The sequence below is a fragment of the Myxosarcina sp. GI1(2024) genome (genome assembly GCF_053543375.1).
Genome location: NZ_JBKGTY010000002.1, coordinates 209,799 through 323,233, shown reverse-complemented (window position 1 = coordinate 323,233; position 113,435 = coordinate 209,799). Strand labels below are relative to the sequence as shown.

Here is a 113,435-nt window from a genome sequence, read left to right as displayed (position 1 = left end):
AATTGCCACACTATCTAGAATGACCACATCTAGCTGCCAAATTCGCGCCAACATCTGAGCTTGTTCCAAACCATCAGCTTCAATAATACGGTAACCAACGTTATCTCTCGATTGGTCTCGATCTTCCCTACCAGCGCTCCAATCTCTTTCCGCCCAATCTTTAAGGCTAAAATCTAAATTTTCCGCTTCCCGTGTTTGGTCAATAACTTTTAGTTCGGGATAGATACACAAAATAGTGATATTTTGAGGAATGACTGGTGGGGCAAAGTCTTTAACTGGTAGAATCTGCGCCAGAGTAGCTCGGTCGAATGGTTCGCAGATAACTCCCTGTGCCTGTCGAAATGTTTGACTATCTTCTAATTTATGCTGCGGTGTAGTCAGCACGAATACGGGAATATTTTGCGTACTGGAGTCCGACTCGAGCAGAGTAAGTAAATCTTTACCACCTAGCAGGGAACAAGCAGGATTCATCAAGATGTAGCTGGGTTTTAGGCGTCGAGCTTGTTGTAGGGCTTCAATTCCGCTACGAGCCACTACTAAATAGTAGCCTAGATCCTCAATCGTCGAGGCAATCCGAGCAATCCGATGGGGAAGGGTTTCAATGATTAGCACCAGTAAACGTTTGCCATTAGATTTCGAGTTACTAGATTCTAAGCGATCGCCAACGGCAACATGAGGTAATAGTAAAGTAAATTCATTTCTGCCGCTGGCTGTTGAGACCGAACTCAGCTCTCCCCCGTGAGCTTTAGCTAACTGTCGAGCGATCGCTAAATTTAAATTCTTATTGTATTCTGCTTTTGAGTCGTTAGTTTCCGCTTCTTGGCAGCCATCGGTTGGCGTTGCTGAGACTGCAACCTCCTCAGTTTGGTGCCAGACTACAATAGTAATCCAATCAGTCCAAGAGTTAACCTTAATTCCGATTCGTTTGGCCTGAGATTGAACGGCTCGTTCGAGCAAGCAAGACAGTATTTGAGTCAAACAGGATTTATCGAAAAAGGCTGTTTCCGAGCCTGGGGCGATCGCCAATTCTAACTGAGGATAGGCTGAAATTTCAGATGAATCTGTTTCTGCTGTAGTTTCTAATTCAGTTAGAGTATGTCTGTATGTTTGTCGGCACAGAGGTTCGAGTTCGAGTGGCTCGACAAAAAAACTTTGTTTGTCAGGGGTCAACCCGGTCAACTTTAATAAGTCATTGACCATCTTGGTCAGTCGTTTGCCGCTACGATAGATTAATTCGACATAGCGGATCTGACGCTGATTGAGATTGCCTAATTTTTGGGCTTTGAGTAAATTTGACAGACCGACAATTCCCGTTAGGGGAGATTTCAATTCATGGGTGATATAGGCTAAAAACTCGTCTTTTAAGCGGCTCCAGTCGGCATCTGCTGAGATTGTTTGTCGGCTTTGTTCATTTTCAGCTGCGATCGCCACTACTAACCAATGCTGTCTTGTCTGACTAGTAGCAAAATCTAGGGGCATTTTGACGTAGTACCAGCCATTTATATAACTAATCTGCAGCCCAGAAGCGGTAAAGATCGACCGCTCGGCATAGGTGGCCGCAGAATTTGAATTTGAGGAGCTGTCTGTGGGGATTTCGCCAGCAGTTGCAGAGTCTGCCAATACAAGGGGTAAATCATTTCGCTCCCTCGAATTTGACTCCGATGAAAGTTGGTTTGGTTGACTCGTCAGTTGTCCTAACCACCACTGAGCGAGCTGCGAACTATAATCTATCGCATCGCGGTCTCGTAATTCGCTGAGATGTTGTTGCCAATAATGATTTTGATATAAGATTTTGCCTCCGCCCTCTTGGATCGTTAAGGGGAGAGGAATCTTTTCCATGAGGCTAAATAAGTAGAAACTCAATTCTGAGCCTAATGCTTGAGGCTGTGGTTGGTTATTTTCAAGCAAAAACTCAAACAGCTTTTGAGTATCTAACATGCCCAAAAATTTTTCCCGCTCGTCTACGAGCGCGTAGCTCGAACCCCGGCGATCGTTACCGTTGCTGGAATAGTCTAAAAACTCTGAAATGCTTGCTTGATAATTTACAATTTTTACTGGTTCGATGAGACTCTGTAAGTTGGTGGTTGCCATCAAAGCGGCTCGATCTTCAAAATACTTTTGAGAACCAACTAAAGTAGTAATCCGGCAATTGTGCTGGTATTGGACTAATAAAGACAGCAAACTATGTGCCGTGACTACTCCGAGGGGAAACTGTTGGCGATCGACTATGGCAATAGTTCCATTTTGGCTACTTTGAGATGCATTGAGGATTGTTTCCAAAGCACATCCATGTTGGCAGATGGGAATTGGACTAATAAATTCTTCTAAGCTAATTTGATAAGAACTATACATGGAGTTTTGGATAATTACTTCAAAAGCATTTTTGTTGCCAGCGCTATTACGTTAGAGCAGTTTAAGGTAGAATAATATATTTAGCTCTTGGCGATATTTTCCATGTTTCCAACCAAATTTAGGCTTAAAATTGGCTAGCGAAGCTGACAAATACCTTTTTTGATGTTTAGTCTATCAATCAATTTATATGAAAAAAGCTTGAAAGTTTTTCTACCAGATGGCATTCAAGATTTTCAAAGTCATTCAACTAATTGAACGAGCTACACCTCTATTATTATCTCAAACTTAAATTGTTTTAAAGCTCTGTTTCTTACAAATAATTACAATTTTCACGCTGAGGCAATAAATGTTAATTTTTTATAATATAAGATTTTGGATGTTAATTCCTGAAAAGGAGGAAGTTTCAATAGATCAATTTTGTTAAACTTGTCATACAATGTCAATGTCCGAGATTAAAAATAAAACTGTCAATCAATATTCTAAACTTCGTATTTGTCTTTTTCCTGGGCGACAAACCTCAGTCGAATCTTTAGCGGCATTACTAAATAACGATCGCTACGAGGCGACTATATTAAATTGTCCCGAAGAGTTAATTGAGTTCGTTAAAGACGAAGGAGAAAACGTAGATTGTTTGATTTTATTACGTAACTTAGCTTTTAATTCAATAATTAAGCAGTTATCTCAACTAAATATTCTCCTACCAATTGTAATTGTCGAAAAAACAGGAGAGAATAGCGAAAATAGTAACGATTTATTAAATTTTGTTCTGTATCATAGTGCTGAGGTGAGACTATATCCAATTCAATTAGAACAAATTAATTCTTTTATTAATTTGGCAATTAGTAGGTTTTTACACTTGAGTCCTAGCTGTTCTTTGAGCGATCGCTCCGTTACCTCTAAAAATAGTAGTGAGATAGCTCGAAGCGAGTGGCTGCTAGACCAACAGCGTAGATTAACGGAAAAACTCAAAGAAAGACTGGGATATCTAGGGGTATACTATAAACGTAATTCAAAAAATTTTTATCGTCATCTTTCCGAAGCGCAAAAAGAAGATTTACTAAAAAAATTAGTAGCCGATTATAGCGAAATTATTCTCGGTTATTTTGCCGACAATTCTCAAGCAAATCAGTATATCGATAAATTTGTCAATCGCGCTTTTTTTGCTGATATTTCTGTGTCGCAAATTTTAGAAATACACATGGAACTAATCGATGAATTTTCCCAGCAACTAAAAGCAGAAGGAAGAAATGAAGAAATTTTACTCGATTATCGTTTGGCTTTAATCGATACCATTGCTAATTTATGTGAAATGTACCGGCGCTCTATCCCTAGAGAAGATTTGTCTTTAGAGTTGCTGTTTGGAGTAGAATAAAACCTAAAAGGTAAGGTTATTAAAAATAATTTACTATTCTTAAGAATATTTTTATATTTCTAGCTCTAAATCGATTGACAAAATTTTATTTAATGCTGTGAATAAACTAGGAAAAACTTACGTATTAAAACTATATGTTGCCGGTAACACGCCCAATTCAATCAGAGCCTTGAAAACCCTCAAGCATATTTTAGAAAAAGATTTTCAAGGAGTTTACGCTTTAAAAGTTATTGACGTTCTTAAAAGTCCTCAGTTAGCTGAAGAAGATAAAATTTTAGCGACACCTACTCTATCTAAAGTGTTACCTCCACCAGTAAGGAAAATTATTGGCGATCTTTCAGACCGAGAAAAAGTATTAATTGGCTTAGATTTGTTATATCAAGAAATTCGGGAACGAGAAGTTTAAATTCAATTCGATTGAAAAATTCTTTTCGAAGATTAAACGTTTGAATAACTAGCGATCGCCTTGAAGTAAATTAATTACAGTTTACTGTTAAAAGTTTTGTTATAAAAGTATAGATGAATCAGTCAACTCCCAATCAATTACAGCCAGAAGAACTTTCCAGTAAAGGAGTTCGGAAAAACCGAACTATGATCGAAGGATTTGATGAAATTACTCATGGTGGTCTACCAATGGGTAGAACTACCCTAGTTAGCGGCACATCTGGTACGGGAAAAACCTTGCTCGCAGTCCAGTTTTTGTACCACGGCATCAAATACTTCGATGCTTCGGGTATCTTCGTAACTTTTGAAGAATCTCCCAAAGATATTATTGAAAATGCCTATAGTTTTGGTTGGGATCTGCAAGCGGCGATCAACAGCGGAAGATTATTTATCCTCGATGCTTCTCCCGATCCTGAAGGTCAAGAAGTAGTGGGAAATTTCGATCTTTCAGCCTTAATCGAGCGAATTCAATACGCGGTAAATAAATATAAAGCCAAATTAGTCTCAATCGATTCAGTTACTGCAGTTTTTCAACAGTACGATGCGGCATCGGTAGTCAGAAAAGAAATTTTCCGCCTAGTAGCACGACTAAAACAATTGCAAGTGACTTCAATTTTAACCACCGAGCGCGTAGATGAGTATGGAGCGATCGCTCGTTTTGGAGTTGAAGAATTCGTCTCCGACAACGTAATTATCATTCGCAACGTTTTAGAAGGAGAGCGTCGTCGTCGTACCATTGAAATTCTTAAGCTTCGAGGTACTACCCACATGAAGGGAGAATATCCCTTTACCATTACCAACGACGGGATTAATATTTTTCCTCTCGGTGCCATGCAGCTCACCCAACGCTCTTCAAACATTCGCATCTCTTCTGGCATTAAAAGCTTGGATGAACTTTGCGGCGGTGGCTTTTTCAAGGATTCGATTATTTTGGCTACTGGTGCGACGGGTACGGGTAAGACTTTGCTGGTTAGTAAATTTTTACAAGAAGCCTGCAACCAGGGAGAAAAAGCCTTATTGTTTGCCTATGAAGAATCGCGAGCGCAACTATCTCGAAATGCTTTTTCTTGGGGAATCGATTTTGAAGCTATGGAACAGAAAGGGTTGCTCAGGCTGCTTTGTTCTTACCCCGAATCAGCAGGTTTAGAAGATCATCTACAAAAAATTAAGTCAGAAATTGCCGAATTCAAACCGTCTCGAATTGCGATCGACTCTCTATCGGCTCTAGCTAGAGGCGTTACTAACAATGCCTTTCGTCAGTTTGTCATCGGCGTAACGGGATACGCCAAACAAGAAGAAATTACTGGCTTTTTTACCAATACCACCGATCGCTTCATGGGTTCTAATTCGATTACCGAATCCCATATATCTACTATTACCGATACGATTTTGCTACTACAATATGTAGAAATTCGCGGCGAAATGTCACGAGCGATGAACGTCTTTAAAATGCGGGGTTCGTGGCACGATAAAGGTATTCGGGAATATATTATTAGTGCCGATGCACCTGAAATTCCCTACATTAAAGAATCCTTCCGCAACTACGAAAATATCATTAGTGGTTCTCCCTCGCGCACTTCAGTAGACGAAAAAAGCGAAATATCGCGGATCGCTCGCAGTGTTAAAGATAAAAACATCGAGTAAACAAGAACAAGAAATACAAGAAATACAAGAAATAGATTTTCAGAGAGCGTCGCAACCAAGAGGCGGCAATCGCTCGAATAATTCTAAGTCAGCAGTAACAAGCGATGTTGCTGCGAATTAACTAGGTTCTATTCTTCTGAAAATAGCTAGAAATCAAACCTTTTTTGCTTTAGTTGGATCTACCTTCTCAATCGCCTCTGGCAAAAGCAGCTCGATCTTATCTTATTTGCTAGAAGTCTACTGCGAACTAACCTCGGCAGCAAAACTTTGGGTGGGTTGAAAGTGAAAAGCGCCAGCTACCGAACCCCAAACTAGTTCGTTTGTTTCGGGATCGAGTCCCCGGTCTATACTAATTAGCTTTTCGGGGTCGATTTCAAAGCTGTTATCTAAGTAAGTCGTTTTGCCATTGCGTTCGACGATGCAGGATTTTCCCGGCTCGATCGCTCCTTTAAAACTACGACCCGTCCATTCTACATTCATATCGCAGCCAGACATCTTTTCAATCAGATCGGCGGTGAGCTTTTCTAGCTTTTGGCGATCGCGCGATGCACCATAAAATTTTTCTGCATCTTTGACCTTATAATTTTCTAGCTTGATACGTCCGTCAATTAAATTAAACTTTAATACCCGCAAACGGTAGGGTTGATTCAGCGCGAAATCATAAGCTTGTTCTAAAAAGAGACTTTTACCATCCAATAAATCCTCGGGAAGAGGACGCATACACACGCGAATATGGGCAAAAAATGGAGGATTAGCGTAGGCTTGCTCGTGATTGCTAAAGTCTGCTGCCATCCAGCGTACTAGAGTAGTTATATCTTGAGAGTGTGACATAAATGTAATCTAAGATCGAATAGTATCAGTTATCCGCCGACCAAGCGAAATAACAAAAATTGAGTTATTTGTTCTCGATTAAAATTGTCATCGCTTACTAATAATAAACTTTGACTGCCATCTGGTAAGCGGGGACCCAAGGTCATTCCTTCTAAATTGTCTAGGTAAATACCTAATTCACTGAGGTCTAACAGTAGTTTCTTTTTAAGTGGTTTGATTTGTCCCAGTTCGCCTTTAAGACTAGCAACATTAGTAATATCAGTAGCGTCGCCAACGACAACCTGAAATATCTTTGCTCCCGCACCAGTAAAACCAAAACTTCGTTCCAAACTGAGAAAATGTCCTTCGAGATTTAAAGCTACTAGTTCGGTCAGTCCGTTAGTAAATATCTCTGGAGGTGCTGGTTCTAATAAGTAAAGGTGTTCGGCTAAGAGTAGGGGATTGCTAAAAGAATCAATTACATAATGCAATAAGCGAATTCTCGTCTCGGCATCAGCAGAATCAATTTTGTCTTGTGTCAATGCCGACTCAGTGGCGACGAACAGACGAAAGGGGTCTTCTGAAAGTAGACCCCTTCTACTTAAAGTCAAAGATTCGAAAGCCAAATTTTCTTGGATGCCTTGGGGTTCGGTCGTGCTGTCGTCTGGTAAGTAACCTTTGGGAAGAGTTACCTCTAATTTTTTTTCCCCTGTTTCGAGATCGAATTCGCCAATAAAAGGGGCAACTTGTTGTTTGGGATCGCCTTCACTGGCAATAAATAGGGTTTTTCGGGGAGAGATACCGATTCCTTCAGCATCTATAGTGCCTTGAGGGTAAAACTCGCCGTTTTCATTATGCAGAAAAGTTACATCCTTAATGTCTAAGTTACTAATTTTTATTGCCGTGCGATCGTTCTCGGGCTGAAAATTTAGATTTAAAGTATAGAATCGAGCGGGAGCGCGTTGACTGCGGTCGTCTGAGAGCGCATAGAAGCAACCTAAATTGCGGTCATAAGCGATCGCCGATAGACCTCCTACGGGAGTATTTTCAAAGGCTGTTTTTGGTAGTTCGTAGCGATCGAGATATTCTAGGGAGAGATCGCTAAAGATTCTCTCCGATGCTGCTAATCTTTTAGGAGGACTGCAGGCTGTCAGGGATAAGAATAAGACCAAGCTAATCAGTAAATTGATTGAGATTTTTTTAAGTAAAGGGGATTGGCGATCTCTCACTGCTATTTTCTTCTGCCAGAAACTTACAATTTAATGTAGCAGTCTTCGATTTTAGAAACATCATTTATTTAGCACTCGTAGTGTTTAGTAACGAGAACAAATATTTCAAGTCTGGCAAATTTATCAAAATCTTATCGGTTTTATTAACGATAGCTGTCGGCTTGGACACTGGGAGATTTAGGGCGATCGCCCTGGCGACTACTCCCCATCCCCTAGAAGTTCCTCAGTCCGATCCTCTATTACCGGCAAGTTCAAACGACCGTCCTCTGTCTGCTTTTGAAATCGGTCGCATCGAACGAGAAATCGAGCGAATTAACCAAAAAGCCGAAGCTCAACTAGCGGCTGGCAAGATTGATGAGGCATTTAACCTTTGGTATCGAGAATTAAGATTGCAGCGGGCAATTGGTACTTTAGAGGAGGTAGCCGCTTTGGGCAGAATTGGCAATCTTGCTTGGCAACAAAATCGCGGTTTGGATACCAGAGCGATCGCCAAGCGTTTGGCAGAAATTCGCACCAATGCCGCAGCAGAAGATAAGCTCAATCTTCCACTTTTAAAGCAGTTAGGAATGGCTTACCAACAAGTTCGCTATCTCGATCGCGCCATCGAGATTTACCAGCAAATTGTAGTCAACGCCAGACAAACAGATGCCCTGACCAGGGTGAACGAAAATCTCCAAATTTTAGCAGAACTATATCTAGATTTGTTTGACTACCCTCAAGCTGCCGAAGTCTACCAAGAACTATTAGTGCGTCGGGATTCTGGGGTTTCCTCAGAATTAAGAGACGCAGTGATTTCACCCATAACTCAACTCAATCCCGACGATGAAGTAATTTATTTAACCAAACTAGCGACAATTTACGATCGCATCCCACAAATTGAAAAGGCGATCGAGATTAAGCACCGTTTGGCAAAAAGATATTTACAGGTAGAAAACATTGAAAATCTAAGCGCAGTATACTTAGCCATCGCCAGAGACTATAAAGAACTAAATAATTACAGCGAAGCAAGCAACTATTACCAGCAAGCTTACAATTTAGCGACTAATGCTCGACAATTAGCTTCAGCTATAGAAATCTTAGCCGAGTTGGCTCATCTCTATCGACAGGAGGGAAGACTAGAAGAAGCGATCGCCACATACAAACGGCAAATCGAACTCCAACAACAAGCTTACGATTATTATGGCTGGATGGAAACTTGCGATCTTTTGGGAAAGATCTATTGGGATTTAAAAAACTATTCTCAAGCTCAAACTTTTTATCGACAGGGTTTAGAATTGGCTCGTACTTTAAACTATCGCGTCGGCTATTTTACCGAACAGCTCGAACAAATAGAACAGTTGTAGTATTAGTTGAAGACTGTATTTTAGCAGTTGTTATCTTAGCTCGAATTATACTCATTCTCGAGAAAAATTACCTATTACTTATTTATCAGTCTCTTGCTATGTTAGCCCTTATGGTATTAGTAGCGACTGGTAAAAATTTTGCTCTAACCTCATTTAGAGCTGCGGTATTATTGGGTCACAAAGGGGTTTTTAGTGGAAAGTAAGTAAATTCTCGTAAACTGCTACTATTAAAAAATACCAACTAGTCTATTCGAGCGATTTTTTCAGTTTTAAGTTTTTAAATTTTTATCTAAAGTTTGAAATTACCCAAGACAAATGCTAGTATACTAAACCTGTAATTAGCAGGCAATCGAGCGGCACAAAACGCTATGAAGCGACGACAAATAATTGTATTTATTTTATTAACAATATTAACTTCCTGTAAGGCAACTAGCAGTTCCTTAAACGAAGCGAAAATCGCCGCAAATCGGTCGAATAATCGTAAAAAAACTATTATTACCAAACCACTACAGCCCGAACCAATTAGAATAACCATCGATGAATTACCCAAACCATACGCTACTAAAAGTGCCTCTGCAAGTCCAAAAGTAATTCCCATTCCCGTTAATCCGATCCTAAATGTTCCTACTGGTTTTAAAGTTAATGTTTTTGCCGAAAATTTAGATCGTCCTCGTTGGTTGAGTCTGACACCTAATGGAGATGTTTTGGTAGCTCAAAGCAAAGCTAATAAAATTACTATATTACAAGATGGCAATCGCGATGGAGTAGCCGAACGTTCACGAGTCTTTACCGATACTAGTAACGGTTTAGATTTATTTACTCTTTGGAATGGCATTTACTAACAATTATTTCTTTTTAGGAAATCAAAACGAAGTTCGTCGCTATGCTTATGATTCGGTAAAAGGAGAGATTACTGGAAAAGGCGAACAAATCACCACCCTTTCCGGTGGAGGCTATAATCAGCACTGGACGAGAAATGTCGTTGTTTCACCAAATAGACAAAAACTTTATGTTTCCATAGGTTCTCGTTCTAGTGCTAGTACAGAACCATTGCCGAGAGCATCGGTACAAATTATGAATCTAGATGGTTCGCAGCAAGAAACCTTTGCTTACGGCTTGCTTAATCCCGTCGGATTCGATTTTCATCCTCAAACGAGAGAACTATGAACTATACAGAAGAAGCTAACGGTCGTATTTATCGCGTTCGATATACTGGTTGAGTTTTTTTAAGTGTGTCTTTAAAACTTAATTTGTGGTCCAATATAACTTGAGAGAGAAGATCGAAAAAATTTTGATTGATAAATATTGCTAAATTTTATTGAGAACACGAACTTTTCGAGTTGGGACGATAAATGGAAATACAATAAAAATGTTTCAAGATTAATTTAAAAAATTAAAATCTACAAAAAAAGTTGTGACATTTTAGAGAAATAACGGTATATTTTTTATAATGTAAATTAGAATTAAATAGTTCTGTTCTCAATTAAGTGAAAAATCAAGGAAAAATTTAGAAATTATGAGTGAAACGGCTACTGCTGCCCTAACAGGAAAAGCACTACTTCAAAAAGTTAAAGAGTTATCTCATTTGCCAAGAAGAGAAACAGCAAAACGCTGTGGATATTACACTACTACAAAAGATAATCAAGTTCGTGTAAATTTAACTGATTTTTATGATGCAGTGCTGGCTGCAAAAGGTGTTCCTCTCGATCCCGAAGGTACTAAAGATGGTCGAGGACGCGAACCTACATATCGGGTAAGCGTCCATAAAAATGGGCAAATAGTCATCGGTTCTACCTATACTCAAGCTATGGGATTGAAGGAAGGGGATAAATTTGAAATTAAATTAGGCTACAAGCACATTCACCTCAAACAAATTGATGGTGACGAAAATGGAGTATCGGAAAATTAGTCTTCCATCAATAGATTATCGGTTATAAATCGCCCTAGTTAGCAAGGGCGGATACATCCTATTTAAATAGTTTCGATGTTCCCTGCCTCATTATTAAAGGTAGCTGTTTTCTTCGGTACCTGGGCGATTATTTGGTTACCAATTGCCGCGTCGATTTCGCGACAAATCCAATGGCAGCCCAATCAGTCTCTAACCACAGAAAAAAAGTTAGTTTTAATAGTATCTCTCTATCTTCTCGCTCCCGCCATTCTTTGGTGGCAAACCAAATTAGAAGGACTATCTTTTCAAGATTTGGGTTTAGATTGGTGCTTAAGCTTGGCAATTTCTTTTGGCTGGGGTTTGATTATTAGTTTGGTAGAGTTGGCAATAGTTTTTAGTTTAGAATTTAAATTCGATTTAATTGTCTGGCATTGGCAAAATTGGCAACTTTTACCATCCTTGTTTTTATCCATTTTCTGCTTGAGTTTAGGTATAAGCTTTATCGAAGAATTAGTCTTTCGCGGTTATGTAATTCAAGAACTAATTGTAGATTTTCCCTACTGGTTAGCTGCTACAATTACGAGCATTATTTTCGCGCTGTTGCATTTAGTGTGGGAAAGAAAACAGACTGTTCCTCAGTTACCTGGTTTATGGCTGATGGGAATGGTGTTAATCTTTGCCAAGATAGCCGATCGCGGCAGTTTGGGTTTGGCTTGGGGACTACATACAGGCTGGAACTTGGGATTAACCTGTATTGACTCGGCTCAGTTAATAACTTACAAAGGAAAAGACTGGATAACGGGTATCAATGGACAACCACTAGCGGGAATTGCAGGTATTTTTTGTCTGTTAGCTACTGCGATCGCCCTATGGGTACTAAATGTACTTTCAGATACAGTCGTTTGATTGACGGTTGCTTTCGGATAGATAGACTCGAAGTTGCAGACGATTGACAACTCGCCTCGAGCGCCCTCAACCAGCCACAGTGGCGATCGCCCCAGGTAAATAAATGCACAGACACATCGTAACTGAGATTTCCGCAACTGCTCTAAATGACAATTTATCAATTATTACTCCCACTAAAGCGATTGCCAATTATCTTCAAGCACCATACTACAGTTTGGAAAGTTTGGCTCAAAATACAGTATGTCGTCAGAGATGGAGCATTGCTTCAGCTTTACTCAGTCGTCGCCTATTCCAAGATGCCGTCAGAGAAATAGTGGCAACCAAAGATATTATCGGTGCGGCGAGGGTTTTTTTTACTACAATTCGCGAATTATTTCACGACAATATCGATTTAAGTGCATTACGACAAAATTCATCACCGAGAGTAACCCAGTTGGCGAATTTGGCATCAGCCTATCGACAGCGTTTGCGTAATCAAAATTCCCTCGATCCTGCAGAAGTATTTTGGCAGTGCCAAAGCGATCGCCGCTTTGCCTACTTATTTTACGGCTATTTCATTCCTGCCAGAGGTGAGTTGGCATTTATCGATGCCGTTGCCGGAAACGGTAGTATTTTGGTATTACCTGAGGGAAACGAAGCGATCGCCTGGTTACGGGAAAAGGGTTGGGATATAGAAAGTACCAACTCTCCATTGCCCTATTTTGCCACTGAAAGGCTATCTGATGCTTCACTAGAGAAAATGGTTTTACATTGTTATCCAGATCTCGATAGAGAAGTCAGGGGAGTTTTGACTCAAATTAAAACTTTGTTGAGTGAGGGGGTAAAAGCTAAAGATATCGTTTTGGTAGCCAGAGATGAACGGCTATACGGAGAAACGCTGATTGATGTTGCTTGGGAATATCAGCTAACGGTAAGAGTCTGGTATGAAGTCGCTCTAGAATCGACTCGCATCGGTGCCTGGTTACAGCTGCTGATGGAGGTAATCGAAACTGATTTTGCTTTTGAAGCTACCGCCAAATTACTGTCTCATCCACTAGTAAAACTAATGACGACAGATATTTGGGTAAAAGCTAGAACTACTCATCCTCAAGGCTTGGCGGCTTGGCAGGAATTGGGATTAGATTTGAGTTTATTAAACTTTCCTCAAACTATCAGTCGTCGCGATTGGATCTGGCGTTTGCAAGAGATCTTTTCTAGCTGGCAAATCTTAGAAAATAGCAACAGATGGGCGCGGGAAATTATTGCTTTTTATCGGGTTCGGGAAGCTTTAATCGAGTTAGGCAAACCAGAACGAGCGCGGATAAGCAAAACTACTTTCATCCGAGAGATTAAAGAGACTTTGACTTTGTTATGCGTACCCGCACAACCTGGTAGAGGTGGGGTAGAGCTACACGCACCGACATCCTTACTTGGTACCAAGTATCGCTATGTTTTCGTTCTAGGTATGGCAGAAGGTATCTTTCCCCCCTGTCTGAGTGACGATCCAGTTTTAGATTTTAGCGATCGCCGAGAGCTAGCCCAACGGGGATTTAACCTTGATACTGCCGTTGCCATAGCCCGCAGAGAAGCATTTATTTGTTCTAGTTTGCTAGAAATCCCGCAAGAGCGAATTATCTTTTCTTATCCCCAGTCGATTGCTAACAATAACATTTTACCCAGTCCCAAACTTACTCGTTGGGGCTTACAGCCCGAAGCCCTTCCTAGCTTACCCCTTGCCAGCATTGAAGCCGCCCGTCGCCTAGATCTGCGTCGTCAGTCGGGGCAATTAAGCGACCGCCTCCTACCTCAAATTACTAAAGCCTGGCAGGTAGAACTCAGTCGCGAAACCCAACCAAGACCAGATGAGTATGATGGAGTTATCGGTATGGCGATCGCACCAGAGAGTAAAATATTGAGTGCTTCACAACTAACTCAATTGGGACAATGTCCGTTTAAATGGTTTAGCGCGCGGTTGTTGAGAGTTCAAGAATTACCCGAAGCAGAACTGGATTTAAGTTCGGCTCATCGAGGAAATTTGTATCATCGGTGTCTGGAATTATCTTTAGAAAATATTACTACTGCTGCTGACTTAGAAAAGTTCAATTTAGAACAGTTAGAACGGGCATTTACTCAAGCCGAAACGGAATTAGAATTAACTCAATTACCCGGTTGGGAAGTTCGACGGCAACAACATCTAGAATTACTGGCTTTAAATCTAGTTGCCTCGGAATTTTTACCACCAGATAGACAAGTCATTGCCAGAGAAACCGAATTTGAAACAAAATGGTATGGTTTGCAGGTACGGGGAAAAGTAGACCGAATCGAGCGCACTGCTGAAGGATTGGCGATTATTGACTATAAAACTAGCAGTAGTAAACCTACGGGAGTCAAAGATGAAACGGGTAAAGCTAATTTAGATATTCAATTGGCATTGTATAGTGATGCCATCGAACGGTCTTATCCCCAAGAAACTATAGCCACCGCAACTTATTATTCTCTGACCAAACGCCAACCTTTTAAACGTACTAAAACCAATCCAGAGAAACTAGCCGTCTTTGCTGACAAAGTTAAAACTTACTTGGAACGCGGATATTATCCCGTCGCGCCCGATGTAGATAATAAAGCCTGTAATTATTGTCCTTTCGATCTAGTCTGTCGTAAAGGAGCTCGTCTCAGCCGCAAACAGTTCTTTCCAAACGGATAGATTATTTTATCTAGAAATTTTTGGCTCGCCCAGTATTTTATCCCACCAACGAGCTAGAGGATAATAAAAAATCGGACTCCAAAGACTGCTGAGAATAGCCGAAGCGATCGCAATCTGCTGATAATTTTGCCAAATTTCGGCAATAGGAAGTAGTTTCATCCAGCTATACTGAATCCCATAGACGGTTTCTGCTATGACGGTCATAAAAAAGACAATTAAAGCTATGGAAATAAAGTCTTCGCCAATATATTTCTGTTTTTGCAGACTAGACGTCACTACTCCGACAATAACTAAGCTCAAGACATGAGACGGTGGAGACACTGTAATGCTGTCATAAATCCAACCCATTCCCACTCCGGCGATCGCTCCTTGCCAAACACCACGTTTGGTACTCCAGGCAACCACCCAAATTAACATCCAATTGGGACTGATTCCTAGCAGTTCCATGCCCGGAAGACGAAGAAACATTAAAGTGCTGCAAATAGCAACAGAAATAGTAATTATCAGAATATCTAAAATTTTGAGCCAACTCATGGTTCGTTGTCGAGGGGTTTAACCTCAAAGGGCTTAACTGTTACCCATTCCAATAGCTCGATCGGTGCGGATAATTCGATTTCTGCTTCTGGGGCGGGAGTTTGTTCGAGGTTTACCGATTTAACTTTACCTATAGGCAAACCAGCAGGATATAAGTTGCTTAACGGAGAAGTGGCAATGGTATCTCCGCGTTTGACATCGACGACTTTAGTAAAAAAACGCAGCACTACGGTTTGAGTGTTTTTACCGCGAATAAATCCTAGATTGCGATTGCGACTGACGATCGCGCCAACCCGACTGCTAGGATCGCTAATTAACAATACTCGACTGGTATGAGGAGTAACATTGACAACTCTACCAATTACTCCACCGATACCCATGACGATATAATCTTCCTCAATACCATCGAGGCTTCCTTTACCGAGAGTTACCTGATTCCACCAGCGATCGGCACTGCGTCCTACGATCGGAGCGACAACCCCCGTTGGTTGTTGAGCTTGGGAATAATCTAAAACTTGCTTGAGGTTTTGGTTTTGCTGTTCTAACTCGGTTACTCGTTGTTCTAACTGTAAAATACGAGCATTAGTCAGTTTGTCAACTAACTTTAGCTGCTGTTGGGATTGAAAGGGACTGACTAGAAAATAATAGACTTCGGCAATTGCACTACCTTGAGTTTGTCTAATTATTAAAGCTGCACTCAGAGCTAAAAGTGTTAGAGTTGCTTGAAAACTATTTTTTGACCACCAACGATACATAATTTCTAATTTTATTTAGCTGCAACTCAGTTCAGTTATCAGTTACTTTCTCGATCTAGTTCTCTGCTAATTAGGTTAGTAAAGAGCGATCGCAAAAAACCCGATCCAGTGCTTTATCTTCTAAAACTCTACCAGTACCGAGCACGACACATCTTAAAGGCTCGGCAGCGATGTGGGTTACTATACCCGTTTCATGACCGATCAAAGTATCTAATCCTCTAAGCATCGCGCCGCCTCCTGCCAGCATAATGCCACGGTCGATAATATCGGCAGCTAAATCGGGAGGGGTTTGCTCCAGAGTCCTTTTTATGGCATCAACAATGTTGTTAATCGGTTCTGAGATAAATCTCCGAACTTCTGATTCAGCGAGTGTTATCGTTCTCGGTAGACCAGTCAAGATGTGCAAGCCTCTGACTTCCATAGTTTGTTCTTCATGCTCTAATGGATAGAGAGAGGCAAGTCTAAATTTAATATTTTCGGCGGTATTTTCGCCCACCGATAACTTGTGTTCTTTCTTAATCTGATTGGCGATCGCTTGGGTTAATTCGTCCCCTGCAATTCTTACCGACTCGCTGAGTACTTTTCCTTGAGAACTAATTACCGCTACTTCTGTAGTTCCCCCACCAATATCGACGATCATATTACCCGTTGGTTCTGCTACGGGCAATCCCGCTCCAATAGCTGCAGCGATTGGTTCTTCAATTAAGTCTACCTCTCTAGCACCAGCTTGTGCTGCCGCCTCCATTACGGCGCGTCGCTCGACCTTGGTTACGCCACTAGGAATACCAATTACCATACGGGGATGAACTAGGGGATTTCCTTCATAAACTCGTCGCACGAATTCTTTGAGCATTGCTTCTGTCGCTTCAAAATCGGCAATTACGCCGTCTTTTAGGGGTCGAAGAGCTTCAATATTTTCAGGAGCGCGTCCTAGTAACAATTTTGCTTCTTTGCCTACTGCTCTTACTTCTTCTGTTTGGCGCTCGATCGCTACTACAGAAGGTTCTTCCAAGACAATTCCTTTACCAGAGACATATACTAATGTATTTGCCGTTCCCAAATCTATGCCCATATCCCTTGACAGGGAAAAACGATTGAAAAAACGCACTTTAGTTTACCGTTCCTAAAAGAGTACTGCTAGTTTGCCCCAGCCTAGTCCAATTTATACTCAATATAGCAATTATGTCGAAGCGGATTATACTTACTTATTTATACTTATTTATTAAATTAAGTATAATTACTGTTTAATCAATCAGATTTATCTACGGCTATAAGCTAGGGCAATTTTAAATAAAATAAAAGCAAGTGCGATACTTCATTTATAACTCTCTTAAATTAAAGTGCAATTCGAGCGAAAATTATAGTTTTATTAATGCTACTCACCTTAAGAAATAAAGGCTCTTGACAGAATAAAACAGTTATATAAAATTAAGGAGTGATCGGTCTATGAATCACCGACGAAATGAGCGCTCGGCAATTTTGCCGGAAGCCCCCGACATAGTTACAGATGTTAAAGGCGATCGAGTCATAGAAAATCCTAATTTGAATATATTGAGATTAAAAAGTTTAAAAACTATTCGTTCCAATAGCTCGCTTCTAAAACAAAATTAGCAGCAAAGAATGCTCGCCTTTAAAGATTAATTTGGACAGTTTTTTAGTTTTCCGAGTAATAAAACTATCTCATCGATCGCCCGTCGTAATTCTTGACTAGAGCGGTCGGAATTGTTAATAATAATACTAAATATTAGAGGCTTGTATTGAGTGGGATAGAGATAACCAGAGAGGGCAGCAACACCAGTTAGCGTTCCTGTTTTACCCCAAAGATTATTGTGAATTAGTGTATTTTGGAAACGATTTTTAAGAGTTCCGTTCGTCCCTGCTACGGCTAGAGAGTTGTGATAGATATTAAATAGTGGCGATCGCGACATAGCAATTAAAACGTCGTTTAAAGCTTGAGGCGTAATCAAATTATGACGAGACAAACCAGAACCATCTACTAATTGATAGTCGTGGGAATTAATTCCTAGTTTAGTCAAACTAGTTGCTATGGCTTCTCTAGTTTTATCTTGACGATTATTTTCTAAAACTTTTCTGAGGCTTTCAGCATAAAGATTATTACTTTCTCTATTAATTGCGGTAATTATTTCTGCCAGGGGTGGTGAAATAATTGTAGTTATTTTTGAGGCTGAGATATTTTGAATTTTACTGGAAGCGACCGTAGTTTTAGTAACTTCAATACCTTCAGTAGTTAGTAAATGTCGTAAAGTGTCTAAAAAATACTGCTGCGGATCGGCTACGGCTAAATCCCAAATATCTGGCGGTTCATTCGTTGCCAATTCTCCTCGAATATTTAGTACTGGTTTTCCTACGACTCCTACGATTGCCAGATTGTAAGGAGTATTTTTAGGTGCGGTTATGGCATTATTTTCAACTCGCCATTGTCTAGCGGCGATCGCATCACTCCATTTTAGTTTTACCTTTTGCCCTAGTTGTTGGGGTAATACAGTTAAAGTCACGCTATTTTGATTGAGCATCAAACTGGTGACGGAGGTGCCGTAATAACTATAAATATCCGACCATTCCCAAGTAGGATTAATAACTGGGGGTGTAAAATAACTGTCTTCAATTATTAAGTTTTCTATATGTTCGATCTGCTTGGATTGCAACACCCGTACTATCTTTTTAAGAGATTTAGTTGATATTGTGGGATCTCCATGACCATTTATCCGTAAGTAAGTTAGCTTGGGTGGTTCTCCCAACCCATAAACGGGAGTATAAATTCTATAGTCCGCACCGAGTTCGCTAAGCGCGGCGGCAGTAGTTAGCAATTTGGCAGTAGAAGCAGGAATAAAAAATTTGTCGGCTTGACGACTGTAGAGAGTACGCCGAGAGTTTAAAGTTTGAATGGCAATTCCCCAACGCGATCGCCGTAGCTGCCAGCCATGAAGCGCTCGATTGATGGCTGTAGGTAGGTTCTGGGGACAAACAAATTGAGAACTGTCTGAGAGAGATTGAGCGATCTCCGAACTGTTTTCGATGTTCGCTGCTACCGATTCTATCGATAAGCCTAGCAGCAAACTAATTAATCCTAAATTAAACCAGCGCAATAGACTTTTTGCACGAATCATTATTAACTACATAAGCTAATGGTAAAAGGATAAAGGTCAAAGGAAAAAGGGTTCGATCGTTTATTCATGGAAGAGATCTAATGTTTATTAAGCCAATTCGTTCAACTGCGTAAGTCCTGACTGAAAAAGAAACACAAAGCTGTCGTTATTAATCAACTCGTCTGACAGTATCGTTTTCGCTTCTCCTCAAAAAAATCTGTTCCACTAATTGGCAAGAGTCAAGATGGCACCTTTGCCATTGCCAGTGAAAACATTAACAGTTAATTATAATGAAAAAAATTTAGTATCTTGGCGCAAACTTAATGAAAATAGCCATAGCCCAACTCAACCCCACTATCGGCGATATTTCCCACAACGCCAAACAAATACTAGCAACAGCAGAAACAGCAGCCCAACAACAAGCGCGGTTGCTACTTACACCAGAATTATCCCTGTGCGGCTATCCTCCCAGAGACTTGCTACTGTATCCAGGTTTTGTTAAGTTGATTTCGCGGGAATTAAAGGCGATCGCAGCATCATTACCGAGAGGATTAGCGGTTTTAATCGGTACGGTAGAAAACAACCGCCAGGCAACTTATAAAGGGCAAAAACCATTATTTAACAGTATTGCTTTACTAGATGCCGGAGAAATCAAGCAAATTTTTCACAAACGCCTGCTGCCTACTTACGATGTGTTCGATGAAGATCGTTATTTTCAACCAGGATATGAAGCCAATTATTTTACCCTCGATGGGCTAAAAGTAGGGGTGACTATCTGCGAAGACTTGTGGAATGACGAACAATTTTGGGGCAAACGCAGCTATGAAATCAATCCACTTGAAGAGTTAGCGCAGTTGAATGTGGATTTTATGGTTAACCTGTCGGCATCACCCTATACCGTAGGCAAACAAAAGCTGCGGGAGTCAATGCTAAAACATGGAACGACTTCTTATCGAAAGCCGATCGTTTATGTCAATCAGGTAGGGGGAAATGACGATCTAATTTTTGATGGCAGTAGCTTGGTATTAAATAACGCAGGAGAAGTAGTTTATCGCGCTAAAAGCTTTGAGTCGGATTTAGCAGTAATCGAACTGGATGAGTTGCGATCGCCATTGCCTTCATCCCCAAACGTCTATGACATCGATGTAAATGAAGAGATCTATCGAGGGTTAATCTTAGGAGTGCGAGATTATGTCAGAAAATGTGGGTTTAAGTCGGCTTTATTGGGTTTGAGTGGCGGAGTTGATTCGGCTTTGGTAGCAGCGATCGCCACAGCCGCCTTGGGTGCCGAAAATGTTTTGGCGGTTTTGATGCCTTCTCCCTACAGTTCCGATAGTTCCATTAGCGATGCCCTAAAATTAATCGCAAATTTGGGAATTAACAGCCAGCAAATTGAGATTAGCAAAGCGATGACGGCTTACGATGAACTACTGACACCAATGTTTGAGGGTACGGAATTTGGAGTCGCCGAAGAAAACATTCAATCGCGGATCCGGGGTAACTTATTAATGGCGATCGCCAATAAGTTCGGACACCTACTCTTGTCTACGGGAAATAAATCGGAGTTGGCTGTAGGTTACTGTACCCTATATGGCGATATGAATGGAGGATTGGCAGTTATTGCTGACGTGCCCAAAACTCGCGTTTTTAGTATTTGTCAGTGGTTAAATCGTCACGAGGAGGTTATTCCCAACAACATTATTACCAAACCCCCCAGTGCAGAATTGAAGCCAGGACAACAAGATAGTGATTCTCTGCCTCCCTACGAAATTCTAGACGAGATTCTCGAACGGATTATTACTCACCATCAATCGGAATCAGAGATCGTATCGGCGGGATACGATTCAGACACAGTAGCTAAAGTTATTAAGTTGTTAACCCGCGCAGAATTTAAACGCCGCCAGGCACCTCCGGGGATTAAAATAACCGATCGCGCTTTTGGTACTGGTTGGCGTATGCCAATTGCCAGTAGTTGGACGGCAATGTATCAATAGTTTAGGCACTAGGCTCTAGGATGTATGGTAGTTTCTAGTGAGATAATTTATGGTTCGAGATCTTGGTTTTGGTTGATTGTCGATCGTTAATGGTTAATTGTCTCTCGAAGCTACTACATGAGAAAAGGTAAATGCTGAAAAAAATAAATTTGGATCGTCAAGGATTAATTCCCTATCTTTTTTTACTACCAGCGATCGCGCTGCTTTGTCTGACGGTATTTTTACCAGCAATTCAGGCTTTTTCTCTCAGCTTTACCGAATACGAATACGATCTAACTCAAGCACCAGAATGGGTTGGTTGGGCTAATTTTCAGCGGTTACTTGAAGATCGGGTTTTTTGGCAAACGATCGTCAACACGATTATCTATCTAATAGGTGTAGTACCTATTTTAGTCATCGTACCGTTATTTTTAGCGATTTTAGTCAATCAAAAATTAACAGGAATCAACTGGTTTCGCACGGCATTCTATACACCAGTAGTTATCTCTATGGTAGTAGCGGGAATTGCTTGGAAAGCCCTATATACTCAAAACGGTTTACTCAATCAATTTCTCCAGCAAATTGGCTTTACTGACGGTATTCCCTGGCTAACCAGTCCGCAACTAGCGATTTGGAGTGTGATGTTAGTTACGATCTGGAAAGGATTGGGTTACTATATGGTAATTTATCTGGCTGGTTTACAGGCGATCGCTCCAGAATTATACGAAGCAGCAGCGATCGACGGTTCCGATGGTTGGCAAAAACACTTTGATATTACCATTCCCCTAATGCGTCCCTATTTATTTTTGGTTGGGGTAATTTCGGCAATTTCGGCAACTAAAGTCTTTGAAGAGATTTACGTAATGACTCAAGGAGGACCACGCAATAGCACTAAAACTGTAGTTTACTATCTCTACGAGCGGGCTTTTCAAGATTTAGATATTAGCTATGCTTGTACCATTGGATTAGTCTTATTTTTAGGTATCTTGGGACTTTCAATTGCCAATTTATATCTCTCTAGTGCTCAAATCGATTGAACTAAAAATCGTATCCCAAACTTATTTGACCTGGAGTTAAATAAATTTCTGTAGTTGTTAAGGGCGATCGCTTTAGCCTAACAATTAATTTTCCCTCTGGGGTTACTCCCGTTACCTTTCCCTTGTCTCCCTCTACCGTAATTTGCTGTCCCAAATTAATTAGTAAATCTGAATAGTTAGCCACAAGCGTTTCTATTCCATCTTCAAGATAATCTCGATATCCTGAGAGAATACCGTAAGTTGCGATGGCAACTAACTGTTCTAATAAAGATATTCGCTCTCGATCGGCTAACAGGTTAATTCCTACTTCGGGAACGGGATTTTTCCAGTTGATACCCACCCCAACAACAGCCAGTGTGATACGTTGCCGTGAAACGCGAGTTTCGATTTTTATGCCTCCTAGTTTGCGTCCCCTCAGAATCAAATCGTTAGACCATTTGAGTAACACTAGTACGTCGTAGCGACGTAAAGCTGAGGCAACCCCATAAACAGTAGCCATAACCAAGTGGAAACTATCGTTCGAGGGAATACCAGGTGATATTGCCACCGAAAGATACATTCCCCCCGAAGGAGATAACCATTGCTTGCCCCATTGTCCTTTTCCTGCAGTCTGACGTAGTGCGATTACGGCTAAAGGAATGGTCGCTCCTTTATCGATTAATTCCCAGAGTTTTTGGTTAGTAGACGGTAGAGTTTCAAAAATATGTAAGGGAACGGGTAGAATTGAATTATTTCGATCTAACTTTAAAAAAGTTTGTCGATAAATTTTGACATCAAATGCCATCTTAAATTAAATAGAGTTTATCTACTTCGAGCTAGATAATTCTACTAAAAAACCGAGGCACAATATTAAATATTGTACCTCGATTAACAAACTATATTATGTAGTTAATTAAAAGATAGATATACTAGTCAATTGCTTTCTTGACTTCATCTTTAGCATTCTCTACTGAATGTTGAGCTGAAGCTTCAGCTTGTTTTTCTTTTCCTTCTACTTTATCTTCAGGATCGCCAGTTACTTTACCCATAGCTTCCTGAGCTTTACCTTCGATATTTTTAGCTGTAGCATTTGCTCTATCTTCGGTACTCATTTTTTTTCTCCCGATCTATATTTTTTATCTATATTTGAATAATAGATCGAACAACCAATTGCGATCGTCCACCAAAAGTGTTATTATGAAACACTTAACAAAACTATTGATACCAAAGCAATCTGACTAAAGATATAGCATTTCTGACTAGAATGAGTCGCTTGCGATCGCCAGAGCCAAGATCTTACCTATTCTTCATTTTTTATTATCTAACCCTATCCCAAATAAATTTTTAAAACTATATAGTATCCACTTAGTTAGTCAAACATAAAAAAACAGAGATTAATTGCATTAAACCTCTGCCTTGAATATTTTTATAAGTTTAACTGTTGATTGTCGATCGTTCTCAACTACTTACTTTTACCTGAGAATAGACTCCGTTTTCATCTTCATCGTACTTATCTTTGATTTTGTTCCAAGCTGCTTGTTCGGCTTTGATTTCGTCTTCAGTCTCGTTCAAAGCATCATTGTAAAACTTGACAAAATCTTGCTGCGCTTCAGTAGATAAGTGAGTTCGAATTTCAGGGGATAAATCCTCAGGGCTATTACATCCTTCGGCACAAGGGCGGGGTAAAGTAGTTTCGCTGACGTGAATATCTTCACCACCCGCGCTTTCAATTAGCATTTGGTACTCGCCCGTTTTGTCAGCAGGGACTTCAGCCATAACCAAAAAATCTCCAGCTTTAAGACGAGTTTCGTAAACTGCCGCTTTATCTTCAGGCATACCCAGGGTAGATAAGGCAGAAGCCAAGCCTCCACCAGCACCACCAGCGATCGCACCGGTTGCTGCACCGAGAAGTACGGAACCAATAGGACCAGCGGCAACTACCGAACCAACGAAAGGAATAAACAATACCCCTACGCCCGTTAGCAGGCTGAGTAACGAACCAAACAAAGAACCAAAGATTGCACCGGTACGTAGACCGCCTAAAATCACGTCTTTTTTAGAGATAAATCCGGCAATACGGGTTTGAGACTGAAAGTCTCTCCCCATTACCGAAATATGTTCGCTGTCCACGCCACGATCTATCAAGCGTCGAACCACATTGTCTATTTGTTCTTCTTCTTTAAGAACTGCGGTGATAGTTCGTTCTGCTTTATATTCTGTTTCTGCCATTCTTAAATTATTCGAGTATTTTTTCTGGTTTTAGGCTTTAACTGCGGGCTTAGTATCGGCACCTGGACGATCTCCACTAGGCTCGATTTCTTGTCCTTCTAGGAAAGAACGCAGCATCCAAGCCATTTCTTCGTGCTGTTCCATCAAACCAGTCAGAAAATCAGCAGTTCCTTCATCGTGAAACTCATCGGTGCACTTGTCAATGTGTTCTCTAAGATTGCGAATGATTTGTTCGTGATCGACGACTAGACGTTCTACCATCTTATTAGCATCGGGTAGATCGTTGGGATGTTCGCGAATCGTTCCTAGCTTGACAAAGCCTTCTGCAGTTCCTACGGGATAGCCGCCTAAAGCACGAATTCTTTCAGCGGTTTCATCAATATTAATTGTAATGGCTTCGTATTGTTCTTCCCAAAGCTCGTGAAGAGTGCGGAACTGAGGTCCGATTACATCCCAGTGATACTTTTTGGTTTTAATAATCAGTAAGTATTGATCGGCTAAATCTCGATTTAATAGCTCGATAACGCCATGAAGTTGCTCTTCTGTTAATCCAATGTTTATCTTAGGCATAATGAAGTGAGTTATAATTGATTATTGCTTGGGTTACGTTTTTATTAAAACAATATAAGTTTTAGAGATACATCTATTAAATGTAGTAATTACCAGGATTTTTTTCTAATCAGCTCTATCTAAAGTTAGATGTAAAAAAATAGAGCCAAATTGAGATTTTGACTCTACTTAAAATAAAAATTTAAAAAATTAGCAATAGATGCAACTGAGGTTTTACCGACTGATTAACCCGAGCTTACTACAGTTTAATATCTAGACCCTACCGTACTAATAGCAGTAGAGCGTCTCCTTTTTCGCGATGATAATTTGGGTTGAGGTTGTTCTGGAGTTTGCAGTAAGAAGACTACCGAAGGACGACTGCGTAATTCTCTTCTCATTAGTCTTTGTAAACTAGCTTCAATTTCCAGCCTAATTCCAGTCCAGTCTACTTCTAGTTGGTCATTGCTGTCGCCACTGAACTCATCCCAGCGATCGCGCAAAAGCGTTTCTAGGGTTTTGACGGTTAACTGATGCAGCAAAGATTTTTCCGCCGCTGTCACCACACCCTGTAGATGTAATGTAGGAGTAGCAAGTAGTTTGCCCGACCAGTCGACCGCCGCAGCGATAGTCACCACTCCGTCTTCGGCCAGCTGTTGTCTTTCTTTCATCACGTTATCTTGGACGATGCCAGCACGATCGACCAGTTCGATTCCCGAAGGTACTTCGCCATTAATGCCGATGCTGTCTTGGGTTAATTCGATGATATGTCCGTTTTTAATAATTACAATATTTTCTGCGAGCATTCCCATTGCCCGAGCCATTTCGGCGTGTTTGACGAGCATGCGATGTTCGCCGTGAACGGGAATAAAAAATTTGGGTTTGGTTAGAGCCAGCATCAATTTGTGGTCTTCCCGGGAGCCGTGACCTGAAACATGAATGCCTTCACTTTTACCGTAAACTACTTTGGCTCCCTGCATCATCAAGCGATCTATAGTATTAACCACGGCAATAGTGTTACCGGGAATGGGGTTGGCAGAAAAGACAATGGTATCTCCTTGTTTGACCTGAATGTGTCGGTGTTCGCCGTTGGAAATACGAGTCATGGCAGCTAGTGTTTCCCCTTGAGAACCCGTAGTCAAAATGAGCACTTTTTCATCCGGCAGACGATCGATCGCTTTTAAAGGCTCAAACAGCTCGTCGCGACATTTAATGTAACCCAGTTTGCGGGCATGAGCGATTACGTTGAGCATCGATCGCCCGATTACGGCTACTTTACGTCCGTGTTTTTCTGCCAACTCGAGAATCATATTCACGCGATGGACGGAAGAAGAAAAGGTAGTAACCATTAAGCGTCCTTCTGCTCGAGCGAATATCCGGTCTAGGTTGGGATATACCGAACGCTCTGAGGGAGTATGTCCCGGTACTTCGGCATTAGTCGAGTCACTCATCAGACATAAAACACCTTTTTCTCCATATTCAGCTAGTTTTTGCAGGTCGTAGTGTTCGCCGTCTACTGGAGTATGGTCGATTTTGAAGTCTCCTGTATGAATTAAAACTCCCAAAGGCGTGTGAATGGCAACGCTAAAGCTATCTGCGATCGAGTGGGTATTGCGAATATACTGTACCGAGAAGAATTTACCAATACGTACCGTGTCTCTTGGTAATACGCTCTTGAGAGTAGTGCGATCGCTTACTCCTGCTTCTTCTAATTTGTCTCTTAGTAAAGACATTGCCAAACGAGGACCGTAGATTACGGGAATATCGAATTGCTTGAGATGGTAGGCAATTCCGCCAATGTGATCTTCATGTCCGTGAGTGACAATCATACCCTTGATGCGCTCGGAGTTTTCCCTAAGATAGGTTATGTCGGGCAAAACGATATTGATACCGTGCATTCCATCTGAGGGGAAACCCAAACCCGCGTCTAAAAGAATAATTTCGTCTTCATACTCAAACACGCAGGTATTTTTGCCAATTTCGTGCAGTCCCCCTAAAGGAATAATTTTTAGAGTTGGTTTGTTTTCAATTTTGCTCATATGTTTTCTAGTATTTGTTGTTTAATTAATTAATCAAACTGTAAATTTGCTTGGTTAATATATAAATGTTTACGGTCGATTTTTTTGGTTGGAAGTACTCGAAATAAATTTCAAATTTATTTTTAATAGTTACTGCAGTGAGATAAAAATTAGATAGTTTTTGCTAAATATTATTAGCAAATTCATTATATTATTAGCAAATTCATTATTCATAAGTTTCTTAAATTATATAAATTTTTACATTACCTAAAAATTAAACATAATATATTTTGTATTGTAAATATATACTATAAATTCTAATAAGCTATTTTAATAGCTCGACATTCGAGTATTTAAGCGAACACTTAATAATAACAATAAAAATACTAAATTAGGTTTGAATTAGCCAAAATTGATTGCAACTTTTCAGTTAAATTCAATTCTAACTCGCTAAGAGGAGGGCGCAATCCACCTACATTCCACCCTTGTAGATTTAATGCAGCTTTGACGGGAATGGGATTAGTGGTCATGAATAAAGCTTCAAATAAAGGCAAAAGTTCAATTTGAATTGCAGTCGCTACTTGATTTTTGCCTTGTTTGAAGGCTCGAATCATTTCCTGGATTTGTTTTCCCACCAGATGGGAAGCTACGCTGACCACTCCTACTCCTCCTACAGCTAGTAGAGGTAGAGTCAACACATCTTCACCAGAATAAATCGCCAAATCGGAGCTCAGACGACGAATATTACAGGCTTGTTCGATACTACCGCTCGCTTCTTTAATCGCTACTATATTATCTATTTTTGCCAGCTTAGCTACCGTTGCCGCTTGGAGATTGCAGCTCGTGCGTCCTGGAACATTATAGAGCATCATTGGTAGCTCGGGACAGGCTTCGGCGATCGCCCGAAAATGGTGGTATAGTCCCGTCTGAGTAGGCTTATTGTAATAAGGTACTACCTGTAAAGAACCATCTAAATCTAGTTTAGCAGCTTTTTGGGTTGCAGCGATCGCTTCTGAGGTAGAGTTCGACCCGGTACCGGCAACGATCTTCGCTTTATTTCCTACCGCTCGTTTGACTACCCGAAACAACTCGTATTCTTCTGACCAACTCAAAGTAGGAGACTCGCCAGTAGTACCGCAAACTACTAAACCGTCGCTGCCAGATTCGACTAAATGAATGGCTAATTTTTCGGCAACTGCATAATTAACGCTGCCATCTTCAGCAAAGGGAGTCACCATTGCCGTTATTACTCTACCAAAAGGTTCATTAGTCATGGCGCGATCTGCTCCGTGAGGATTAAATAATAATATGATTAAATCTCGAATAGATTAAATTGCAACCGCTGAGGTAGAAGCAGTTAAAAGATCCTCAGCTAAAAGTAATTCTGCGATTTGTACGGCATTTAAAGCCGCGCCCTTACGAATTTGATCGCCACACAACCATAGTTCTATACTATTGGGATGAGAAATATCTTGGCGAATTCGTCCTACCAACACTGGATCTTTTCCCGTAGCATCGATGGGCATAGGAAAATAATTATTTTGCCAATCTTCGACTAATTTTACTCCCGGGGCAGCAGCCAGAATTTCTCTGGCACGTTCGACGCTAAAAGGACGTTCGAACTCGAGATTGACGGTCTCCGAATGGGCTCTTAACACCGGTACCCGCACGCAGGTCGCACTAATTTTTAGTTCCGGGGCAGCAAAAATTTTTCGCGTCTCATTGACCATTTTCATTTCTTCTTCACAATAGCCCTCTTGGTTGAGAGGAGAATTGTGGGGAAATAGATTAAAGGCAATGGGATGGGGTAAAACTTCGGTTTGAGGAGTTTCTCCCGCTAAAATCGCTCGGGCTTGGGCTTTTAACTCTGACATTGCCTTAGCACCGGCACCCGAAGCAGATTGATAGGTTGCTACGACAACTCGCTGGAGAGACTGTTCTCGATGCAGAGGATAAATTGCTAACCCCATTAAAATTGTCGTACAGTTGGGATTGGCAATAATACCCCGATGACGAGCTGCCGCTTGAGGATTAATTTCAGGCACCACCAAAGGTATGTCTGGATTCATCCGAAAGGCGCTGGAATTATCGATTACTACTGCTCCTGCAGCAACTGCAGTTTTTGCCCAGCTTTTAGCAGTGGAACTTCCTGCCGATGCCAAAACTAAGTCTATATTGTCGAATGAGTCTGGTGTAACCTCTGCTACATTTAACTTGGTGCCTTGAAACTCAATCTTGCTGCCTGCAGAACGAGCAGAAGCTAGTAATTTTAAATTTTTAATCGGAAATTGACGCTCTGCCAGCAATTCGAGTAATTCTCGTCCTACAGCCCCAGTCGCGCCCAAAATAGCGATATTTATTGCTTTTGACAATTGTTTATTTACCTCCAAACTTTTGCCTCACTGGTTTCGGCGATCGCGCGTAGATCGCTTTAAAAAAGTTAATTGTTAATTTGTTAATTCAACTAATCTTAATGTAGTCCCGATCGTACCATAAGGGATGGTTGTCAGTAGGTAATAAAATGTTGCAGACTGCAAGGTGGTGCCCGCGTACTTAAAGAAACATCAAGAAACATCAATCGAGCGAATTTACTTACCGACATAAAAAAGTTTTAATTTTATCTTTAAGTCACATTTGCGCTACTGAGATTCATAATAATAAAGAAAGAACGAGTAATTTAAATTATAAGCATCGATGAAAATATCCCAGGAAAAACTTCCCGACAGCCAAATCAGCTTGGAAATAGAAATTCCCGCCGAAGCATCGGGTAATGCCTACGAAGAAATGGTACGAAACCTTGCTAGTTCCAGTAATATTCCTGGGTTTCGCAAAGGAAAAGTACCCCGGCAGATTTTGCTTCAGAGAATTGGCAAGCAAAGAATTAAAGCTGCAGCCTTAGAAGAACTAATTCAAAAAACCATCCCTCAGGCGATCGAGCAGGAAGCGATTAATGCCCTCGGCAACTACAATTTACGCTCCAATTTTGAGGTACTACTAGAGCAGTACAATCCAGGGGATAGTTTGACCTTTGAAATCGCTGTAGACGTTCCTCCCACAGTAGAACTGGGAGAGTACCACAACCTCAAGGTTACTGCCGAAGAAATCGTCTACGATCCTCAGCAGGTAGAAGATAGTATCGAACAGCGTCGCCAACAACAGGCAGACTTAGTGCCAGTAGAAGAACGTGCTGCTGAAATGGGGGATGTCGCGCTAGTGGATTTTAAAGGTATGCTAGTCGGCGAAGATGAAGAAACCCAAGAAATCGAAGGAGGAAGTGCCACTGATTTTCAGGTGGAGTTAGTAGAAGGTAAACTGATTTCTGGCATGGTAGAAGGAATTGTCGGCATGAAGCCCGAAGATACTAAAGAAGTTGCGGTAACCTTTCCCGAAGATTATCCTCAAGAAGACTTGGCAGGAAAACCAGCTGTATTTAGCATTACTCTTAAGGAACTGAAAACTAAAGAGTTACCAGAATTAGACGATGACTTTGCCGAAGAAGCCAGTAATGGTGAATTCGAGACGATGGAGGCACTGCGAGAAGCTTTAGTCAAACAATTTCAAGAACAGGCAGAAAATCGCACCAAAGCCAATATCGATGAGGCGATCGCCCTAGCTTTACTAGAGCAAAGTAACGTCGAGGTACCAGAAACTCTAGTGCAGGAGGAAGTTACTGACGTTTTAACCAAAACCGTCGTGCAAATGCAGCAAATGGGACTGGATGTCAAGCAATTAATAACTCCAGACCGAGTACCGCAAATGCGAGACAGTGCCAAACCAGAGGCAATTGAAAACCTCAAAAAATCCCAAATTATCGAGGCAATAGCCGAACGAGAAAATCTCAAACCAGATGAAGGGTCGATCGCCGCAAAAATGGCGGAAGTCGAGGAAAACCTAGCAGGACAAGACCTCGATCGCGACAAACTGAGAAAGATGGTTACAGAAGACTTAACCAAGGAAAAAACTTTTGACTGGCTGCGAGATAAAGCAACGGTTGAGTTGGTTCCAGAAGGTTCTTTGAGCGAATCTCAAACCGAAACTGAGTCAGAAAGTACGGCTACCTCAGAAAGCACTGACGAAACTGAGGCGATCGAAGTAACAGCTTCTACAGTGAGTGAAGGCGAAACCTCAACCGAATCTGAATCAATTGAGTGATTCGATTTTGGGCGATTAACAGCTTGGTTTATCCCCAGCATCACCTTTTAAGACGAGAAAGCCTGCGGCGATGAGCGTCGATCGATTTCAACATCTCTCGAGCAGGCTGGCTCAAACCTTTAATTTTAGAGTGTAAGGCATAATAGTTATATAGAATTAAATCTGACTCTAAACTTAACTCAAGAAAAATGAAAGGTTAGAAAGACTCCGTCGAATTCGTCATCAACGCAACAAGCTGTAACTAGAAGTAATTAAAGTCTTGAAAAGCCCAACTTGTGGTTTTACTCGACGAGGCGGACTTGTCAAAGGAAAAAGGAAGTTGGCCGTTTCACTGAGATTAGATGATCGGCTTGGAGAGCAATCCTCATCCCTATTTGCTTTAAGTTAGTAAAGTATATAATTACAGCAATAAATCTATGATAGAATCCTACCTACCCTACAATCTTATTAGTAAAAATCGACCCGAAATTCAATCTCTGTATATAGACAACCCAATTAATGTTATTCCGATGGTCGTCGAGCAATCGGGCATCGGGGAACGAGCATTTGATATTTATTCTCGATTATTGAGAGAGCGAATCGTGTTTTTAGGTACGCCTATCGATGACAAAGTTGCCGACTCAATCGTCGCTCAGTTACTCTACCTAGAAGCAGAAGACCCAGAAAAGGATATTCAAATTTATATCAACTCTCCAGGAGGCTCTGTCTATGCGGGGATGGCCATATATGACACCATGCAACAAATTCAACCAGATGTGGTGACGATCTGTTATGGTATTGCTGCTAGCATGGGTGCCTTCCTGCTATCGGGTGGCACCAAAGGAAAACGAATGGCACTACCAAGCGCGAGAATTATGATTCACCAACCTCTAGGTGGGGCGCAAGGACAAGCAGTAGATATCGAAATCCAGGCGAGAGAAATTCTTTACATCAAAAAGAGACTCAACGAGCTAATTGCAGACCACACAGGTCAGCCTTTTGATAAAATCGCTGCCGATACCGAACGAGATTTTTATATGTCTTCGGAGGAAGCAAAAGAATACGGTTTAATCGATCGCACGATCTCTAAGTCGGTAACGGCAGAACTAACTAGCTAAAAAATTGCAATTCAAATCAGAGGTATAGGTATAAATGTCTAAGTACGACTCCCATTTAAAATGTTCGTTTTGCGGCAAATCCCAGGAACAAGTTAGAAAACTGATCGCAGGTCCCGGAGTATATATTTGTGATGAATGCGTCGAGTTGTGTAACGAGATTTTAGATGAGGAGTTGATGGAAGAGGGGACAGTAATGTCTTCTCCTGCCGTGCCCAATGGGGCAGAAAATAGACCCAGAACCAGAAAATCGCGCTCGGGCGGTATATCTTTTAACGATATCCCCAAGCCAAGAGAAATTAAGAATTGTCTGGACGAACACGTAATCGGACAAGAAGATGCAAAAAAAGTGCTTTCGGTGGGAGTGTACAATCATTACAAGCGGCTGAGCCTTACCAATGGCGGTCGCGACACCGACGATGCTGTAGAGCTACAAAAATCTAACGTCTTGCTAATCGGACCTACAGGCTGTGGTAAGACTCTATTGGCACAAACTCTAGCCAAGATCCTCCAAGTACCTTTTGCCGTGGCAGATGCTACTACTCTGACCGAAGCGGGATATGTGGGAGAAGACGTAGAAAATATCTTGCTGCGATTGCTTCAGGTAGCGGATTTAGACGTAGAGGAAGCCCAACGAGGGATTATTTACATCGACGAAATCGATAAAATTGCTCGCAAAAGCGAAAACCCTTCTATTACTCGCGACGTATCGGGAGAAGGGGTACAGCAGGCACTGTTAAAAATGCTAGAGGGTACGGTTGCTAATGTACCGCCTCAAGGAGGAAGAAAACATCCCTATCAAGACTGCATTCAAATCGATACCAAAAATATCCTCTTTATTTGTGGTGGTGCCTTTGTCGGTCTCGATAAAGTAGTCGAACGCCGCATCGGTAAAAAATCAATGGGCTTTATTCAACAAGGCGAAACTCCTGCTGCTCGAGGCAAACGAACTGCCGATATTTTGCAGAAGCTCGAGTTAGACGATTTGGTTAAATTTGGGATGATCCCCGAATTTGTCGGACGGATTCCCGTAACTGCAGCTTTAGAGCCCCTCGACGAGGATACTTTGGTTCAAATCTTGACCAAACCGCGTAATGCTCTAGTCAAGCAATATCAAAAGCTGCTGAGTATGGATAAGATCGAATTAGAATTTACCGAAGATGCCATTAGAGCGATCGCCAAAGAAGCTTACCGTCGTAAAACAGGAGCGAGAGCTTTGCGAGGCATCGTTGAAGAATTGATGTTGGAAGTAATGTACGAACTGCCCTCTCGTAAGGATGTCGCTCGCTGTACTATTACCCAAGAAATGGTCGAACAACGTTCTACCGCCGAGCTGTTGGTTCATCCTACTTCTTATCCCAAGCCTGAGTCTGCTTAAAACTTAGAACGCGAAACGATTAATTATAAATAAATATATATTAAATGGACTTAAGTAAAAAAGCTTTAATAGGTTTGAGAGCCGATCGCTTTCGTCACCCTTTAGATTTACAGGCAACCACTGCCCTTAAACAGGTGCCCGGCTTAGATATTGCGATTCGCAGTATACTCGGTTCGGTTGCCGAACAATTTTTCTATCTTAATAACATTGCTTCTAGCGTTTTAGTCAGCGAAAAACAGCTACCCGATCTTTACAAACTACTGTTAGAAGCCTGTCAAATTCTCGATCTCGAACCACCTCAACTATACGTACAGCAAAACCCGGTTCCTAACGCCTACACTTTTGCCATGCGAGGAAAACAGCCTTTCATCATGCTGCATACCTCCTTGATTGAGATGCTAACACCAGAAGAAATTCAGGCAGTAATCGCCCATGAATTGGGACATCTCAAGTGCGAACATGGAGTTTATCTAACCATTGCCAATATTATGATTTTGGCGGCAAATCTCTTGCCAACTTGGGGTGCGCTATTGGCTCAATCCTTACAGGAACAAATGTTACAGTGGGTACGCTGCGCCGAATTTAGCTGCGATCGCGCCGCTTTACTCGCCATACAAGACCCGAAAGTAATCATGTCGGTGCTCATGAAGTTAGCAGGGGGTTCTCCGACACTCGCTCCTCAGCTAAACCTAGATGCCTTTATCGAACAGGCTAAATCTTACGACGACATTGCCAAAAATGGTCTGGGAGAAGTGCTGCAAACCGCACAAAATGCCCAGCTCACCCATCCAGTTCCCGTAATTCGCGCCAGAGAAATCTACCGCTGGGCGAGTTCGTCTCAATATCAAGAGATTATCCAAGCTACAGGCGATCGGGCTGTGGAACAGAGTAAGGGTGGCTGGCGCAACTGGTAGAATTACTCATTACCTTTATTACCTGCATAGAATGAAAGGAAATTTTCTGCAGATTGTTGAGTGGTGATGGTCGTTCGAACTTCTATCAACAACGAACCGAATAACGAGCGAGGGAAAACTAACTAATGATCGACGAACGCAACGAACCCTATGAACTATCAACAAAATCGAAGTAAACTCACCTCATCGCTTTTATTACTTCGGCTTCGCTGTCGAATTTAAGTTTTGCCAGAATAGATAGTTATTAGACTGCATAAATGTGTTAGGATCGGTAATGATTCGGACTCGTGCGGTCATAACGCCCAAACCTTGTCAGGACCGGAAGGTAGCAGCAATACGGGATGCTTATGACAGGCGCGATATCCGGATCGCTATGAGCGTTACTCTACGAGCTACAGCACTAAGAACTTCTACCAACTTTAATATTGCGAACGCGGACGGGAACGCAGCCATGAGTCATTTGGGCAATTTGGATGGGTTCTCCTTTCCCACACATATTCGTACCGTACTGCATCCATTCTGACTTATTTCCTATAGCATCAACGCTATTCCAGAAGTCTGTAGTCATGCTGTGATAGGTAACATTTTTCAGCATGCCTACCACCTTCCCCTTCTTAACCTGCCAAAAAGCATCGCCCCCAAACTGAAAGTTACGTCGCTGTTGATCGATAGAATAACTGCCGATGCCGTCGATTAAAATTCCCTCTTCCGTATCGGCAATCATCTCGGCAAGAGTAGCAGTGTGGCTACCTCCAGCTTTTCCCGGTTCTAAACTCAGATTGGGAATACGTACCATTGGAATACTAGACCAGCTATCGGCGAAAGCACTACCATTACTACTATCTCTTCCAAGACGATAGGCGGTTTCTCGATCGGTGAGATAATCGTTGAGAATACCATCTTTAACTACGTACCACTCTTGGGCTGGTACACCTTCGTCATCGTAAGCCATAGTGCTACGTCCCTTTGGTTGGGTGCGATCGGCGACAAAATTGACCCAGGGGGCAGCATACTGTAATTTACCTAGTTTATCGGTAGTAGCAAAACTCGTTCCCGCGAAGTTAGCTTCGTAGCCATAAACTCGGTCTAATTCGGTTGGATGTCCGACAGATTCGTGGATAGTTAGAAATAGGTTGGTGGGTTTGAGAATTAATGTCGTCTCAGTATCAGCAGTTAGTTCTGGTGCGTTGAGCTTGGCGATCGCCTCAGTGGCAATTCGGTCGATGTTGTTTAATAAATCTTGTTTGTCGATGTGTTCGTAACCGACGTTTAGCGGGGGCAGTTCGTAACTTCTACCCTGTGCGTCGCCATTGGCGATGGCAGTACAACCCATACCGGCATAGCTGCGATAAATGGTTTGTTCGATATTAGAACCGACAGTAGAGGCAAAAATTTTATCTTCTCTAGTAAAGCGCAAGAAGGAAGAAGCTTTCTTAATACCGCGATCGCCATAAGCTAATAATTTATCGGTAATATCTAATAATAGTTCTGCTTTCTCGCCGATGGAGATCTCGAAAGGATCGATTTCGATTGGCGTAATGTATTTATCTTGATAGGCAGCAACGGGAACTAACTTTACCGGTTCTTGCTGAGTTAGATGGCTTCCCTTAGCAGTTGCTACTGCCAAATTAACAATTCTGGTTACTTCTTCTGGTGTTTTGTGATAGGAAGCGGCAAAACCCCACGCGCCATTTAGAAGTACTCTAATGCCAAAGCCAGAACTAACATTATCAGAAAGCCGTTTTAAAGAGCGATCGCTAGCGGAGAGATTTTGGTGACGATAATTGCCAATGCGAATATCGCCATATTCACAATCAGCTTGGCAAATTAAATCTATAGCTAAAGCTGTTAATTCTCGGTTAGTAGTCTTGGCGACAGGAGCTTGTACCATGTTAAATTATGCGATTAATTAGTAAGTTAAGTTAATTTTTTTTATTGTAAACAAAACCAGCGACCGACATAATGAATTAGGTTTTTTCTGTATGTGGCGAGTAGATTCGAGCGAGTTGACCTGCTTATAACCCGCAGTAATAGATAGAATTTTGTTAAGGAACTAATTTACTAGTCGATAGATTTATGACTGCTAGCAGCGATCGCCCGAAAATCATTAATTTTTATACTTCTCCTATTGGTAAAAAAATCGTTACGGGATTTACGGGTTTGGGATTAACTCTCTTCGTCCTGTTTCACATGACGGGTAATTTGGTATTGCTCAGTGATTCCCAAGCCTATAATCGGTTAGCGCATTTTCTCAACAGTTGGGGAATTTTTCTGTACGCCATTGAATTTGTCTTATTAGGGTTGGCTATTTTTCATATTGCGAGCGCCATTACTGTTAAGCTCAATAGCTACCAAGCTAGAGATACTAGATACAGCCAGTTTAAAAGTACGGGTACTCCCAGCAAACAATCCCTTAGTTCTCGTTCTATGGTGATTACGGGACTGGTATTATTAGCGTTTTTAATTTTTCACTTGCAGACGTTTAAATTTGGGACTTACTATTCTACTTCTATAGATGGTGTTGAAATGCGAGATTTGGCAAAATTAGTCATTGAAAAATTTCAACATCCTGCTTACGCCTTTGGTTACGCCGGAGTAATGATTTTTTTGGGATTTCACTTACGCCACGGTGTCTGGAGTGGGTTTCAATCTTTGGGATTGCTAAATTCTCGTCTCAGTCCTTCGATCTATACGATCGCCCTAATTTTAGCCGTCTTGATTACGATTGGTTTTATCGTTCTGCCCCTGGCAATTTATTTCGGATATTTGTAGCTTAGTGAATGTTCGAGCCTCGGTAACGCATTTTACTCTTCAATTCATTAGCTCTGGCAAAATGGGGAATATCGCTTTGATGACCGATAACAATCACTCTGTCTCCTGGGTGCAAAATAGTATGGCGGTCGGGATTTTTAATTACCGTACCGTCATGGCGACGTATAGCGATAATGATAAAAGCACTCTTGCCACGAACTTCTAGGCGATCGATAGTTTTGCCTATCAAGTTAGAACTCTGAGAAACTGCCAATTCGTCAATTTTTAAGTCGATTTGACTCAGCAATTCGTCTAGATAATCCCTTTCGTCTCGGTGTTCTAAATAGTTAGTTACGACGGGGCGAGTCATTAAATTAGCCATCCTCATTCCGCCAATGATTGCGGGTAACACCACCCGATCCGCTCCTGCTAATTTTAGTTTTTTTTCCGTAGTGGGTAACTCTCCCCGCGCTAAAATTGTCAATTTGGGATTGAGACCGCGAGCGGTCAGAGTAATAAAGACATTAACCGCATCATCGGGTAATACTGTCGCCAGCATTTTAGCGCGCTTAATTCCCACGCTTTGCAGGATATTTTCGTCAGCAGCATTGCCAGTTTGAGTTAAGTAACCCATTTGTTCGGCTTTAGCAACGCGATCGCTATCTAGATCGATAATTACGAATTCTAGTTTGGCTTGTTTTAGCTGTTGGGCTAAGATTTGTCCCATACGCCCGAATCCGCAAATAATGGCATGATTTTTCAAAGCATCAATTCCTCGCGATTTTCTATGTGCATCTAAAGCACGATGAATTTCTCCTTCAGTAATCATCTGTATAAAACCTCCTACGGTATATACTGCTGATGAAGTCCCAGCTAAAATCACTCCCATCGTAAAAATTTTCTCGGTTGGTGTTTCTAACGGTTCGACTTCGCCATAGCCAACCCCAAAGATAGTAATCACCACCATATAAACTGAGTCCATCACAGTCCAACCAAACGAGACATAGCCAATAATCGCAGCTACGAGCGTAATCGCAAAAAATATCCCTCCGATCCAAATTCGTTTGAAAGATGACATCTCGATTCGTCTTGGGTTAAATAAGGCGGCGATCGCTAAGGAAACTTTTAACATCATTAGCTATGCGACCTTATCGATTTAATCTCACTACCCGACAAGAATGCTGTGTTCGAGCATACGATAAATAAAATTTTTACTTTTAAGATTGGAACGGGGCGATCGCAAGTACTTACTAAAGTTAATAGTATACGGAGACTAAGCTGAGAACTTTTGAATTTGAAATAGATAAAATATTTTCAGTATTTTTATTGATTTGCTAGTTACTGAAAAAGATCGTCTTACAGAGAATAATGGCGAAATTACATTTTACAGCTCGCCTATAAAACTTTTTATCTAACTAGATTTATAAGCAAGAAAATCTAGAAATAATATATCGTTTTAATTGTTCAATCGCGATCGCACCAATCCAATAACCGTTTGTTTGAATATTTCTAGTTGTTCGGCTTTAGGCTGAGTTTCTTGCCAGACTTGTCTTTGCATCAGGCGATCGCACCAAGCTTCTATTTCAGGAAACCGACTCAGATCGTAACCCAGTTTAGCAATTAGAATTACTCCATTTCCCGCTACGATATCTCCCAAAGACAAGAGATCGCCACCAAAGTAAGGTTTATCTGCTAATAGTTCGACAAATAATTTTACTACTCTATCTAGTTTGCGTTTTGCCTGTTTCAGCTTGGGTGAATCTGGTTCTTCTACAATTAATGGAATTACCTCTGAACCTAGTTCGTTGGTCGTTACCATCTGCGCCATACGTACTATGGCTAATCTCTCTAATTCTTTTGGCAGTAATGCAGGTTGGGGATATTTGTGTTCGAGATAGTCTAATATTGCTAGAGATTCTAAGACACGAAAACCATCGTCTACGATTAAGGGGACATGATGAAATGGGTTTAATTTTAGATACTCTGGTTTGAACTGTTCGCCGTCTTTTAGATTGATAATAATGGGTTCAAAAGCGATCTCTTTCTCTAATAATGCGATCCAGACGCGACGAGCTAGAGGCGATAGGGGATGATAGTAAAACTGCAGCATAATATTTAAGGGGGTAGGAAATGGGGAATAGGGAATAAGATAATTCCTAGATTTATTCAGCGTGCTTGGCTATTTTCTATGGTGTTGATGTCGTGTATAAATTTTCTTCAGTTGTTCGGGTATGGCTAAAGGACGCATGGTATCTAGATTCATAAAAAATCCCACTTGAGTTGCCGTAGCTACTAACCGTTCTTTTAGATAAATTTCGGCTTGAAGAGTACAGCGAACCCGATCTAACTTAGAGATCCACATCTTAGCTATAGGGCGATCGCCCAATCTTAAGGCTCTTTTATACTCGATTTGAGTAGATGTAATTGTCGGACAGTAGCCTCGCTCTAACAGTTCTTCTAAAGGCAAATAGGTTGCTAGTATTTTGAGTCTTAAATCTTCTAGCCAGCGAATGTATACGATATTGCTCACAATTCCCGCAAAGTCGATATCGTAAGTCTGAATCAGCAGTGGAATCTCTACTTCAAAAGCTTTTTGAGATTGTGACATTAACATTATTTGTTTGCTGAATTTTTCAATAAGCGATCGCTCTCGACAAATTATTAGACTTGTTGCGAAATAGGCTTTAAAATTGCTTGAAACCTAGACACAGCAAATGTTTTAAGCGATCGGTATCTTTGAGAGCTGTAAGCTATATAGAATAAGCAGTTCAGCGACTTTTTCCGTTATTACGCAACAAGTCTATTAAGTATCAGTTGCCTTTTCCCAAAGAGCCTTTTTTAGTAATTCTGAAACTACAAATCCTATTACTAAAGCTCCTGCCATAAAATCAAACCAGATAAAAGTATGCATTTTAGGCAAAAACTTCGACATTTCACCGTAAAAATAATGCGTCGGACTAGATAAACCAGTCAAAGAGTAAATATTAAGACACAAATAACTCAAACATCGTTTTTCCTGGCTATAGAGCCAATAGCCAATCATACCCAGTAAGCTCATCGCACCCCAAGTAAGGTAAATTCCAGATGCCTTTATCCATTCTGGTTCCGGATATTTATCAATAAAGATGGCGTTATCCGTATAGTGAATGCTGGTAATGATAATGCTGACAATTATGATCGAAAGTAGTAGGTTTTGACTTTTCATAAATTATTCCTCAACTTGTATCTGGCTGCTATTTTTTAAGACCGTTCGGTCTGATTTGGGCTAAAAAATTTTGCTAATTACACTAGACTATCTAAGTAATCGTGAAGGCGATCGACAACTCGAACCATATGAACCCCATCTCGCTCTAGTTTGCTCATCATAATTGCCCCTTCTATAGTAGAAATAATCACCGTAGCCACTACATCAGGTTCTATTTGCAATCGCACCTCGCCTTTTTTGATTCCTTTTTCGACAATACGGACGATTAAACTGCGCCAAGAGTTCATTGCTTGTAAGGCGCGATCGCGTAAAGGAGAATCGGTATCATCGGTTTCTATAGCTGTGTTTAGTATGGGGCATCCTCCTGCAATTGGAGGATCGTCAATATAGTCGAGATAGCTAGATACCATCGCCTGCAATCTTTCTATAGCGTTAGTTTTAGTACGTACCGCCTGCCAGATTTTTTGACTCATAAGTGCATAAGCATAATCAAAAGCTTCTATAGCTAATCGATCTTTACTCGAAAAATGATTGTAAATTCCTCCTTTTTTTAATCCAGTCGCCTGCATAATATCGGCAATAGAGGAACCCGCATATCCTTTTTGGTTAAACAGTTTCGCTGCTTGTCGAATAATTTTGGCTTTAGTTGCTTCTGCTTTTGTCATAAGTAAATTAGTTATTAAGACCGTTCGGTCTTTAAATAGAATATCTCAATCTGGAACTTTTGCCTAATTAACTTTTTATGTCTCAAGACTTATTTATACTGGCGGCTAATTCGGTGATTGCGATCGGTTGTTCCAACTCTAGATAGTTTGTTCTATGAAAAAATAGGGTTATAAAGTAAATTAGATGCGGTCAACAAAGTGACTACTAAGAGTAGTAAGGAGGTATGAAACCCAGTTAGCTTTATAGCTATCAAGTAGAGGAGACAAATTATGAAATTTACCACAGCAACTATTTTGGGATTATTCGCCACATTAACCTTAGTTAATCCCCTTAAAGCAGAAAACCCCGCTCAAGTAGAACAGCTATTAAATACAGGTGAATGTCGGGGATGCGATCTTTCAAGCGCAAACTTACAGAATAGCCATCTAATCGGTGTAGATCTTCGAGATGCCAATTTAGAAGGAGCGAATTTATTCGGTGCTAATTTAGAAGGTGCAGATTTGACTGGTGCAGATTTAGAAGATGCAAATTTGGAATCTGCTTTCCTTACCAATGCCGTTTTAGATGAAGCTGATTTAGACAATGCAAATCTTACTGCTGCGACTATATACGATGCCAGCGTTACTGGTGCATCAATGGCTAATTTAGATCTGACTAAAGCCAAAATTTTTAACACTGGTATTGCCATTGGTGGTGGAGAAGAATAAGTTAATCGCGCTTTGAAAGTCTGGCTATGAAATAAGTTTTAGCTGAAAATAGCGTATAGACTTGGGAAGAGCGATCGCTTTAAAGTTTCTCTTTACCTCAGGCGATCGTCTTGCTAGAAAAGTAATTGTTATTTTTAGAGGAGAAATTCCCAAATCCGTAAAGAATTTTATCCTACTATTTCATGGGATTGAAAGTAATTCAATCTAAGTTCAGCATTAGTTTTATTCAAACAATTTGCTAGCGGTGAAATAAACGAGGTTGAATTAGATAATTGGATTGAGGAAAAATCTATAGAAAGTGAGTAGCGATTGCATTCATAACAGATAATATTCGGTCATTTTTGTTAAGCGATTGCATTAGCTATAAAAGTAAAGTAAATTTACCTCTCAAACTATTGCTCGTATTTACACGTTATCAATAGTAGCTTTTCAAAAGCTTGTCTAAAAGCAATCTTAAACTATTAGAGACTAGCGATTAATTGATGGAATACAGTTTGTACAAATCGCAGAAGAAATTCTTTACTATTTGCTGTGCTTTCTTATGTTCTAGAAACTCATATCCATCGAATCTATATAACTCATATCCTGAAAGTTTTAACCGTCTATCCTCTGCAACCATCTCGGCATAAAGATAAGGACTTGCTCGCTCATTTTCGGAATAATGTTGTTTACCGTCTATTTCAATTATGATATTTTTACCATATGGAAGCAATAATAAAAAATCCATTCTTTGCCGAACTAATCGCTTCAAACCGTTTAGTTGCTTGCACGTATAAGGATCGTAGTGCAAGTAGACTTGTGGAATTAACGCAGGAAGTTTATCTCCTAACTTGTCAAAAAAAGTTTTGTAATATATTGAAAATAAGAGTTTTTCTGAATTGTTATTTTCAATAGATGCTTGCAGCCTTTGGAAAAGGCTACGACGTTGTTCGGAACGAGTTTTAGAAATTAAATTTTCACGATCTCGCCACCAATCTACTAACTCTTCCCACAAAAGCCCTTTTTCTGGAAGTGGTCTGTCATATACGAGACAGTATTCTTCATTTCTAACAATTTTAATATCATTGGTAGTCGCATCAGTTAAAACAATTTCAGGTTTGAGTCCATTTGCGGCAAAAATTAGATTTTTAAACTTACCGCTATTGCCGCGATGACAAGCTTCAAGTTTTAAAATTATTGCTTGATACTCATCGTAAATTTCTTGTTTTCTATCCTTATCTTGTACATCAAAAGATGAAATAGGAAATTTTTTAAATACTCCTTTCAAAATCTTAGCTTGTTCCAAAGAATTTACTTCTTCAAGAATACGAATAAACTTTTCTCTCGTAGTGCCAGGTTCATAATTTGCCACGTCAATATCTAAATCGCAGTAGTAAGAATAGAACTCGTAATGTTTCTTATAAGAAAAGCCATTAAGATATCCTTCAGATACTTCAATATAATCATTAACTAATCTACAATATAATCATTAACTAATCTATATATTTCAGAAACTAATCTATATATTTCAGATTGTTTGAGCATTCCCAGTTGAGCAAACTACTAAACTTAACATATTAGTTATCACGCCAAGATTCGGACTGTACTATCCTAACCTCAGTTTCTTTAATAAAAAACCCATCTTTACTAAACTGCGATTTTAATAAATAGGCAGTGAAAACAAAATAAATATAAAAAGGATCCCACAAATTAATTCATCGTAGATTGCCTAATCAATCTACACTTTTACCTTGAGGCAAGAGTAAGTTTAAAATCACGCCTACGATACTGCATAACCCAATTCCCTCTAACGCAAACGCTCCTGCCTCAAAGCTCATTCCGCCTACTCCTAGTACCAAAATTGTTGCCATAATTACGGTGTTACGTGGCTGGAGTAAATCATCTCCAGAACGCACCAGAGTATTAACGCCGATAGTTACAATCGTACCAAACAAAATAATTAAGATTCCGCCCATTATTGGGGTGGGAATTGTTTGTAGTAAAGCTCCTAGTTTACCTGCAAAGGAAAGCAGAATTGCAAATAGTGCAGCCCAAGTCATAATGGCAGGATTAAATATTTTAGTTAGGGCTACTGCGCCAGTGACTTCAGAATAAGTCGTATTGGGAGGACCTCCTAAAAATGCTGCCAGAGTTGTTGCCAAGCCATCTCCTAATAAAGTGCGATGAATGCCAGGATCGCGGAGAAAATCTTGTTTACTGACGGAAGAAATCGCCAGGATATCGCCAAAATGTTCTACCGCAGGTGCGATCGCTACTGGTAGGATAAATAAGATTGCAGGTAAACTAAAAGTCGGTAGGGTAAACGGCGGCACTGCTAACCAGGAAGCTTCGCCTACAGGAGTAAAATCGACAATTCCTAAAAGCAAAGATATTACATAACCGACGGTAATACCAATCAAAATTGGTATCAAACGCAGCAAACCCCGTGCCAAGATAGCTGCCAACATAGTCGTTAGCAAGGAAACAGCTGCAACTATTAAGGCTACAGTTTCACTATAATTATCCCCGGCTGTAGTTGCCATTTCTACTGCAGTTGGAGCTAATGCTAAACCTATAACCATAATTACGGAACCAGTAACTATAGGGGGTAGTATTCTGACTATAATTTGCGAACCGCGCCAAAAAATAATTAAGCTGAAAACTAAATAAAGCAATCCTGCTGCTGCTAGTCCAGATAGAGTAGCCGACACGCCGTATTCTTCGACGCTAAAAGTAATTGGGGCAACAAAGGCAAAGGAAGATGCCAGATATACGGGCACTTTTCCTCCTGTAACCAACTGAAAAAATAGCGTTCCCAATCCAGAAGTAAACAGAGCCACGTTGGGATCTAGTCCCACTAAAATAGGCACTAACACTAAAGCTCCAAACGCAACAAACAGCATTTGCAAACCCAAGCCGATATCTCTGAAACGCAGCTTGTAAGTAGTAGACATTAATCTTTGCGGTGCCGAGTCGGTAGATTGAGTAGCTTTGCTCATAATCGATTGGTTTTGTCTGAAGAGAGACAGGCAGAAAATTAAATTAAAGTTGTTAACTATTCAATATCATCTCTTCTACTCTCCAAACTAGGCAGTATTGGTCGTAACCGAATACAATCGCGATCGCAACTACGATCGAGAATAGTTTGTCAAATTGAGTTTTAACTTACAGTGTTTTTTAGTTGAACAGAACATAACTCATAACATTTTTCTACTTCATAGAGGCGATCGCCTTTAACTTTATAATTTAGATATTCTGCTATAGAGGAATCGCCAGCTCATAGCAGAGAAAACCTCGTGTTTCCTTCTCTCTTCTGCCCTCAGGAGGAAAGCGACATTAAACTGGTTTAATTTCAGCCAAATCTAAAATCTTAGGAATTAATTCTTCTTTTTTAACCGCCATCATGTGGATTCCCCGACACAGAGTTTTAGCTAGTTTTACCTGTTCGGCAGCAATTTTCATGCCTTCTTGTAGTGGTTTTTTGGCGTTAGCCAAGCGTTCGATGGTTGAGTCGGGAATATTAACTCCAGGAACGTATTTGTTGATAAATTGAGCATTTTTGGCTGATTTGAGCAGAAATATGCCTGCTAAGATTGGTTTGTTGTCAATACTGGCAATTTGATTCATAAATTTGTCCAGTTTGTCAAAATCAGTAATCATTTGACTTTGAAAGAACTGCGCACCTGCTGCCAATTTTTTCTCGAAGCGTTTTTGCAAACCAGACCAACTTTTTAGTTGTGGATCGACAGCCGCACCTGGAAATAAATCTAACGGCTTGTCTGGCAACGATTTATCGTTGAAATCTACACCGCTATTGAGTTTGGCGATTAGCTTCAGCAATCTAACTGATTCTAGTTCGAACACCGCTTTCGACTCTTTATGATCTCCGGCTTTAATCGGATCGCCAGTTAGGGCAAGAATATTGCGAATGCCCAAACCGTAAGCACCCATCAAGTCTGCCTGTAAGCCAATGCAGTTGCGATCGCGACAAGCTATTTGGCATATTGGTTCGATACCGTGTTGTAATAAGATGGTGGAAGCTGCCACAGAAGACATCCGCAACACGGCGCGACTACCATCGGTGACGTTGACGGCATGAACTCTGCCCTGAAGTTTTTTTGCTACCTCTAGCATTCTGGCAGGGCTACCACCTTTAGGAGGTGCAACTTCAGCCGTAACTAAAAAATGTCCCTGGGCTACGGCTTGACGAAAATTATCGGTCATATCAATTGGTTTTATAGTGAATTTTTCATTACTGGAGGATTAAATTGCCCGTTAGTTAATCGCTGCGATCGCCAATACCTATTTAACACTCTACAACGGTGGTAAATAACCCATAGCATCTTTTACTCTAGCTAAAGTTTTGTTAGCTACGGATGCTGCTCTAGTCGCACCATCTCGCAATACGGAGTTGAGGTAATCTCGATTATCCATAATTTCACGATACTTTTCTTGGATTGGTCGCAGAGTTTCGATAGTAGTTTCGGTTAACAATGGCTTAAACTGTCCCCAGCCCATATCCTGACATTCAGCGGTTACTTCAGCTTTGGTTTTTCCCGAAAGAAGCTGATATAAGCTAAGTAAATTATGACATTCTGGGCGTTCTGGGTCGTCAAAAGTCAATCCTTTAATAGGATCGGTTTTACATTTTTTAATTTTCTTTTTAATTATCTCAGGCGGATCGAGAAGTTCGATGCGACTTAATTCAGAAGGATCGGATTTAGACATTTTTTTCGTACCGTCTGCCAGACTCATTACTCGCGCTCCTTCAGAACGTATTAAAGGCTCTGGTACTTTTAGTATGGGTTCTTTTTTCTTGCCAAATTTGTCGTTAATTCTACCTGCAATATCTCTAGTTAATTCTAAATGTTGTTTTTGATCTTCTCCCACCGGTACTTTATCGGCATCGTAGAGTAAAATATCGGCTGCCATTAAGACCGGATAATCGAGTAAGCCAACTCCAACGTTTTCTCCTTGTTTGACTGCTTTTTCTTTAAACTGAATCATTCTTTCTAGCCAGTTTAAAGGCGTGACACAATTGAGCAGCCAAGTGAGTTCGCTGTGTGCGCTGACGTGTGACTGGACGAAGATAGTAGAGCAGTTTAAGTCTATGCCACAAGCTAAGTAAATTGCCGCCATGTTGTAGGTATTTTTGGCGAGAACTTTGGGATCGTGGGGAACGGTAATGGCGTGTAAGTCAGCAAAAAAGAAAAAGTTTTCGTATTGGTTTTGAATTTTTACCCAATTGGCGATCGCCCCTAAATAGTTACCCAAATGTAAATTACCAGTAGACTGAATTCCAGATAAGACGCGCTGTTTACTCATGTTAAAAAATTTGTCCGATTACGAACTTGCCGTCAGTTTGGCAAAAGACAGAAAATCTCCACAATAACCTAGTATGACATCATTTTATTATTCTTCGAGGGTTCCAACTTCGACCACGATTTAACTCGCTGCGCTCGAAGTAAGAAGGAAGAGGGAAGAAGTTACCCTTCTTCCCTCTTCCTTCTGTTTAATCTAAAATTTATTTCAGCCCAATTTTTTACCAAACAGCAATATGATTTATCTCGACTCGGCGCTCGTGGAAGAAGCGAAAATAGCTGTAGGCTTAGGCTGGATCGAAGGCATTACTACCAATCCTACTTTATTGGCAAAAAGTGATTTATCTCCTGAAACTACTCTCAGCCAGTTAGCCACAATTTGCCCCGGTAAATTATACTACCAACTCTGCGCTACAGACTTTGAGGACATGGTAGCAGAAGGAAGAAAAGCTAGAGAAATTATTGGTAATAAAACAGTCTTAAAAATTCCCGCTACGACCTTGGGTTTTCAGGTAACTGCACATTTAGCTTCGGAAATTACCTGTGCGGTGACGGCTATTTACAGTGCGGCTCAGGCTGCAATTGCTGCTGAAGCGGGAGCAAAATATGCGATCGCCTATGTCAATCGCGCTACGAGGTTACTGGGTGATGGTTTGGCATTGGTTAGAGAGATGTCAGAGATTTTAAAAGGTAGCGATACTACTATTCTTGCCGCCAGTCTCAAATCCCCCCATGAAGCTGCCGCGACTTTAAGAGCAGGAGCGCACCATCTTACCATTCCCCTATCAATTTTACAGCAAATGACCGTTCACGAACTATCAGAAAAAACTGTAGTGGAGTTTCAAGAAAAAGGAACGGGAATCAGTTATTAAGGTTTTAGTAGCTGGGCAGATTTATTTATAATACGCCAGCAATTATCGATTTATGGAGAAGTGATGGAATTAAGCTGTAGAACATCTTCTGAGCTGAGTTGCCAGTTGGCTGCTTCTGCATTATCTCGCGCTTGGCGAGGATTTTTAGCTCCAGGAATGGGGATAACGTTGCCTTGAGCGATGAGCCAGTTAAGCGCTACCTGAGCGGGAGTTTTGTCATATTTGGCTCCCAGTTGCCCTAGCAGAGTTATTATGGGTTCGAGTTTTCTCAATCCTGCCGAGGAAAAGCGACGATCTAATTTTCTAGCACCTTGTATGGAGTTTGAATTGTCAGCGGTATATTTTCCCGTAAGTAATCCTTGAGCTAAAGGGCTATACGCCAAAATGGTAATTCCTAATTGACGAGCTAGATCGAGAATACCATTTTGTTCGATTTGGCGCGTAATCAATGAATAGCGTACTTGATTGACGGCAAGAGGAACCTCATACTCTGCCAACAGAGTGTGAGCTTGCTTCATCTGTTCTGCCGAGTAGTTGCTAACTCCCACAGCCTGAATACGTCCACGTTTGACTTCTGAGGCGAGAGCTTCCATCAAAGTAGACTGTCCCATAAAAAAGCTAAAGGGCGTATGAACCTGATAGAGAGCGATTTGCTCTACTTGCAATCGTTCTAAGCTGCCAGTTAAAGCCTCAGCTACTGCTTCTTTACCAAACCGCCAAGGTAGTGGAAAATATTTAGTGGCGATTTTTACCGGAGAGTCCGTTTGTTTTAAAAATTTTCCGATTAATCGTTCTGATTCTCCCAAACCATAAACTTCGGCGGTGTCAAAAAAAGGAACCCCACCAGCAACCGCAGCCTGAAAAGCCCGAGCTACATCGGATTCATCGTAGTCATTGCCATAGCTCCAAAACAGGCGATCGCCCCATGCCCAAGTTCCAATGCCCAAGGCGGGAAGAGAAATATTGCCGACGGAAAGTGATAGTGTTTTCATTGGTTACTAATTGTTTTGTTGATTTCTCGAGCTTAAATCACTTGAAGTCTAAAATAAGACTTGTCATAATTTATACGCTGCACTGAGAAGCGACAAAAAGACATCAACAAATGCAAATTGTCTGTTTTATCTAGGGAACTATATTTACTGTAGAAGAATAATTTTTAGTTCTCTATCAATTCACATTTTGGCGAATGATTTTAGGAAAAAATAAAAGCTTCAGAAAACAAAACATAGGTATTTTAGCTCCACCCGAACTCAGGTGAGATTAATTTATACTGCGGATTTCTGGTCGGTAACTGTCTAAGATGTCCTGAATCCGATCTCTTTGTTGCTCAGTAAGCTCTAGGCTGTCGATAAACTCTTCTGACGATGATGGTTCTTGCTGCGATTGAGCTAGAAGTCTAGCACCGATGTATTATTAATAAGCTGGCTAAATTTAATTGATATAGTTTACAACTCAAACAATAAGATAAAACTTGCGGATATTGTTTATTCTGAAATCTAAATTAAACTTTTGGTTAAGCCTAAGTATTACAGTAGCATTATTATTTAGTGTGGCTGGATTGATGCTAGCTTTTGCTCCTCATACCATTCAAGATGATGCTCGACAGCACGTATTTTGGATGCAACAGTTTAACGATGCAGATTTATTTAGCCAAGATTTAATTGCTAATTACTTTATTTCTGTTGCGCCTTGGGGTTATAAGGTTTTATATCAACTGGTTAATAATTTGGGGATCAAACCTTTTCTATTTAGTAAAACTTTGCCAGTGCTTATTGGTGTAGTTACCACAGTTTATTTATTTTTAGTTTGTCTAGAAATTTTTCCCGTTCCCTTCGCTGGATTTGTAGCAAGTTTGCTATTAAATCAAAATCTCTGGATGCTAGACGATCTTTCTTCTGGTACGCCTAGAGCTTTTTTTTATCCCTTATTTCTGGGGTTTGTTTATTATTTAATACGACGGAGTTTTTTGGCTTATTTTGCAATTATTTTTCAGGGTTTATTTTATCCACAAACCGTCTTGATTTCGTTGATAATATTAGCGGTCAATTGTTGGCGCGATTCTATATATCGCTGGTTTTATTTAATAGGTTTATTAGTTGCGATAGTTATACTGGGAATTTATGCTTTGCAGACTTCTGAATTTAGTCAAGTTGTTAGTTTGGCAACTGCTAAAACTCTACCAGAATTTTATTCGGGTGGAAGAAACGAGTTCTTTCTCGATAATTCTCTAGTATTTTGGCTGTATGCACCAAGAAGTGGTTTTTTTCCTCGCGAATGGCAATATGTTTTGTTGTGTTCTTTCGGTTTATGTTTGCCAATTTTACGAGTATTTCCTCGACAATTTCCTTTAGTAACTAAGATAAATAAAAATATTAAAGTTATTTGGCAGATATTTTTAGCCTCTTTAATTATGTTTGCTTTAGCCCATATATTCTTATATAAACTACATTTACCAAGCCGTTATTCTCAGCATACATTGAGAATTATTATTGCTCTGGTAAATGGCATGACGATCGCAATTATTTTAAACCCTATTTTCAATCGTATTACTAAATATCAAAAATTTCTCAAACCCCTACTTACTATCATCATAGTCAGCGCATTATTATATCCAACTTATGCGGTACGAGCATATCCCTATCGACTCGGTTACGTTACGGGAAAATCCCCCCAACTCTATCAGTTTTTGCAGCAACAGCCAAAAGATATTTTAATTGCATCTTTGAGTCAGGAAGCCGATTTTATTCCCAGTTTGGCAGAGCGTTCTGTTTTGACGGCAGCAGAATATAGCATTCCCTATCATTTAGATTATTATCAGCCTCTTCGCCAACGAACTCAAGATTTAATTGCGGCGCAGTATAGTAACAACTTAGAAGTAATTCAAACTTTTATCGATAAATATAATTTAGATATGTGGTTATTAGATCGTGATGCTTTTACAGTAAATTATCTGGAAAATAATAATTGGTTAATGCAGTTTCAACCACAAGCAAAAAGAGCGATCGCTTTTCTCCAGCAAAATTCTCAGCCAGTTCTAATAACTAAGTTTGAAGGCTGTCGTATGTTTGAGAACGATAATTTAATTCTTTTAAGTGCCAAATGTATCGAGAACGAGATTATCGACAACAGAGCGAGATCTGATTAGACTAGAGGATTGTCAATTTTGTATACTTGCTGAGAAATATAGTTTTTTTCCGTCTGCTAGATAAAAATTTGCTAAGCGATCGAGTACAGTTGGAGATTAGAAATATACCTTGGTTCGATCTGTTGCTCCTGCTGCTGACACTAATCATCATGCTCTTAGGTATTGGCAACTATGGCTTATACGAACCGCACGAAGCTCATTTTGCTATGGTTGGTAGAGAAATGGTGTTGCGCGATGACTGGATAACCCCACATCTCAACGGCGCACCATATTTAAACAAACCACCTCTACTATACTTATCGATCGCTTTTACTACTCGTTTATTTGGCGATAGTGAATTTGCGGCGCGACTTCCTGTAGCTTTGGCTGGTTGGTTGGCAATAATTATCGCTTGGAAATGGACGAGACAGCTATGGGGAGTTTATGCCAGTCGTCTTACGGCTTTAATGCTTTCGGTTACTTTAGGCTGGTTTACTTTTACTCATCAAATTCTCATTGATGTGTTACTCGGAACTTTACTGTTAGCCAGTTACTATTGTTTGTGGCGATCGCTCCATAGTAACAAAACTTGGTTTTATAGCTGCGCTTTTTATGTGTTTGTTAGTTTGTGTCTGCTAACGAAAGGATTAATTGGGATCGCCTTTCCTTTGGTTAGCTGGTTTATTGTAGTAGTTCTCAGACGAGAATGGAAGCTACTAAAGCCCATTTATTGGTTTACGGGTTTATCGATCTTATTAGCTGTAGTGTTACCCTGGTTTATTGCCGTAGAAAGAAATAATCCAGGTTTTCTGCACTATTTTATCATCAACGAACATTTCGATCGCCTGCTCGATCGCCGTTTTCCTCCAGACTACGAAGTTGTCAAAATTAGTATCTTCGGTTATTTGGCAGTTACCGCTTTGTGGTGTTTCCCCTGGAGCTTGTTTTTTCCTTCTGTAGTTAGGTTTACCTGGCAGGAGTGGCACAAAGGTTTGTCAAAAGGAACTCCAACTAATAATCGAGAACGTAGCGACGGTGTCTTGCTAATCGCGATCGCTGCTATGCTACCGGTGGTTGTATTTTTGCCTGTATCTTCCAGATTAGTTTACTATAGTATCCCCGCAGTTCCCCCTTACCTTATGCTCTGTGGAGGATGGTGGAGTAAAACTTGGTACTCTAATAAAATTATCAAGAAAACTACGATAGGAGCAATTTCTTCTTTAGTTGTCTATGGTTCGAGCGCAATTTTAATTGGTTTGGGTTTTGCTAGTGCGATCGCTGTTATTCCTCAAACTGTTACTAACGCCGAAATCGATCGCCTATTAAGGTTCGTAGCGTTCGCCTTAGCTTTAGGATGGTTGGGCTTGGGGGTGGCAATGTTAAAGCGATATCGTTTGACTTGGCTGCCGATGTTGCTCGCGCTGCTGATTACCTATGCTGCTGTTATCAGAGGTTTTGTTATCTATCAAGATGTTCGTTCTTCTAAAACCCTGGTGCAGCAAGCCAATACTTGTTTGAATATCAATACTCTGTGGACTTTTGAAGGTTCCAGAGAAATTGGTGCGGCTGGTGGAATTAGCTACTATCTCAATCAAAATAAACAGTATTCTCGTAGAGAATTATTTAGCGAGCGGATATCTCTGCCGGCAGGATGGCAGCCAGGGGAAGGCGATCGCCTATATCGCACGGTAAAGGTTCTGTCCGACGGAGGCAAAAATCGCATTCCCCCTAACTTTCCGGGTTCTCCACCATCCTATTTAATTACCAAACAACAGCTACAGAGATATTGGGAAAGCGATCGCCCGGTAGTTTTTGTCACTGACTTTATGCGTCAACCAGATGATGTCAGCGATCCGCTAGCCAGAAATTTACCTGAGAATGCAGGAGATCCTTTATTGGTAGTTGAGACAAGAAAGCTTTATGGTAATGCTGCTGCTAAACAGATTTGGTGTTCGGAGTAAAGATATATTCACTTCATAATGAACCCCATCCAGCCCCAGCCTCGTAGCGTAGGTAATGACCGCAGTTTGTTAGGCAAGAATATATAAAGCAGATAGCTTAAACTTATGGAGCTTATTAAAAGCCATCTCAAATAGCAGTCAACAGTTGGCTAGATGATGCCGCAAATAATGTCAATGTTACCTACTACAATAATCGAGTTGAAGACCCACAATCTCGCAATCAATTGTTAAGGCGCGGTCTAAATCGGCTAAGGTAAGACAAGGGCGTTTGAGATGTAGCGCTGTTTCTAAATGGCTGACTTTTTTTCGAATATCCATTATTTAATATCTGAAGAAATCTATCGTACCTCTTGAGATTCAGTTGGGGTTGAAGGTTGACGAGGTTGTACTTGTAGTTTGGATAATGCAGCAACAGCGTAATATATTTCCTCGGCAACTTGTTGATTTGCCTCATCGGTTAGATGGATGGGATCGATAAAACTTGGTGAAGGATACTTGTCGCTGAGATCGTACGAGTTAACCGCTCTGACGTTTTGGGGAAAAGCATCAGCTAGTTTTTGATTGACAGCGCGAAATTGAGGATAAATATTTTTAACTGTTTGAATGTATTCTCTGCCCAATTGAGACGCGATCGCGCCTTCTGCTTCTGTGAGCTGTTTGGGATTTTGTCCCGTAATTTCTGGCTGGGTAACCATGATTAAGGGAATTTGTGCCGCCGTACAAAGCTTGAGAATTTGGAAATGATTCTCATAGTAGCGGTTTACTCTTTTTTCTAGTTCCACTTCATCTTCTGGTAGATAGTTAACCAAATTATCTAAATCTTCATTAAGGTAAAACTTAGAACTCTGCTGAAAATTTTGCGGATCTAGCCAGCGGTTGCTAACTATTTGAACTAATTGGCTGTTGTCGGCTACGGGTTCTAAAAAACGATTGAGGTAAGCTCGAAAGTAGGTAGGCGCACTATCGAGATATTCTTCTAACTGGGGAATCTCCGCTGCTTGTTCGCCACTAGGAAGCATTAAATCGGCATAGCCATCTACAATAACCACTACGTCGGGTTTATATCTGAGAATTTGCAGGGCTAACTGTGCCAACTGATTACCAGAGGCATAGCCAGGAACGGCAGCATTAATCGTTCGGTATTGTTTGGGTTGGAGCTTAGCTGGTTTGGCTAAAGCCAATTGACGTTGCTTGGCATCTGCTGGTAAGACATCGGGTTGATAGAGTTGAGGTAGATTTTTTTGCTGTTCCAACCGCTGCTGTAGTCTGGCTTCTAACTGTTCGCTAATGGTTGTTTCATTGCTAGAGCTACCATAACCAAAAGCTGTCGAGCCACCGAGAAGAAAAATTCTCATTTCGTCTTCAGGTTTAGTCGTGGCAACTGGTTGGCGATCGCGAAAACCCTGTTGGTTGATTTGCCAATATTGGTTGTTTTGGGACTGCTGCAACTGATAACCGACAGACAGGCTACGTTTGACCACCAGAGTCCCTTCTGTCTCCAGTGTCTCGTAAGGTTCTCCCGTTTCGCTAACAAATTTAAGCTGATAGGCTCTAGCCAAATCTGGTTCTACTGTAGCTGGAGTAAACTTAGGGCGATCGCCGCTAATATCGACTACAACCCGAGTTAAAAGTTCTAACACTACCAGAAATAAAACCAGAGACACAATCGTCCACACCCAGGAAAATTTCGGACTCCGCTTGGGTTTGCGTCTGGTAAAAATTAAACGTTTTTGAGGTCGTTTGAACATAGACCAACTTGTTTGTATGTATTTTCTTATTATCTAATAAATAAAAAATTGCTAGCGATTGTATTTATTTTAAGTATTACAACAGTCTATAATCGATTCTTGGGCGTTAGAATTCAGTTTATTTTTCGTTTTCTAGCTTGCCTTCTTTTGTTTTACTCTTTAATTTATTTACCCCAATCTGTTTTTTTGCCAACAACGAAAGCCGGTCACAATACATTAATTAACTATGACTTACAAATTACTATTTGTGTGTTTGGGTAACATCTGTCGCTCTCCGTCGGCAGAGAATATCATGAATCATCTAATCGAACGGGCAGGATTACAAACTAAAATTGTTTGTGATTCTGCAGGAACTTCTGGCTACCATATTGGCGCTTCTCCAGACCGCCGCATGAGTACTGCCGCTTTCCAAAGAGGCTTACAACTTCGAGGTCGTTCGCGTAAATTACATCCCTCCGATCTTCAACGATTTGACCTGATTTTAGCTATGGATCGGGAAAATTACCAGGACATTTTATATTTGGATCGAGAGGGTAAATATGAAGATAAAGTCTATTTAATCTGTGATTTTGCGACTAATTATCAAGAGCGAGAAGTTCCCGATCCCTATTATGGGGGACAAGAGGGTTTCGAGCGAGTAATGGATCTTTTGTTCGATGCCTGTGAGGGATTGTTAAATTATGTAATTAACTCCGAAGCTTATCAAAGCAAATAATAATCTAACTTAAATTATAATGAATCGATTCAATTTGAAAATTTTTTCAAAGTTTTGGGAAATTGCCAAACTTTATTGGTTGGGAAATGAAAAAAAAGGTGCGCTGACTCTTTTAGGTCTACTTTTTGTTCTATTAATTGCTTATACGCAACTCAGCGTCGTACTGACTCAAAAACAAGGAGAAATTATTTCTTCTTTATCTGCTAAAGACGTAGCTCGATTTTGGAATACAATTAAAATTTTTCTAATTGTATTAATTTTATACGTACCGTTATTTGCTGGATTTAACTATCTTCAAGAAAAAGTAGGTATTTACTGGCGTCGATGGCTGACTTATTATTTTTTGAATCGTTATTTGAGTAACCGCTCTTTCTATGAATTGGGAAATTTCAATACAGCTATAGATAACCCCGATCAGCGTATCGCTGAAGATGTTAGAGGTTTTACTCAAGATTCTTTATTATTTTTATTAGTTATAGTTAACTCAATCTTCCAAATTATTGCCTTTAGTGTCGTTCTTTGGACTATTTCTTCTAATCTAGTCTTAATCTTAGTTATATATGGCGTAGGGGGAACCCTAATAACTATAGGAGTGTTTGGGAAAAAACTAGTTAAAATTAATTTCGGTCAATTAAGAAAAGAAGCGAATTTTAGATATGGCTTAGTAAGAATTAGAGAAAATTCCGAATCTATTGCTTTTTATCGCGGGGAATCTCAAGAAAACAACAAATTAAGAAATATATTTAGTGAGGCTTTTCGTAACTATAATTTATTGATTATTTGGCGAGAATTATATTTAGGATTGTTTACGAACGCCTATGAATTTTTACCCTACATTATTCCCGCTATAGTTGTCGCTCCCAGTGTTTTTTCTGGAGAATTTGAAGTCGGAAAAGTTACCGAAGCTCAAATAGCTTTTGCTCGTGTTTTTACTGCCTTAAACTTAATCGTAGCTCGCTTTCAATCTCTAACGGCATTTGCGGCAGGAGTCGAGCGTTTGTCCGATTTTGAAGATTATTTAGATCGTTCTAAGAAAGGTACTGCTGCGCTTAAGCTCTCAGAGCGACCCACTATTGAAACTATTATTGAAGAACGTCTGGCTGCCGCACGCTTAACTTTACAAACGCCCAATTATCAAAAGACATTAGTAGAAGATTTAACTGTAAATCTGAAACTCGGACAGGGTTTATTGATCGTAGGAGCGAGTGGCTGCGGAAAAAGCTCTCTATTAAGAGCGATCGCCGGTTTGTGGAATTCTGGTAAAGGTACCATATATCGTCCTGCTTTAGAAAAAATGCTTTTTCTACCCCAAAAACCTTACATGATTCTGGGAACTCTCCGCAATCAGTTAACTTATCCCCATCCCAACTTAGAAATTACCGACGAAGAAATTGCTAGAGTTTTACAAGCAGTTAACCTAGCCGACCTGGCAGAGCGTTTTGGTGGTCTCGATCTAGAAAGAGACTGGGCTGAAGTTCTATCTTTAGGAGAACAACAGCGACTGGCATTTGCCCGAATTTTAATTAACCAACCAGAATACGTTATTCTCGATGAAGCGACCAGTGCTCTAGATATAGATAACGAAGCAAGTTTATATCACCGCTTACAACAAAGCCAAGCTACTTACGTCAGCGTCGGTCATCGTCCTACTCTGGTAAAATACCATCACCTAGTTTTAGAAATGACCGAGGGCAACCACTGGCAATTAAAAGATCCCTCTCAGATGTACTCTGAGTGAGAAGTTGCCTATTTACAAGGTGTCACACGAGTTTGGGCTCGCCTCTAACAGTTAATGTAAGCTAGATATTTATTCACCATTAGCGCATGAGGACAAAGACTTAATTTTTCATTTAAGACTTCAAGGCATAAGATATGGTGTAAATTGATTTAAAAAATCAAAAGTGAATGAGTGGTTTAAAAAATACGATTAAAGCAGCTACCTTAGTCGATATTCTCCGTTATCGGGCGATCGAGCGTCCAAATCAAACCGTTTACACCCTATTAGTCGATGGAGAAACTGAAGCGAGCGATCTTACTTATGGAGAATTGGAACGAAAGGCTCGAGAAATTGCAGGTTATCTTCAATCGCTCTGTCGTCCTCAAGAAAGAGTTTTATTACTGTATCCACCTGGTTTAGAGTATATTCAGGCTTTTGTTGGCTGTCTCTATGCTGGAGTTATTGCGATTCCCGCCTATCCTCCCCGACCCAATCGCTCTCTATCGCGCCTCCAAAGTATTATTCGAGATGCCGAGGCAACCGTAGCTCTAACCACTCATTGCATACTAACAAATTTGGAGCGCAAACTAGACCAGTATCCCGAACTCAATAGCTTGCGTTGGCTGACGAGCGATCGCCTCGATAATGATTTCTCCCAACACTGGCAACAACCCGAATTATCAGGGGATACTATCGCTTTCTTGCAATATACCTCTGGTTCTACTGCCGAACCCAAGGGAGTCAAAATAGCTTATCGTAATTTACTCCACAATCTCGAATCAATTTATCGTTGCTTTCGCCATTCCACCGAGAGTAGAGGAGTTATTTGGCTACCTCCCTATCACGATATGGGATTAATTGGTGGTATTTTACAGCCTTTATATGGGGATTTTCCCGTTACTTTAATGTCTCCCCTGATGTTCCTGCAAAATCCCATGCGCTGGTTAGAAGCCATCTCGCGGTATCGAGCGACCACCAGTGGTGGTCCCAATTTTGCCTACGATCTCTGCGTGCGTAAGTTTAAACCAAAACAGCTATCAGGTCTCGATCTCAGTAGTTGGGAAATCGCTTTTAACGGCGCAGAACCAATAAATTATGAAACTATTGAAAAATTCACCCATACTTTTGCTCCCTATGGATTTCGGCAAGCAGCTTTTTACCCTTGCTATGGTATGGCAGAAGCTACTCTAATTATTTCTGGAGGCTCGGCAACTACTGGAGTGACTACTAAAACAGTCAAGGGCAAAGCTTTAGAACAAAATCGAGTGGTGCTCGCAGAGCCTACAGAAGAAAATGCTCGCGTCATCGTTGGTTGTGGACAGAGTTTGCCCGACCAAAAAATCGCCATTGTCAATCCCGAAACTCTAACTTCTTGTCAGCCTGGAGAAGTAGGAGAGATTTGGGTGGCTGGTAGTAGCGTGGCTTGCGGCTACTGGAATCAACCTCTACAGACAGAATGTACTTTTAATGCCTATCTTGAAGATCTTAAGCTCGGAGGATTTCTGCGTACTGGGGATTTGGGTTTTATCGAGAACGGCGAGCTATTTGTTACTGGTCGCCTTAAAGATTTGATTATTATCAAAGGGCGCAATCACTATCCGCAAGATATCGAACGTACGGTAGAAGAAAGTCATCCCCTAATTAGACCGAGCTGCGCGGCCAGCTTTTCGGTAAATATTGAAGGTGAAGAAAAGCTAATTATTTTGGCTGAAATAGATCGTTATTACTGGAGCAGCAACCGTTCTAGTAAAGCCAACGGCAAGCAAGAACCGGACAATAATCCAGATGCTAGGGAGCTTATTCAATCAATTCGCCGTGAGGTTTCTAAAAATCACGAGCTGCAGATCCACAGTGCTCTGTTGTTAAAACCAGGTAGTCTTCCCAAAACTTCTAGCGGCAAAATCCAACGCCATATTTGTCGTGCGGGATTTTTAGCTGGAACTTTAGGGGCATTACCAGTGGATTAGTCGAGGGATAATTAATAATTAATCGCCGCTTTCACGGTTTATCATTTAACCCTCAGTGTACTATGCAATCCTATTCTCTAATTGCTCCAGCTAAGATTAATCTTTATTTAGAAATTATTGGCGATCGCGCCGATGGTTTTCACGAACTGGTAATGATCCTCCAGAGTATTGCTCTGGCAGATCGCATTACCATCGAACCCAACGACACTCAAAAAATTAGCTTGCGCTGTGACTCGGCTCAAATACCAGCAGACGAAACCAATCTGGCATATCGTGCGGCTAAGTTAATGTGTGAGGTTTTTTCCGAGGTTTATGCTAATTATGGCGGGATGAATATTGCCATCGAAAAAAATATTCCCGTAGCTGCGGGTTTGGGCGGTGGTTCGGCAGATGCCGCAGCAGTATTAGTGGGAATCAATCTAATGTGGGAATTGGGTTTGACTTCTCCGGAACTTCACGAACTGGCAGCTCAATTGGGTTCGGACATTCCTTTCTGTATTTCTGGCGGCACAGCGATCGCCACGGGGAGAGGAGAAAAATTGGACTTAATTCAGGATTTGGATAACTTGTGGGTAGTTTTAGCAAAATATAGTGGCTTGAACGTTTCTACTTCCTGGGCCTATCAAACCTATCGTCATCAGTATGGCGATACCTACAAGCGCGATCGTGCTGAGGTTCGAGCTCGTACGGCGGAAGTCCACGCTGGTCCTTTGGTTAGTGCCATAATAAAAAGGCAGGGAGCAGATGTCGGTAAATTACTACGCAACGACTTAGAAAAGGTAGTTTTGCCTGCATATCCCCAAATAAAAAAATTGCGTGATGCTTTTGCCGAACTAGGAGTATTGGGAACGATGATGTCTGGTAGTGGTTCTGCGGTTTTTGCTCTTTGCGAGTCAGAAACACGAGCCGTCTCCATCGAAAGACAAATGCGTACTAAAATTCCCAATCCCGAATTGGGTTTGTGGGTTACTCAGCTTTTTACTAGCGGCATTCATCTTGGAGTTTAACTAACCTCAACCGAACACAATGACCGAACCTGAAGCCATCAAGGCGTTATTAGAAGCGATCGCCGCAGGCAAAATTAGTCCCGAAACCGCCTTAGAAAAACTCAAACACCTTCCTTTTGAAGCTGTTGCCGACTTTGCCAAGATCGATCGCCACCGCCAGTTAAGAACGGGATTTCCCGAAGTGATTTGGGGTTTGGGTAAAACTCCCCAACAGATAATTAAAATTATCCAAGCCATGAGACAAGATACGCCTGTAGTCATGGCAACTCGCATCGAACCAGAAGTGTACCGACAGGTAAAAGCTAAAGTTGACGATTTGAACTACTACCCTGCGGCGCGAATTTGTGCTCTTTCCCAATCTAATGCAATTAAACATCCCGGTAAGATCTCGATTTTGTCGGCTGGTACTGCCGATCTTCCCGTTGCCGAAGAAGCAGCAGTTACTGCCGAACTTTGCGGTTTTACCGTCAACCGTCTTTGGGATGTGGGCGTAGCGGGAATTCATCGCCTCTTAAGTCACCGCGAACTGATATATGAAGCCGATGTATTAATCGTGGTTGCGGGGATGGAAGGTGCATTACCTAGCGTAGTGGCAGGAATGGCAGATTGCCCGGTAATTGGGGTTCCCACCAGTATCGGTTATGGAACTAGTTTTTCGGGAGTTTCGGCATTATTAACTATGCTTAATTCTTGTGCGGTTGGTATCGGTGTGGTTAATATTGATAATGGATTTGGTGCGGCAATTTTGGCAGGACAAATTCTGCGTACTGCAGATAAATTGAATAATCGCTCTCTCAAGGGTCAAACAAACTAACTTCAAATATCTGTAGTGGCTCTACTTAGTCTAGTTGATGGGTTAATTCATAAAGCCAAGCCACTCCAGCAGCAATCGCCTCGGCTAAAATACTAATGACGCGAAAAAAAGCAACTGTAGTTAACATTATTGCGGTCGGAAATTGTGGTCTATCGAGAGCAGCAATAATTGTTGCTTCAAAAACGCCAATTCCTCCAGGTGCACCGGGAACGATCAATCCCAATAGCCAAGCAAAACTAAAAGCACTAATCAACTGAGGTATTTGTGCGATCGCTACAGTTTTAAACGCCATCAATGTAGCTAAAAAACCAGTTCCCCGAAATAATAAAAAGCCAATTTCTCCTAAAAAAGGCGAGATTGGATAGTGTTGCAGTCTAGATTTAATTCGAGGAATTTTACTTTTACTGCGGCTCAACCGCAGCAATATGAAATTAAGAAAAAAGGGGTGAATCCCAACTAAAACTATCAATAAACTAGCAATTTGTAGCCCAATAACTTTGAAGTCGAAACCAGACGAAAGCCAACCTAGTCCAGTACTAATAAGACACAAAGATAATGCTGCAGCTGCTAACAATAATGGTTCTAACAAAACGCTAAAACTTGCCGTACCTAGAGAACCTCCATTTCGGGCAACCGCGGTAATTCTACCATAAAAATGCCAGATATTTCCAGGTAAATATTTAGCAATATTAGTAATTAAATAAATTCTAATTCCCTGCCAAGTTTTTAAAGTATGCTGAAAAATATTGAGTATCCAGATCCAAACCCAGCCAGACCACAGATGAGCTAATAAAGTTACCAACAAAGCAATTAATAACAAAAAATAATCTCCATCGCTTAGTTCGACGGCGATTATTTCTTGCCAGCGTTCTTTGAAAGTTTTACCCAAAAAAAAGAGCGTGCCTCCCAAAATAAACCAACGTAGATATGGTTTGATTGCTGACAGAATTTGCTGCATTACTTAAAGAGTAACTTGACTATTAATAAAATTAAGAACCGATTTTTCTTTCTACTCTTTGTAAAGCCTTGATTACAGTTTCCCAATCTGGTTTTAAACTAAAGGCTTTTTGGTAGGCTTTTCTAGCTTCTCGATATTGTTGTAGTGATTCTTCGACTAAACCCTTACCATACCAAGCTTCATAAGAGTTACTATCCAACTCGATCGCTTTATTGTAAGATTGCAATGCTTCTGAATATTCACCTTGATTTTTTTTAGCATTGCCCATACCAATTATGGCTGGAAGATAATCTTCTTTAATAAGTAATGCCTGTTGATAAGCTTCGATCGCTCGCTGATAGTCTTTTTGCTGATAATGCAGCCTACCCAGGTTATTCCAGGGAACAAAACTTCTCTCAGCATCTAACTCGATCGCTTTTTGAAAATCAGCGATCGCCGCTCGATTATTTCCTATCTCAGCATATACTTCACCGCGATTGTTCCAAACCCAAGGAGAGTCGCTATTCAAAGCAAGCGCTCTATTGTAAGCATCTAAAGCCGCTTCGTAATGTTTGAGACTATCTAAAGCTAAAGCTTTACAGTTCCACAATCGATGACTTTGATAATATTTTAGAGCGTTACTACAGGTATCTATTACTGCTTCGTAGTTGTTTAACTGATTTAATGCCCGAGCTTTTTTCAACCATACTTGCTCGAAATTCTTGACTATGCCGCGGGTTTTGAGGAGTTTTTCCAAACCATTATCGTAATACTCGATCGCTTCTCTGTATTGTTTGGCTTCTAACTTAATGTCTCCTTTATAAAATTCTAAAATAGCTACTCGTTGCGCCCATTGAACTAGTCCAAACCAGGTTACTCCCGATAATACGGTAACGATTAAAATGTATTTCAACCAAGACCTAAAGCTCGATTTATCTTTGATTTTGTTTAAATCTCGAATCAGTTTGGTAGCTGAATGGTATCGCTTGCGTTTATCCAAACAAACCATTTTATTTAAAATTTCGGCAAACCTGGAATCAATCGAAGCCTGCTTTTGCCACAACATTTCCCCAGTGCGAGGATTTTTAGGCAAATTAGACGGCGCAACTCCTGTCAACAGATGAATAGCCGTCATACCCAAAGCATAGATGTCGCTGGCAAAAACTTTACTACCGGCAATTTGTTCGGGAGCAATGTAGTCTGTTTGACCGAGGGGAACCGCAGGCAAATCATTCCTAGAGAAAGGATGATGTCGCGATCTTGCCTCGAAACTCTCAAAGTCCGATAGATCTGAAGTTGTTGCTGTCGAATTGACTTGAGGATCTTCCTCAAAGGAGCGAAATAAATTCGCCTCAAACAACTCATTTTGTAATGCTCGCTGAGATAGCAAATCCCATTCTAAATACCCATCGTCTGGTCGGACCGCCCGCTTGGCGAAGTTCCAAAATTCGTGTCCTTTGTGGAAGTTAGTCCTGCTGGAGTGAGGCGGTTGTTTTGAAGATGCAAATTCTGAGGAAACTTCATCGCGAGACCGATGTTTTCCCCTGGCATCGAGGTCTAACCTTAGATTGGGTTTCTTTGCCTGGGTTTTATCTCTGTCTTGGGGAATTAAACTCTGGTTACCTGGAAATAAATTGAGAACTTCATGAATCGAGCCAAAATCCATTAGTATTAGTTTGCCGTCACTACTGCGTTGGATCAGGCTTGCAGGGTTGATATTACCATGAATGATATTTTGTTGATGAATGGTCGCTAAAATTTCAGCAGCATCGATTATCAGGTCGATAATTTCTGTTTCTGACACTTTCTGCTGGCGAGCGATTATTTCTTCTAAAGATTCACCCTCCACATATTCTTGAATTAAATATAAATTTTGGCGATCGGTTAAATATTCGATAATTTTAGGAACTCTTGCTAGATCTTCTAACTTGGCTAGATTGGCTATTTCGCAATCTATCTGCTCGAGTGCGGAGTTCCAATTAATCAAAGGCTTTTGAGGCTGCAAAATTTCTAAGTTATATAGAGACGGATTATCTGGTTCTAAATTTCTAACTAGATAAGAGTAAACTCCGTGTCTACTACCTAAATACTCATTAATGTAATAATGTTCGGCAAGAATTTTTCCTACCGCTAACATCGGTTTTAAATCTTGTAATACTTTATTTGCGCTATGATAGCGATCTGCTATTTTAGGCGCGGTCATCCGCTCGATAACTGTCGTTAGTGCTTTACCGATGGTAATTTCATCTCGCCAGTTAGGTGTTTCCTGAGTTTCTGAAAATTCCCATTCAATGGGCGACCGCCCAGTTAAAGCAAAGATGGCGGTTTTGCCCAAAGCATAGAGGTCGCTACTATAGATTGGCTTACCGTGGTGCTGTTCCGGAGGCATATAGCCGGGGGTACCAATAATCTGAGTTTCAATCGGCTTGTGATGGGAATCAAACGAAAGAGTGCCAATTTCTTTAACTGCGCCAAAATCAATCAAGGTAAATTTTCCATCTTTCCTGCGCCTAATTAAGTTGGAGGGCTTGATATCGCGATGAATTACTCCCTGTTGGTGTACGAAACTTAGTATTTTTAAAACTTCAATTAGAAACTCCACTACTTCAGGTTCTGTCAAAACCTGTCGTTGAACCTCTTGCTCTAACTCTTCTCCTTCGATAAACTCTAAGACTAAGTAAAACTGTTTGTTTTCTTCAAAATGAGCCAAGAGTTGGGGAATGCGATCGTGATTTCCTAACCACCGTAAAACCGTTGCTTCTGTGGTCAAACGTTCTTTGGCATTAGCCCACACGACAGGACTATTAATTCTCGGTTGTAGCTGTTTGACCACACATCTAGTTTTAGTTTTCGACTTTTGGTCGATCGCCAGATATGTCGTAGCAAATCCACCGCTACCAATCTCTCTAAGGATAGAGTATCTTTCTCGTAATAAATCTCCCGATCTCAAGATTTTATAGCCACTGTCGTTCCCAAGCTCTGTATTAGACTCTTGGGTATGAGATATTGGAATAGTAAAGTCTGAGTCTGACATAACTTGACATAAAAGTTTAAACTGTAGCGAAAATCGGCTAACGCTTCAAGATCGATGTATCTTACAAAACATTATCTATCCAATTCAATTGATTTTATAATTATTGTATAATTAAAAACCACTTAAAGAAAAAATCAAATCAATCGATTTGACAATTAAAACCTTCCCCTTTTTACCCCAAAAAAAATTCAAGTTTCAATGAACTTTTTTCGCCAATATATAACTCCTTTAATTGTAGTAGCAATTTTCTTGTTAGCATTAGTAGTAGTGAGCGCACGTATTTTTTTGCCATCCGATATGGCTGCACCCGCACCGGTGGCTAGTGAAGCAGCCGTTTTATTCAAAGTTTAACTCTATTTGCCTTTCTCTACTGGCTCGTTCCGTAGTAAATAATATCGGTTTGATTTAGGAGAAATTAACTAAAAGATCGCAAAAATAGCTTAATACTTCTAGCTAACCTACTAAATTGCGCCTTTAGCTCATTACATAATCCAGTTATCATTCAAAATGTAACTAGGAAGCAAATTGGAAAAAACTCTCGCTCCAAAATTAGTAGATCTTAATTGAAGGAAACAAAACCGCAGAATCGGATGCTCTTCGCTGGTTTAGATACCGAATTACCCATTTTGAGACACTCGAATTCTTCTGATGAGGTTTTCGTCTGATATCGAATCTTGGGGAAAGGCTGCGCCACAGCACAGGGCACTATTCGAAAAAAACTTCCTCAGTCGGATCGACGACAGTACGAGTTCATATCCGAATATTGGCAGTAAAATCCGTTCTGAGCATTGGTTAATATTTGAGAAATTGCCGCGAATGAGATAAATTAAGCAATTATGCAAGATGACGAATTGAGCCTACTATCAACTGAAGAACTCACCAGTCCGCTTGATGAGATGGAGTCCGCTGCCTCTGAAGCTGAAGTTCCACCTCCCGATCCCGAACAAATGCTCGAGCTACTACAATCTTCCCAAGCATCGCAAAGAACGATCGCTGCTAGGGCTTTTTGCGAATTAGAAGACCGACGCTCAATTGCCCTTTTGATTGAATTGCTCAAAGATGACTGCCCTTTAGTCAGAGTCAGTACTGCCTATGCCTTGGGAAGAAATACTTCATCTGAGGCAGTAGAGCCTCTAATCGACTTGTTGCGCGAAGACTGGAATGGATACGTGCGTAAAGGTATAGTTTGGGCATTAGGTAATAGTCGCGATCGCCGGGCGCTGCAACCACTGATCCATACTCTCAAAACTGATATTTCGGCGGTGCGACTTTGGGCAGCTAGTGCTTTGGCGCAAATAGCTACCATAGAATACGAGGATGTAATTACTGCCATGCCACCTTTAATTGAAGCTTTGAGAAGAGATAGCATAGCAGCGGTAAGAAGCAACTGTGCTTGGGCAATCGGGCAGTTATGTCGCGAACTTCCCTCTAATGTAGTTTATGCTACGGCGATCGATGCACTAATTGAAGCGTTGGTAGAAGATGACGATTATGGTGTCAAAGACGACGCTAGAACCGCTATTCTCAAGGTCGGCGATCCTCAAGGTTTACAAACTATTGAAGAGTTAGAGTTTGAAGGATTAATTTAATCTGATTATTACATTTACATGACCAAACCTTTAATTGTTGGGGTTAGCGGTGCTTCTGGACTAATCTATGCCGTACGCGCCCTCAAATTTCTCTTAGCCGCAGATTATGAAATCGAGCTTGTCGCCTCAAGGGCTTCATACATGGTGTGGCAAGCTGAAAACCAAATTCGAATGCCGGTAGATTCTCAACAGCAGGCAGATTTTTGGCGAGCTAGAGCGGATGTAAGCGCTCGCGGCAAACTACGCTGTCATCACTGGGGTGATTTAGGAGCTAATCTTGCCAGTGGCTCATTTAGAACTTTGGGTATGGTTATAATACCCTGCAGCATGAGTACGGTAGCCAAAATAGCTAATGGTTTGAGCGGCGATTTGCTCGAACGAGCTGCTGATGTTCAAATTAAAGAAGCTAAACCCCTCATCGTCGTACCCAGAGAAACACCTTTTAGTTTAATTCATCTGCGTAACCTAACTACCTTAGCCGAGGCAGGAGTCAAAATCGTTCCTGCCATTCCCGCTTGGTATCATCATCCTCAAACCATTGAAGATTTAGTCGATTTTGTCGTCGCTCGTACCCTAGACGTGTTAGATATCGATTGCGTTCCTTTGAAACGTTGGCAAGCAGATTAATTGTTTCTTTGGAGATGGTAACCAACTCGGCAGTAAAATAACAGCATGATAATTTCCGGCACAATCAATCAAAATTTATGAATCGCTTCAAATTGCTACTGCTGTTGTTGTTGGCGATCGCCTTTGGCGTTTTATGGCTCCAAAATCGACAACCTCTATCTCTAAAGTTACTCTGCCCGGATACCGCTACTTCCTGTTGGTATCGAACGCCCTCATTGCCTTTAGCTTTATGGATTGCTTTGTTTGTCCTAGGAGGTGTTCTTAGTAGTTTAATCTGGCAATCTTTAAATAGTTTTGCTTACGCTTCTAGAAGAAAGAGTGGCTATACTCCCGCTGAATTCCCAGAAGAACCCAGTACTGGAGAAGGGAACTTTACTACACCATCAACCTTCGCCAGTAGTACTGAGGCTGAGAATACAGCAACCACCTCATCCTCCTATGAAGTCGAGCGAGAACCAGAAACCATTCGTCGTTCTGGCTCTACCTATTCCTATAAATTTAAAGATAAAGCTAAGAGGGATCGGACTGACGAATCAGTAGCAGGAGAACCAGACAACCAGAAACATGAAGACGATGAAGATTGGATCTAGGCTTTACTGTTTATTGTCGTAATTTATGAGTATTTTGTTGGTAAGAATGTTTCTCGGGATTCTTGTTTAACTCTACCGAGCATAGCTTCACGCTGCAGAGCGAGAAAAGCCTCTAAATCCTCTAACTCGTATTTACCCTTAAGCATGATTCTCAGCTTTTCTTCTGCTTCAATAGTCAAGTATCCTGTCTTCAAAGCCTGACTGACAATTTCTCTAATCATTGTTGAAATATCGCTTTTACTTTAACTAGTCTTAAAATAATCGACCGAAAACTAACAAATTTAGCAAAAAATACCTATAAATTGACCGTTCTTAGCTCAAAATACCTTCTTGTCGTGTTTTGTGACCTCGCCAAAAAAAATTTTGTAGTTTTACCTCATAAATCTTAATTTATAACCAACGATTTCTCTGTAATTTCGATCGCAAAATATTTTTTTGATGAAGTTTGACAGTAACCGAGTGACAACCTTAAGTAACCTTATCGTCTTTTTTAAATAGTTAAGATAAAAATTTATTGTTTAAATTATAAACAAAGAACACTGGATCTAGTTGAAAACCCGTAGATGAACAATAAAATTTAATAGATCGCTGACATTAAGACATAGTGGTGTTTCTTTCAAAAAACGATCGAGGTAAAAACATTCTCAAGAATTAAAATGAATAATTTACTCCAAGGAGTTAACGTCTATCTAATTGGCATGATGGGAACGGGTAAAACTACGGTAGGCAAACATTTAGCTAGCAAACTAAATTACCGTTTTATCGATATGGATACAGTCGTGGTCCAAGTAGCAGGGCGATCGATTGCCGAAATATTTGCCACTGAAGGTGAACCATATTTTCGAGAACTAGAAACTCAGATTTTAGCCGAATCATCTCTCTACACCAGATGCGTTATATCCACTGGAGGAGGAGTTATCGAACAACCGTTCAACTGGAGCTACTTACATCATGGGTTAGTTGTTTGGCTAGATACCGATTTAGCAATTTTGCAGAATCGTCTGGCGGCAGATGACAGTAGACCTTTAGCCGGGCAATTAAAAACTTTGTTTGCAGCTCGTCGACCCCTATATGCTCAAGCCGATCTTAGATTAGAAATTGCCACAGAAAAATCTCCAGAAACAATAACTGCCGAGATTATCAATATCATTCCCAAAATCTTCAAGCCATCAGTTGCAAGGGAATAGCTCCAGCTAGTTTTAGTAGCCAAAGATACAGCAAGCTTACCGCCTTGAGATTGATAAAAGATAAGTTAACAATCTGATTGAATATGGCTATCGAAAGCGAATACATTAAAGAAACAGAAGCTACCCGCGTCCGGGTACTTAGCGAAGCTCTTCCCTACATTCAAAAGTTCGCAAATCGAACGCTTGTAATCAAGTACGGTGGCGCGGCCATGAAAGATAAAAATCTCAAAGCGGGCGTAATCCGCGATATTGTATTTTTATCCTGCGTGGGAGTGCGTCCCGTAGTAGTCCACGGTGGGGGTCCAGAAATTAATAGCTGGCTGAGTAAATTAAACATCGAACCTCAGTTTAAAGACGGCTTGCGCGTTACCGATGCCGACACTATGGATGTAGTAGAGATGGTTTTAGTAGGAAGAGTAAATAAAGAATTAGTCTCTTTGATCAATCGAGCGGGAACTCCTGCTGTAGGACTTTGTGGCAAAGACGCCAACTTAATTAAAGCTCGCCCCGTAGGTAGAGAGGGTGTGGGTTTTGTCGGGGAAGTAACCAATATAGATACGGGATTGGTCGAATCTTTGGTTAATAGCGGCTACGTGCCCGTTATCTCTAGCGTCGCTGCTGACGACAATGGACAGGCATACAATATCAATGCCGATACAGTTGCCGGGGAAATAGCTGCGGCTTTACAGGCAGAAAAACTAATTCTATTAACCGATACTCCAGGTATTTTAGAAGACTACCACGACCCTTCGACCTTACTGACTAAACTAGACATTCAAAAAGCCAGAAACCTGATCGATCGCGGCATCGTATCGGGAGGTATGATTCCTAAAGTTAACTGTTGCGTTCGCTCTCTAGCCCAAGGAGTTAGAGCCGCCCACATCTTAGACGGTCGCCTACCGCACTCTTTACTACTGGAAATTCTGACCGATGAGGGTATCGGTTCGATGATCGTTGCTTCGGAGTACCGAATCTGAGATCTGATTAGGGACGAATAACTCTGACGCGCTCGCCTCGGCGACTGACGGAGTATTTATCTATATTGTCTGGATTGATGATAATTATCGTGGTATCACCTCTAGAAGGTCTACTTCGACGATAATAAATAGCGGTGACGAAAACGGCGATTGAGGTCGTAGCCGCGATAGTAATCTCTGTAGCTGCTTCTGTCTCGCGGTAGAGAAATATGTCTTCCGGGAAGAGGAGTTATATTTAAAGGAGTAGGGGCGATCGCTCTACTACGAACTTGGGCAAGTTGTTGGGGAATTTCGGGAAGGGCATTTGCTGGCAGGGTGGTACTTAAAAATGCCCCAAAAGTGAGCATACAACCGCCTATCACTTGATGCCAATTAGCTTTATGCTTGTGTTTATCGAGCATGATTTATATTTATAAAAATTATCGAATCAAAATCTTAATCTTCTAAGATTAAATTAGGTCAGAAAGACTTCCCGTATAACGACGGAGCTGCCTCTGACTTTCGTAGTTACCATGGTATATAGATCTAGTGACGACAGATAATCGAGAAAAGTTTCGCCTCAAATTTCAGGCAGGTAAACAAGCTTTAGAAAGAGGAAAATATCGTCTAAGCGTAGAAAATTTAAAAGCTGCTACAGAATTAGTCGCTCCTACTTCGCCTCAAGGTGGAGAAGCGCAAATTTGGTTGGTTACTGCATATCAAGCCGCCAACTTAATTACCGAGGCAGTAGCCTTGGCTAAGCAATTGACAAATCATCCCGATGCCGAGACTCGCGAGCGAGCCAAGCGTTTGCTCTACATAATTCAAGCACCGCAGCTATCGAGACCCAAAGAATGGATGAGCGAAATCCCCGAGCTTGCTAGTACAGAAAGCAGCATAGCTAAGTACGTTACGGCAAAAACCCAAAATAACGCTCGCAACATCGATCGAACTGAGACAAAAGTAGATTTATCCAGGGTAGATACTCAAGATAATCAATTTGTCTGGTTTGCCTTACTAATAACTATACTGACCGTCGGCGGTCTGTTTTGGTTTGCTAATTAATCGCCAGGCAACTAAAGCGACATCGAGTCAAATATCGAGGATTTTCTGCCACTATTAGGCTAAATTGACATTTTTACCAACGAAACGAGCTTAGGTATCTCTTTTCCGGTCAGACAACGCCAGTGACAGGCAAATAAATTGGGTTGTTGAGTTCTTAAAGTCACTAGAGCAGGAGCGGCAGGGAAAGGCCAAAAGCGATCGAAGACAATTTCGCCACCATACAAACTAAACTGTAATAAATAAACTGCCGGAGGAGCAGATAGAGAGCTAAGTAATTCATCAGCTAGACGGTGAAGCGATTTGTAGTGACGCCTATGTAGCTCTACAGGCTGTTCGTATGAGTTAGGCATTTCTCCTTCACCAATTATTTCACCATACATAGTCTCGTGTGGTGTCAGAATTACTGGTAACCATAAATGGCCCAACCAAGAATCTCCAACGCTGGTTTTAAATCCTAGTTTTTGTTCTACCCAAAGCCGACGCTCGCCAATATTCTTACAGGCGATAAATGTTTGGCGAGCGGGAAAGTCAAAGTATTCTGGTAATTGGATTGTCAGAGGACAATAGGTAATTGACGCATCTTCGGCAGTTGGTTTAAACGAATTCGACCATAAAGTAGCGGCTGATATTACCTCTACCATTGTCGAGTCCGAATCTTCGGCGATGCTTTGTTTTAAAGCTTCGACCATTTTTTGTGTTACTGGAGAAACAGCAAAAAGCTGTCCTTGTTCGTTAACCTCAGCGTTGATAATGATGACGACTTTTTTCATTCCCCTTCTATAATTGTAAAATCTTGCCATAAATGTATTGGAGCAAACACTGAACTCGAGCTTTTATAGAACTCAAAATTCAATATCAGAACTCTTTAGTATTTGTTAGTTGTTGCCATAGCAAAGCTTTGAGATTGTATTGTAGGGCATAGTTAAATAGTTTATGAGCTATAGATTGCAGACCCATGAATGTTCTGGACTTACGAAACGAAGCTTAATTTTAGGGCTATCGAACATAGTCGAACACAATTATAAAATACACTTATGAAGTTCTGAAGCGATCGCACTGCCCGACATTGTGAAAAAATTGTAAAAAGATTTGCTTCAATTTTTTTTTAACCATTCGGAGTTTCTAACAATATTCATCATAGTTGTTTCTGGGCTTGGTTTTCAACAAATCAAACAAAATTATTACGTTTTATTTGCTAGAAGTAAGATTAAAATACAGAGCTTATTGGTTTAAATTCGGTCGGCTTCAATCGCGCCAAAATAAAACTACGGGGTCTTTCCAACTAAAATATCAATAAGAGCAAATGTGGTTTTGGCGAATTAAGGGTTTTTATACTAAAAAATACGCAACAATGTTTATTTAACAACCATTAATCCATAATCGAACATGGATTTACTCGAATATCAAGCCAAAGAGTTATTTCGCAGAGTCGGTATTCCCACATTACCCTCTCAGACCATCGCCGAACCCAGACAAATTAAGCAGTTACGTATTCCCTATCCAGTAGTATTAAAGTCTCAAGTACGAGCGGGAGGAAGAGGTAAAGCAGGAGGGGTACGCTTTGTTGCCAATACCATCGACGCGATCGCTGCTGCGAGATCGATTTTTAATTTATCGATTTTGCGAGAATATCCCGAAGTTATCCTGGCAGAAGCCCACTATAATGCCGAGCGGGAATTTTTTCTAGCGGTTGTCTTGGACTACAACCTAAAATGTCCCGTATTGCTTGGTTCGGCATACGGAGGAATGAATCTCGAACCTTTACTGGCAAATTTACAACAGGTAGCGATCGATGCTGAATTTTCTTCGTTTTATGCTCGTCGTTTGGCTGCCAAAATGGGACTGACGGGTGAGTTAATTCCATCTGTCAGTCATATAATCGAGAATATGTACCGTCTGTTTATTGCCAAAGATCTCGAATCAATTGAGATCAATCCCTTGGGGGTTAACAGTCAAGGAAAGTTAATGGCATTAGATGGCAAAATTACCGTTAACGATTCGGCCTTAGGAAGACATCCAGACATTATCAGTCTGATTAATCTCGATCGCCAGGCAGTATCTGCTCTTTGCGCTCAGTCTCCTCAACAACGCCTACACCAATCGAACCTGCGCTGGCTCAATTGGCAAGAGCCAAATGACAAAATTGGTATCATTAGCAATAGCTTCGATTCGATCCTCTTGGTTTGGGATTCCCTCTGTCAAAGTAAAGTACAACCTGCTTGTGGAGTAGTCATCGAACCAGAACCAAATGCTACTAAAGTGGATACAAGACAACTGGAACTTTCCCTTAACGAACTAGTATCCAGTAATAAAATCCAAGTTATTTTGGTCAATATTTGGGAAACGGTAATAACTAGTTCCGAAATTGTCCAAGCGATCGCCAGTTGCTACGGTAAACAGGGTCAGCTTTTGTCTGAAGCATCATCGATTAAATTCGTGCTGCGGTTGCTAAACTGCGAAAATGTCGAAGCTCTCCACCATGTGATACCTACAGGAACTATCTATCTGACAACTAGTTTGGAGGAGACCATATCCCGAACCATTGCTTTAGTAGGAAAATAAATAGCGAGCCTAAAGTCAAAGCAATCGGTAGGGTGACGGGCGATCGCGCTTATTAAAATTTTTGTTTGAATAAATTTTACTACTATGAATTGGTCATTTTCTCAGCGCAGTCAGGTCATCGTTCAAGGAATTGGCGAACCAGGAATTAGCGATTGTGCTATGAAGCTCAAAGCTTACGGAACCAATATCGTAGCTGGTGTCAGTCCGGGCAAAAGTCAAACTAAACTGGGGAACATTCCCGTTTTCGATTTAGTAGAAATGGTGGTTACGGAAATGGGAGCAATAGAAACGAGTTTGATTTTCGTTCCTCCCTATCAAGTGCTCGATGCTGGACTTGAAGCAATTGCTGCAGGAATTCGCCATTTAATCATTTTTACTACAGGTGTGCCTCCGTTAGATACTATTGCTCTAATAAAGTACGCCAAATCTAATTGCGTCTCTATCTTAGGACCAGGTAGTCGAGGTTTGATTATTCCCGAGGGAGTTTGGTTGGGAACGCTGCAACCTAAATTCTATCAACCTGGAAAGGTGGGTTTGATTGGCATTAGCCCATACTTAAGCTATGAAGTAGCTTGGGAGTTAAATCAAGCTCAAATAGGACAGTCAATTGTAGTTTGTTTGGGAGAAGACAAAATTTTGGGTTCGAATCTAAATCGATGGTTGAGTTTTCTAGATTCCGATGCCAATACTCAGGCAATCGTTTTATTAGGGCGAACCCCCATCGAAGTCGAGGAGGTATTGACTTGCCAACGCCACAATGACTCTAATAAACCATTAATTATTTATTTGGCTGGACTGCAAGCACCTCAAGAAAAATTACTGCGCAATGCCGTGACGATTATTACCAACCATTTGTCTTCCTCAGTTCCAGCACTCGATACCAACACGCGTATCATTCATCAACTAAAACAGGCGGGAATGCAAATTGCTCGCAAACCCTGTGAAATTCCGCTAATACTCAAAGATACTCTATTTAACTAATTAATTAAGTTTTTTGCCTTTTCAGCAGCAATCTGTGTAGCCGACCCACATTTAGTAGTTAATGAGTTAGCTTATACCTAATTTAACTCAATTTAATTTTGCCAAATTAAATCAAAAGTTATACGTCTATTTTCGCTTTTTTTGACAAGATGCTACCATTAAGACGCGCTAGGGCTTAGGGCATTTTTTTGAATTCGTTTTTAACTTGTTAAAATCCCAGCCTTAACCTGGCATCTAAACCTGAAAGCGTAGTGCTATACATCCTACAAAACTCTTCTTACTACTACTCAGTTACACACGCTAAAATAAATAAAATAATGAAACAATGAAACAAAAAAACTACTGCAGTTTTTGGAGTGTGCTTCATTTTTTAATACTTATTAATATTTGGTTATATCCTGCGGTCGCTAAACAAAATCCTCTCTTAGCTGCCGAGAAAATCAAATTGATTTATGGACCTTTTAATGGCAAAATCTCAGTTGAGTGTTTGAAAACTTATGCTGATACTGGAGAAATAACCCGAGAATTTCGCCTTTATGCCAGATTCATCGACAAACAAACTTTAAGAAAATTACGCTTTTGGCTACAAAGAAGTTTTAACAGCGATCGTGTCGAGTTATATAAATATACTCAAACAACAGAAGGAGAAAAGTTTCTTCAACAATTAGGAACTGCAGTAAAAACCCATCCTCAGCGCAATGGTTTTTATGCAATTCGTTCGGCTTTAATAGAAGCCGCTCCTAAACCTAGTAATACTCAAGGCTGGACGCTGATCGATGTCATGGAAAAATTTCCTACTAATAACCTTCAGATTAATACAGGTGAGTTGTTCAAACTCAATAAATTTTGGCAGCAAAATGCCGACACTACAGTTAATTTAAATTGAACGGAATATTTCAGTTTAAAGTCTAAACTAAAGCCTAGCAAGTACAAACTCCAAGAGTTATTTTCTCAAATTGTCTGCCAAACCTCATCTACTCTTTAGTTTTACATAATAAATCGCCGCCAACAGATCGAACTAACTATCAACTAGACCGATCTAAATTATTATTCCAAAATATATTAATGTCTTAATTTAATTGGTTAAATATTACGCTGGCGATCGCCTCAGCTAATCTTTTTTCTCGAGCCTCTATCCTCCCGCCCCTACACCCTACTATAATCACTTTCGATGCCATAATAGCGAGGAAGCACAAAAGAAGCAGATGCGAATTTTATTTGTAGCAGCAGAGGTCGCACCTATAGCCAAAGTGGGTGGAATGGGAGATGTAGTTGGTGCGCTGCCCAGAATGTTGCGGAAATTAGGTCACGATGTCCGCATTTTTATGCCCTACTACGGCTTTCTTAACCAAACGATACAGCTTCCTAGTGAGCCAATTTGGTGGGGATACGCCATGTTTAATAGTTTTGCCATCTATGAAACCGTACTGCCAGATACCGATGTGCCTCTCTATTTATTCGGTCATCCTGCTTTCGACCCCCATCGTATTTATGCAGGGGAAGATGAAGCATGGCGATTTACCTTTTTTGCCAATGGTGCGGCGGAGTTTTGCTGGAATTACTGGAAACCAGAAATCGTTCACTGTCATGACTGGCATACAGGAATGATTCCCGTCTGGATGCATCAATCCCCCGAGATTACTAGCGTATTCACCATTCACAACCTAGCTTATCAAGGACCGTGGCGATGGTATTTAGAGCGAATCACCTGGTGTCCTTGGTACATGGAAGGTCACAATACCATGGCGGCTGCGGTTCAGTTCGCCGATCGCGTCAATACAGTTTCTCCTACCTACGCCCAACAAATTCAAACTGCAGAATACGGCGAAAAGTTAGAGGGTTTACTTTCGTTTATTAGCGGTAAAATTTCTGGTATTCTCAATGGCATTGATGTGGAGGTTTACGATCCAGCCACGGATAAATGTCTTCAGCAGAATTTTACTGCCGAGCTGTTGGAAAAACGCAGCCCTAATAAAGCTGCACTGCAGAAAGAATTAGGTTTAAATGTCAACGAAGATGCGCTGCTCATGGGTGTAGTCTCTCGACTAGTCGAACAAAAAGGAATCGGTCTACTCTTGCAAATTTTAGACCGCTTTATGGCTTACAGTAACGCTCAATTAGTAGTTTTGGGTACGGGCGATCGCAATTTGGAAACTCAGTTATGGCAGACTGCAACTCGTTTTCCAGGTCGAATGTCGGTTCAGCTACTATATAGCGACGCTCTCTCGAGAAGAATCTACGGTGGTTGTGATGTATTTTTAATGCCTTCAAAATTCGAACCATGTGGCATTAGTCAGATGTTAGCCATGCGCTATGGCTGCATTCCCATTGTCAGACGTACGGGTGGCTTGGTAGATACCGTATCCCATCACGATCCGATTCGCGAGGCGGGGACTGGTTACTGCTTCGATCGCTACGAACCTTTAGATCTTTACACCTGCATGGTTAGAGCTTGGGAAGGGTTTCAATATAAAGATAAATGGCGAGAATTACAGCAACGAGCCATGAAGCAAGACTTTAGCTGGCTGCGATCGACTATAGAATACATCAAGCTATACAAACAAGTCACGGGACAGGGGAGCGAGCTTACCTCAGAAGAGCGAGAAAAATTTGCAGCTTTGGCTGCTATAGGAGGGTACGATTCTACCGAATAAAGTTAGTGCAGTCAGAGTTTACAAGCCACTTTCGCGCATCGCTTGTAAATAGTCAATCGCCGCATCTAACTGAGAATCATAGGAATAAGCAAATTCTTCAAACCACCTACCCTCTTCCGAATCGAAATCGAGATTTTGCAACCATTGCCGAGCTTTTTCTTTTAAAGCTGCTTTGCGTCTCAATTCTCTGTGTTCTGCTCTTTTTTTTGCCGCTGTTTCTGCCTCTTGCTGTTGTCGAGCGGCAGCTTGTCTTTCTCTAAATTGCTGTTGTTGCCGTAGTTCTTCATAAAATTCACCTCGATCCACTGCCTTGGTTTCTGAAACCGAAGGTTCGTGGTGGTTTATCGATGCTCTCTCGACGGTACTTGGTTTAGTTTCTGCCTCGATTTCACTTTTGACATCTGCGAGTAATTCATCGAATTCCGATTTTTCAGCATCAGTCGTTGGCGATGAGGATTTTGGCGGTGGCGTAGACTGAGATTTAGCTCTAGTTGCTTTTTGTTTGGGTTGGTATTCTGCTTTTAACTGAGCTAACAGTTCGTCCATTTCATTCGCCATAACCGCCTCTCGATTTCAGTATCTACTTCTAGCTAAGATTTAGGCAATCTCAGTTTTTATTATAAAACTCAAATCGTTACTGCTTCCAGACTATGCAGCTTCGATCGCCTCTGCCAGAGGTTTCCAGTTAACATAGCGATCGCCACCCATTTCTAAAACCACTTTGATTCGCGGTTCTATTTTTGGTAGATCGACCAAATATTCGATCTCTTGACGGGACAAAATTTGCCCTTCGATAATCCATAACACTAATCCTTTAGCATTAGCTGGCAAACTTGCCAATTCATAACTAGCAATTGGCGGTACGAAAAAAATATCTCCTACCGCAGCATTTTGCCCGATATCTTTTTTGCCCAAGTGAGGCGGACGAACGCCATGAAAACTGGTTAAATATGCCGCTGGATCTCCCAAACCTCTGGCAGTAAGATTAATCGTATGATAGCCATAAGTTCGCAACCTTCTTTGGTAGCGTCCTTCTGCCCCTCCTTCTAAAGGCACGTATAAACTTAAGGCACCGACTCGTTCGAGTGCGCGAATAAATGATTTACCAGTAGTAATTAATGCCATAGTTTCCTCTAATAGATATTGCTTGCCCAAGAAAAATTTATCTAAATTATATTTGATTCACGGTAAGAAACCCGAGCCACCGCAATTTTTGCTCTTCAATTGCTTTAAAGTCTGGGCTTTTTACGAGCCTGTGAATAAAAATTTTTTATTTCCTTGCCAACTAAAGTATAAATCCTGTATAGTAAATGATTGTGGCTTATTGCCTGTTTGAGTCTCGTAACTCGTCGATGACTTTTAGCAGCAAAAAGCGATAGCTCTGATGCGATTTGGGTAATTTTATTAAGCATCAGATTTTAATCTAAAATCTGATTGCTGTAGAAATTACATCTTCTGCCTCTTTAAAAGATACTGAAGAAAAAAATTCTTTAAGTCTTTGAAGGCTAAAGGCAGCAACAACCACCCTCAAATAGAAGTGGTATTTTCTGAGTCTATAGAGGTGGTAAATCTTAAAAAACAACACTAAATATATATATTTACTGCTATGTATTTAACTCGCTAGTGGTGCAAATCCAGTCTGGCTGCTTTTTTCTGTCAAACCGAGCGACTGCGATCGAGTTGAGTGGCTGTTTTTTATCAATTAAAAATGTTAATCGAAGTCAGCATCTTGCGACTTAATTAATTTTAATCAACGTAGTTTAACGATAGAGAGGAGAAAATCCGTGTCTGTTGGCATTCTTGGCACAAAACTAGGCATGACCCAAATTTTCGATCGCGAAACCGGGGCAGCTATCCCCGTAACTGTGGTTCAGGCAGGACCTTGTGTCGTAACTCAAATCAAAACCCAAGAAACCGATGGCTATAGTTCGGTTCAAATTGGCTATCAAGAAGTTAAAGAAAAAGCTTTAACCAAGCCAGAACTCGGACATCTCCGCAAAGCTGGAGTAGCACCATTACGCCATCTCAAAGAATATCGAACTGAATCTACTTTAGAGTACGAACTAGGTCAAACTCTCGACATCGCGGCGATTTTTAGTACTGAAATTAAAGTTGACGTGACTGGTAATACTATCGGTCGCGGTTTTGCTGGCTATCAGAAAAGACATAATTTCCGACGAGGTTCGATGTCTCACGGTTCTAAAAATCATCGTGCTCCTGGTTCGACTGGAGCGGGTACCACTCCAGGAAGGGTCTATCCAGGAAAAAAGATGGCAGGAAGATATGGCGCCAGCCAAATAACTATTCGGAAATTGCAGGTAGTAAAAGTAGATTCCGAACAAAATTTACTGTTGCTTGGAGGTTCGGTACCGGGAAAACCAGGAAGCTTACTCAGCATTGCTCCGAGCTAGGCGCTCTTAACTAGGTAGAGCGCCAATAGCGATGTCGTTGCAAATATTTATTAGATAACTATGGTTAATTGTGTAGTCAAAAATTGGCAAGGGGAAAATGTCGGAGAGACTACCCTAGAACTAAAGATTGCCAAAGCCGAAAATGCCGAGCACATCGTTCATCGAGCCTTGGTCAGACAAATGAATAATGCTCGCCAGGGAACGGCTTCGAGTAAAACCAGAGCCGAAGTTCGTGGCGGGGGACGCAAACCTTGGCGTCAAAAAGGAACGGGACGCGCTCGAGCTGGTTCGAGCCGTTCGCCCTTGTGGCGGGGAGGTGGAGTCATCTTCGGACCCAAACCCAGAGACTTGAGCCTCAAGATGAATCGCAAAGAGCGTCGTTTGGCATTGAGAACGGCACTAGACTCTCGGCTAGAGGATACGGTTGCCGTAGAAAACTTTGCCGACCAGCTAGATCGACCCAAAACCAAAGAAATAATTGCCGCTTTAGAACGCTGGGAAATCGACAGCGAACGCAAAATATTGCTAATTATGCGAGAAATTCCCGAAAATATCTATTTATCGACCAGAAATATCAGCAATTTAAAAGTTATTAAAGCGACAAATTTGAATATTTACGACCTCTTGCAAGCAAGCAAAATTGTCGTGACTACTGACGCTTTAGAACAAATCGAGGAGGTATACGGTGATTAAAAATTACGATCCTAGAGATTTAGCCGATCTAATCCTCAAGCCAATTATTACCGAAAAGGCAACGATTCAGATGGAGCTTGGCAAGTACGTTTTTGACGTTTTGCCTAAAGCTACCAAGCCCGAAATTAAAGCAGCCATCGAAAGTTTATTTGATGTCACCGTGGTCAAAGTCAATACGTTGACTTTACCCCGTAAAAAACGTCGGGTAGGTAGGTTTATTGGCTACAAACCTCAGTACAAGAGGGCGATTGTCACTTTAAAAGAAGGAGATTCAATCGTTCTGTTCCCCGATGTCTAAATTTTAATCAAATTAGCCAAGCTCGGTTTTAAACCAAGCCTTAGCAAACCTTTAAAGTAAGAGCCAACTATGGGTACTCGTTCTTTTCGACCATATACACCAGGAACCCGCCAAGCGGTCATTTCCGATTTTGCCGATATTACCAAAAGCAAACCAGAAAAATCTCTAACTAAATACAAGCATCGTAAAAAAGGACGCAATAATCGCGGCGTAATTACCAGTCGCCGTCGCGGTGGAGGTCACAAACGCCTGTATAGAGTTATCGATTTTCGACGCGACAAACGCAATATTCCCGGTGAAGTCATCGCCATCGAATACGACCCCAACCGTAATGCTCGCATTGCCCTAGTGCAGTATGAAGATGGCGAAAAGCGTTATATTCTTGCTGCGGTTGGTATGAAAGTAGGCACCCCAATTCTTGCCAGTCCCAACGCTCCTATTGAAGTAGGAAATGCCTTACCGTTAGATAATATTCCCTTAGGAGAAACTATTCACAATATCGAATTAGTAGCAGGAAGAGGCGGTCAAATCGTACGTGCTGCTGGCACTGCAGCCAAATTGATGGCAAAAGAAGGAGGGTATGTAACTATTGGACTTCCCTCCAAAGAAGTCAGAATGGTTCGCAAAGAATGTTACGCCACCATCGGACAGGTAGGTAATGTCGAAGCTAGAAACCTCAAATTAGGTAAAGCAGGTAAATCTCGTCACCTCGGTAGAAGACCCCAAGTAAGAGGTAGCGTGATGAACCCCGTCGATCACCCTCATGGTGGTGGAGAAGGACGCGCTCCAATTGGCAGAAGCGGTCCCGTTACACCTTGGGGAAAACCAACTCTGGGTTTAAAAACTCGCAAGAAGAAAAAAGTAAGCGACAAATTAATCGTGCGTCGCCGTCGTTAATAGCTAATAACCGCATCCTGAGATTACTGATATGAGCCGTTCTCTAAAAAAAGGACCATTTATAGCCGATAGTTTACTTAGCAAAATAGAAAAGTTAAATGCGACCAATAAAAAAGAAGTGATCAAAACTTGGTCGCGCTCTTCTACAATTCTGCCCCAGATGGTCGGTCATACGATCGCCGTTCATAATGGTCGCCAGCACATTCCCGTCTTTATTAGCGATCAAATGGTCGGTCACAAACTAGGCGAATTTGCCCCGACTCGTACCTTTAGAGGTCATGCCAAAGGCGACAAAAAAGGCAGACGCTAAAATCGATCGTCATTTTTATTTTATAAATCTCAAATATAAAAACTCATGGCAGTAGATACCAACAATGAAGTTAAGGCGATCGCCCGCTATATTCGGATGTCGCCATTTAAGGTTAGGCGAGTCCTAGACCAAATTCGAGGTCGTCAATATCGAGAAGCTCTAATTATTCTCGAATTTATGCCCTATAAAGCCTGTGAACCAGTGCTCAAGACCCTGCGTTCTGCCGTAGCTAACGCCGAGCACAATAACGGACTAGACCCTGCAAGTTTGGTAATCAGTCAGGCTTATGCCGATGGCGGCCCCGTTCTCAAACGCTATCGTCCCAGAGCACAAGGTCGAGCTTATCAAATTCGCAAGCCGACCTGTCATATTACCGTAGCAGTGGCTCCCGACGTGACGGAATAGCTAGAGGCGATCGCTACTAGAAACTAACTATCAAACCAACTATGAGGAAACATTAGTGGGACAAAAGATACATCCAACAGGCTTTCGGTTGGGAATTACCAAAGAACATCAATCTCGGTGGTATGCCGACACCAAACGCTATCCCGAATTATTACAAGAAGACCACTTAATCAGAGAGCATATAAGTAAAGAACTCAGTAACGCGGGAATTTCTCAAATCAAAATCGAACGTAAAGCCGATCAAATCGATCTCGGCATTCATACCGCTCGTCCTGGAGTAGTTGTCGGTCGTGGTGGTTCGGGGATCGAAAAACTGCGTACCGAACTACAGGCAGCCGTCAGTAACAATCGCCAGATTCGCATTAATGTTATCGAAGTTCCCCGAGTCGATGCCGATGCTGCCCTAATTGCTGAATATATTACCCAGCAGCTAGAGCGCCGAGTTTCTTTTCGCCGCGTCGTGCGTCAGGCAATCCAGAGAGCACAAAGAGCTGAAGTTAAGGGAATTAAAATTCAAATTGGCGGTCGCTTAAACGGTGCAGAAATTGCTCGTACCGAATGGGTGCGGGAAGGAAGAGTCCCCCTACACACCTTACGAGCGGATATCGATTACGCCTACCGTACGGCTTTAACTATCTACGGGATTTTGGGAGTTAAAGTTTGGATTTTTAAAGGAGAAATTATTCCCGGACAGGAAGAAGCAACAGCAGCAGTTCCCAGCCAAGCACCTCGCCGGCAGCGTCGTCGCCAAAAATTTGAAGACCGTTCGGAATAATTTTTAATCGTACGAATTTAAAATATTATGCTCAGTCCTAGAAGAACCAAATTTCGCAAACAGCATCGCGGTCGCATGAGAGGTATGGCTCAACGAGGCAATACTTTAAACTTTGGCGACTTTGGACTCCAAGCCACCGAACCATCCTGGATTACTTCCCGCCAAATTGAAGCTGCTAGACGAGCGATGACTCGCTATATCAAAAGGGGCGGTAAAATTTGGATTCGGATTTTTCCCGATAAGCCAGTAACCATGCGTCCTGCCGAAACTCGTATGGGTTCGGGTAAAGGTAACCCCGAATTTTGGGTGGCAGTGGTCAAACCAGGAAGAATCATGTTTGAAATGGCGGGAGTGGCAGAACCAATTGCCAGAGAAGCAATGCGTCTAGCCGCTCAAAAGCTACCTATTAAAACCAAGTTTATCAACCGCGAGGAGGAATTTTAGTCGTGGCTCTACCCAAAATAACCGATGCCAGAAACTTGAGCGATGAAGAGCTGGCAGAAGAAATTTTAACCGTAAAGCGAGAGTTATTTCAGTTGAGATTAGAACAGGCAACTCGTCGCCTGGAAAAACCCCATTTGTTCAAACACAGCAAACATCGACTCGCTCAATTACTAACCGTAGAACGAGAGCGAGAACTAGCAGCCGCTCGAGCCGAATCTGAAACAGAATCGACCGCTGCCACTCAAACAACATCAGCAACAGCAGAAGAATAGCTTAAATTATGGCAACCAAAGAAAGAGTAGGAGAAGTAGTTAGCGACAAAATGGACAAAACCATTGTCGTCGCCATCGAAAACCGCTCTCCCCATCCTAAATACGGCAAAATCGTGGTCAGAACCAAAAAATACAAGGTTCACGACGCTGAGAATCAGTGTAAAGTTGGAGACCGCGTTCGCATCCACGAAACTAGACCCCTCAGCCGTACCAAACGCTGGACATTAGCAGAAGTTATAGAAACCAGAAATTAATATTTACGGTCGCGCTCGAACATGATTCAACAACAGACCTATTTAAATGTTGCCGATAACAGTGGGGCACGTCGGCTTATGTGCCTGCGTGTTGTCGGTAAAGGTAATAGTCCCTATGCTTTTATCGGCGATGTCGTTATCGCCGTAGTCAAAGATGCTCTGCCGAACATGGGTGTCAAAAAATCCGAAGTAGTTAGAGCTGTTATCGTACGTACCAAACAAGCAGTACGTCGAGAAAGCGGCATGAGTATTCGCTTCGACGATAATGCAGCAGTAATTATCAACCAAGAAGGCAATCCGAGAGGAACTCGGGTTTTCGGACCTGTAGCACGGGAATTGAGAGAGAAAAACTTTACCAAAATAGTTTCTCTAGCTCCGGAGGTAATCTAATGGCAAAAACTAAGAAACTAGCTAGAAATCCCAAAATGCATGTTAAAAAAGGAGACACCGTTCAGGTGATTTCTGGGAGCGATAAAGGTAAAGTAGGCGAAATTCTGCAGGTAATCCCTAAAACCAGTCAAGCAGTCGTGCAAGGAGTTAATATCAAAACCAAACACGTCAAACCCCAACAAGAAGGGGAATCTGGACAAATTGTTACTTTTGAAGCTCCCATTCACAGTTCTAACTTAATGCTTTATTCAAAAAAGCAAGAGGTTGCTAGTCGAATTAGCTACACTTTCACCGAAGATGGTCGCAAAGTTAGGCTGCTGAAGAAAACTGGTGAAATAATCGATTGACCGGCATTTATAGCATTTGTTAGCTCGATTTTGTCTTATAGTTTTGCCTGACCAAGCCCAGGAAGAAATATTAAAACACTCACTATGCCAAAACCACTAAAAACTAGATACGCGGAAGATATCGTTCCCAAACTAAAAGAGCAATTTAACTACAGCAATATTCACCAAGTACCAAAAGTAGTCAAAGTAATTCTCAACCGAGGTTTGGGAGAAGCATCACAAAATGCCAAAGCTCTAGAATCTTCAATTAGCGAACTAGCGACAATTGCAGGACAAAAGCCAGTGGTAACCAGAGCGAAAAAAGCGATCGCTGGATTTAAAATTCGTCAGGGAATGCCCGTCGGAGTCATGGTTACCCTTCGAGGCGAACGGATGTATGCTTTTCTCGATCGCTTAATCTGTCTAGCTCTACCTCGCATTCGTGACTTTCGCGGTATTAGCCCTAAAAGCTTCGACGGCAGAGGTAACTACAGTCTTGGCGTTAGAGAACAGCTAATCTTCCCCGAAATTGACTATGACAGCATCGACCAAATTAGAGGAATGGATATTTCCATCGTTACTTCAGCAAATACGGACGAAGAAGGACGTGCCTTACTTAGGGAAATGGGAATGCCCTTCCGCAATAGTTAAATTTTTAGGAGCGACAAACAATAGGAAATAATGGCGGCAAACGATACTATTTCAGATATGCTGACCCGCATCCGCAATGCCTGCCTGGTCAAGCATCAAACCACACTAGTACCTTCTACTAAAATGACTCGTAGCATTGCACGAGTATTAGAAAGCGAAGGATTTATTGGCGGCTACGAAGAAACTGAGGAAGAATTAAAGAAAAATATCGTCATTACCCTCAAATACAAAGGCAGAAATCGCCAGCCAATTATCAACACTCTCAAACGAGTTAGCAAACCAGGTTTGCGAGTGTACTCCAAACGCAAAGATATTCCTCGCGTCCTGGGTGGTATTGGTATTGCGATCGTTTCTACCTCTCACGGCGTAATGACCGATAGGGAAGCTCGTCGTCAGGGTGTTGGGGGCGAAATTCTCTGTTACGTCTGGTAATTTACAAGGAGTATTACGATCTATGTCTCGTATTGGTAAGCGTCCCATCCCTATTCCTGCCAAGGTGACTGCAGAAATCAAGGGGCAGCAAGTTACAATTAAAGGTCCCAAGGGCACTCTAGAAAGAGTAATTCCTACTGCGATCTCTGTCAAACAAGAGGGAGAAAATATCGAGGTCACCCCAAAAGATGACTCGCGCCTTGCCCGCCAACGTCATGGACTCTGCCGAACTTTAGTTGCCAATATGGTAGTAGGCGTATCTCAAGGATTCCAAAAACGCCTTCAGGTTCAAGGCGTGGGTTATCGGGCACAAGCTCAAGGGAAAACTTTAACGCTTAATGTTGGCTACAGCCAGCCGATAGAAATGACTATGCCCGACGGTATTGACGTAGCGATTGACAATCGCAACACCGAGATCGTTGTCAGCGGCATCGACAAAGAGTTAGTAGGTAACATTGCCGCTAAAATCAGAAGTGTCCGTCCCCCAGAACCCTATAAAGGAAAAGGAATTCGCTATTTTGGCGAACAAATTAGACGCAAAGCAGGTAAAACAGGTAAGAAATAAACTACGCTTATGAAACCTCCTCGCAAAGAATTAGTCAAACGCCGTCATCAGCGCATCCGCAAAAAAGTAGAAGGTACGCCAGAGCGTCCTCGTCTCTGTGTGTTTCGTTCTAATAAACATATTTACGCCCAGCTAATTGATGATGTAGCGCAACACACTCTAGTTGCCGCTTCTACCATCGACAAGGAATTCAACTCAGAGCTGTCTTCTGGTGCGACTCGTTCTAGTTCGGCTGCGGTGGGACGACTAGTTGCTCAAAGAGCTTTAGACAAAGGGATTTCCAAAGTGGTATTCGATCGCGGCGGCAATCTCTATCACGGTCGTATCGCCGCCCTAGCTGAAGCCGCTCGAGAAGCTGGGTTAGACTTTTAATTAATATAATGTTGTAGTTCAAATAATTTATTATGCCTAAATCGAAGTCGCGTCGTCGAGGACGTGCCAAAGAAAAAGATACCAACTGGCAAGAGCGAGTCGTACAGATTCGCCGCGTTAGCAAAGTAGTTAAAGGTGGTAAAAAATTAAGCTTCAGAGCGATCGTGGTAGTTGGCAATGAAAACGGTCAGGTAGGAGTAGGAGTAGGTAAAGCTGCTGACGTAATTGGAGCGGTACGCAAAGGCGTGGCCGATGCTAAAAAACAGCTAGTTGATGTCGCTCTAACTAAATCAAGCTCGATTACCCACGTCAGTAACGGTGTTGCCGGAGGAGCTAAAGTCTTCATGCGACCGGCCGCTCCCGGTACGGGAGTAATTGCTGGTGGTGCGGTACGTACCGTACTAGAATTGGCAGGAGTCAAAAACATTCTAGCCAAACAACTAGGTTCTAATAATCCTCTAAATAATGCCAGAGCCACCATAGATGCTCTCGATGGACTGCGAACTTTTTCAGAAGTCGCCAAAGAAAGAGGCATTTCCTTAGAACAAGTGTACGCTTAATTGAGGTGAATTTCGATGAAATTAGAAAATCTCAGCCCCAAAGTAGGGTCAAAAAGCCGCAGACGCAGAGTCGGACGTGGTATAGCCGCAGGTCAGGGTGCTAGTTGTGGCTATGGAATGCGGGGGCAAAAATCTCGTTCTGGTACGGGCACCAAAGCTGGTTTTGAAGGCGGACAAATGCCACTCTATCGGCGTGTCCCCAAGCTAAAATATTTTCCTTTAGTCAATCAAAAGCATTATACTATTGTCAACGTCGAACAGTTAGCTACTCTCGAGGCAAACTCAGAAGTGACTAAAGCCTCTTTGTTGGCAAGGGGAATTTCTACTACCGATGACGGACCGCTAAAAATCCTCGGTCGTGGAGATATAAATGTACCTTTGAGTGTAACCGCAGCAGCTTTTACTAAGGGAGCGCGTCAGAAAATTGAAGCCGCTGGTGGTAGCTGCATTCTCGAATCTCAAGCCGATAAAACTGAAACCAGCGAACCAACAGAGGAGTCTACATAAGTTGCTCCCGAGTAGCAAAAGTGAAAAAATTAGATCTAGATCGCAATTTTAAAGCGCGGTTGGCAAACTAAGTGCTACGGGCGATCGCCTAGCAAATTTATCTAGCTCCTAACCACCAAAAAAATAACTATGGTTCGAGAAAAAACTCCATCGGCACAAGAAACCTTTTTACAGATGGCGCAAGCAGCAGGTCTTAGAGGTCGGTTGCTGGTTACCATCGGTCTTTTAGTCCTAGTTCGCTTGGGAGTATTCATTCCCATTCCAGGAATAGATCGCCAAAGATTTGGCAATTTGCTCGGTAATACCACCAATGCTTCGATTGTCGGCTTTTTAGATATTTTTACCGGGGGCGGTATTTCAGCGCTGGGAATTTTTGCCCTGGGCATTTTACCGTTTATTAATGCTTCGATCATCATGCAGTTACTCGCCTCTGCCATTCCTTCTTTGGAAGATTTACAGAAAAATGAGGGAGAAGCAGGCAGACGGAAAATTTCTCAAATCACGCGTTATGTAGCTCTGGGCTGGGCTGTCATTCAGAGTCTGGGGATTACTTTAGGTCTGCTAGTAACAAATGGCATCATTGCTAGAAGCTTTTTTCCCATTGCCGAAACAGTTCTCGCTTTGACTGCGGGTTCGATGTTTGTCATGTGGGTTTCCGAATTAATTACCGAACGAGGTATCGGTAACGGAGCTTCTTTATTGATTTTTGTCAATATCGTCGCCGTATTACCCAAAACCTTGGGCAACACCATAAGTTACGCTCAAGAGGGAGGTAGAGAAGCCATTGCCCAGGTCATCGTCCTACTTTTAGTTTTTTTGGCAATGATCGTCGGTATTGTCTTTATTCAAGAAGGAACCCGTCGCATTCCAATTATTTCGGCTCGTCGTCAGGTGGGAAGAAGGGTTTACCGCGAGAGAACTAATTATCTGCCTCTAAGACTTAACCAAGGTGGAGTAATGCCGATTATTTTTGCTTCGGCAGTTTTGTTTTTGCCAGCTTCCTTATCTGGATTTATTCCTGGCAATGGCACTACCAAGAACATTATTAACCGTGTTGCACTGGCACTCCAACCCGGTAGTTGGCTCTATATCGTCGTATATCTCTTGCTAATATTATTTTTTAGCTATTTTTATACGAGTTTGATTAGCAATCCTGATGATATGTCGCAAAATCTCAAAAAAATGGGTGCCTCCATCCCCAGTATTCGCCCCGGGAAAGCTACCAGAGATTATTTAGAAAAAGTTCTCAACCGTCTGACTTTTTTGGGTGCGATTTTCTTAGGTCTAGTAGCTACCATACCCACTTTAGTCGAAAGCGCGATCCCGGCAGGAACTACCGTGTTTAGCGGTTTTGGAGCAACATCTCTGTTGATTTTAGTCGGAGTAGCCATCGATACTGCCAAACAAATTCAGACTTATGTAATTTCTCAGCGATATGAAGGTATGGTCAAGCAGTAATAAAAAACTCTACTGTCAAAATTTATTTAATCCGGAGGACACAAGTTTTTTAAGATGACAAAAAGATTGATTTTTTTAGGTCCTCCTGGGGCGGGAAAGGGAACTCAAGCAAAAATTTTATCCCAAGAGTATGAGATTCCTCATATATCTACCGGTGACATCCTGAGAAATGCTGTTGCTCAGCAGACTCCATTAGGAAATAAAGCCAAAGATTATATGGAGCGTGGTGAATTGGTACCTGACGATCTGATTCTCAATTTGATTAAAGAGAGACTATTAGAGTCAGATACCGAGCACGGCTGGATTTTGGATGGTTTCCCTCGCAATCTCGCTCAGGCAAAATTTTTGGATAGTTTGCTCGCACAATTAAATTTAGCTGCCGATCGCGTTTTATATTTAGCAGTACCCGACGAAGTATTAATTTCTAGGCTACTCTCGCGCCAGCGTCGTGACGACAATGAAGGCACTATTCGCCGTCGTCTAGAAGTCTATCGTCGAGACACGATGCCCGTGATTGACTTTTATCAAAAACAAAGCACTTTAAAAACTATTGACGGCAACGATTCAATGGAAGCGGTAACTGCGGCTTTGAAAAAGGCGATCTCCTGATGCCTATGGGGCAAACACATCTAAATTGCGAAATCCTTATCTAATAAGGATTTTATCGATTAATTAAAAACAGAACTCAATTCCTGAAATTCTCAGTCCCTCTACCCTTCCACAAATAGGATGTGTTTAGCCGTTGATGCCGACCGTTTTCTTGCCAAAAATCACTTTTTTTGATAAAGACGGCTAAAAAGTGTAAGATAAACTATTGGACGATAAAAATATCGATCGAGATGGAATGACGAGCTTGCAAATCATGCGCTTTGCCGTCAGCTATTTCTGGACCCAATAGCGGAGAAATTTTAAATTGTCTAAACAAGATCTAATTGAAATGGAAGGAACTGTAACAGAGTCTCTTCCGAACGCCATGTTCCGTGTCGATCTTGACAACGGATTTAACGTTTTAGCTCATATTTCTGGCAAAATCAGACGTAACTACATCAAAATTTTACCTGGCGATCGCGTTAAAGTCGAGTTAACTCCTTACGATCTTACTAAGGGTAGAATTACCTATCGCCTTAAAAATAAATAAAATCAATAGTCGAGTTCGTCAGTAAAATACCAAAGCTATAATTTCTTGACATAGTAAGATATTATAAAATATAATTATAAGCTTGCAGTGTTGCCAAAAGAGGCATGAAAGTTAGACCATCAGTTAAAAAAATGTGTGAAAGATGCCGCGTCATTCGTCGTCGCGGTCGTGTTATGGTGATTTGCAAAAGTAACCCCAAGCATAAACAGCGTCAGGGATAGACAAAAAAAATCGCTAAAGAACAAAATTAATAGTAGTACGCCAACATAAAAGATAAGGAGAAAGTAGCGTGGCACGGATTTCTGGTGTAGACCTTCCCCGTGACAAGCGCATAGAAATTGCGCTGACATATATTTTTGGGATTGGTTTATCAAGAGCGCAAGACATTCTCTCAGCAACAGGAGTCGATCCAGACACTAGAGTTAGAGACCTGGCTGACGAAGATGTAGTCAAACTGCGTTCTTATATTGAAGACAACTATCGAGTTGAAGGCGATCTGAGACGATGGGAGGCCATGAATATCAAACGCCTGGCTGATATCGGTACTTATCGAGGTCGTCGGCATCGCATGGGTTTACCCCTAAGAGGACAAAGAACTCGCACTAACGCTCGAACTCGTCGCGGTAGACGCTTGACTGTAGCAGGTAAGAAAAAAGCTCCAGGGAAAAAATAAATAATTACCTCCAGCTAACCTCAGTCATCGATTACTTGGCTACGGTTGCTTTTGGAAGCAGTGGGGAGCCCCCTCGGTGAAAGAGTATATGGGTTATTGAGGTACTATCGTCTCAAAAATACCAAGAAGCTAGCTGGAGCGCTCGGCTTTAAAGTAAATATTTAGAGACTAACTTTTCCTCACCATCAACGTAAATTGACCAAATTAAAGAAAGTTCCGTCTTTTCGAGACGGAGTCGAATTGACCTTAGTTGTAATAGTAATTTAAGTAAATAATAGAGTACCATGGCGCAACCGAAAAGAAGAAGCGGCGCAAAAAAATCTAAAAAAAACGTTCCTAACGGAGTAGCTCATATTCAATCGACTTTCAACAACACTATTGTTACTATCTCCGATACTAGAGGTGACGTGGTGTCTTGGGCTTCGGCAGGTTCGAGCGGTTTTAAAGGAGCCAAAAAAGGAACTCCGTTTGCAGCTCAAACAGCAGCAGACAGTGCGGCTAGAAGTGCGATCGATCAAGGTATGCGTCAGCTAGAAGTAATGGTTAGCGGACCGGGAGCTGGTCGAGAAACCGCAATTCGAGCTCTCCAGGGAGCGGGGTTAGAAATTACTTTGATTCGCGATGTTACGCCAATACCTCACAACGGGTGTCGTCCACCCAAACGGCGTAGGGTATAAGCTTATCAACCAACACAATTAGAAAGCCAAGCGATTGGCAAAGTTATTTCGGTCATTACAAACTTCCAATCGCTGTCGAATAGTAGGGAGATCGGTCTGTGGCGCAATTTCAAATTGAATGTATAGAGTCAAAAACTCTCAAAAATCAGCATCAGTATAGTAAGTTTGTCTTAGAACCTCTCGATCGGGGACAGGGAACGACCTTGGGTAATGCCCTCAGAAGAGTATTACTGTCAAATTTAGAAGGGGCTGCGGTAACTGCAATTCGCATCGGCGGAGGTATGGCTAAAGATAAGGATAAACCAGAACACAAATTTGGTTTTGCTACCCATGAATTTGCCACCATCGAAGGAGTTAGGGAGGATGTTTTAGAAATTATTCTTAATATGAAAGAAATCGTCCTCAAAAGCCACTCCAATCAGCCAGAAATAGGACGCTTGGTTGCCAATGGACCGGGAACGGTGACTGCGGCTCAGTTCGTGCTGCCCGATGGAATAGAAACAGTAGATTCTAGCCAATATGTCGCTACTCTCGCCGAGGGAACCAGCTTGGAAATGGAGTTCCGCGTCGAAAAAGGCAAAGGCTATCGCTCCGTCGAAAAAGGACGCGAAGAGGGTAGTTCTCTGGATTTTTTACAGGTTGATGCGGTATTCATGCCGGTTACCAAGGTCAACTACAGTGTTGAAACTGCTCGTATCGACGGCAGCGGGATTAAAGAAAGGTTAATCATCGAGATTTGGACTAACGGTAGCATCAAACCAGAAGAAGCTCTGTCTCAAGCGGCAGGTATCGTGGTCGATTTATTCAATCCTCTTAAAGATTTGACTTTAGAGGAAATTCAAGAAGATTACGTAGAAGACGAAGATCCTACCAGCCAAATACCTATCGAAGAATTACAGCTATCGGTTAGAGCTTATAACTGCCTCAAACGGGCGCAAATCAATTCGGTATCCGACTTACTCGATTATACTCAAGAAGACCTCTTAGAAATCAAAAATTTCGGGCAAAAATCTGCCGACGAGGTTATTGAAGCCCTGCAAAAACGCTTGGGCATTACTCTGTCTCAAGAAAAAACTAGTAAAACCATATAGATTAAACTTATCAATCATGCGTCATCGATGTAAAGTACCTCAATTAGGTTTACCAGCCGACCAAAGAAAAGCTTTGTTACGCTCGCTGGCAACCCAAATTATCCGCCACGGTCAAATCAGAACTACTAAGGCTCGAGCTAAAGCAGTACGTAGCGAAGTAGATAAAATGATTACCCTAGCCAAAGACGGTTCCCTTGCTGCCAGAAGACAGGCAGCGGGATATCTTTACGACCAAGAACTAGTTGGCGAATTATTTAAAGCAGTTGGAGACCGGTACGGCAACCGCCAGGGAGGATATACCCGGATCGTGAGAACTCAAAACCGACGTGGGGACAATGCTGAAATGGCAATTATTGAATTAGTATAGTCTAGTCGCTCGATGGTTGTCAGCTCAGTTGACTCTCAATTGGTAAAACAGCGGATCGCTCTAGTAATTCAATATCTAGGGACAAATTATTCTGGCTGGCAGCGACAACCCGATCGCAGTACCATCCAGTCAGAGTTCGAACGGGCGATCGCTTCAGTAGTAGGTCGACCCGTGAACGTTCACGGTGCAGGAAGAACCGATTCTGGAGTACACGCGGCCGCACAAGTGGCACATTTCGATTATACGGGACCGATTCCCCCTGACAAATGGTCGAAAATTCTCAATACCAAACTTCCTGAAGGTATATTAGTTAGAGCTTCAGCCAGGGTACTGCCTGATTGGCACGCTCGTTTTTCGGCGATTTGGCGGCGTTATCGCTATACAATTTATACCGACAAACTTCCCAACTTATTCCTTAGTAGCTTGAGCTGGCACTACTATCACGCTAAGATACAAGAATCACTAATTCAAGCTGCTCTCGCTCCTCTAGTGGGAAAACACGATTTAGCAGCATTTAGAAGAGCGGGGTCTTCGAGAAACCATTCTTGGGTAGAAATTCAGGCTGCCGAATGTTATCGGAATAATTCTATTCTCTGTATAGAAATTCAGGCTGATGGTTTTTTGTACGGTATGGTGCGTCTGCTAGTAGGAATGCTGGTGGAGGTGGGAACTCAAGCACGATCGCTAGAAAGTTTTAATCGACTGTGGCGCGAGAGACGACGGGACTTAGTCAAATATTCTGCCCCTGCCAAAGGGTTGTGTTTGTTAAGAGTCGGTTATCCAAATCATCCCTTTCCCAAACGAGTGTGGTTCGATACTCAGCCCAGTTTTGTTTTGACCTAACTTTTGAGATCGACTTGTTGGGCATTTACCGAAGATAGAGCTTCAGCATTCGTAGCGGTTTTTCACCGTTCCAACCGCAGTCTTACTCAGACAAAACATAATAATCTATATAAAAACAATCTCGAAATTACTATTTGTTAAATTTTGTCGATGAATAAAACACCTATACCTACTTCAGAAACTCTCAGCCAGAAATGGTACGTAGTCGACGCGGCAGGACAGCGTCTAGGACGATTGGCTACAGAAATTGCTACGATCCTACGAGGCAAAAATAAACCTTCTTTTACCCCTCATATGGATACTGGCGATTTCGTAATCGTCGTTAATGCCGAAAAGGTAGTCGTTACCGGCAGAAAAAACGAGCAAAAATTATATCGCCGTCACTCTGGAAGACCTGGCGGGATGAAAACCGAAACTTTCGACCAGCTACAGACGCGAATTCCCAATCGCATCGTGGAAAAAGCAGTCAAAGGAATGCTGCCTAAAAATGCTTTGGGTCGCAAATTGTTTACCAAACTCAAAGTCTATTCTGGTGCAGAACATCCTCACCAAGCACAGCAGCCAGAACCTCTAAACATTAATACTATTCCCGCAGGAGATAACTAATGGAAGCAACAGCAACTCAAGACAAGGCAGTATACTGGGGTACCGGTCGGCGGAAATCGGCGATAGCCAGAGTACGCCTCGTACCTGGAGAAGGCAACTTAGTGGTTAACGGCAAACCCGGTGTGGATTATTTCAGCCGCATTCCTGGTTACTTAACCGCAATCAAAGCTCCTTTAGAAACTCTAGGTTTCGAAAATGAATATGACATTTTAGTCAATGCTAATGGTGGTGGTTTAACCGGTCAAGCTGATGCTGTTAAACTAGGAGTAGCTAGAGCTTTGTGTCAACAAGACCCTAACAACCGCCAGCCGCTCAAAATTGAAGGTTATCTCACTCGCGATCCTCGTTGTAAAGAGCGGAAAAAATACGGTTTACATAAAGCTCGTAAAGCTCCTCAATTCTCCAAACGATAATCTTACCAATAACTTCGAATTTACTACAGCAGCAGAACTTAGTAGAGGAAAAAATGCCCAAACCCGATATTCATCCCACCTGGTATCCAGAAGCCAAAGTCATCTGTAATGGAGAAGTTGTCATGACTGTAGGCTCGACTCAGCCAGAAATCCATGTCGATGTTTGGTCAGGGAATCATCCCTATTATACGGGTACGCAGAAAATTATCGACACTGAAGGTAGAGTCGATCGCTTTTTACGTAAATATGGGATGTTAGATTCTAGTAACGATTCCAATTCTGACCAGAAAGATAATAAAAAATAGCAATTGGTGCGATTTTTTAACCCAGCAGTTAGTTTTTTCAACTGCTGGGTTTGTTTTATTCTAATTTCCCTCATAAATTTTCAGGAGTTTAGGTCATGGCAGAAGCCTATTTATTAGAAAAACTTAAATCTGTAGAACAAACTTTTAAAGAATTAACCCATCGTTTAGCCGATCCCGACATCGCTACTAACCCTGACGAACTGCAAAAAATTGCTAAAGCTCGCTCTTCACTAGAAGAAACCGTCAATGCTTTTAGACAATGGCAACGGACTACAGAAGAGTTAAGCGGAGCTAAAGAAATTTATCGCGAAGCTAGCGATCCCGAAATGAAGGAAATGGCAACTTTAGAAGTAGAAGAGTTAGAAGCCAAACTCGAACAACTCGAAGAGCGACTAAAAATTCTACTTTTACCAAGCGATCCTAACGACGACAAAAATATTATGTTAGAAATTCGCGCTGGTACTGGTGGAGACGAAGCCAGTATTTGGGCAGGAGATCTGGTGCGAATGTATTCCCGTTACGCAGAATCTCAAAATTGGAACGTCAAGCTACTGAGCGAGTCATTGGCAGATATGGGTGGCTTTAAAGAGGCAATTTTGGAGATTCAAGGAGACTCGGTTTATAGTAAACTTAAGTTTGAAGCTGGAGTACACCGCGTGCAACGGGTTCCCCTAACTGAAGCTGGAGGTAGAGTTCATACTTCTACGGCAACCGTAGCGGTAATGCCAGAAGTAGATGACGTAGAAGTCCAAGTCGATCCAGCCGATATCGAGGTGAAAACCGCTCGTTCTGGCGGTGCTGGAGGACAGAACGTCAATAAAGTTGAAACTGCCGTCGATTTATATCACAAACCAACCGGGATCAGAATTTTCTGTACGGAGGAGCGATCGCAATTACAAAACCGCGAACGCGCCATGCAAATTCTACGCGCCAAACTCTACGAAATGAAACTTGCCGAACAGCAGCAAGAAGTGAGAGGTATGCGGCGATCGCAGGTAGGTACGGGAGCGCGGTCTGAAAAAATTCGTACTTATAACTATAAAGATAATCGTATTACCGATCATCGTTTGGGACAAAACTTCACTTTAGCCGATGCTCTTGAAGGAGATATCGAAACTATCATTCAATCCTGCATCTCTCAAGATCAACAGGAAAGACTAGCAGAACTAGCAGACTCACCAAACACCGCAGAAGCCCTGACTTAATACAAATAGGCGACAAGAAACGCTCGGAGTTCAAAGTTTGGCACTAAAAGTTTTTAGCTGAGAACTATCAACTGTAAACTCTAAACTTTTAACTTCAAGTGTACTTTTTATCGCTCGGTCTTAAAACCGTTGCCTGGAAACCTAGAAAATCGAACTAGAATAATAAGTAGAAACTACTAGGATAAATAATTAGGTTAGTTGGCAGACGACGATATACTTAGCATGGAGCAGTGTAAAAAAAATTTACGAAGTCAGAGCCAGCTCCGTCATTCTACGATGCAGTCTCTCTGATAAAAATAAGCTGCATCAAATTTATATTGCCCTAATCTAACACGACATACCACAATGAACTTAGGAATTGACCTACAAGGAAGATTTATCCAGACTCTACGAGAATTTGGACTTCCCTCCGACTTAGCTAAAGCAATTTGGTTACCCCTACCGATGATTTTGATGATTATCGGTGCCACTGTAGGAGTTTTAGTAGTAGTTTGGCTAGAGAGAAAAATATCTGCCGCAGCACAACAACGTATCGGTCCAGAATATACTGGTCCTTTAGGAGTTTTGCAGCCAGTAGCCGATGGCATCAAACTGGTGTTCAAAGAAGATGTGATTCCTGCTAAATCAGATCCCTGGCTATTTACCTTAGGTCCCGTACTAGTTGTAGTGCCAGTGTTTCTGTCTTATCTCATCGTGCCTTTTGGACAAAACCTAGTAATCACAGATCTAAACGTCGGTATTTTTATCTGGATTTCTCTATCCAGTATTGCTCCTATCGGATTGTTAATGGCTGGTTATGCTTCCAACAATAAATATTCTTTGCTCGGTGGTTTGAGGGCGGCAGCCCAATCGATCAGTTATGAAATTCCTTTAGCTCTCTCCGTACTGGCGATCGCGATGATGTCGAATAGTCTCAGTACCATCGATATCGTCGAACAACAATCTGGCTACGGTATTTTAGGCTGGAATGTGTGGCGGCAGCCCGTAGGATTTATTGTTTTTTGGATCGCGGCTCTAGCCGAATGCGAACGTCTTCCCTTTGATTTGCCAGAAGCAGAAGAAGAACTGGTTGCTGGCTATCAAACCGAATATACCGGCATGAAGTTCGCCTTGTTTTATCTCGGTTCTTACGTCAACCTAGTATTGTCGGCATTAATTTTTGCCGTTCTCTACCTTGGCGGTTGGGAATTTATAGTGCCTTTGAATAGCTTGGCTGATTGGCTGGGTGTTAGTGAAACTACACCTTGGCTGCAAGTATTAACTGCTGCTTTGGGCATTACTATGACCTTGATTAAAGCTTATTTTCTAGTATTTATCGCGATCCTGTTACGTTGGACAGTGCCTCGGGTACGAATCGACCAACTACTAGATCTCGGTTGGAAATTTTTATTACCAGTTTCTCTAGCCAATCTTTTGATTACTGCCGCTCTAAAATTATCTTTTCCTATAGCATTCGGCGGTTAACCCCATTTTGTAGGTTATTAACTCGATCAGATTATTATTTATTATGTTCGACATTCTCAAACAAGTAGGAGATTACGCCAAAGAAAGTTGGCAAGCAGCAAAATTTATCGGTCAAGGACTCTCTGTTACCTTTGACCATATGCAACGGCGACCCGTTACCGTTCAATATCCATACGAAAAACTCATTCCTTCCGAACGCTATCGCGGTAGAATTCACTTTGAATTCGATAAATGTATTGCTTGTGAGGTTTGCGTGCGCGTCTGTCCGATTAATCTGCCAGTAGTCGATTGGGAGTTTAATAAACAAGCCAAGAAGAAAAAACTCAATCACTATAGTATTGATTTTGGCGTTTGTATTTTCTGTGGTAATTGCGTAGAGTACTGCCCTACCAACTGTCTCTCGATGACCGAAGAATACGAACTGGCTTCTTACGATCGCCACGAACTCAACTACGATAACGTAGCCTTGGGACGCTTGCCTTACAAAGTAACACAAGACCCAATGGTTAAACCTTTACGAGAAATGGCTTACCTTCCTAAAGGAATAGTTGAAGCCCATGGATTACCTGTTGGTTCGCAGCGTGCTGGCAAACGACCTGAAGAAATTCAGCAAGAAATTGAAGCTTCTCAACCAAAAGAAAAAGAAGAAGCAGCCAGTGAGTAAATGGTAAGCACTAAGTTTGAAGATGAGGGATCGAAAACGCGAGCGCTCGTTCTTTCATCCCTCTAAAATTTCTCAATCGTTTCAAAAAAGAGCAGAAGTAGAAGATAAAATCGGTCACAGATTACTTTCCCACGTTTATCATCAACGTAAGGGGCTGTGACTTAAATTTATGTAAGAGGAGACAATATCCGGCGAGCATTGAGGACGCATCTGTTAAGGTTTCCTCGCCATCTTTAGCCGACCTTTTTGGCTAGAGAACTCGTGTTAGCCATCCTCCGAACTAGGTAACTCGCTAAGACGAAACGAAGACAGTAGTGACCGTCGGTCAATTAGACAAAATTTAAGGAGAACAAGCGTGAATTTAGCCGAAGGAGTTCAAATAGTTGCTTTTGGTATTTTAGCGGTGATGATGTTGGGTGCAGCTTTAGGAGTGGTTCTGCTCTCTAATATCGTTCACTCAGCTTTTTTATTGGCAGGAGTCTTTCTTAGCATTTCTGGTTTGTATATTTTACTTAACGCCGATTTCGTAGCTGCAGCTCAAATTCTGATTTACGTCGGTGCGGTCAACGTATTAATTTTGTTTGCCATTATGTTGGTAAACAAGCAAGAAAACTTTTCCGAGCTTCCTCGCCGCTGGATTCGCAAACTAGCAACTGGAGTAGTTTGTCTCGGATTGTTTGCCCTCTTAGGAACCATGGTTTTGGTAACCCCTTGGTCACTTGCCAGTACTTCTCCAGCCGTAATAGACAATACAATTGTAGCAATTGGCGAACATTTTTTTAGCGATTATTTATTGCCTTTCGAACTAGCTTCAGTGCTATTACTGATGGCGATGGTAGGAGCGATTATTCTTGCCCGTCGTGATTTCATTCCCGATACCGTATCGATACAAGAAACTGTATCTACCAGCCTGACATTGCCAGAACGTCCCCGGGAGTTAGTTGCTTCTGGCGATCGCGCCAGCGATGAAAGTAAATAAATTGCAATAGAAAAAATTAGGCAAGATTTTTAAACTAAAGGAGATAGAGACAGTGCAAATTGAATATTTTTTATTATTGGCTGCGGCATTATTTTGTATTGGTATTTATGGTTTAATTAGTAGCCGCAATGCTGTTAGGGTGTTAATGTCAATCGAGTTGATGCTCAATGCAGTCAATCTCAACTTAATGGGATTTTCTAATTATTTAGACCCCAGTGCCATCAAAGGACAAGTATTTACCGTTTTCGTGATTACCGTTGCTGCTGCTGAAGCCGCAGTTGGTTTGGCAATTGTTTTAGCAATCTACCGTAACCGTGAAACTATTGATATGGAACAGTTTAATTTGCTTAAATGGTAGTTTTTTTACTATGAGATGAGAGAAAATATCTAGGAAAAGAAAAGTTTGACCAAAGTGAGGGGAAAGTTGTTTCTTATTAATAGCTAATAGTCGATGTGTTTAATCTACTGTCAACGAGCGACAATTCACGAGCCATAAGAAATCCTCCATCTCCTAGATTTTCTCTTGCTCTACCAAGGTAGGAGAGTACCATCCCACGAAAAGAACTTACCGCTATCTTTAATATTCAAGTCTTTAAGTACCGCTAACAGTAAATTAACCGTATAGTCTACGGAAAATAATTTCTCTGGTGGAAGATTTTTTTGAAAAGGTCGAGAAAGGCGAGTATCGGTCGTGCCTGGATGTAAGGCAACGACAATTGTGTTAGGGCATCTCCGGCTATATTCAATCGCGGTAGTGCGCAAGAGCATATTTAAAGACGCTTTCGAAGCTCGATAACCGTACCAACCACCCAGACGATTATCACCAATGCTGCCGACTTTGGCAGAAATGCTGGCAAAAACGCTGCGATCGCCATGTCGTAACAAGGGCATTAAATGTTTGGCGAGTAGTACCGCACCAATACTATTTACCTGAAAATAATATAGTAAGTTCTTTGAATCGATCTGTCTGAGACTTTTTTCTGGAGTTAATTTCCCTTCGTGTAATACTCCTACGCAGTAAATAACCAGATGCAGTTGGTTAGCAGTGGTGCTAATTTGCCTTATTGCTGTGGCTATCTGAGATTCATCTGTAACATTGACTTGTAGCAACAACAATCGCTGGGGATGTTTCTGACCGAGAGCAATTAATTCTGTTGCCGATGCTTCGTGACGATAGGTAGCATGAATTTTGGCGATCGCCTCATTTTGAAGTAAAGCACGAACGAAACCCAGACCGATTCCCTGACTCGCCCCTACGATTAACACATTATTATTACTTTCTAGCACTTGTATTCTAATCCGAATTTGTTTAGGGAAATCATTGATTTTCTAGGTAAACAAGAGATAAAATTCCAAAAACCCAGAAATATTGGTATTTAATCTTTTTGGTATTTAATCTTTTAGTATCGTTTACTTTATTTTTTATGTAGGGAGCAAATAACTAGTCCATTCTCTACTGTTGGTTGTTTTATCTTTTCTCAACAGTCGCCAAGTTTTCCCCTCTACTTGTCGCTGTAAATAAACGTCAAAATCACGATTTTTTTGTTCGATCTGGCGACGAGATAATTTAAGTTTAAAATTATATTTTCCTTGTAGATGATATGTTGGTAATTTAGCTACGAATAGAGGCTGTAACTTTTCGATCCGAATATTATCGATTTTAACGCTAGGAGATGCTAAGTCTAATTGTCGTGCTAGAGTTTCTTCTGTTGCCTCTAGTTCGAAAGCGAGCGCCTGTTTAATTATTTCTCCTGAAGGTGCTAATTCTTTGGGTGGAGCTAAATAACCACAGCTATTGAGGAGCAATAAAATAATCGCTACCCAGTAAATTTTACCAAGCCAGCTAAAAATACTGTTTATCGCTCGATTGGTTTCGCCGTTCATCAAGTTTTAGATAATTCTTTACTATACTCCAAACAGAGACTTGATTGCCGTGTATTTCGATACATTTACTTAAATATCGCAGCAGTTAATTCGTGATAGTTTACAATTATCGGCAAACTTTATGGTTTATTATAGTGGTTTTTGGAGAATTGCTGCATATTATAAAGCGTTACCCCCAAAGCTAGAGGTAACGCTTTATAGTTATAGAATTTTATTATATTTAGGGTCTTTATCTCGGCTGACCCCATTTGAATTTAAATAAATAGTCCCAGATTTTAGTGATTAAATTTATTTTCATAATATTTTTTTAATATTTAGCATTATTGCGAGTACTTACTTTTTGTTGAGTTTTGTTGCGTTACGGCCAAAGACACTCCTAACAACTGAGAAATCCAGGCTTCAAAGTTATGAATCGAGAAATTATTGGCAAAGGGGGACAAATTACTCATCGGTTTGACCAAGATAGTAAACATTCCCAAACGGTTACCTGCCAATACGTCGGTGAACAAGCGATCGCCTATCATGGCAACACTTTCTACAGGTAAATTCATTTCTCGTGCGGCCTGTCTTAGTTTGCGTCGAGAAGGTTTGAGGGCTGCTGAAATATAGGGAAGTTTGAGCGAGTCGGCAATGCCACCAATACGACTTTCACTAATATTGTTACTCACGAGCCAGATTGGCACAATCTCTCTGACTTCTTTTATCCATTGTTGTAGCTCGGTAGAAACTGTACTATTTTGATATGAAACCAAAGTTTCATCTACGTCTAAAATTAAACCTCGAATTCGATAATCTTGAAAAACTTGAGGATTTAGATCGACTATCGTTCCTCCAAGAATTAAATCTGGCTGTAACAAATTTGTTTTAAACACGACTGAATATTAAAAGTAAATAGAGATTTAAAGTAGAAATTGATTCATTTTCTAGTTTGGTGCAATTATGGCAAGTTCGGTCGAAGTTTTAACATAGTGCAATTTGCTTAGCAACTTACCTGTAATTTTCGATCGCTAAGTTTAGATTTCTATTTTCTGAGTAAATCATCTCTATAAAGACAGCAACACCGTAAAACCATCAGGCGGATAAATCTACTGAGTAGTACGAAATCTAACTTTAGGTAATTGATAGTAGATTTTGCCACTCCTACAGAGCTCAAAGTTCATCCACGTATTGTTTGTAAGCTTTTATCTTCTCACATAGATAGCTTCAGTCATTAGTTAAGTTCTGTATATTCAAACAAATGGAAACCCAAGAAAAGATATATTGTTAAAATTAGTAAAGAATGTGAAAATTTATATAAAATATCAAAGCTATGGGTCGTGTTGGAGTTTTATTACTCAATCTTGGCGGACCCGATAAACTCAAAGATGTCCGTCCCTTCTTATACAATCTGTTTTCCGATCCCGAAATAATTCGGCTGCCAGTTAAAGCATTGCAAAAGCCTTTGGCATGGTTGATTTCTACCCTGAGAGCCAAAAAATCTCAGGCAAATTATTTAGAAATTGGGGGCGGCTCGCCTTTAAGAAGAATTACAGAAGCACAAAGTAAAGCTTTAGAAGCTAAGCTGAGAGAACTAGGGCAAGAAGCCAAAATTTATATTGGAATGCGCTATTGGCATCCATTTACCGAAGAAGCGATCGCTCATATCAAAAATGACGGTATTGAAGAGCTGGTGATTCTTCCTTTATATCCCCAGTTTTCGATTAGCACCAGTGGTTCGAGTTTCCGCTTACTCGAAGAGATGTGGGCAAAAGATAAAACTCTACAGCAAATTAAATACACGGTTATCACTTCTTGGTACGACCGCCCAGGCTATTTACAGGCAATGGCAGATTTAATTGCCGAAGAATTGACTAAATTCGAACGACCAGATGAAGTGCATATCTTTTTCAGCGCACACGGAGTTCCCATTAGTTATGTAGAAGAAGCAGGAGATCCCTACCAGCGTGAAATTGAAGAATGCACTCGTTTAATTATGCAGACTCTCAATAGACCTAACGAATACACTTTAGCCTATCAAAGTCGAGTTGGTCCTGTCGAATGGCTCAAACCATATACGGAAGGAGCTTTACAAGAATTAGGCTCTCGAGGTGTTAAAAATTTACTAGTAGTACCAATTAGCTTTGTTTCCGAACATATAGAAACTTTACAAGAAATCGATTTAGAATATCGTGAAATAGCTCAGGAAGCAGGAATTACTAATTTTCAGCGAGTTCCTGCCTTAAATATTCATCCTGGCTTTATCGATTCTTTGGCAAATTTAGTCATTGAATCTTTAAATTCTCAATCTCATACTTTTGCCGAGATCGTTCATCCAACAAAAAATATGAAAATGTATCCTCAGGAGAAATGGCAGTGGGGTATGACTAGTGCGGCTGAAGTCTGGAATGGTCGTTTGGCAATGCTAGGTTTTATCGCCTTACTGATTGAATTAATTAGTGGTAACGGTCCTTTGCATTTGGTAGGGATACTTTGAAAAAAATCGCCTCAAGTTAAATATCTTTAAAAAACCTAAAATAATGGGAATTTAGTCGTGAGTTAGACCAAATTCCCAGAGTTCTATTTGTTTATTTTCAGCATTTTATAAACAACCAATTGTAATAATTTAGTTGTTTAATTTAGATTTTTGCTTACAGACTTCTCCTTTGCTCCGGAAAATGCCTCTAACCTATAAATTAAAAGTAAGCTTTTCCGCCTCCCCAGGAAGAACCTCGAACATCAGGCTGAATCAAAATATGTCCGGCGATCGCTTTTAAATCCTCGTCGGTCAGGTTACGCATGATCGGATAGAGATCGGAACGAGTAGTATTAGGATGGAATTCATAGATGTCTCGTTCGCCATCATAGGTAGTAGGATGTTTTAAATAATCTACGATGCCTTCAATATTGTCTCTCGGTGGTTCGGCATTAGCTAAAGCATCTAATCCTAAGTTGATGTTGGGATTAGTTTTGGTGTTTCCCCCTTTATGACAGTAGGTACAGCTATTAACAAACAGTTCTTGACCTTCTTTAACTTGTTTATTAGAAAGAACTATTTTATCTCCCTGTTCGTTTAGTTTAACTGTGCGAATGCTTTCGTCTAGATCGACAGCATTAGCACTATTGATGTTAAATTGAATGGCAAAAAATAAAGTTGCTACAACAGCAAATAATAATCGCTTCAACATTGTTCTCCTTAAAAGTTTTGGGTTGTTCGTGGCGTATAATTAATTAAATTGCGCCACTAACGAGTATTTACTTAATTGTTAGTTATCGCTCTCGATCTAAATTCAGCACTCCGACCTCATCAAGAATTAAGATCTATGCTTTGCTTTATCGAGCTTTATCGATCGCCAGAGCGGAACTTATCGAACCCAAGCTAGGTATTTAAATTATTTATCTCGCTCGGCAAGAATAGAGGTAATAACTGCTTTGGCATCTTCTAATGCTAAATAAGTTCGTTCGTTTTTATAGGCGATATTCAAGCGATCGCAAAGAGCAAAAATCCTCTCCACTGGAAGATCGTACTCTGCTGCTATTTCACTAATAGATAAATCGGCAAAACCCATAGACTGTAAATGTGGTCGAAATTTAGTCGATCGAGAGAATTCAATAATCTTCAAAGATTATTTTTTTGATTGAGATTGGACTAGCATTTACTTCATCAACGACCGCAACTTAGTAACTGTGTATTATATAGTAAATTTTTTCACCAATTACTCTTCTTATGACGTTGATGAACGGTTTTGCTAAGCATAAGTATTACTACTCATTTTGCTTCAATCAAACTCATCTCATCATAAATATCATGCCATTCAATAGCCACAATTGAACAATTAACCACCTGTAACTAGCCAAAGTTGAGTTCGGACTGTCGAAATATGGAAGAAGAACATTTTTTGCCAATACAGTTATTCGAAAAATAATAACTGAAAATAAATTCAAAAACTAAGTTAGCTCTGATATAGCGCAACTAAATTTTAATTTCCAATGATTCTTTAGCTAGAATCGATCTCCAATGCCGATGGAACTCGGTTTGCTCGAAGTGTGACTAAAACTCGTTCTTGCCGATCCCCGAGCTGCGGACGGGCAATTTTTGTCCCAACTCTACTCCCGGTAGCTTAAAGTTTTTGAGTATTAGCATCGATAAACCAAAAAACAGCAAACATCAGTTAATTTTAACTTCCAACAAATAAATTTTTAAAGCAAGTTGTCAACTGTTATGTCGCTCGGGAACGAGTTGAGAATGGAGAGAAACAACTTTACCAATTATGGTGATCGCCGGAGCTTCAAATTCTACTGCTGCCATTTGAGCGATAATTGTAGCTAAAGTGCCAATTAATTGAGTTTGTTCTGGTCGCGTTCCCCAACGAATCATCGCAATCGGTGTATCCCAACCCATTCCGCCAGCCACCAGTTGGGGAATAATTTTCGACAGATTATGCACCCCCATATAAATCACGATTGTTTCCGAACCCATAGCGATCGCCTGCCAGTTGACTTGAGGACGATATTTTTCCGTAGCTTCGTGTCCTGTAACGAAAGTAACTGAAGAATTGTACTGTCGGTGAGTCAGGGGAATTCCCGCATAGGCAGGAGCGGCAATACCCGAAGTGACTCCTGGTACTACTTCTACCGCTATTCCTGCCCTAACTAAACCTGCCATTTCTTCTCCGCCTCGCCCAAATACAAAAGGATCTCCTCCTTTGAGCCTCACCACGACCGCATTAGTCTTTGCCTTTTTCTTGAGTAATTCAGTAGTTTCTGCCTGAAGTTTGGAGTGACGACCCCGACGTTTACCGGCATTAATTTTTTCTGCCCGAGGAGAGATCGTTTGCAAAATTGCCTCACTTACCAGAGCGTCGTAAATAACTACGTCAGCGTGTTCTAATAAAGTTTTACCCTTAACAGTCATCAAACCGGGATCTCCCGGTCCTGCACCTACCAAATAAACCTTTCCTGGATACAAAATATTTTTTCGATTCATTGAGATATCACCTCCGCAATTAAGGCGGCTAATTCTGGTGTCGCACCTAAAGGCTTACCGAGAATTAAAGTTGTCTGGGGAAAAAGATGGCGCAATCGTTCTACTTCACTGGCGATCGCCTCGAAGATTTTGCCTGTAAACAAAAAGTAAGGCAAAATGGCAATCTTCGATCTACCTGCAGCAATTAAAGCTTTAACGCGGTCGCTTAAGTTGGGAGTAACCGACCAATATGCTGCTTCTGCCTGCACTTGGGTCGCCAGACTTTGAGTCGAGGCATTACCTGCAACCGAACGACTGCCGTGAGCTAATAGAATTCGCCCTTCTCCAGATAATTGAATAAATCTATCGCTTAATAGACGCGACATTGCCGTATAATCACCTAAATATGTAGTTGATTTAATCGATATTGCTTCACCAATAGTCTCCTTGGCACGAGCGATCTCCCGAGGAATATCTTGCCTAACGTGGACACCCGCACCTAAAAATAACGGTATGAGTTTTATTTGCTTGTAGCCATTTTTTTGAGCTATTTGTGCGAATTTAATAATGCTTTGGTGCAGAGGTAATCTAGCTAATTCTAATGCAGCAATATCCACTAAGGGTTTAACAGAACTCCTACCAGTTACTGAGATTTTGTTGGCTAAAAACGGCGATTGTGGTGATAACTCATTTCTCTGAGGTAAGATTATTTTAGAATTTAGTTGCTTGACGGTTAACCGCGCTAATTGAGAGGCAGCCGAGAGCGAACGCGAGTCGCGGCTGCCATGAAATACTAATAAGTAAGCAGAAGTTAAACTCAAGAAGTTCCCCAACAAATTATCAATGAAGTAGTTGTAAAGCTGGTCGACTGTTTTTCAAATTATAGCTATTTGAACTCTACCTTTCGGTAATAAATGATATAACCCAACAAAAATGTCAGTATCAATACTAAAAGACTGCAAACAAAAACTAAAATATTCAAAAGTTCTAAATTTATTGGACTATGTCAAGCAATAATTTTCAAGAGCCTAATGTCAACAATTCCCTCAACGGTAAATCCCACCAGTCTTCAGACTCTATAGACTTAAATCTGACCGAATATTTTCTCAAAGTAAAACGCCGTTGGAAACCTGCTCTGGCAATCTTTCTGCTTACTATAGGAGCGGCAGTCATCTTAAGCTTCTTACAAAGAAAATCCTATCAAGCTGAAGGAAAATTGCTCTTCAAACAGAACAGCGCCGCAGCTTTAACCGGTGTGGTAGGAGAAAATGTAGGAACTTTAGAACCTTTACTACTTAACCAGACTCCCCTCAGCACTCAGATAGAAGTTATTACCTCCGAGCCAGTGCTACAACAGGTGATTGACAAGTTGAAACTCAAAGACGATGAAGGAGAACCAGTAGACCCTCAAGATTTAGAAAAAAAGCTCAAGATCGATCTAATTGGGGGTAGCGATGTGGTTGATATTAGCTATAGAGATCCCGACCCCAAACAAGCTTCAGATGTAGTTAATACTCTCATGGACGTTTACGTTCGAGAGCAAATTCGTAACAATCAATCAGAACCCGCTACGGCCAAAGAATTTATCAATCAGCAGCTACCCAACGTTGAAACTAAAGTATCCCAAGCCGAATCACAACTAGAAAATTTTCGCTCGAAGAACAATATTGTCGATATTAAAGAAGAGAAAAAGAATTTAGTGGCAGACTTGAGTACTCTCAATCAGCAGATCTCGACTTCTGGTTCTCAGCTACAAGGAGTTCAGTCTCAGGCATCTGCCTTACAGAGTCAGTTGGGCTTGAATCTCGAACAAGCGATCGCCATCGATCAGTTAGGAAGTTCTCCTGTGGTCACTAGTATTCTCGACCAGTTGACAAAAACAGAAACTCAACTAGCTCAAGAAAGACAAAGATTTAAAGATAATCATCCCCGTATCGCTAGCTTAGAAGAAAAAAAAGCTAGCCTTAACAATCAACTGCAGGGGCTAATCGCTCAAAGTGTCGGTCAGGGAGTAAATGTCTCTCAAGGTGTGTTTCCAGGAAGCGAGCTCAAAGAAAATCAGTTAGAAACCTTTATTAATTTAAAAATTGAAGAACTGAGTCTGCAAAGACAAGTTAGCGCACTATACGAGTATCAACAAGCTTATTTACAGAGAGCCAAACAGTTACCTCGTCTAGAAAAAAGAGAACAAGAACTACTGCGTCAGGTAGAGACATCGGCTAAAACCTACACTAATTTACTCGATAGCCTGCAGGAAGTCGAACTAGCTGAAAATCAACAGAGCGGTAATGCTGAAATAGTAGAGCTAGCGGCAGTTCCCCGTACCGGAAGTTCGGGACAGCTACTTTTATTGGCATCAGGAGTAATCTTGGGCGCATTTTTGTCTAATCTGTCGGTAATTTTTCTGGAGATGCAGGATCGCAGTCTCAAAAGTGTGGCCGAAATCAAGAAAAAATTTCCCTTCAACGTTTTGGGCATAACTCGTATCGATCCGATGTACGGTCGTGGTGGAATTATCGTTCGCGAAGAACCTGATTCCTACAGCAGCGAAGTCTATCGGATGATTCAGGCCAACTTAAAATTTCTCACTGTCAAAAAAGCTCCAAAAGTAATGTTGGTTACCAGCTCGGTACCCGAAGAAGGTAAATCTACGGTTTCTGCCAACTTAGCTGCAGCAATGGCTCAACTAGGACGCAAAGTGCTACTGATCGATGGAGATTTACGGCGACCTTCCCAACCTCATTTATGGGAAATTGACGGACGAATCGGTCTGCGAGAAATTTTAGCTGGCGAACGAGAGTTAGTTACAGCAGTGTCGCGACCCATGGCAAAACTAGAAGTACTTGCCACGGGAAAAATTAGCTCTAATCCTCTAGCTTTAATTGATTCTTCAGAAATGGAACATTTAGTTGCTAATGCTCGAAGAGAATATGACACGATTGTTATTGATGCCCCCCCCCTACCCGTAACGGCAGACGTGCTTACTCTAAGCAAGTTAGTTGACGGTATTTTGTTTATTACTAGACCGGGAATAGTCGATCGCGAGAGTGCCGATATGGCTCTAGAAACCTTAGAAGCTACAGGACAAAAAGTTTTTGGTATGGTGATTAATGGCGTTAAGTCCAATGAATTCGACCGCTATTCCTACCACGCTCGCTATGGCAAGCGTTATTTTAATAACGTCAGGGACAACACCAAAAAGGATAATCTTAGTCGAGCTAGAATCTAGACCTCAAACGAGGTATTATTGGTCAGAGATCGCTCTGCTTAGAAAACAGATTGTGGTTAACTAAATCGGTCGCTCCGGTCTCAGTTTTCGAACTATAGTCATTTCAATTTAGATTGAGACAACTATTTATTGCTATGAGAGTGGTTTAGCCGAAAAAGTGTTCCATTGTTATTTGAAATGACTATAATAGCCGAGTCAATTTTGCCTGAGAGCAAAAAACTGAGGTCTCTGATTGGGTTTAAAAATAGATCTCTATGACTTTACAACTTCGCGTTTACGTTCCCGAGCATCCTTTGATCGAGCACTGGCTTGCAGTTGCTCGCGATGCTAATACCCCATCAGTACTGTTTAAGAGCGCGATGACCGAGTTAGGGCGTTGGTTAACTTATGAAGCGACTAGAACTTGGTTGCCTACTCTCAAAACCATGGTACAAACTCCCTTAACTGAATGTAGCGCCACTTATGTCAATCCCGAAATTCCCATCGGCGTAGTGCCAATTTTGAGAGCGGGTTTAGTATTGTTAGATGGAGCCCAAAACATCTTACCTCTGGCAGCCATCTATCATCTGGGTTTAGCTCGTAATGAGGAAACTTTAGAACCCACTTGCTACTTAAATAGATTACCCGTTCAGTTTTCACCACAGACGAGAATTTTAATTCTCGAACCGATGTTAGCCACGGGAGGCTCGATTATGCTAGCAATGCAGGAAATAACTAGTCGAGGAGTTCGAGCAGATTTAGTTCGCATTGTTTCTATTGTTGCTGCACCTCCGGCTTTAAAAAAACTCGGCGAACATTATCCTAAACTAGAGATCTATACCGCTATTATTGATGAAGGTCTTAATAGCAAAGGCTATATTGTCCCAGGTCTCGGAGATGCAGGCGATCGCGCTTTTGGTACGTAGTATTTTAGTATTTTAGGTCGTTCAAATGAGTAGGTAAAAAAAATTATGAGTCAACGTAATGGTTTTGGCAGTGGGTTTGTCCTCGGTTCGATTGTCGGAGGAGTAGTGGGAGGAATCTTAGGAACCATACTCGCAACCCGTAAAGAGCAATTACCCCAAGATAATAATTCGGTATTACAAGAAGGAAAAGCTCAATTCAACACCGAAGAAAATATCGAACTAGCTCGTCAGGGCTTAGAGGATAAAATTGCCCAGCTAAATCTAGCAATTGATGACATTCGCCAACAGTTAGGAACTGTCAATAGTAATATTTCCGAAGCAGATTGAGATTTTATTACTCAATTCAAAGCAGCCAAAAAATTACCAGCAACTAGTAGTTGGCGAGTCAGAAGACTAGAACAAATGACTAGAGCCAATTCAAAAATAAAAATAATAGTTGTGTTGTAGAGAAACTTGAGTTAGCTCATATTAATTTAAATCTCTGGGAAAAGATTGAATCCTATTCGGCACGGGTTGTGCATTGCTACTGAAAGGAGAATAGTAAGCAATCATTACAAGCGGTAAAGTTAAAGTAATTACCGCGACTATTGTTCCCAATATTCCAGCCCACCTATGAGCGGGGGAATCGTCAGCTTTACTGGGACGCTGGCTTAATTCCATATATGAAGTTAGTTAATTCAACTTTACGAGCGTCAAAAAAGCGGTTGGTTGTAAAAACCTTTGCTGCTTTATACTATAATTTTAACCTCAGATCGTAATTAATTTAGTATTTTTAATGACTAAGTTTATAAAAACTTAATTCAGAATTGAAAAGCGCAACCATTAGTACAGATAGTAATGACAAATTTTAATCATCAATCTGTGCTGAGTCGAGAGCTAATTGCTGGATTGGAAATTGTTCCTCACGGAAAATATTTAGATGCTACAGTAGGCGGAGGAGGGCACAGTCAAGCCCTTCTAGATACTGGCAAAGCAATAAAAATAGTAGCCATAGATCGAGACGAAATCGCGGTCGCCGCAGCCAAAAACAGATTGTCCCACTATTACCCCCAACAGCTGGAGTTTTGGCAGGGAAATTTTGCCGACTACCAGCCCGAAGATTTATCATTCGATGGCATCTTTGCCGATCTCGGAGTTAGCTCGCCTCAGCTCGATGTTCCCCAAAGAGGATTTAGTTTTCGCCACAGCGCTCCTTTAGATATGCGAATGGATCGCTCCCAGACTCTTAGTGCAGCAGAAATTGTCAATCATTGGACAGAAGTAGCTCTTGCCGATTTAATCTATCAGTATGGAGAAGAAAGATTTTCCCGACGCATTGCCAAACGGATTGTCAGCACCCGTCCTTTTCAAACCACGACTGAATTAGCCGCAGCGATCGCCTATGCCGTACCCAGTAAATATCGTTATGGCAGAATTCATCCTGCTACTCGTACCTTCCAAGCCTTGCGAATTGAAGTCAATCAAGAACTTCAATCTTTAGAGCGTTTACTCGACAAAGCGCAGACTTGGCTCAAACCTGGAGGAATCATCGGTATTATTAGCTTTCACAGCTTAGAAGATCGGATTGTCAAACATGGCTATCGCGAGCGCGAGTTATTTCAAGTGCTTACTAAAAAGCCAATCGTGGCTGGAGATGAAGAACGAAAATTAAATCCGCGAGCGCGCTCGGCTAAGTTGCGATTTGCTCGACGGATTAGTAGTAGTTAGTTACTAACGTAGAATTTGGTAAGTGTATTTACGATATTTACCTTAAAAATAAGTTAGTTTAGCTCTATCTTCACTTAAAATTGACGAAGCGAACTAATGCTACGTTTGGTGCAAGCGGAGTAAGGTGCGCTAAAAATAATAAGGTTTAGGCGTTCTTGTTAAAAATGCGAATTATAGCCCTCGTTCCCGGTGGAGTCGGCAATCAACTTCTTTTTTTTCCAACCTTGCAAACTCTAAGACAGCAATATCCTCAAGCCGCAATTGACGTTTTAGTCGAACCTCGCGCTAAAGCCGCTTATCGAGTCTGCAAAAATGTAGACAATGTTCTAATATTTGACTATCGAGACCGAAGCAGTCTTGCCGATTATCTCAACTTGCTAGGAATTATTCGCGATCGCGAATACGATGCCTCTCTGAGTTTGGGTACTGCGTGGGTAGTAGAGCTGATAATGTGGCTTAATGGTATTCCCACGCGGGTTGGCTATCAGGGAAATTCTTCTTTTTATCTCTCTAATCCCGTGGTTCCCAAACCCGACGGCTACTTGCCCCATATGTATCACGATTTGCTGCGAGGATTGCAGATCGACACCCCTTGTCCTCCGCTAAAAATCAACGTACCAAAAGAAGATATTGATTGGGCCGAAACCGAGCAACAGCGTTTGAACATCAAAGATAGCGGTTATATTTTGATTTATGGTGAAGACGTAGGTATTTCAGGGGATGAGGATACTTATCCTTTAGCAAGTTGGCAGCAAATAATTGAAAATATTCAACACAAAGCCGCCGGTTTACCTGCAGTACTACTGCAAACCGCAGAAAACTCAGAATGGAATACGTCGATGATGTCTATGGGTAAAAACCTCATGGCGATCGCCCCACGAGATATCGGAAAACTAGCAGCCATTATTGCTGGAGCAAATGTAATTTTATGTACCAATAGTACTCCCATGCAGTTAGCCATAGCAGTAGGTACTTATACCGTTGCCTTGCTAGGAGAGGAAGAAGCTCTTAAGTATTTATCCCCCTCCAGCGAAAACTGCATTGCTATTCACTCATCTAGCGGCAAAATAGGGGATATCGAACCACAAACAGTTCTCAAACAAATGTGGCAAGGTTAGTTATGAATATATTTAGGGCGTGTTTCTTACGCCCTATTATGTCGATTTTCGTTCTTTACTACTACTCAATCGTTGATTATTT

Annotated in this window: 120 protein-coding genes and 1 other RNA gene (1 of these 121 only partly in view); 79 read left to right on the top strand and 42 right to left on the bottom strand. The window is 41.3% G+C overall.

The annotated features are described in order from the left end of the window. Window positions 1-2,352, bottom strand: the 5' portion of a protein-coding gene (locus ACLFKQ_RS10555; RefSeq protein ID WP_448999786.1) for a hybrid sensor histidine kinase/response regulator. 219 nt of this gene lie to the left of the window's left edge; only the first 2,352 of its 2,571 coding nucleotides appear in the window; the start codon lies at window positions 2,350-2,352; its stop codon lies beyond the left edge, outside the window. A 442-nt stretch (window positions 2,353-2,794) separates the two neighbouring features. On the opposite strand from ACLFKQ_RS10555, the gene ACLFKQ_RS10550 reads away from it, so the two are divergent. From ACLFKQ_RS10550 to kaiC, 3 genes are all read left to right on the top strand, one after another. After that, window positions 2,795-3,724, top strand: a complete 930-nt coding sequence (locus ACLFKQ_RS10550; RefSeq protein WP_448999785.1) for a circadian clock protein KaiA — start codon at window positions 2,795-2,797, stop codon at window positions 3,722-3,724. 97 nt (window positions 3,725-3,821) lie between these two features. Continuing rightward, window positions 3,822-4,130: a circadian clock protein KaiB gene (kaiB, locus tag ACLFKQ_RS10545; RefSeq protein WP_448999784.1), complete on the top strand. Its 309-nt coding sequence runs from the start codon at window positions 3,822-3,824 to the stop codon at window positions 4,128-4,130. Between the two features lie 113 nt (window positions 4,131-4,243). Then, entirely contained in the window at window positions 4,244-5,812 is a 1,569-nt protein-coding gene (gene kaiC / locus ACLFKQ_RS10540) for a circadian clock protein KaiC (protein ID WP_448999783.1), read from the top strand. Between the two features lie 237 nt (window positions 5,813-6,049). Here the strand turns inward: kaiC and ACLFKQ_RS10535 are convergent, their stop codons facing one another. Further along, window positions 6,050-6,643 carry a CpcT/CpeT family chromophore lyase gene (locus tag ACLFKQ_RS10535; protein ID WP_448999782.1) on the bottom strand — a complete coding sequence of 198 codons (594 nt, stop codon included), beginning with the start codon at window positions 6,641-6,643 and terminating at the stop codon, window positions 6,050-6,052. Between the two features lie 29 nt (window positions 6,644-6,672). After that, window positions 6,673-7,881 (bottom strand): esterase-like activity of phytase family protein, encoded by a 1,209-nt coding sequence (locus ACLFKQ_RS10530; protein ID WP_449000329.1) that lies wholly within the window; start codon window positions 7,879-7,881, stop codon window positions 6,673-6,675. A gap of 50 nt (window positions 7,882-7,931) precedes the next feature. Between ACLFKQ_RS10530 and ACLFKQ_RS10525 the strand changes: the two genes are divergently transcribed. From ACLFKQ_RS10525 to ACLFKQ_RS10500, 6 genes are all read left to right on the top strand, one after another. Then, on the top strand, window positions 7,932-9,194 hold the full coding sequence (locus tag ACLFKQ_RS10525) for a tetratricopeptide repeat protein (RefSeq protein WP_448999781.1): 1,263 nt from the start codon (window positions 7,932-7,934) through the stop codon (window positions 9,192-9,194). 368 nt (window positions 9,195-9,562) lie between these two features. Further along, window positions 9,563-10,036, top strand: coding sequence for a hypothetical protein (locus ACLFKQ_RS10520; RefSeq protein ID WP_448999780.1), 474 nt, complete (start codon window positions 9,563-9,565; stop codon window positions 10,034-10,036). Beyond that, on the top strand, window positions 10,023-10,361 hold the full coding sequence (locus ACLFKQ_RS10515) for a hypothetical protein (protein WP_448999779.1): 339 nt from the start codon (window positions 10,023-10,025) through the stop codon (window positions 10,359-10,361). The genes ACLFKQ_RS10520 and ACLFKQ_RS10515 overlap by 14 nt, the downstream gene beginning before the upstream one ends. Window positions 10,362-10,710: 349 nt before the next feature. After that, complete coding sequence (locus tag ACLFKQ_RS10510; RefSeq protein WP_448999778.1) at window positions 10,711-11,103, top strand: AbrB family transcriptional regulator; 393 nt, start codon at window positions 10,711-10,713, stop codon at window positions 11,101-11,103. 75 nt (window positions 11,104-11,178) lie between these two features. Continuing rightward, window positions 11,179-11,988 (top strand): CPBP family intramembrane glutamic endopeptidase, encoded by an 810-nt coding sequence (locus tag ACLFKQ_RS10505; RefSeq protein WP_448999777.1) that lies wholly within the window; start codon window positions 11,179-11,181, stop codon window positions 11,986-11,988. Between the two features lie 103 nt (window positions 11,989-12,091). Next, a complete protein-coding gene (locus ACLFKQ_RS10500; RefSeq protein WP_448999776.1) occupies window positions 12,092-14,671 on the top strand; it encodes a PD-(D/E)XK nuclease family protein in 2,580 nt (859 codons plus the stop codon). A 6-nt stretch (window positions 14,672-14,677) separates the two neighbouring features. Here the strand turns inward: ACLFKQ_RS10500 and mreD are convergent, their stop codons facing one another. From mreD to mreB, 3 genes are all read right to left on the bottom strand, one after another. Beyond that, the gene (mreD, locus tag ACLFKQ_RS10495; protein ID WP_448999775.1) at window positions 14,678-15,205 is read right to left on the bottom strand and encodes a rod shape-determining protein MreD; all 528 of its coding nucleotides are present in this window, start codon (window positions 15,203-15,205) and stop codon (window positions 14,678-14,680) included. Then, window positions 15,202-15,960 (bottom strand): rod shape-determining protein MreC, encoded by a 759-nt coding sequence (mreC, locus tag ACLFKQ_RS10490; protein ID WP_448999774.1) that lies wholly within the window; start codon window positions 15,958-15,960, stop codon window positions 15,202-15,204. Before mreC ends, mreD begins: the two co-directional genes overlap by 4 nt. A gap of 70 nt (window positions 15,961-16,030) precedes the next feature. Then, the gene (gene mreB / locus ACLFKQ_RS10485; protein WP_448999773.1) at window positions 16,031-17,068 is read right to left on the bottom strand and encodes a rod shape-determining protein MreB; all 1,038 of its coding nucleotides are present in this window, start codon (window positions 17,066-17,068) and stop codon (window positions 16,031-16,033) included. A 338-nt stretch (window positions 17,069-17,406) separates the two neighbouring features. On the opposite strand from mreB, the gene ACLFKQ_RS10480 reads away from it, so the two are divergent. Beyond that, complete coding sequence (locus ACLFKQ_RS10480; RefSeq protein ID WP_448999772.1) at window positions 17,407-17,571, top strand: hypothetical protein; 165 nt, start codon at window positions 17,407-17,409, stop codon at window positions 17,569-17,571. Between the two features lie 26 nt (window positions 17,572-17,597). Here the strand turns inward: ACLFKQ_RS10480 and dacB are convergent, their stop codons facing one another. Beyond that, a complete protein-coding gene (dacB, locus tag ACLFKQ_RS10475) occupies window positions 17,598-19,088 on the bottom strand; it encodes a D-alanyl-D-alanine carboxypeptidase/D-alanyl-D-alanine endopeptidase (RefSeq protein ID WP_448999771.1) in 1,491 nt (496 codons plus the stop codon). A 302-nt stretch (window positions 19,089-19,390) separates the two neighbouring features. On the opposite strand from dacB, the gene ACLFKQ_RS10470 reads away from it, so the two are divergent. Together ACLFKQ_RS10470 and ACLFKQ_RS10465 are read left to right on the top strand one after the other, a co-directional pair. After that, window positions 19,391-21,061: an NAD+ synthase gene (locus tag ACLFKQ_RS10470; protein WP_448999770.1), complete on the top strand. Its 1,671-nt coding sequence runs from the start codon at window positions 19,391-19,393 to the stop codon at window positions 21,059-21,061. Window positions 21,062-21,192: 131 nt separating this feature from the next. Further along, complete coding sequence (locus tag ACLFKQ_RS10465; RefSeq protein WP_448999769.1) at window positions 21,193-22,077, top strand: carbohydrate ABC transporter permease; 885 nt, start codon at window positions 21,193-21,195, stop codon at window positions 22,075-22,077. Window position 22,078: 1 nt separating this feature from the next. On the opposite strand, the gene ACLFKQ_RS10460 is transcribed toward ACLFKQ_RS10465, so the two are convergent. From ACLFKQ_RS10460 to ACLFKQ_RS10430, 7 genes are all read right to left on the bottom strand, one after another. Continuing rightward, window positions 22,079-22,861 carry a biotin--[acetyl-CoA-carboxylase] ligase gene (locus ACLFKQ_RS10460; protein ID WP_448999768.1) on the bottom strand — a complete coding sequence of 261 codons (783 nt, stop codon included), beginning with the start codon at window positions 22,859-22,861 and terminating at the stop codon, window positions 22,079-22,081. 124 nt (window positions 22,862-22,985) lie between these two features. Further along, window positions 22,986-23,168 (bottom strand): CsbD family protein, encoded by a 183-nt coding sequence (locus tag ACLFKQ_RS10455; protein WP_448999767.1) that lies wholly within the window; start codon window positions 23,166-23,168, stop codon window positions 22,986-22,988. Between the two features lie 346 nt (window positions 23,169-23,514). Next, on the bottom strand, window positions 23,515-24,285 hold the full coding sequence (locus tag ACLFKQ_RS10450) for a ChaB family protein (protein ID WP_448999766.1): 771 nt from the start codon (window positions 24,283-24,285) through the stop codon (window positions 23,515-23,517). A 30-nt stretch (window positions 24,286-24,315) separates the two neighbouring features. Further along, window positions 24,316-24,855, bottom strand: coding sequence for a Dps family protein (locus tag ACLFKQ_RS10445; protein ID WP_448999765.1), 540 nt, complete (start codon window positions 24,853-24,855; stop codon window positions 24,316-24,318). Window positions 24,856-25,100: 245 nt separating this feature from the next. Continuing rightward, window positions 25,101-26,870, bottom strand: a complete 1,770-nt coding sequence (locus ACLFKQ_RS10440) for a ribonuclease J (RefSeq protein WP_448999764.1) — start codon at window positions 26,868-26,870, stop codon at window positions 25,101-25,103. A 365-nt stretch (window positions 26,871-27,235) separates the two neighbouring features. Further along, the gene (gene dapA / locus ACLFKQ_RS10435; RefSeq protein WP_448999763.1) at window positions 27,236-28,123 is read right to left on the bottom strand and encodes a 4-hydroxy-tetrahydrodipicolinate synthase; all 888 of its coding nucleotides are present in this window, start codon (window positions 28,121-28,123) and stop codon (window positions 27,236-27,238) included. A gap of 54 nt (window positions 28,124-28,177) precedes the next feature. Beyond that, on the bottom strand, window positions 28,178-29,221 hold the full coding sequence (locus ACLFKQ_RS10430) for an aspartate-semialdehyde dehydrogenase (protein ID WP_448999762.1): 1,044 nt from the start codon (window positions 29,219-29,221) through the stop codon (window positions 28,178-28,180). A gap of 322 nt (window positions 29,222-29,543) precedes the next feature. Between ACLFKQ_RS10430 and tig the strand changes: the two genes are divergently transcribed. The 5 genes from tig to ffs all read left to right on the top strand — a co-directional run bounded on the left by tig (window position 29,544) and on the right by ffs (window position 34,760). Further along, entirely contained in the window at window positions 29,544-31,001 is a 1,458-nt protein-coding gene (tig, locus tag ACLFKQ_RS10425; RefSeq protein WP_448999761.1) for a trigger factor, read from the top strand. Window positions 31,002-31,417: 416 nt separating this feature from the next. Beyond that, a complete protein-coding gene (gene clpP, locus ACLFKQ_RS10420; protein ID WP_448999760.1) occupies window positions 31,418-32,098 on the top strand; it encodes an ATP-dependent Clp endopeptidase proteolytic subunit ClpP in 681 nt (226 codons plus the stop codon). 34 nt (window positions 32,099-32,132) lie between these two features. Continuing rightward, entirely contained in the window at window positions 32,133-33,473 is a 1,341-nt protein-coding gene (gene clpX / locus ACLFKQ_RS10415; protein ID WP_448999759.1) for an ATP-dependent protease ATP-binding subunit ClpX, read from the top strand. 44 nt (window positions 33,474-33,517) lie between these two features. Continuing rightward, complete coding sequence (locus ACLFKQ_RS10410; RefSeq protein ID WP_448999758.1) at window positions 33,518-34,387, top strand: M48 family metallopeptidase; 870 nt, start codon at window positions 33,518-33,520, stop codon at window positions 34,385-34,387. 276 nt (window positions 34,388-34,663) lie between these two features. Next, window positions 34,664-34,760: signal recognition particle sRNA small type (gene ffs, locus ACLFKQ_RS10405), an RNA gene on the top strand. 27 nt (window positions 34,761-34,787) lie between these two features. Here ffs and ACLFKQ_RS10400 read toward each other — a convergent pair. Beyond that, a complete protein-coding gene (locus tag ACLFKQ_RS10400) occupies window positions 34,788-36,278 on the bottom strand; it encodes a TldD/PmbA family protein (RefSeq protein ID WP_448999757.1) in 1,491 nt (496 codons plus the stop codon). Between the two features lie 185 nt (window positions 36,279-36,463). Here ACLFKQ_RS10400 and ACLFKQ_RS10395 point away from each other — a divergent pair, with 185 nt between their 5' ends. Further along, entirely contained in the window at window positions 36,464-37,159 is a 696-nt protein-coding gene (locus ACLFKQ_RS10395) for a succinate dehydrogenase cytochrome b subunit (protein ID WP_448999756.1), read from the top strand. Between the two features lies 1 nt (window position 37,160). Here the strand turns inward: ACLFKQ_RS10395 and ACLFKQ_RS10390 are convergent, their stop codons facing one another. The 5 genes from ACLFKQ_RS10390 to ACLFKQ_RS10370 all read right to left on the bottom strand — a co-directional run bounded on the left by ACLFKQ_RS10390 (window position 37,161) and on the right by ACLFKQ_RS10370 (window position 41,008). After that, window positions 37,161-38,273 carry a potassium channel family protein gene (locus ACLFKQ_RS10390; protein WP_448999755.1) on the bottom strand — a complete coding sequence of 371 codons (1,113 nt, stop codon included), beginning with the start codon at window positions 38,271-38,273 and terminating at the stop codon, window positions 37,161-37,163. Window positions 38,274-38,594: 321 nt separating this feature from the next. Continuing rightward, window positions 38,595-39,248, bottom strand: coding sequence for a glutathione S-transferase family protein (locus ACLFKQ_RS10385; RefSeq protein ID WP_448999754.1), 654 nt, complete (start codon window positions 39,246-39,248; stop codon window positions 38,595-38,597). A gap of 69 nt (window positions 39,249-39,317) precedes the next feature. After that, complete coding sequence (locus ACLFKQ_RS10380; protein WP_448999753.1) at window positions 39,318-39,746, bottom strand: acyl-CoA thioesterase; 429 nt, start codon at window positions 39,744-39,746, stop codon at window positions 39,318-39,320. Window positions 39,747-39,941: 195 nt separating this feature from the next. Continuing rightward, window positions 39,942-40,343 carry a hypothetical protein gene (locus tag ACLFKQ_RS10375; protein ID WP_448999752.1) on the bottom strand — a complete coding sequence of 134 codons (402 nt, stop codon included), beginning with the start codon at window positions 40,341-40,343 and terminating at the stop codon, window positions 39,942-39,944. 77 nt (window positions 40,344-40,420) lie between these two features. Further along, entirely contained in the window at window positions 40,421-41,008 is a 588-nt protein-coding gene (locus tag ACLFKQ_RS10370) for a TetR/AcrR family transcriptional regulator (protein WP_448999751.1), read from the bottom strand. A 270-nt stretch (window positions 41,009-41,278) separates the two neighbouring features. On the opposite strand from ACLFKQ_RS10370, the gene ACLFKQ_RS10365 reads away from it, so the two are divergent. Continuing rightward, window positions 41,279-41,716, top strand: a complete 438-nt coding sequence (locus ACLFKQ_RS10365) for a pentapeptide repeat-containing protein (RefSeq protein ID WP_448999750.1) — start codon at window positions 41,279-41,281, stop codon at window positions 41,714-41,716. A 475-nt stretch (window positions 41,717-42,191) separates the two neighbouring features. On the opposite strand, the gene ACLFKQ_RS10360 is transcribed toward ACLFKQ_RS10365, so the two are convergent. The 4 genes from ACLFKQ_RS10360 to trpS all read right to left on the bottom strand — a co-directional run bounded on the left by ACLFKQ_RS10360 (window position 42,192) and on the right by trpS (window position 47,020). Then, window positions 42,192-43,067, bottom strand: coding sequence for a DUF559 domain-containing protein (locus ACLFKQ_RS10360; protein ID WP_448999749.1), 876 nt, complete (start codon window positions 43,065-43,067; stop codon window positions 42,192-42,194). Window positions 43,068-43,428: 361 nt separating this feature from the next. Further along, entirely contained in the window at window positions 43,429-44,694 is a 1,266-nt protein-coding gene (locus ACLFKQ_RS10355) for a uracil-xanthine permease family protein (RefSeq protein ID WP_448999748.1), read from the bottom strand. 337 nt (window positions 44,695-45,031) lie between these two features. Next, on the bottom strand, window positions 45,032-45,919 hold the full coding sequence (locus ACLFKQ_RS10350) for a methylenetetrahydrofolate reductase (RefSeq protein ID WP_448999747.1): 888 nt from the start codon (window positions 45,917-45,919) through the stop codon (window positions 45,032-45,034). Between the two features lie 90 nt (window positions 45,920-46,009). After that, the gene (gene trpS / locus ACLFKQ_RS10345) at window positions 46,010-47,020 is read right to left on the bottom strand and encodes a tryptophan--tRNA ligase (protein WP_448999746.1); all 1,011 of its coding nucleotides are present in this window, start codon (window positions 47,018-47,020) and stop codon (window positions 46,010-46,012) included. Between the two features lie 232 nt (window positions 47,021-47,252). On the opposite strand from trpS, the gene ACLFKQ_RS10340 reads away from it, so the two are divergent. Further along, window positions 47,253-47,888, top strand: a complete 636-nt coding sequence (locus tag ACLFKQ_RS10340; protein WP_448999745.1) for a transaldolase family protein — start codon at window positions 47,253-47,255, stop codon at window positions 47,886-47,888. 50 nt (window positions 47,889-47,938) lie between these two features. On the opposite strand, the gene ACLFKQ_RS10335 is transcribed toward ACLFKQ_RS10340, so the two are convergent. Next, on the bottom strand, window positions 47,939-48,880 hold the full coding sequence (locus tag ACLFKQ_RS10335) for an aldo/keto reductase (protein WP_448999744.1): 942 nt from the start codon (window positions 48,878-48,880) through the stop codon (window positions 47,939-47,941). Between the two features lie 569 nt (window positions 48,881-49,449). Between ACLFKQ_RS10335 and ACLFKQ_RS10330 the strand changes: the two genes are divergently transcribed. Next, a complete protein-coding gene (locus tag ACLFKQ_RS10330; RefSeq protein WP_448999743.1) occupies window positions 49,450-51,033 on the top strand; it encodes a hypothetical protein in 1,584 nt (527 codons plus the stop codon). A 26-nt stretch (window positions 51,034-51,059) separates the two neighbouring features. Beyond that, window positions 51,060-52,973, top strand: a complete 1,914-nt coding sequence (locus ACLFKQ_RS10325) for a glycosyltransferase family 39 protein (protein WP_448999742.1) — start codon at window positions 51,060-51,062, stop codon at window positions 52,971-52,973. Between the two features lie 177 nt (window positions 52,974-53,150). On the opposite strand, the gene ACLFKQ_RS10320 is transcribed toward ACLFKQ_RS10325, so the two are convergent. Then, the gene (locus ACLFKQ_RS10320) at window positions 53,151-53,291 is read right to left on the bottom strand and encodes a hypothetical protein (RefSeq protein ID WP_448999741.1); all 141 of its coding nucleotides are present in this window, start codon (window positions 53,289-53,291) and stop codon (window positions 53,151-53,153) included. Window positions 53,292-53,311: 20 nt separating this feature from the next. Then, complete coding sequence (locus ACLFKQ_RS10315) at window positions 53,312-54,721, bottom strand: SGNH/GDSL hydrolase family protein (RefSeq protein WP_448999740.1); 1,410 nt, start codon at window positions 54,719-54,721, stop codon at window positions 53,312-53,314. 226 nt (window positions 54,722-54,947) lie between these two features. Here ACLFKQ_RS10315 and ACLFKQ_RS10310 point away from each other — a divergent pair, with 226 nt between their 5' ends. The 5 genes from ACLFKQ_RS10310 (at window position 54,948) to larB (ending at window position 60,941) form a co-directional block, all read left to right on the top strand. Further along, on the top strand, window positions 54,948-55,436 hold the full coding sequence (locus ACLFKQ_RS10310) for a low molecular weight protein-tyrosine-phosphatase (protein ID WP_448999739.1): 489 nt from the start codon (window positions 54,948-54,950) through the stop codon (window positions 55,434-55,436). A gap of 19 nt (window positions 55,437-55,455) precedes the next feature. Then, the gene (locus tag ACLFKQ_RS10305) at window positions 55,456-57,174 is read left to right on the top strand and encodes an ABC transporter ATP-binding protein/permease (RefSeq protein WP_448999738.1); all 1,719 of its coding nucleotides are present in this window, start codon (window positions 55,456-55,458) and stop codon (window positions 57,172-57,174) included. A 167-nt stretch (window positions 57,175-57,341) separates the two neighbouring features. Beyond that, window positions 57,342-59,120 carry a fatty acyl-AMP ligase gene (locus ACLFKQ_RS10300; RefSeq protein WP_448999737.1) on the top strand — a complete coding sequence of 593 codons (1,779 nt, stop codon included), beginning with the start codon at window positions 57,342-57,344 and terminating at the stop codon, window positions 59,118-59,120. A gap of 62 nt (window positions 59,121-59,182) precedes the next feature. Further along, the gene (ispE, locus tag ACLFKQ_RS10295) at window positions 59,183-60,127 is read left to right on the top strand and encodes a 4-(cytidine 5'-diphospho)-2-C-methyl-D-erythritol kinase (protein ID WP_448999736.1); all 945 of its coding nucleotides are present in this window, start codon (window positions 59,183-59,185) and stop codon (window positions 60,125-60,127) included. Window positions 60,128-60,146: 19 nt separating this feature from the next. After that, complete coding sequence (gene larB / locus ACLFKQ_RS10290; protein WP_448999735.1) at window positions 60,147-60,941, top strand: nickel pincer cofactor biosynthesis protein LarB; 795 nt, start codon at window positions 60,147-60,149, stop codon at window positions 60,939-60,941. Window positions 60,942-60,966: 25 nt separating this feature from the next. Here the strand turns inward: larB and ACLFKQ_RS10285 are convergent, their stop codons facing one another. Both ACLFKQ_RS10285 and ACLFKQ_RS10280 read right to left on the bottom strand, forming a co-directional pair. After that, complete coding sequence (locus ACLFKQ_RS10285) at window positions 60,967-61,899, bottom strand: lysylphosphatidylglycerol synthase domain-containing protein (RefSeq protein ID WP_448999734.1); 933 nt, start codon at window positions 61,897-61,899, stop codon at window positions 60,967-60,969. 31 nt (window positions 61,900-61,930) lie between these two features. After that, window positions 61,931-64,912: a protein kinase domain-containing protein gene (locus ACLFKQ_RS10280; RefSeq protein WP_448999733.1), complete on the bottom strand. Its 2,982-nt coding sequence runs from the start codon at window positions 64,910-64,912 to the stop codon at window positions 61,931-61,933. A gap of 198 nt (window positions 64,913-65,110) precedes the next feature. Between ACLFKQ_RS10280 and ACLFKQ_RS10275 the strand changes: the two genes are divergently transcribed. The 4 genes from ACLFKQ_RS10275 to ACLFKQ_RS10260 all read left to right on the top strand — a co-directional run bounded on the left by ACLFKQ_RS10275 (window position 65,111) and on the right by ACLFKQ_RS10260 (window position 67,718). Beyond that, window positions 65,111-65,263 carry a hypothetical protein gene (locus ACLFKQ_RS10275; protein ID WP_448999732.1) on the top strand — a complete coding sequence of 51 codons (153 nt, stop codon included), beginning with the start codon at window positions 65,111-65,113 and terminating at the stop codon, window positions 65,261-65,263. A gap of 485 nt (window positions 65,264-65,748) precedes the next feature. Beyond that, entirely contained in the window at window positions 65,749-66,501 is a 753-nt protein-coding gene (locus ACLFKQ_RS10270; protein ID WP_448999731.1) for a HEAT repeat domain-containing protein, read from the top strand. Window positions 66,502-66,519: 18 nt separating this feature from the next. Next, complete coding sequence (locus ACLFKQ_RS10265) at window positions 66,520-67,128, top strand: flavin prenyltransferase UbiX (RefSeq protein ID WP_448999730.1); 609 nt, start codon at window positions 66,520-66,522, stop codon at window positions 67,126-67,128. A gap of 77 nt (window positions 67,129-67,205) precedes the next feature. Further along, complete coding sequence (locus ACLFKQ_RS10260; RefSeq protein ID WP_448999729.1) at window positions 67,206-67,718, top strand: hypothetical protein; 513 nt, start codon at window positions 67,206-67,208, stop codon at window positions 67,716-67,718. A 23-nt stretch (window positions 67,719-67,741) separates the two neighbouring features. On the opposite strand, the gene ACLFKQ_RS10255 is transcribed toward ACLFKQ_RS10260, so the two are convergent. Then, on the bottom strand, window positions 67,742-67,939 hold the full coding sequence (locus ACLFKQ_RS10255) for a hypothetical protein (RefSeq protein ID WP_448999728.1): 198 nt from the start codon (window positions 67,937-67,939) through the stop codon (window positions 67,742-67,744). A 435-nt stretch (window positions 67,940-68,374) separates the two neighbouring features. On the opposite strand from ACLFKQ_RS10255, the gene ACLFKQ_RS10250 reads away from it, so the two are divergent. Together ACLFKQ_RS10250 and argB are read left to right on the top strand one after the other, a co-directional pair. Then, the gene (locus tag ACLFKQ_RS10250) at window positions 68,375-68,905 is read left to right on the top strand and encodes a shikimate kinase (RefSeq protein WP_448999727.1); all 531 of its coding nucleotides are present in this window, start codon (window positions 68,375-68,377) and stop codon (window positions 68,903-68,905) included. A gap of 83 nt (window positions 68,906-68,988) precedes the next feature. Beyond that, window positions 68,989-69,882, top strand: coding sequence for an acetylglutamate kinase (gene argB / locus ACLFKQ_RS10245; protein ID WP_448999726.1), 894 nt, complete (start codon window positions 68,989-68,991; stop codon window positions 69,880-69,882). Window positions 69,883-69,992: 110 nt separating this feature from the next. Here the strand turns inward: argB and ACLFKQ_RS10240 are convergent, their stop codons facing one another. Then, a complete protein-coding gene (locus ACLFKQ_RS10240) occupies window positions 69,993-70,283 on the bottom strand; it encodes a hypothetical protein (RefSeq protein ID WP_448999725.1) in 291 nt (96 codons plus the stop codon). A 127-nt stretch (window positions 70,284-70,410) separates the two neighbouring features. Here ACLFKQ_RS10240 and ACLFKQ_RS10235 point away from each other — a divergent pair, with 127 nt between their 5' ends. After that, window positions 70,411-70,926: a tetratricopeptide repeat protein gene (locus ACLFKQ_RS10235; RefSeq protein WP_448999724.1), complete on the top strand. Its 516-nt coding sequence runs from the start codon at window positions 70,411-70,413 to the stop codon at window positions 70,924-70,926. A gap of 59 nt (window positions 70,927-70,985) precedes the next feature. On the opposite strand, the gene ACLFKQ_RS10230 is transcribed toward ACLFKQ_RS10235, so the two are convergent. Then, window positions 70,986-71,696 (bottom strand): hypothetical protein, encoded by a 711-nt coding sequence (locus tag ACLFKQ_RS10230; protein WP_448999723.1) that lies wholly within the window; start codon window positions 71,694-71,696, stop codon window positions 70,986-70,988. A gap of 616 nt (window positions 71,697-72,312) precedes the next feature. On the opposite strand from ACLFKQ_RS10230, the gene ACLFKQ_RS10225 reads away from it, so the two are divergent. From ACLFKQ_RS10225 to glgA, 4 genes are all read left to right on the top strand, one after another. Next, window positions 72,313-73,488, top strand: a complete 1,176-nt coding sequence (locus ACLFKQ_RS10225) for an ATP-grasp domain-containing protein (protein ID WP_448999722.1) — start codon at window positions 72,313-72,315, stop codon at window positions 73,486-73,488. An 84-nt stretch (window positions 73,489-73,572) separates the two neighbouring features. Further along, a complete protein-coding gene (locus ACLFKQ_RS10220; RefSeq protein ID WP_448999721.1) occupies window positions 73,573-74,469 on the top strand; it encodes a succinate--CoA ligase subunit alpha in 897 nt (298 codons plus the stop codon). Between the two features lie 325 nt (window positions 74,470-74,794). After that, complete coding sequence (locus ACLFKQ_RS10215; RefSeq protein ID WP_448999720.1) at window positions 74,795-75,355, top strand: alpha/beta hydrolase; 561 nt, start codon at window positions 74,795-74,797, stop codon at window positions 75,353-75,355. A gap of 319 nt (window positions 75,356-75,674) precedes the next feature. Further along, window positions 75,675-77,123 carry a glycogen synthase GlgA gene (glgA, locus tag ACLFKQ_RS10210; RefSeq protein ID WP_448999719.1) on the top strand — a complete coding sequence of 483 codons (1,449 nt, stop codon included), beginning with the start codon at window positions 75,675-75,677 and terminating at the stop codon, window positions 77,121-77,123. Window positions 77,124-77,141: 18 nt separating this feature from the next. On the opposite strand, the gene ACLFKQ_RS10205 is transcribed toward glgA, so the two are convergent. Together ACLFKQ_RS10205 and ndhN are read right to left on the bottom strand one after the other, a co-directional pair. Further along, window positions 77,142-77,681, bottom strand: a complete 540-nt coding sequence (locus tag ACLFKQ_RS10205; protein WP_448999718.1) for a salt stress protein, Slr1339 family — start codon at window positions 77,679-77,681, stop codon at window positions 77,142-77,144. A 90-nt stretch (window positions 77,682-77,771) separates the two neighbouring features. Continuing rightward, complete coding sequence (ndhN, locus tag ACLFKQ_RS10200; protein WP_448999717.1) at window positions 77,772-78,248, bottom strand: NAD(P)H-quinone oxidoreductase subunit N; 477 nt, start codon at window positions 78,246-78,248, stop codon at window positions 77,772-77,774. Window positions 78,249-78,907: 659 nt separating this feature from the next. On the opposite strand from ndhN, the gene rplC reads away from it, so the two are divergent. The 35 genes from rplC to nuoK all read left to right on the top strand — a co-directional run bounded on the left by rplC (window position 78,908) and on the right by nuoK (window position 99,926). Continuing rightward, window positions 78,908-79,534 carry a 50S ribosomal protein L3 gene (gene rplC / locus ACLFKQ_RS10195; RefSeq protein WP_448999716.1) on the top strand — a complete coding sequence of 209 codons (627 nt, stop codon included), beginning with the start codon at window positions 78,908-78,910 and terminating at the stop codon, window positions 79,532-79,534. A 60-nt stretch (window positions 79,535-79,594) separates the two neighbouring features. Further along, window positions 79,595-80,227: a 50S ribosomal protein L4 gene (rplD, locus tag ACLFKQ_RS10190; protein WP_448999715.1), complete on the top strand. Its 633-nt coding sequence runs from the start codon at window positions 79,595-79,597 to the stop codon at window positions 80,225-80,227. Continuing rightward, window positions 80,223-80,525 carry a 50S ribosomal protein L23 gene (locus tag ACLFKQ_RS10185; RefSeq protein ID WP_449000328.1) on the top strand — a complete coding sequence of 101 codons (303 nt, stop codon included), beginning with the start codon at window positions 80,223-80,225 and terminating at the stop codon, window positions 80,523-80,525. Before rplD ends, ACLFKQ_RS10185 begins: the two co-directional genes overlap by 5 nt. Window positions 80,526-80,594: 69 nt before the next feature. Then, window positions 80,595-81,422, top strand: a complete 828-nt coding sequence (gene rplB, locus ACLFKQ_RS10180; RefSeq protein ID WP_448999714.1) for a 50S ribosomal protein L2 — start codon at window positions 80,595-80,597, stop codon at window positions 81,420-81,422. Between the two features lie 31 nt (window positions 81,423-81,453). After that, window positions 81,454-81,732 carry a 30S ribosomal protein S19 gene (rpsS, locus tag ACLFKQ_RS10175; protein WP_448999713.1) on the top strand — a complete coding sequence of 93 codons (279 nt, stop codon included), beginning with the start codon at window positions 81,454-81,456 and terminating at the stop codon, window positions 81,730-81,732. A 45-nt stretch (window positions 81,733-81,777) separates the two neighbouring features. Next, the gene (gene rplV / locus ACLFKQ_RS10170) at window positions 81,778-82,137 is read left to right on the top strand and encodes a 50S ribosomal protein L22 (RefSeq protein WP_448999712.1); all 360 of its coding nucleotides are present in this window, start codon (window positions 81,778-81,780) and stop codon (window positions 82,135-82,137) included. A 55-nt stretch (window positions 82,138-82,192) separates the two neighbouring features. Continuing rightward, window positions 82,193-82,912 (top strand): 30S ribosomal protein S3, encoded by a 720-nt coding sequence (gene rpsC / locus ACLFKQ_RS10165; RefSeq protein ID WP_448999711.1) that lies wholly within the window; start codon window positions 82,193-82,195, stop codon window positions 82,910-82,912. Between the two features lie 27 nt (window positions 82,913-82,939). Next, on the top strand, window positions 82,940-83,356 hold the full coding sequence (gene rplP, locus ACLFKQ_RS10160) for a 50S ribosomal protein L16 (RefSeq protein ID WP_448999710.1): 417 nt from the start codon (window positions 82,940-82,942) through the stop codon (window positions 83,354-83,356). A gap of 2 nt (window positions 83,357-83,358) precedes the next feature. After that, complete coding sequence (rpmC, locus tag ACLFKQ_RS10155; protein WP_448999709.1) at window positions 83,359-83,628, top strand: 50S ribosomal protein L29; 270 nt, start codon at window positions 83,359-83,361, stop codon at window positions 83,626-83,628. A gap of 8 nt (window positions 83,629-83,636) precedes the next feature. Then, a complete protein-coding gene (gene rpsQ / locus ACLFKQ_RS10150) occupies window positions 83,637-83,882 on the top strand; it encodes a 30S ribosomal protein S17 (protein WP_448999708.1) in 246 nt (81 codons plus the stop codon). Between the two features lie 21 nt (window positions 83,883-83,903). Then, window positions 83,904-84,272, top strand: a complete 369-nt coding sequence (gene rplN, locus ACLFKQ_RS10145) for a 50S ribosomal protein L14 (RefSeq protein WP_448999707.1) — start codon at window positions 83,904-83,906, stop codon at window positions 84,270-84,272. Next, complete coding sequence (gene rplX, locus ACLFKQ_RS10140; RefSeq protein WP_448999706.1) at window positions 84,272-84,619, top strand: 50S ribosomal protein L24; 348 nt, start codon at window positions 84,272-84,274, stop codon at window positions 84,617-84,619. The genes rplN and rplX overlap by 1 nt, the downstream gene beginning before the upstream one ends. A gap of 84 nt (window positions 84,620-84,703) precedes the next feature. Beyond that, on the top strand, window positions 84,704-85,249 hold the full coding sequence (gene rplE / locus ACLFKQ_RS10135; RefSeq protein ID WP_448999705.1) for a 50S ribosomal protein L5: 546 nt from the start codon (window positions 84,704-84,706) through the stop codon (window positions 85,247-85,249). 30 nt (window positions 85,250-85,279) lie between these two features. After that, complete coding sequence (gene rpsH / locus ACLFKQ_RS10130) at window positions 85,280-85,681, top strand: 30S ribosomal protein S8 (protein ID WP_448999704.1); 402 nt, start codon at window positions 85,280-85,282, stop codon at window positions 85,679-85,681. A 22-nt stretch (window positions 85,682-85,703) separates the two neighbouring features. Then, entirely contained in the window at window positions 85,704-86,246 is a 543-nt protein-coding gene (gene rplF, locus ACLFKQ_RS10125; protein ID WP_448999703.1) for a 50S ribosomal protein L6, read from the top strand. Between the two features lie 9 nt (window positions 86,247-86,255). Next, window positions 86,256-86,618 carry a 50S ribosomal protein L18 gene (gene rplR / locus ACLFKQ_RS10120; RefSeq protein ID WP_448999702.1) on the top strand — a complete coding sequence of 121 codons (363 nt, stop codon included), beginning with the start codon at window positions 86,256-86,258 and terminating at the stop codon, window positions 86,616-86,618. 32 nt (window positions 86,619-86,650) lie between these two features. Next, window positions 86,651-87,178, top strand: coding sequence for a 30S ribosomal protein S5 (gene rpsE / locus ACLFKQ_RS10115; RefSeq protein WP_448999701.1), 528 nt, complete (start codon window positions 86,651-86,653; stop codon window positions 87,176-87,178). Window positions 87,179-87,193: 15 nt separating this feature from the next. Beyond that, complete coding sequence (rplO, locus tag ACLFKQ_RS10110) at window positions 87,194-87,685, top strand: 50S ribosomal protein L15 (protein ID WP_448999700.1); 492 nt, start codon at window positions 87,194-87,196, stop codon at window positions 87,683-87,685. A gap of 129 nt (window positions 87,686-87,814) precedes the next feature. Continuing rightward, window positions 87,815-89,143 carry a preprotein translocase subunit SecY gene (gene secY / locus ACLFKQ_RS10105; protein ID WP_448999699.1) on the top strand — a complete coding sequence of 443 codons (1,329 nt, stop codon included), beginning with the start codon at window positions 87,815-87,817 and terminating at the stop codon, window positions 89,141-89,143. 54 nt (window positions 89,144-89,197) lie between these two features. Beyond that, the gene (locus ACLFKQ_RS10100) at window positions 89,198-89,752 is read left to right on the top strand and encodes an adenylate kinase (RefSeq protein WP_448999698.1); all 555 of its coding nucleotides are present in this window, start codon (window positions 89,198-89,200) and stop codon (window positions 89,750-89,752) included. A 304-nt stretch (window positions 89,753-90,056) separates the two neighbouring features. Next, window positions 90,057-90,281, top strand: coding sequence for a translation initiation factor IF-1 (gene infA / locus ACLFKQ_RS10095; RefSeq protein WP_144866218.1), 225 nt, complete (start codon window positions 90,057-90,059; stop codon window positions 90,279-90,281). Between the two features lie 104 nt (window positions 90,282-90,385). Continuing rightward, window positions 90,386-90,502 (top strand): 50S ribosomal protein L36, encoded by a 117-nt coding sequence (rpmJ, locus tag ACLFKQ_RS10090; RefSeq protein ID WP_448999697.1) that lies wholly within the window; start codon window positions 90,386-90,388, stop codon window positions 90,500-90,502. A 68-nt stretch (window positions 90,503-90,570) separates the two neighbouring features. Next, window positions 90,571-90,954, top strand: a complete 384-nt coding sequence (gene rpsM, locus ACLFKQ_RS10085) for a 30S ribosomal protein S13 (protein ID WP_448999696.1) — start codon at window positions 90,571-90,573, stop codon at window positions 90,952-90,954. A 284-nt stretch (window positions 90,955-91,238) separates the two neighbouring features. After that, window positions 91,239-91,631 (top strand): 30S ribosomal protein S11, encoded by a 393-nt coding sequence (gene rpsK, locus ACLFKQ_RS10080; protein WP_448999695.1) that lies wholly within the window; start codon window positions 91,239-91,241, stop codon window positions 91,629-91,631. A gap of 98 nt (window positions 91,632-91,729) precedes the next feature. After that, window positions 91,730-92,722, top strand: coding sequence for a DNA-directed RNA polymerase subunit alpha (locus ACLFKQ_RS10075; RefSeq protein WP_448999694.1), 993 nt, complete (start codon window positions 91,730-91,732; stop codon window positions 92,720-92,722). A gap of 16 nt (window positions 92,723-92,738) precedes the next feature. Further along, window positions 92,739-93,089: a 50S ribosomal protein L17 gene (gene rplQ, locus ACLFKQ_RS10070; protein ID WP_448999693.1), complete on the top strand. Its 351-nt coding sequence runs from the start codon at window positions 92,739-92,741 to the stop codon at window positions 93,087-93,089. 12 nt (window positions 93,090-93,101) lie between these two features. Beyond that, window positions 93,102-93,932: a tRNA pseudouridine(38-40) synthase TruA gene (gene truA, locus ACLFKQ_RS10065; RefSeq protein ID WP_448999692.1), complete on the top strand. Its 831-nt coding sequence runs from the start codon at window positions 93,102-93,104 to the stop codon at window positions 93,930-93,932. 150 nt (window positions 93,933-94,082) lie between these two features. Next, on the top strand, window positions 94,083-94,538 hold the full coding sequence (gene rplM / locus ACLFKQ_RS10060) for a 50S ribosomal protein L13 (protein ID WP_448999691.1): 456 nt from the start codon (window positions 94,083-94,085) through the stop codon (window positions 94,536-94,538). Next, window positions 94,538-94,951, top strand: coding sequence for a 30S ribosomal protein S9 (rpsI, locus tag ACLFKQ_RS10055; protein ID WP_448999690.1), 414 nt, complete (start codon window positions 94,538-94,540; stop codon window positions 94,949-94,951). Before rplM ends, rpsI begins: the two co-directional genes overlap by 1 nt. 53 nt (window positions 94,952-95,004) lie before the next feature. Then, window positions 95,005-95,256 (top strand): 50S ribosomal protein L31, encoded by a 252-nt coding sequence (gene rpmE, locus ACLFKQ_RS10050; RefSeq protein ID WP_448999689.1) that lies wholly within the window; start codon window positions 95,005-95,007, stop codon window positions 95,254-95,256. 95 nt (window positions 95,257-95,351) lie between these two features. Further along, window positions 95,352-96,461: a peptide chain release factor 1 gene (gene prfA, locus ACLFKQ_RS10045; protein WP_448999688.1), complete on the top strand. Its 1,110-nt coding sequence runs from the start codon at window positions 95,352-95,354 to the stop codon at window positions 96,459-96,461. A gap of 345 nt (window positions 96,462-96,806) precedes the next feature. Beyond that, the gene (gene nuoH, locus ACLFKQ_RS10040; RefSeq protein WP_448999687.1) at window positions 96,807-97,925 is read left to right on the top strand and encodes an NADH-quinone oxidoreductase subunit NuoH; all 1,119 of its coding nucleotides are present in this window, start codon (window positions 96,807-96,809) and stop codon (window positions 97,923-97,925) included. A gap of 43 nt (window positions 97,926-97,968) precedes the next feature. Continuing rightward, on the top strand, window positions 97,969-98,589 hold the full coding sequence (ndhI, locus tag ACLFKQ_RS10035; protein WP_448999686.1) for an NAD(P)H-quinone oxidoreductase subunit I: 621 nt from the start codon (window positions 97,969-97,971) through the stop codon (window positions 98,587-98,589). A 355-nt stretch (window positions 98,590-98,944) separates the two neighbouring features. Next, entirely contained in the window at window positions 98,945-99,568 is a 624-nt protein-coding gene (locus ACLFKQ_RS10030) for an NADH-quinone oxidoreductase subunit J (protein ID WP_448999685.1), read from the top strand. A 52-nt stretch (window positions 99,569-99,620) separates the two neighbouring features. Beyond that, the gene (nuoK, locus tag ACLFKQ_RS10025) at window positions 99,621-99,926 is read left to right on the top strand and encodes an NADH-quinone oxidoreductase subunit NuoK (RefSeq protein ID WP_448999684.1); all 306 of its coding nucleotides are present in this window, start codon (window positions 99,621-99,623) and stop codon (window positions 99,924-99,926) included. A gap of 170 nt (window positions 99,927-100,096) precedes the next feature. Here the strand turns inward: nuoK and ACLFKQ_RS10020 are convergent, their stop codons facing one another. From ACLFKQ_RS10020 to ACLFKQ_RS10010, 3 genes are all read right to left on the bottom strand, one after another. After that, window positions 100,097-100,861: an SDR family NAD(P)-dependent oxidoreductase gene (locus tag ACLFKQ_RS10020; RefSeq protein ID WP_449000327.1), complete on the bottom strand. Its 765-nt coding sequence runs from the start codon at window positions 100,859-100,861 to the stop codon at window positions 100,097-100,099. 129 nt (window positions 100,862-100,990) lie between these two features. Continuing rightward, on the bottom strand, window positions 100,991-101,452 hold the full coding sequence (locus tag ACLFKQ_RS10015; protein WP_448999683.1) for a hypothetical protein: 462 nt from the start codon (window positions 101,450-101,452) through the stop codon (window positions 100,991-100,993). A gap of 320 nt (window positions 101,453-101,772) precedes the next feature. Then, a complete protein-coding gene (locus ACLFKQ_RS10010) occupies window positions 101,773-102,324 on the bottom strand; it encodes a YqeG family HAD IIIA-type phosphatase (protein WP_448999682.1) in 552 nt (183 codons plus the stop codon). A gap of 437 nt (window positions 102,325-102,761) precedes the next feature. On the opposite strand from ACLFKQ_RS10010, the gene hemH reads away from it, so the two are divergent. Beyond that, window positions 102,762-103,925 carry a ferrochelatase gene (gene hemH, locus ACLFKQ_RS10005; protein ID WP_448999681.1) on the top strand — a complete coding sequence of 388 codons (1,164 nt, stop codon included), beginning with the start codon at window positions 102,762-102,764 and terminating at the stop codon, window positions 103,923-103,925. 199 nt (window positions 103,926-104,124) lie between these two features. Here hemH and psbV read toward each other — a convergent pair whose 3' ends face one another. From psbV to ACLFKQ_RS09985, 4 genes are all read right to left on the bottom strand, one after another. Then, window positions 104,125-104,616 (bottom strand): photosystem II cytochrome c-550, encoded by a 492-nt coding sequence (psbV, locus tag ACLFKQ_RS10000; protein ID WP_448999680.1) that lies wholly within the window; start codon window positions 104,614-104,616, stop codon window positions 104,125-104,127. Window positions 104,617-104,820: 204 nt separating this feature from the next. Further along, window positions 104,821-104,997 (bottom strand): translation initiation factor IF-2, encoded by a 177-nt coding sequence (locus ACLFKQ_RS09995; protein ID WP_448999679.1) that lies wholly within the window; start codon window positions 104,995-104,997, stop codon window positions 104,821-104,823. Window positions 104,998-105,641: 644 nt separating this feature from the next. After that, entirely contained in the window at window positions 105,642-106,415 is a 774-nt protein-coding gene (gene cobA / locus ACLFKQ_RS09990; RefSeq protein WP_448999678.1) for a uroporphyrinogen-III C-methyltransferase, read from the bottom strand. Then, the gene (locus ACLFKQ_RS09985) at window positions 106,412-107,215 is read right to left on the bottom strand and encodes a sirohydrochlorin chelatase (protein WP_448999677.1); all 804 of its coding nucleotides are present in this window, start codon (window positions 107,213-107,215) and stop codon (window positions 106,412-106,414) included. Before ACLFKQ_RS09985 ends, cobA begins: the two co-directional genes overlap by 4 nt. Window positions 107,216-107,397: 182 nt before the next feature. On the opposite strand from ACLFKQ_RS09985, the gene ACLFKQ_RS09980 reads away from it, so the two are divergent. The 3 genes from ACLFKQ_RS09980 to ACLFKQ_RS09970 all read left to right on the top strand — a co-directional run bounded on the left by ACLFKQ_RS09980 (window position 107,398) and on the right by ACLFKQ_RS09970 (window position 110,855). Then, window positions 107,398-109,623 (top strand): GumC family protein, encoded by a 2,226-nt coding sequence (locus ACLFKQ_RS09980; RefSeq protein WP_448999676.1) that lies wholly within the window; start codon window positions 107,398-107,400, stop codon window positions 109,621-109,623. Between the two features lie 254 nt (window positions 109,624-109,877). Continuing rightward, window positions 109,878-110,528 (top strand): uracil phosphoribosyltransferase, encoded by a 651-nt coding sequence (gene upp / locus ACLFKQ_RS09975; protein ID WP_448999675.1) that lies wholly within the window; start codon window positions 109,878-109,880, stop codon window positions 110,526-110,528. 45 nt (window positions 110,529-110,573) lie between these two features. Continuing rightward, complete coding sequence (locus tag ACLFKQ_RS09970) at window positions 110,574-110,855, top strand: hypothetical protein (protein WP_448999674.1); 282 nt, start codon at window positions 110,574-110,576, stop codon at window positions 110,853-110,855. A 141-nt stretch (window positions 110,856-110,996) separates the two neighbouring features. On the opposite strand, the gene ACLFKQ_RS09965 is transcribed toward ACLFKQ_RS09970, so the two are convergent. Then, the gene (locus tag ACLFKQ_RS09965) at window positions 110,997-111,188 is read right to left on the bottom strand and encodes a hypothetical protein (RefSeq protein ID WP_448999673.1); all 192 of its coding nucleotides are present in this window, start codon (window positions 111,186-111,188) and stop codon (window positions 110,997-110,999) included. 177 nt (window positions 111,189-111,365) lie between these two features. Between ACLFKQ_RS09965 and rsmH the strand changes: the two genes are divergently transcribed. Then, on the top strand, window positions 111,366-112,235 hold the full coding sequence (gene rsmH / locus ACLFKQ_RS09960; RefSeq protein ID WP_448999672.1) for a 16S rRNA (cytosine(1402)-N(4))-methyltransferase RsmH: 870 nt from the start codon (window positions 111,366-111,368) through the stop codon (window positions 112,233-112,235). A 164-nt stretch (window positions 112,236-112,399) separates the two neighbouring features. After that, window positions 112,400-113,353, top strand: coding sequence for a glycosyltransferase family 9 protein (locus ACLFKQ_RS09955; RefSeq protein ID WP_448999671.1), 954 nt, complete (start codon window positions 112,400-112,402; stop codon window positions 113,351-113,353). Window positions 113,354-113,435 lie beyond the last annotated feature (82 nt).

Excerpts from the sequence above, each read along its gene's own strand:
- rplM (WP_448999691.1), top strand. The coding sequence starts at position 94,083 with ATGAATAAAACACCTATACCTACTTCAGAAACTCTCAGCCAGAAATGG.
- ACLFKQ_RS10390 (WP_448999755.1), bottom strand. The coding sequence starts at position 38,273 with ATGATGTTAAAAGTTTCCTTAGCGATCGCCGCCTTATTTAACCCAAGA.
- rplN (WP_448999707.1), top strand. The coding sequence starts at position 83,904 with ATGATTCAACAACAGACCTATTTAAATGTTGCCGATAACAGTGGGGCA.
- ndhI (WP_448999686.1), top strand. The coding sequence starts at position 97,969 with ATGTTCGACATTCTCAAACAAGTAGGAGATTACGCCAAAGAAAGTTGG.
- kaiC (WP_448999783.1), top strand. The coding sequence starts at position 4,244 with ATGAATCAGTCAACTCCCAATCAATTACAGCCAGAAGAACTTTCCAGT.
- ACLFKQ_RS10470 (WP_448999770.1), top strand. The coding sequence starts at position 19,391 with ATGAAAATAGCCATAGCCCAACTCAACCCCACTATCGGCGATATTTCC.
- ACLFKQ_RS10520 (WP_448999780.1), top strand. The coding sequence starts at position 9,563 with ATGAAGCGACGACAAATAATTGTATTTATTTTATTAACAATATTAACT.
- rpsE (WP_448999701.1), top strand. The coding sequence starts at position 86,651 with ATGCCTAAATCGAAGTCGCGTCGTCGAGGACGTGCCAAAGAAAAAGAT.
- rplF (WP_448999703.1), top strand. The coding sequence starts at position 85,704 with ATGTCTCGTATTGGTAAGCGTCCCATCCCTATTCCTGCCAAGGTGACT.
- dacB (WP_448999771.1), bottom strand. The coding sequence starts at position 19,088 with ATGATTCGTGCAAAAAGTCTATTGCGCTGGTTTAATTTAGGATTAATT.
- ACLFKQ_RS10215 (WP_448999720.1), top strand. The coding sequence starts at position 74,795 with ATGAAACAAAAAAACTACTGCAGTTTTTGGAGTGTGCTTCATTTTTTA.
- ACLFKQ_RS10550 (WP_448999785.1), top strand. The coding sequence starts at position 2,795 with ATGTCCGAGATTAAAAATAAAACTGTCAATCAATATTCTAAACTTCGT.
- ACLFKQ_RS10365 (WP_448999750.1), top strand. The coding sequence starts at position 41,279 with ATGAAATTTACCACAGCAACTATTTTGGGATTATTCGCCACATTAACC.
- ACLFKQ_RS10350 (WP_448999747.1), bottom strand. The coding sequence starts at position 45,919 with ATGACCGATAATTTTCGTCAAGCCGTAGCCCAGGGACATTTTTTAGTT.
- mreC (WP_448999774.1), bottom strand. The coding sequence starts at position 15,960 with ATGTATCGTTGGTGGTCAAAAAATAGTTTTCAAGCAACTCTAACACTT.
- ACLFKQ_RS10535 (WP_448999782.1), bottom strand. The coding sequence starts at position 6,643 with ATGTCACACTCTCAAGATATAACTACTCTAGTACGCTGGATGGCAGCA.
- cobA (WP_448999678.1), bottom strand. The coding sequence starts at position 106,415 with ATGAATCGAAAAAATATTTTGTATCCAGGAAAGGTTTATTTGGTAGGT.
- ACLFKQ_RS10480 (WP_448999772.1), top strand. The coding sequence starts at position 17,407 with ATGAATCACCGACGAAATGAGCGCTCGGCAATTTTGCCGGAAGCCCCC.
- ndhN (WP_448999717.1), bottom strand. The coding sequence starts at position 78,248 with ATGGCATTAATTACTACTGGTAAATCATTTATTCGCGCACTCGAACGA.
- ACLFKQ_RS10015 (WP_448999683.1), bottom strand. The coding sequence starts at position 101,452 with ATGAACGGCGAAACCAATCGAGCGATAAACAGTATTTTTAGCTGGCTT.
- ACLFKQ_RS10440 (WP_448999764.1), bottom strand. The coding sequence starts at position 26,870 with ATGAGCAAAATTGAAAACAAACCAACTCTAAAAATTATTCCTTTAGGG.
- rpsI (WP_448999690.1), top strand. The coding sequence starts at position 94,538 with ATGGAAGCAACAGCAACTCAAGACAAGGCAGTATACTGGGGTACCGGT.
- ACLFKQ_RS10320 (WP_448999741.1), bottom strand. The coding sequence starts at position 53,291 with ATGGATATTCGAAAAAAAGTCAGCCATTTAGAAACAGCGCTACATCTC.
- ACLFKQ_RS10100 (WP_448999698.1), top strand. The coding sequence starts at position 89,198 with ATGACAAAAAGATTGATTTTTTTAGGTCCTCCTGGGGCGGGAAAGGGA.
- ACLFKQ_RS09955 (WP_448999671.1), top strand. The coding sequence starts at position 112,400 with ATGCGAATTATAGCCCTCGTTCCCGGTGGAGTCGGCAATCAACTTCTT.
- ACLFKQ_RS10285 (WP_448999734.1), bottom strand. The coding sequence starts at position 61,899 with ATGCAGCAAATTCTGTCAGCAATCAAACCATATCTACGTTGGTTTATT.
- hemH (WP_448999681.1), top strand. The coding sequence starts at position 102,762 with ATGGGTCGTGTTGGAGTTTTATTACTCAATCTTGGCGGACCCGATAAA.
- rplO (WP_448999700.1), top strand. The coding sequence starts at position 87,194 with ATGAAATTAGAAAATCTCAGCCCCAAAGTAGGGTCAAAAAGCCGCAGA.
- rpsS (WP_448999713.1), top strand. The coding sequence starts at position 81,454 with ATGAGCCGTTCTCTAAAAAAAGGACCATTTATAGCCGATAGTTTACTT.
- clpP (WP_448999760.1), top strand. The coding sequence starts at position 31,418 with ATGATAGAATCCTACCTACCCTACAATCTTATTAGTAAAAATCGACCC.
- ACLFKQ_RS10310 (WP_448999739.1), top strand. The coding sequence starts at position 54,948 with ATGACTTACAAATTACTATTTGTGTGTTTGGGTAACATCTGTCGCTCT.
- ACLFKQ_RS10370 (WP_448999751.1), bottom strand. The coding sequence starts at position 41,008 with ATGACAAAAGCAGAAGCAACTAAAGCCAAAATTATTCGACAAGCAGCG.
- ACLFKQ_RS10315 (WP_448999740.1), bottom strand. The coding sequence starts at position 54,721 with ATGTTCAAACGACCTCAAAAACGTTTAATTTTTACCAGACGCAAACCC.
- ACLFKQ_RS10375 (WP_448999752.1), bottom strand. The coding sequence starts at position 40,343 with ATGAAAAGTCAAAACCTACTACTTTCGATCATAATTGTCAGCATTATC.
- rpmJ (WP_448999697.1), top strand. The coding sequence starts at position 90,386 with ATGAAAGTTAGACCATCAGTTAAAAAAATGTGTGAAAGATGCCGCGTC.
- rplD (WP_448999715.1), top strand. The coding sequence starts at position 79,595 with ATGGTTAATTGTGTAGTCAAAAATTGGCAAGGGGAAAATGTCGGAGAG.
- ACLFKQ_RS10445 (WP_448999765.1), bottom strand. The coding sequence starts at position 24,855 with ATGCCTAAGATAAACATTGGATTAACAGAAGAGCAACTTCATGGCGTT.
- prfA (WP_448999688.1), top strand. The coding sequence starts at position 95,352 with ATGGCAGAAGCCTATTTATTAGAAAAACTTAAATCTGTAGAACAAACT.
- dapA (WP_448999763.1), bottom strand. The coding sequence starts at position 28,123 with ATGACTAATGAACCTTTTGGTAGAGTAATAACGGCAATGGTGACTCCC.
- rpmE (WP_448999689.1), top strand. The coding sequence starts at position 95,005 with ATGCCCAAACCCGATATTCATCCCACCTGGTATCCAGAAGCCAAAGTC.
- ACLFKQ_RS10400 (WP_448999757.1), bottom strand. The coding sequence starts at position 36,278 with ATGGTACAAGCTCCTGTCGCCAAGACTACTAACCGAGAATTAACAGCT.
- ACLFKQ_RS10275 (WP_448999732.1), top strand. The coding sequence starts at position 65,111 with ATGAACTTTTTTCGCCAATATATAACTCCTTTAATTGTAGTAGCAATT.
- rpsK (WP_448999695.1), top strand. The coding sequence starts at position 91,239 with ATGGCGCAACCGAAAAGAAGAAGCGGCGCAAAAAAATCTAAAAAAAAC.
- rplB (WP_448999714.1), top strand. The coding sequence starts at position 80,595 with ATGGGTACTCGTTCTTTTCGACCATATACACCAGGAACCCGCCAAGCG.
- ACLFKQ_RS10335 (WP_448999744.1), bottom strand. The coding sequence starts at position 48,880 with ATGAAAACACTATCACTTTCCGTCGGCAATATTTCTCTTCCCGCCTTG.
- rplR (WP_448999702.1), top strand. The coding sequence starts at position 86,256 with ATGAAACCTCCTCGCAAAGAATTAGTCAAACGCCGTCATCAGCGCATC.
- rplV (WP_448999712.1), top strand. The coding sequence starts at position 81,778 with ATGGCAGTAGATACCAACAATGAAGTTAAGGCGATCGCCCGCTATATT.
- upp (WP_448999675.1), top strand. The coding sequence starts at position 109,878 with ATGACTTTACAACTTCGCGTTTACGTTCCCGAGCATCCTTTGATCGAG.
- mreD (WP_448999775.1), bottom strand. The coding sequence starts at position 15,205 with ATGAGTTGGCTCAAAATTTTAGATATTCTGATAATTACTATTTCTGTT.
- rsmH (WP_448999672.1), top strand. The coding sequence starts at position 111,366 with ATGACAAATTTTAATCATCAATCTGTGCTGAGTCGAGAGCTAATTGCT.
- ACLFKQ_RS10465 (WP_448999769.1), top strand. The coding sequence starts at position 21,193 with ATGCTGAAAAAAATAAATTTGGATCGTCAAGGATTAATTCCCTATCTT.
- ACLFKQ_RS10300 (WP_448999737.1), top strand. The coding sequence starts at position 57,342 with ATGAGTGGTTTAAAAAATACGATTAAAGCAGCTACCTTAGTCGATATT.
- ACLFKQ_RS10505 (WP_448999777.1), top strand. The coding sequence starts at position 11,179 with ATGTTCCCTGCCTCATTATTAAAGGTAGCTGTTTTCTTCGGTACCTGG.
- rpsQ (WP_448999708.1), top strand. The coding sequence starts at position 83,637 with ATGGCAACCAAAGAAAGAGTAGGAGAAGTAGTTAGCGACAAAATGGAC.
- ACLFKQ_RS10240 (WP_448999725.1), bottom strand. The coding sequence starts at position 70,283 with ATGCTCGATAAACACAAGCATAAAGCTAATTGGCATCAAGTGATAGGC.
- ACLFKQ_RS10280 (WP_448999733.1), bottom strand. The coding sequence starts at position 64,912 with ATGTCAGACTCAGACTTTACTATTCCAATATCTCATACCCAAGAGTCT.
- trpS (WP_448999746.1), bottom strand. The coding sequence starts at position 47,020 with ATGAGTAAACAGCGCGTCTTATCTGGAATTCAGTCTACTGGTAATTTA.
- secY (WP_448999699.1), top strand. The coding sequence starts at position 87,815 with ATGGTTCGAGAAAAAACTCCATCGGCACAAGAAACCTTTTTACAGATG.
- rplQ (WP_448999693.1), top strand. The coding sequence starts at position 92,739 with ATGCGTCATCGATGTAAAGTACCTCAATTAGGTTTACCAGCCGACCAA.
- rpsH (WP_448999704.1), top strand. The coding sequence starts at position 85,280 with ATGGCGGCAAACGATACTATTTCAGATATGCTGACCCGCATCCGCAAT.
- ACLFKQ_RS09965 (WP_448999673.1), bottom strand. The coding sequence starts at position 111,188 with ATGGAATTAAGCCAGCGTCCCAGTAAAGCTGACGATTCCCCCGCTCAT.
- ACLFKQ_RS10510 (WP_448999778.1), top strand. The coding sequence starts at position 10,711 with ATGAGTGAAACGGCTACTGCTGCCCTAACAGGAAAAGCACTACTTCAA.
- clpX (WP_448999759.1), top strand. The coding sequence starts at position 32,133 with ATGTCTAAGTACGACTCCCATTTAAAATGTTCGTTTTGCGGCAAATCC.
- ACLFKQ_RS10500 (WP_448999776.1), top strand. The coding sequence starts at position 12,092 with ATGCACAGACACATCGTAACTGAGATTTCCGCAACTGCTCTAAATGAC.
- truA (WP_448999692.1), top strand. The coding sequence starts at position 93,102 with ATGGTTGTCAGCTCAGTTGACTCTCAATTGGTAAAACAGCGGATCGCT.
- ACLFKQ_RS10385 (WP_448999754.1), bottom strand. The coding sequence starts at position 39,248 with ATGCTGCAGTTTTACTATCATCCCCTATCGCCTCTAGCTCGTCGCGTC.
- psbV (WP_448999680.1), bottom strand. The coding sequence starts at position 104,616 with ATGTTGAAGCGATTATTATTTGCTGTTGTAGCAACTTTATTTTTTGCC.
- ACLFKQ_RS10460 (WP_448999768.1), bottom strand. The coding sequence starts at position 22,861 with ATGGCATTTGATGTCAAAATTTATCGACAAACTTTTTTAAAGTTAGAT.
- tig (WP_448999761.1), top strand. The coding sequence starts at position 29,544 with ATGAAAATATCCCAGGAAAAACTTCCCGACAGCCAAATCAGCTTGGAA.
- rplP (WP_448999710.1), top strand. The coding sequence starts at position 82,940 with ATGCTCAGTCCTAGAAGAACCAAATTTCGCAAACAGCATCGCGGTCGC.
- ACLFKQ_RS10355 (WP_448999748.1), bottom strand. The coding sequence starts at position 44,694 with ATGAGCAAAGCTACTCAATCTACCGACTCGGCACCGCAAAGATTAATG.
- argB (WP_448999726.1), top strand. The coding sequence starts at position 68,989 with ATGGCTATCGAAAGCGAATACATTAAAGAAACAGAAGCTACCCGCGTC.
- ACLFKQ_RS10230 (WP_448999723.1), bottom strand. The coding sequence starts at position 71,696 with ATGAAAAAAGTCGTCATCATTATCAACGCTGAGGTTAACGAACAAGGA.
- ACLFKQ_RS10270 (WP_448999731.1), top strand. The coding sequence starts at position 65,749 with ATGCAAGATGACGAATTGAGCCTACTATCAACTGAAGAACTCACCAGT.
- glgA (WP_448999719.1), top strand. The coding sequence starts at position 75,675 with ATGCGAATTTTATTTGTAGCAGCAGAGGTCGCACCTATAGCCAAAGTG.
- ACLFKQ_RS10330 (WP_448999743.1), top strand. The coding sequence starts at position 49,450 with ATGCTAGCTTTTGCTCCTCATACCATTCAAGATGATGCTCGACAGCAC.
- larB (WP_448999735.1), top strand. The coding sequence starts at position 60,147 with ATGACCGAACCTGAAGCCATCAAGGCGTTATTAGAAGCGATCGCCGCA.
- ACLFKQ_RS10265 (WP_448999730.1), top strand. The coding sequence starts at position 66,520 with ATGACCAAACCTTTAATTGTTGGGGTTAGCGGTGCTTCTGGACTAATC.
- ACLFKQ_RS10305 (WP_448999738.1), top strand. The coding sequence starts at position 55,456 with ATGAATCGATTCAATTTGAAAATTTTTTCAAAGTTTTGGGAAATTGCC.
- nuoH (WP_448999687.1), top strand. The coding sequence starts at position 96,807 with ATGAACTTAGGAATTGACCTACAAGGAAGATTTATCCAGACTCTACGA.
- ACLFKQ_RS10255 (WP_448999728.1), bottom strand. The coding sequence starts at position 67,939 with ATGATTAGAGAAATTGTCAGTCAGGCTTTGAAGACAGGATACTTGACT.
- ACLFKQ_RS09980 (WP_448999676.1), top strand. The coding sequence starts at position 107,398 with ATGTCAAGCAATAATTTTCAAGAGCCTAATGTCAACAATTCCCTCAAC.
- ACLFKQ_RS10260 (WP_448999729.1), top strand. The coding sequence starts at position 67,206 with ATGAATCGCTTCAAATTGCTACTGCTGTTGTTGTTGGCGATCGCCTTT.
- ACLFKQ_RS10450 (WP_448999766.1), bottom strand. The coding sequence starts at position 24,285 with ATGGCAGAAACAGAATATAAAGCAGAACGAACTATCACCGCAGTTCTT.
- ACLFKQ_RS10455 (WP_448999767.1), bottom strand. The coding sequence starts at position 23,168 with ATGAGTACCGAAGATAGAGCAAATGCTACAGCTAAAAATATCGAAGGT.
- ACLFKQ_RS09970 (WP_448999674.1), top strand. The coding sequence starts at position 110,574 with ATGAGTCAACGTAATGGTTTTGGCAGTGGGTTTGTCCTCGGTTCGATT.
- ACLFKQ_RS10220 (WP_448999721.1), top strand. The coding sequence starts at position 73,573 with ATGAATTGGTCATTTTCTCAGCGCAGTCAGGTCATCGTTCAAGGAATT.
- ACLFKQ_RS10225 (WP_448999722.1), top strand. The coding sequence starts at position 72,313 with ATGGATTTACTCGAATATCAAGCCAAAGAGTTATTTCGCAGAGTCGGT.
- ACLFKQ_RS10410 (WP_448999758.1), top strand. The coding sequence starts at position 33,518 with ATGGACTTAAGTAAAAAAGCTTTAATAGGTTTGAGAGCCGATCGCTTT.
- ACLFKQ_RS10380 (WP_448999753.1), bottom strand. The coding sequence starts at position 39,746 with ATGTCACAATCTCAAAAAGCTTTTGAAGTAGAGATTCCACTGCTGATT.
- rplE (WP_448999705.1), top strand. The coding sequence starts at position 84,704 with ATGCCAAAACCACTAAAAACTAGATACGCGGAAGATATCGTTCCCAAA.
- rplX (WP_448999706.1), top strand. The coding sequence starts at position 84,272 with ATGGCAAAAACTAAGAAACTAGCTAGAAATCCCAAAATGCATGTTAAA.
- ACLFKQ_RS10395 (WP_448999756.1), top strand. The coding sequence starts at position 36,464 with ATGACTGCTAGCAGCGATCGCCCGAAAATCATTAATTTTTATACTTCT.
- ACLFKQ_RS09995 (WP_448999679.1), bottom strand. The coding sequence starts at position 104,997 with ATGGGTTTTGCCGATTTATCTATTAGTGAAATAGCAGCAGAGTACGAT.
- ACLFKQ_RS10250 (WP_448999727.1), top strand. The coding sequence starts at position 68,375 with ATGAATAATTTACTCCAAGGAGTTAACGTCTATCTAATTGGCATGATG.
- ispE (WP_448999736.1), top strand. The coding sequence starts at position 59,183 with ATGCAATCCTATTCTCTAATTGCTCCAGCTAAGATTAATCTTTATTTA.
- ACLFKQ_RS10515 (WP_448999779.1), top strand. The coding sequence starts at position 10,023 with ATGGCATTTACTAACAATTATTTCTTTTTAGGAAATCAAAACGAAGTT.
- ACLFKQ_RS10205 (WP_448999718.1), bottom strand. The coding sequence starts at position 77,681 with ATGGCGAATGAAATGGACGAACTGTTAGCTCAGTTAAAAGCAGAATAC.
- ACLFKQ_RS10340 (WP_448999745.1), top strand. The coding sequence starts at position 47,253 with ATGATTTATCTCGACTCGGCGCTCGTGGAAGAAGCGAAAATAGCTGTA.